This is a genomic window from Sphingobium sp. CR2-8, assembly GCF_035818615.1.
Taxonomy (GTDB): domain Bacteria; phylum Pseudomonadota; class Alphaproteobacteria; order Sphingomonadales; family Sphingomonadaceae; genus Sphingobium.
Genome location: NZ_JAYKZY010000001.1, coordinates 560,679 through 676,021, shown reverse-complemented (window position 1 = coordinate 676,021; position 115,343 = coordinate 560,679). Strand labels below are relative to the sequence as shown.

Here is a 115,343-nt window from a genome sequence, read left to right as displayed (position 1 = left end):
TTCTCGGCGCCTACATGCGGGAACGAGGCGCCATCGTTACGGAACTCAAGACGTCCGACCTTGCCCCGGTCCCAATCGAACTTGTCGAGCAGGCATTGCGCAAGGAACGTTTCGACCTTGTTTCGATCGTCCATTGCGAAACGAACGCGGGTATCGTCAATCCGATCGCGCAGATCGGCGCCATGGTGGCCGGAACCGATGCGCTCTACTTTGTAGACACGGCCTGTTCCGCCGGCGCCCAACCGGTGGAGACCGACGAGTCGCACATCGACATAGGGGTCACGGGCTCGCACAAGTGCTTGGGAAGTCTCCCGGGTCTGGCCATTCTGACCCTTTCAGGCAAGGCTCTCTCGCGCATCGAGGGGCGCAACTCCGCCCTCTGCAGCCTGAGCATCGCGAGTTTACGGCGGGAAATTCTCGACCGGCCGCAGCGCCCGCTGTTCACACTCCCGCCGACGCTGTTCCATTCACTGGCGACAGCCTTGGAGGAACTGGAAGCGGACGGACTGGATGCATGGTTCGCGCGGCACCGTGCTGTGGCCGCCCGGTTCCGAGAAAGCATGCGTGAGCTTGGCATGACCATGCTGCCTGAATTGGCTGGCACCGACGACCGCCATCTCTCGGTGGCGGTGCAGGCCGTCCATTATCCGGAAGGCATCGATGACGGGCAGTTCCGTCACCGCCTGGCCACCGAGCATGGCATTCACGTAATAGGCAACATCGGGGCATGGCAGGGGCGCTCGTTCCGCCTGGGTCTGATGAGCGCGCCGCAGATGGCCGATGAAACCCTCTCGCGCGTGATTGGCGCGATCGGCGCCGTGCTGGCCCACTGAAATCCGCTCACGTTACAGTTCACGTCACACACTACGCGCCCCGCCAAAGGGCCATTAGCAGGAAACACTCATGACCCAATCAATCCAGGAACGCAGTTTGGCCCAGATCGACCAGATTGCGCTGTCGAAAACCATTATTCCCGGCGGCTCCACCAACTCGCTGCTTCCGCCAAACGGTCTGGAATTTCTTGTCGACAGGGGCGAAGGAGCCTATCTCTACGATGTGGACGGCCGCCGTTTCCTGGACTTTATGATCGGCGCAGGTCCCCTGCTTCTGGGACATGCTCATCCCCGAATGGTCGAAACGATAGCCACACAGGCGCAGCGCGGAACCCACTATTTCAATCTCACTGCAGCCGCCGTCCAATTGGCGGAGCGGGTGTGCCGAATCGTGCCTTCAGCCCAGATGGTGCGCTACACTTCCAGCGGATCGGAAGCCACATTCCATGCCCTGCGGCTCGCTCGTGCGGTGACCGGACGCCAAGCGATCATCAAGTTCGACGGCGCGTGGCATGGCCACCACGACCTGGCGGTCTTTTCGATGGAATACTCGCCAACCCAGATTCCCGTGCCCTATGCGATCAGCAATGGCATCCAGAAGGGCGTCACGGACGAAGTCGTCGTTCTTCCTTACAATGACGCCACGGCATTCCGTGCCATGATGCGAGCATATCCCGGCCGCTTCGCTGCAGTCATTTGCGAGCCCATGCAGCGCACGCTCAACCCGTTGCCCGGCTTTCTCGAAACCCTGCGCGAGGAGTGCGATGCTGCCGGAACAGCCCTGATCTTCGACGAGGTCGTCTCGGGGTTCCGCATCGCTCCTGGCGGCGCACAGGAGAAGTATGGTGTCACACCCGATCTCACCGCGCTTGGCAAGGCGTTCGGTGGCGGGATGCCCCTGGCCGCAGTGGTCGGGCAGCGCCGCTTCATGGAGCACCTCGATCCGAATGATGGATCGAACCAGTACAGCTTCCACTGCGGCACCTTCAACGGCCTGCCCATGAGCATCGCATGTGCCCACACCGCGCTCGACGTGCTGGTCGACGAGGATGGCATTGGTCGTCTCGCCGAACTGGGGCTCTACGCGCGGGATCGCCTCAAGGGGCTGTTCCAGGATCTCAACCGGCCGGCCTGCATCACGGGTGACGGACCGATCTTCCATTTCTACCTCACCGAAGAGCAGGTTCACGACCATGCCGCGGTTCGTCGTGCCGACAACGCCTTCTCAGACGCGGTTCACCGTCGGATGTATAAGGCCGGCATCTACAAGCAGTTCAGCAAGGCCTATCTGAGCCTTGCTCATGACAAGGCGCACATCGACGAATTCTGCGATGTTCTGCGCTGGGCCTACCTGCAGGAAGTTTCCGCTTGAAGCATCGCATTCGGAAGGGGTCAGGCATGAAAGGGTGGGGTAGGCCATGAGCGGGACGCAGAACGGTTCTGGGATCGATCATGGCCGCGTGCCCGTAGCGGCTAGCATGATGCTGGGCACGCTGGCCATCATGTGCATTGGGACCGCCCCCCTTTCGATGGGCGCCATGGTGGAAGCGGGCAAACTGACCGCGTCCGCCATGGGCCGCGTCGCCACGGTGGAGCTGCTGGTCCTAGCGCTTGGCGGAATGATCGGCCCGGCGGTTCTATCGGGCGGCACGATGCGCGGCCGCCTCGTCGCGGTGTCCCTGCTGCTGCTGGGAGCCAACGTGCTGACCTACTGGAGCGGCCTGCCACTCAGTATATATTTGGTGCGGTCGGCAGCGGGGCTCTTCGAAGGGGTGCTGCTCTCCTCCACGATGATGATGATGGCCTCGTCACGCGACCCGGAACGCTTCGACGCCATATACCTTGCCGCATCGACCGTACCCCAAGTCATTGCCAACTACGCGCTCGCCCTTGTCCTGATCCCCCATTTTGGGGGCGTGTCGGGCTTCGGCATGATGGCGGCACTTGCGCTGATCGGGGTGATGGCATCCTGTCTGATGCCCGTTGCGCCCCCGCGCCGGTCGGTGGCTTTCACACCTACGCTGCGGTCTACCTGGACCCTGCCGGCCATTCTGGTGGGCGTGGTGATCATGCTGCACAACGCAGCGATAGGGTGCGTGTGGTACTACCTTGAACGACTGGGCACTCTTGCGGGAGCGACTCGTTTCGATGTGGGAATGGCCGTTGCCCTCTTTCTGGTCGCACAATTCTTCGGAGCCTCGACTGCGGCGGGTCGTCACAGTCTCTACAGGAACCGGTATTCCCTTTTCCACCTTAGCGCGATCCTGGGCATCGTGACCGTCGGTTTCCTGGCCATGCGCGTCGGTGTTCCGCTGCTCGTCCTCACCGTTGTCTATGGATTCTTGCAGATCGTCCTGTCGCCGTGCGCCGTTCGGCTGCTCATTATGTTCGACCCATCCGGGCGGGCCGCGACGCAGCTGATGCCGCTGACGCTTGTCGGTCTCGCGCTCGGCTCGTTCACCACCTCGTTTCTGGTTACGCACACTGATGTCGAGCCTGCCTATTGGCTTGGTGCAGGTCTTATGGTGATGGCCGGCGTGATTTCAGTGCTGGCAGTCCGGATTGCGGAGCGCCGGTCCAGTTCCCCATGCCCGGCGGGCACCGCACCTTGGATGCCAAATCCCTGACAGCCGTAGATGAGAGAAGATTGCGGATGCAGCGATCGGGCATGCTCGATCGCGGCATCCGCAAAAACAGAACCACAGAAACAAAACATGCTTGTCGCGTAGTAGGCTGGGAGAGAGAAGATGACGATGCACGGTTCCTGCGCAGAGCTATACAGGCAGAAGCTGGCCACTGCGGCCGAGGCGGTGCGACTGATCCCGAGCGGAGCCAAAGTAGTCCTCCCACCGGCTGCCGGCGCCCCGCCTGCCATGCTGGCGGCGCTGGCGGATCGTGCTCGCGCTGGCGGCGTTACCGATCTGCAGCTCTATTACATGCTGTCCGCAGCGTGTGCTGGCGGCACCGTGCTTGCCCCCGATCTGATGGATCACGTCACGCCCATGAGTTTCTTCCATGGCAGCGTGGAGCGTGAACTGGACGCCTTCAACCGAGCGCACGGCAAACCCGCGGTGCCGATGTTGCCGTGCCATTTTCACCAGGTTCCGCGAGCGATGGTCGATGCCATAGGCGTCGATACCTTGATCGCTACTGTTTCTCCCATGGATGAGCGCGGCAATTTCAGCCTCGGCACCAATGTGGATTACACTCTGGGCGTTGCGCGCAAGCCGGGTATCCGCATCATTCTTGAAGTAAATCCCGACATGCCGCGCACGTTTGGAGACTGCGAAATCCATGTAAGCGATGTGATGGCGCTGGTCGAACATGCAGCTCCGCTTCCCTGCTTGGGGCCAACGCCGCGCATAGCCACGGACGATATGATCGGAGCCATCATCGCCGGCCTTGTGGAAGACGGCGCCTGCCTGCAGATGGGCATCGGCGCGCTGCCGAACGCGGTGTGTGCCAATCTGCATGGACACCGCAACCTTGGCATCCATACCGAGATGATGACCTCCGGGCTTGCGGACCTGATGAAAGCCGGGGTGGTGGATAACAGTCGCAAGCAGACCCATGTCGGTCGGAGTGTCTTCACCTTCGCGCTCGGCGACCAGTCGCTCTACGATTTCCTGCACGAGAACCCAGCGATGGAAGCGCGCCCGGTCGATTACGTCAACAACCCCACGATCATTGCCCGCAATGATCGGGTGCTATCCGTCAATGCCACCCTTCAGATCGATCTGAGCGGTGCCTGCAACAGCGAGGTCGTAAACGGCCGCCAGTTCAGCGCGAGCGGAGGCCAGCTTGATTTCGTGCGAGGCGCCTATGCTTCGAATGGCGGAAAGTCGATTATCGCCTGTCATTCGACAGCTGCAAGAGGATCGATTTCGCGGATTGCGGCGCAATTGACAGGACCGGTTACAACGCCGCGCAACGATACCCATATCATCGTGACGGAGTTTGGCTGGCTTGATCTGAAGGGCAAAAGCCTGGCGGAACGCGCGGCGGGGCTAATTGCCTTGGCCCACCCCAATTTTCGCGATGAGCTGGGAGAAGATGCCCATAATTCCGGCCTTGTACCCCGACGGCTCTTCACGACGTCATGACAGTCGATCTTAGGCCTTTGCAATGACAACGCGCAGCCCGCAGTGAGATGTCGTCGAGGCCGTGGGATGGTTGGCACCCCTGCGGGTAAGCGCGAAGGACAGCTTTGCAACCGGACTGGCCATTCTGCAACGGCCTCGGAAACAACTCATCTCGTCGACTGCCGTCTCCGCACAAACGTCAGCTATCCTGCCACTCGGGTCTAGCATGCCGGCCAGTCTGCAGTGCGCCCTTCTTGGCTGTTCAACAGCTCAATCGCCGTCACGAGAAGCGGACGTTAGCTGCCCCGATCAGCCCATAAATGCGCAAGCCTGGCCCATATGAATTGCGTGATTGGAGCCAATTATTTGCCGTTGCTACCCGCCCGAAATACGGAAGCTGACTGCGCCGAAACGCCGCATCAAGAATTGTCACCAGCCCTTTTCCGCTGTTTGAGTGCCTCGACCATCTCGATCCAAGACGGGACGTCGTTATATGTCTCGCCTTCACTTGTCGGCTTATTTATGTCGCAATATTTATGGGGCCATGTAGCAGGGGAAATTCGGGTATGGGTGATGACTGATCGGCCTAACAGTCTGGCAATCGCAGACATAATGGATCTTGTCGCCAATGAAGGCGGTGATGTTCAGAAGATAATAGAGAAAGCTTACGATTGGGAACACACTCGCAAGCTGGAAGCTGGTAAGTGGTTGCTGGCCACAGGAACTGCGGCATTCATCGGTGTTGTAACTCTCGGAGCGAAAGAGCCACCAGTTGAGCCCATTTTTCTTTTTATTCTCGCTGGAGGGGGTGCTGCAACGATTGTATCGGGATTTGTTGCTTTATGGCGGGCTGGGACAATGCCTGCTCGACTAGCGCGAGTTACAGCCTTGGCGTACCGTCTAGACGAGATAAAGCCGTTTTTACGCCTGCTACGAGATAAGCAGCAGTGAGCTCGTTTCTCGATGCACTGAGTTGGCTACCAGATTTAGCCCAAAAACTAGGTGCTAATGGATCTGCCGTCGCGATAGGTGCCGCAGCGTCAGGCGCATCATCGTTCGCGCGCACTTGGTTCACCAATCGCAAAGCTAAAAAGGCGACTGAAGCTGCGAAGTTTCAGAGTGTTCTTGATTCAGGGGACATAGCCATAATTGGCGATTATTTGAAAAGATCTTTAGGCACTGTAAGTGCTGGAAGTTATGTTAATAATGATACCGTCCGTCGCCAAGTTAATGCGACCATAGAAACGATCTCGAAAGTTGTCGCCCTCGATCCTAATGATTCTGGTAAGGTGTCTTCGCAGACGGTCGCCGCATCACAAAAAAGCCATCAGCCCGAAATTACAGATCCGGACGATGTATTGGACACATCTGTGCAGCCAATACCTGCTGCCGTTTCCAATAGCTCCATTCTAAATGAAGCCATGGAAGAGTTGAAGTCAGGAAAATATTGGAATGCCTTATTTGCAATAAGGCGCGATCTGGAGGTAAGGTTGCGTAATTTGTCTGGCGCAGGGGTTATGGTCAACCCAGGTAGATTAATTTCTGATGTTGAGGCTGCTAAGGCTTACAAGATTTTTTATAGAACTGCCTCAAGAGCAATTCATGGTGATCCAGTTGCCGATGACGATGTTATTGCCGCTATGGAAGCTGCGAACTACCTATATTGGGCACTGGATAACAAGCCAGACAGTTTCCGAAACGATCCGCGCCAGCGGCCAAGTGAGGTTCCATTGTGAACGGCTCAAATGCATTTGCCATGACGGTATTTGGCGAAAGAAATCAGCTCGCATTGGTCCCGGTGGGCGCGTAGCTGCACGTTCAATGTTAAACTGCTGATGATAGGTTTCGACGTAACCCGACATATCCGCAGCCGCACCGGAAAGTCGTAAGATGATCGCGAGGCGATGGTATTCGAAAGGCAGTTATTCGAGGCCCCTGACTCAGACCAGACAGTCCGAAACCGGCCAGAGTTGCGCATTCCCCCCGCTGTAGTTCGTATCTGTGCGAATGCCCGCTTCACACCAGGACCGGTCGTCCTCTATCGTCTGCTGGTTATCGAGGATGGTCGGCGAGTTTCGGTTTGCGTCACCTCCAACTGGAGATCATAGGCATTGGAGATGGACGACCAGACCAAGGACATCATTGCCCGAGCCGTCGAGCGAGCGCCGCTTTGGCTGCGGAACGATTTCGTGTCGAAGGACGCGGGCGTACGCCGCACAGCCGAGGAGACGATCACGAGCATGATTATCAACGCGCTTGCCGCTGGAACGGGTGAAGGGCCTTAGCTTCAGGAATGATCAGACCCGCTACCGCGCGGTGGCTGGGTCTCGGTCAGCGATGATTCGCGCCAATCAAGGCTTGGGCCGTGATCCGCGTTTTAAGACGCTGAAAAGTTCAAAACGAAGAACGATTCCCATCATTATGGATGTGTCTCGCCTCAGCAAGCACTTGAAATGGGACCTGGCATTGCTATCTCTGCATTGTCGTTCTTTCCCCCTTTAGAGCGACACCTCCCTGAACCTGGCCCCGTCGTTGAGTTGTCTCCGGCGGGGTTTCTTTTGGCCGCCGGGGTCAGTTCGTCTGGATGTTTCGTCAAGCAGGCAGCGAGCCTTCTAAAATCAAGAAAGGCTCCGCCAGCGGGGGGATGCTGGCAGGGCCGAAATTATATCGGACCGATTGCGGGGGGCAGAATTGCGATCCGATATCGACTTAACAAGGCCAGGCCATTCGAGTTCCTTGAATGAGCCTCGGTCCCGCTTCCCGTTTGCATTAAAAGAACATATAAGGAACAAATGCGTTCCGATGGCCTGCGTTATGTCGAACTTCAATGCGCCTCCCATTTCACCTTTTTGCGGGGCGCCTCGAGCTGTGAGGAACTGTTCGCGCAGGCTGAGGCATGCGGGCTGGAAGCCCTCGCGATCACCGACCGCAACAGCCTAGCAGGAATTGTGCGCGGCTATGAGGCCGCTAAGCTCACCAATGTTCGGCTGATCGTTGGTTGCCGGCTTGATCTCGCCGAGGGCGACAGTCTCCTCGTCTACCCGCTCGACAGAAATGGATACGGTTTGATCCATGTTTCAATGCGAACGCCGCCAGGTGGATTTTTACGTCCGCCTTGGCTTCCACGGGAAATTACTGGGTTGCAGTCGGTATCTACCATAGCCCAAATCCTACGCGCCAGCGTCGGTATTCCGCATCCGTAGCCAGGCACATGCGGCGGCGATATGGCGCGTCGATATTTCAGATGGACCGGTGAGGCAGGTCCAAAAATTGGAGCGGAAGAATGTGGGTTTAATGTCGCTTTCGAAACGGTATGACCGAATGACAAAGCGAGGGGCGCATTGATGGGGCAAGAAGTTTACGTCATCCATTATAACAGCTTGCCGGACGTTGAACGCGTCAGCGAACGGACCATGGCAACTTAAATCGAAGCCGAAAGGGTGGCCTGGTCCCACTTTCTCGAGGAATTGACTGCCAATTCCGAGAGGGTCATTTTTTCAATTCGACAGTCCGTCCGCACGGTCGGAACTCCGGAAAAAGCGTTTGATCAGTTTGAAGGAGCGCAGGAAGATAGCACCCCGTTTTCGAGCGTACCGTTGGACGACCGCACCATCAACGCTTCCTCGATCATGATTATCCTTGCCGTTTCCATTCTGACATGGCTGAATTATTTTCATGGATATCAAGCTCATCCGCGCTTTCATTGCCTCTCCAGGTGGACTTGAGGCTGAACGGCAGGCGGCCTTTGCTGCCGCTGAAGAAGTCAATCGATCGGTAGCCCGGCCTTTGGGTGGGCGGCTTGAGCTCATCGGCTGGGAAGAGACGCTGTCGGGGATCGGTCGGCCTCAGGCGATCATCAACGCCGACATGGAAACCTGCGACCTGTTTATCGGCGTGATGTGGACCAGTTGGGGGTCGCGACCATCGCAGGATGGACCCTATAGCTCGGGCTTCGAAGAAGAATTTTCTCTCTCTTTTGATCGCCATCAGGCAACCCAAAGTCCGCTCATGGCGATGTTCTTCAAGGAGATCGAGGCGGAACGCCAGCGTGACCCCGGCGAAGAGCTCAAAAAAGTTCTCGCCTTTCAGGAGAAGCTTCGAGCCGAACGATCCTTGCTCTACAATGTCTTCACCGACGCTGGGCATTTTGCGTCTAAGGTCAGGGAGTTTCTTTCGAGCCATGTCATCAAGATGCTCAAGCCCGAGCCGACCCTCCCAGCCGAGCAAAAGAAACCGGGTGGCCAGCCGACTGATGAGAATGCGCAGCCAGCCGGCAACATGCGGGCGTCTGCGAGTGAAGTCGAATTTCTCAAGCAATATGTACGGCTACATGAAGCCGGAGACGATCCCAGTCTTGCCGACGTTGCAAGGTTGCGCCTTGTCGCGGGCACGTCCGGAAAGAGCCAGAATGACAAGCAACTGATCGGCGTTCATGACGCCAACATCCTTTATAACCAGCAGGTAGAATTTTCATTTATCGAGCAACGCGGGCTGTTAAGTCGCGGTTTGGCAAGCATCGATAATGAAAATGCGCCCTTGTGGTCGTGGCTGGCACTGGTTGAGGCAGAGCGCCCCGGAGCGCTCTCACTTTCAAGCGTGCTCGGCGAGGAAAGCGAGCGCCTTGGCGCGCTGATTGTGATGCGTTTGCTTGGGGAGCCAGTCCAGGCCGTTGCCGGCGTCAGCCCTAACAAGATAGTTGAGTTTTGGTTTGACGATGATACCCCGAAAGCGGTCAGAAATGCGGCTTTGCGATATCTTGAGAGCCATGGATCAGCTGCACATTTGCCATCGGTGCAGAGGGAAATTGACCGAGCGTCGCAAGATACGAGCGACGCGGCGCTCGTTGCCATGATCGGCATGCTGCTTCGAACCGATGAACTTGCAGCGGCGCGCTATCTTCTTTCCGCTTCTTTCGAATCGATGAAGAATGCCGTTCTCGTCGAGGGTCTCTCTCATTTTGCCGACTTGGCGTCTGACGAAGTTCTGGTTGGACTGGATCACCGGGCGCCGCGTGTCCGCGCTGAATCCGTCTCAGTCCTCAGCAAGCGGTCGGCTCTGTCCTATGAGACGATCGATCGCGCTCTGGATGACGAAGCGGCCATCGTCCGGTTGGAGGCGGTCAGGGCAAGAGAACGTATCGGCCAACCGCTATCGCTCGATGAGGCAGAAACTGTGATGGTAAGGGCGCAGAGCAGGCCCAGAGGCTTGTTGTTTGCGCAGCCTAGTGCCGATCCGGTCGGCAAGACGCTTTTCGGGCGGTATCGTGCTGAAAAATTGCGTTTGCTGACAGTCGCCGCATTACAACCCCTGCTTGACCATCCCTCGCATCGCCATGAGGCACGCCGCGTGCTGGCTCTGAGGGACCCGGTCCAGACCGGTCCAGCACTCAGAGAGCATCTCAAACATGGTTATGTGAAATATGTTGCCGAAAATTGGCCGGATGGATTCAAACCTGAAAGCAGCACGGTTCTAGGCGGGCTAATGCTGGGAGCCTCCGCGACGCCTGATGATATGGCGGCGACTAAGGCGCGCGACCTTGTTCGCGAGGGGCTTGAGGTGGTTGTCGGGCAACGGGACAAGGCCGACCTGGGGCTGGTCCGTGATCTCCTCGATCAGTATAATATCTCTCCAACAATCCCGGTGATAGCCTATCTCAAGGCACTGGGGTCTAAAGACGACATTGATCGCTTGGCTCGAACATCTCGCTTTTCCTGGTATGGTATCGTTCAGGAAGACCTTGAAGGGGAGTTTGCCGCGGCAGCAAATGCCATCCTTAAGCTGGCCGAAGATTTCGGCGATCTGCTTGGTCGACCTCTCCCTGAAGAAATGCGTGCCAAGCTGATCCAACTCGTTCCAGCGGCGGAATTTGCTCGCCTCAGCGATCAGGATATCCTCTCCAACCTGGTGACGGACGATCATCTGGTTCGCAGGGCGACTGCGATGAAGATATCCTACAGCCTTTCACGAGGACGTATCAGGAAGCTGCTACTGGCCTATAAAGCCGATGAAAAAGGCATCTATTATCAGGTGACGCACTGGCTGGACCTGGGATTGAGCTATTCGCGGAGCACCGCTCGCCATGTGGTTCACGCGAAGCTCAGTTGATGTCCAAGATGCTTGAAGGGATGCAAGCTTGATATGCCGGTTCGAAAGTCCAAGAGGTAGGATATGGCTGTTATCATTGGTTGCGACCTTCATCTGATGAAAAAAGGCGTTTTGCCTCAGCTTCGCTGTGATCGGTCAGTAACCGGAAGGTCGGTTTCAGCCTGATTAAGACGCGACCGATGTAAGGCTGTTGCCGACCTATTGATGGAGGATGATGCAGAGCTTGAGCGTTATATCAGTTCCGCAAGGTTGATCATCAAGCCTTAAGTGACCACTCGCGTAAACGTTATGGTTCCTGCGGTGTTCATAGCACGTTGCCAGACACGATTGGTCCAAAATAGACCCGACAGCTGCCCGGTTTCTTCGTCATATTCTACTTTCGCGGCACCATCGAATTCACTGGCGTCGGACCACTCGTCGGTCTGGTTCCGCTGTTTGAAAAAATATGCAATGCCGGGGCGCCGTAAGCCATTTGCCGGGAAAGGATCGACAAGCAGCGTATCTGAATCCTTAATCGGAGTGTCACCCGCAGGATTCCACATCTGCATTTCGATTTTCCACCATCCCTGCTTGATTCTTGCCTTGAGCTTCACGGTATCCAAGGGGACGAGGTGTGCTGAGCCTGTGCCTCGCGTGTCGAAACCGACGGTGGTTGAAGCTGCAGCGTCCAGCAACTGGAGTTGCCTGGACCAATTGGAGCGTATTTCGACGTCCCAGTCACCGTTGAGGTCGGGAAACCAGTTTCTCAGCCAAGAAATCTTCTTCCAAGCATACCGCCATATCGGATCGTAGAGTACGCCAAGCACAATCCACCACGCTAGATTCGGAATGGCGCCTAACCGAGCTGTGCCCTCTCGAAACTCATTCACTGTCCCAAAAAGGAACATCAGCGCTAGGACAAGCCAGGCAGAAGCGCCGAAAATCCACTGCTTGGGCAAAATTCTATACATGGCGTAAACCATAACCCTTGATTTGCATTCCTGACCACCCCATCCTGAGAACAAAGCGGGAATGGTTCAGGTGTGAAATGACTTTAGCCAATGCACATGCTCTCTTCTGCGGTCTGCGGACCGATCCGAGTTACCTTGCAAGTCTGGAGGTTAGCAACGATGAAAAATCGCGGCTGCTCGATGCTCGCAAGGACATTCGTGCGGCGCTCAAGGCTGCGGCCGATCAGATCCCGCGGTTCGACGATTACTGGCAGGATAGCTATCGCGCGCGAGTGTCGTGGCGGGACCGTCCATCGGTTGTCATCAAGTTCATGACGCAAGGCAGTTTTGCCTACCGGACGCTGAATGACCCAGCTCAAAAGCCGGCCCAGGAAATCGACCTCGACGACGGCATGTATGTGCCGGTCCAGTTTCTCGAAAATGGGGAACCCGCGCTAGCAGCCAAAGGCCTCTTCAAGTTCGTCGACAGCGTTTTAGGAGTGCTCTGCCGCGAAAAGGGCTGGACGCTCGATCCGACCAAGAGCTGTTGCGCTCGGGTCAAGCTGTGGCCGGGGGCACATGTCGATATTCCGATCTATTCGATACCGCAGGATCGGTTCGTACAACTGAGCAAGAACCTTGAAGACGCTGGTATGGCGAGCTTTGCCCAGGATTCGGTTCGAGGCGGGTGGAAGCTACCGTCCGATCAGATCATGCTGGCGCAGCGCGATGGAGGTTGGGTGCAATCTGACCCGCAGTTGATGCATGACTGGGTTGAGGAACGTTCGGAACGGTACGGTCCTGTGTTTCGCCGACTCTCCCGCTTTTTCAAAGGCTGGCGCGATTTTACATGGGAGAAATCTACGCTGTCATCGCTATGCTTGATGCATGCAATCGACATGGCGCTAGCCCAATTGGATGGCTTGCCGGGCAATGATCGCGACGACGAACTTGTCCTTGAAGTCGCGCGGCGCTTGCCGGACATCCTTACAGGAAAAGTTGCCAATCCGGTATTGCGCCATCTATGCATAAATGAGTGGGATAGCGATAATCGCGCGGTGATCGTGGCAGGTGCTCGTGCCCTGTTTTCCGAGATGGACGCTGCGCTGGAACGCACTGGCGACGCAGAACAGGTCGTCAGAAAGCTCCAGAACCGATTTGGGAGTCGCATCCCCTACAGGCCCGATGCTGTGAAAATCGCTTCGCAAATTTCTGCGGTTCAGAAAGCCACGGCTGCGACGGTAGCGGCGCCTCTGGTTATTGCATCCACCTCCGGTTGAATGGACCAGAGGGCTGCGCTTCTTGAAATCGACGCGACGCTTCGGGCAAAGGGCTTTAAACCAGCCGCCCGGGGCGTTGCTGACTATGATGGTCAGATACGGGTTCATGGCAAACCCGTCGATGTTCTCGTTTCTGTACCTGACGTTCGTTTTGCGGAGAAGCCGCGGGTTCATCTCAAGGACAAAAGCCAAATTCCCGTAGAGGTGCTCGCCCATGTCGAGTCGGGCACCGGGATTTGCTATGCCTCGGGCGCTGGTCTTCCGATTGATCTGTACAAGCCAGGCGAGGCGGTCCTGCGCGTGCTGGAGCAGGCTCGTGCGACCCTGGAACTTTCCTATGGCGGCAAAGGCCGCGCGGAATTGGTCGATGAGTATCAGGCTTATTGGAACGCTGATTTGCCTGTTCGGTGCCTTCTGGCGCGCAGTGCGATCAGGGATAATGGCAAAGCGAGGGCTTTCTACGCGCGTCAGGGAGAAAAGACGCTTTTCATAGCAGTTGCAGATCAGGCCCGACTGCCTGGCTATGACACCGAACTGCCGAGCGGTGTCACCTTCTGGGTGAGCGACGAACTCATCGGTCCGGTCGGTGACATGATCGTTCCTCGGACACTTTCCGATCTTAAAACTTGGCTGGAGGGGCATCGTGCGTTTCAAAGCCAAAAATGGGAGAGCGTTCTCACGCTTCTGGCCACGCGCGCTTACCTCTTCATTTGTGCGCCGAATGCCCTGGTGGGGTTCCGGGTGAAGCTTCCCGCAGATATTGCTGCTGCGGTCGTTAGAAAGCGGATCCGCCCGGAAAAGCTTCCTCATCTGCTGGATGTAAGAGCGGCGAATATCGAGCTAGATAGGTTTTCTGGGAAATGGTCGAGTTTATCGGACGTGACAGACAGGAATAATCCGGCCGCACTGGACCTTTCGGGAACGTCCATTGCTCTGGTCGGATGTGGCACGATCGGCAGCCATCTTGCGCGGATGCTCGTCCAATGCGGCGCTGGGAATGGGGGAAGCTTACTCTCTTCGACACGCAAGCGCTCGACCAGGGCAATATCGGGCGCCACCTGCTTGGTTTTGGTGACATAGGAAAGGGCAAGGCGAGCGCCGTTGGCGCAGAGCTTTCGCGTTTTCATCCGCAGGTCAAGGTCGCTTCGATCGAGGACGACGCCCTGAGGCACCTTGCCGATGTTGGAAATCATGATCTTGTGATTGATGCTACCGGCGAGTGGAACGTGCAGTCTGCGCTCAACCAATGGTTTCTCGATGGCGGTCGAAAGAAGGCCAAGGCGTTACTCCACAGCTGGGTCTTCATGAACGGTGCTGGCGTACAGAGCTTTTTGAACCTCAATGACGAATATGCATGCTTTCGTTGTCTCAAGCCCGTTTTTGATGGTCCGTGGCGGTTCCCAGCCGGCAATGAGAAAGACGAGCTCAATCTGCAACCGGCCACCTGCGGCGATGGTGCGTTCGTGCCGTTTACAGTTGATGCGCCCGTCATGGCTGCAAGCCTGGCTGTCCGCGCGGCGCTCGATTGGGTAAATGGCGATCCTGGACCGCGTTTGCGATCAGCGGTCGTGGATGTGCGTCGAGGTCGTGCTCAGGAGCCAAGGCATCCATCGCCATCCAAAGCCTGCCCTGCGTGCGCCAGCGTTCGTGCGAACCGATGACTAAGGTGTTGCTGCCTAAAGCTGTGATTGAAGATATCCGGGCGCATGGCGAACGCTGGACCTGTGGCCATGAGCGCGGAGGGATCATCCTTGGCTTCAGAAAAGCGGACGCTCTTCAGGTCGAAGCCGTTACCTTCCCTGAAATATGGGATCATTCATCGCCAACTCTCTTTCGACGATCAGAACGAGGGCATCGGGTCAGGGCGCTACGGGAATGGATGCGTTCGCAGCAGACATGCGACTGGCTGGGAGAATGGCATACGCATCCAGGCGGTCTGGCCGCACCCTCATTTATCGACAGGGCCAGTTGGGCGAAGCTTGCAAGGCATGCGAAGAAGTCCATGACGTTCCTGATTTTCAGTGACAGCGCTATGTATGTCGGGCTCCAGTCCGGGTGGCTTCGAAGCGTACAAAAGCTCAGTCTTGTCGAGGAGAGCAGGGACGCTTTATTATTTGGATGATCGAGCCAGGCAGCTTGGTCTGGGCCGTTCATTGACTGGTAACGCGCCACCGCTTATATCTCAGTTCGGAGATAAGCATGATGCAGGTTCGCTATTACGATCCGGCCGAGCGCCAGCAGGAAAAGGAGCGCCAGCGCGCTTCTGACGCCTTGCTGCTGCGCGAAGGCCGTATCTCGCCCGCCGAACTGCGTGAGCGAAATGGCTTTTTCTCGTCTGTCGAGGTCATCGACTCGTCGATTTCCTTTCAGGAGGTCTTCGCCTGAGCGAAGACATTCTGTCGCCTGAGATCGTTTATGATCTGGCGAGCATCCTTCAGCTAAGCGACAAGGCGTTTATCGTCGGCGGACAGGCGCTGAATTTATGGGCTGAGCGATATAGCTCGGTAGCCGAGCTTGCCGTGTATGGCCCGTATACCTCGAAGGATCTCGATTATTTCGGTCAGCGGGAGGCTGCCGAAAAGTTGGCCCACGCGCTTAATGGGACGCTCCTCATTCCGCATAGCGATGACCATACACCTCAAACGGCGATAGTTCAGGCGACGATCGGCGAGCAGGATGTCGAAATCGACTTTCTCTGGCACGTCAAAGGAGTGAACACCGCGAGCCTGGAAAAGCAGGCCGTCGAAGTACGAATGCATGTCCGGGCGGGAAGCAGAACAGGGCAGATGCTGATCCCCATCATGCACCCGCTTCACTGCATGCAAAGCCGATTGGCCAACGTCGTGACGCTCCATCGCGACACCGACCTTGCGCGTCGCCAGCTTGAGGCATCGCCAATCGTCTTGCGCGAATATCTTTTCGAAGCGCTCGCCGCCGGCGGCCATCGCCATGTCACTTCTGTGCTTCAAGGACTAGCCGATTATCTCCTGAGCGATCCTGTCGGCAGGAAGGCGCATAAAGTCATGAAAAATGACCCTGCTGCAGTATTTGCTCATTTCCAGGATGACGATCGGCTCGATGAGCGCTGGCGGGAGAAATCGCTTGGCGCCGTGCGACAGAAAATAGCCGAGCGGCGTGAGGCGTGGCACATGATGGTCCTCAGGCGATTGTTCAAGGGGGCAGATGCCCACGAGGACAAGGCGTAGAGCAAGGTCAAAGCGCGCACCATCCCGGCACATTTCGGCAAGAGGTTCAATGTGAAGCCACTTCAACAGTTCATGTGGGGCTATCAGGAGCATTTCCAGGGCAATGTGGAGTCGCTTGCCAAGGAGGTTTTCCGCCTCATCGGCTTTGAGGGCGAGCCCAATGCACTTTTGGTGGGACTTGCGATCCCGGGCGAGGATGTGAGGAACCCCGTGTGCCTTAGCCCTGAGGATGGCCGCTGGACCCAGGAGATGTTCGCGACATTACCGCAAGCAGCGCAATTGGCTTATGAGCAGCATCCAGATCAAAACCTGTTCTACGGCGATCCGGTGACGATGGCCGAAAAGCCTGAAAATCTGCGGCGGCGAGCGATCACTGACGAAGTGAGGCGACATCTTGGCCCGGACGATGAGCGGTTTGGGGTGCGTAGTTTCTGCTCATTGGCGATACCCTATGAGAAATATTATGTCGTAGCGGTTCTTCAGGTTCCGGTCGCTCAGTTGGAGATGCATCCTACGATCCGATACGCAGGGGCTTTCGGAGAGAATGAGACCAATTTCATTCGCATATGCATCAGCTTGATCTTGCAAGAGGCGGCCAACGAGTTGCTTCAGCCCTGGCCTCAACCGGGCCGCATGATCAACGGCGACGCGAAGCTGTCGGCGGCTGAGATCGTCGGGAGAGCCGCACAATCTTTCATGCGTATCCCGTTTATCAGTGGGGATATCTCCAATTGGGGCCTTTTCGACCGGGTTGAGGCTGTAGCAAAGCTTTTGTACGAGCGCGAACCTGGTCGCGCAGGGCTTGTTCTGGCCGGGCCAGACGATCCCAACATCCATTATGTCATGCGGCTGGCGGAGCCGGTATCCCTTGGAGAAGCTAGATGGCTTCGCAAAATGGTAGAGATGTCCAAGGATGGCGCTCAACTCATCATTGGCTACGATGAGGTCTATGGAATTGGGTCCGTCTCCGACGTCAGCGCGCCGCCCTTTGTGATCGATCTGATCGGGCCACATGAATGGGATTTAAAGCAGGGCGAGACAGTATTCCTCCGCGTTCGCCATGGCGCTGCAAAACTCGCTCAGGAGCCCATCTCTGCGGAGCGGTTCAGGGATAATGCCAAGCGCATCTTTGAGAGGGTCACAGATCCGGCGATTGCGCGCATGAACAATATTCTTAGGCTGCTTATGGGGCTCAAGAGAGGATCGCTGATCATATTCGCAGCCGATGCCGCCGCCGAGGCTGATCGGTTGAAAGGGCAGGGGACCAGGATTGTTCCAACCGCAATCACGCTGGAACTACTGGAGAGGGCCGCCGCGATCGACGGCGCAATACTGGCTGATCCTAACGGAGTGTGCCATGCCATCGGTGTCATCCTTGATGGAGCGGCCAATGATGATTGCACGCCATCGAGGGGATCGCGCTTTAACTCTGCCGTTCGCTATGTTGGAGATGGTTCGGGGCACCGTCTCGCATTTGTCGTTTCAGATGATGCAACGCTTGATGTGGTGCCTCTTCTGCGCCCGCAGATCGATCGTGAACAGGTACGCGCGGCGATCGAAGAAATCGAGACCGCGGATCTGGACAATTTCCACAAATGCCGGAAGTTTCTCGATGCTCATCGCTTCTACCTCGACGAGGACCAATGTGATCGGATCAACGCCGCACTCGATCGGATCGAAGACGGCCCTAAGGCTGTGGGGCAGATATGGTTTCGTACAGCTCGATTTGCGCCCAAAGCCGCAATGAACGCAGGGTATTTCCTGCCTACCGACGAGGAACGTCGACGCAGCTGAACTTAGTCTCGTTAACGCAGATCAGCCTCACAAACGGCAATGCACGAAGACCCTGTCTCGGGCGTTTACCGAGTGATCGGTGTGGACTTAAGGCACCGATTTTCATATTATCCAATAAGGTGAACCGGGTCAGGATATCTGGGTATTCACCTACCGAACCTGCAACCCAGCTGCCGTGCAATCAGAAGGGGAAGCAAAAGGTAAGGGTTTATGAAGTAAGGGTTTGAAAAATAGGGGGAAAGACAAGAATTTTTAAGCCGGATTTCTCTGCGGGCATAATTGCGGGCATGATCGCAATTGCCACAGAAAAAATCCTTTGTTTTCAATCGGATAGTTAACAATTTCGGTTGCTGCCGGGGGGGCGAACCAGCTAGGTGGCGGCTTTAGCCCTACATTCAAAAAACCATCAGACTCCTTTTCTAGGGCGCCCTCGGGCTTTGCGTTTGACCGAAATGATACAGCGAGAGAGGCCATAATATGCCTCTTCCACGAACGGTTTCTCGTTTGGATTTGAAGCCATCGCGGCCGCCTCATTAACTCCTGAAAAAATGTAGTTTGAGGACGAAGCGCTCTCCCGCAACCACAGAAACCGACATACCGGCCACCCCTGGCGCATTAGCGCCGGGGGTGGTGTCGTTTTGGGCGGATTTCCGCTGTTCCAGCCATTCGAGGATTGTGCCGAACTCACCGTGGAGCATCGCGTTAACCTCGCCGCGCTTGGCACCGGGCGTCAGAACGATGCGCTCAATGAGCGCGCGCAACGCGTCGGCAGCCTCCTGCCGCTCCTGTGGATGCGCCAGAGCTTCTGCAAACCGCTCGACCTTGCGACGATAAATCTCCGAGATGTTCGGATGGATATCCGGCACATCGGCGGGTGCCGCAGCGAGCCGGGCGCGAATGGCATCTTCCTGCGCCTCCAATTCGAGCAATTGATCGACGAGCGAGCGCGTTCCCTTGCCTTCCGTCGCGAGCGTTACGAGTCCCTTTATCGCCTTCAGGACCCTGTCGAGTTCAGCCCGGTCCGCGCTATCTGTGGCGCGACGCTGGCGATTGAGGCGATTGGTTTTGCCGCGCGACAATCAGGATGAGAGACGTGTTGCCTCACGAAGAAATGTTCCCGAGCAACGCGACCGTTGCCTCACGTAATTGTTCCTTACAGGCCCTCGCGCAGCAATGCCATTGCATGTGACGGATTGCCGTGCAGCTGAGCCGTAGGCGAGGCGGAACGGTAATCCGTCACATGGCCGTGAGGATGGTTTCCGTGTCGCCTGGCGCGGCGCTGGCCAGCCCGGAAGAGTGGCTGAACACCAGCGCTCGCGCGTGTTCGGTGCGCCAGCCTTTCAGACGGCGCTGGATAGTCCGCAGGAGGCCGTCCGGGTAGATGTTCGGCTGCTCGGCTTGCAATTTCTCCAGTAACTCCCGCCCGGTACGCCAAGGCTCGTCTTCGAACCAGGCCTTTAACTGGTCGGTAACCTGAAGCAGTGGATCCGGTCGACGCCGTTCTCGCTTGCGCGGCGCTTTATCAACCGCCGTGGGCCGCGCCTCACCATTGTGCCATAAAACTTTCAGGCTCGAGAGGAACGCCCCCAGCGGTGGGGGGAGGTTTCGGTGGGATCTGCCAAGACGACGGCGTCGGCCAGGACCACCAGTTTCTGCTGCGCGGTGCGGATGTCTCGCAGCAGTCGAACCGGATCCAGTCTGGCGGCGAGGTCCCGTAGCCGTTCGCGTGTCTGCTCGCTGGTCCGCGGGTCATCCATCAAACGCTGGAACGGTGTCGCGGGAGCGTGATAGCGCTTGTGGACTTTGGCGCCGTCGCGGCGCTTCTCCGCCAACTTGAATGAGGGCTGGAAGAAGTTCACGAACAGGCGCGCCGCCGCATACAATTCGGCGAGCAACCCAGCTGCTTCCAGTCCCTCGAACCGGCGATAGCCCACCAGACGGCGTACAACCGAACCGTTCTTCTGCTCGACCCAGGCCTGATCGTTCTTGCGATAGGGGCGGCAGCGGGTAAACGCGATTTCCGTCGTCGCGCAGTAATCGCGCACGGTTTCATTGATGAACACGCTGTCATTGTCGGAATCAAATCCCAGCAACGGGAACGGCATCAGCTTGCGCAGCTCCTTGAGTACCTCCACCAACAACGTTTGCTCGCGCACCAGCAACGGTGCGCATTCGGTCCAGCCTGTCGCGATATCCGTCAACGTCAGCGTCCAAGTCCAACTCCCTTTCGCCACCGGACCGCTATGAGAAACAAGGTCGGCCTCCATATGTCCCGGCGCCGGATCTCCCCAATCGCTGAATGTTCGGATCGGAACACTGCGCCTAAGTTCAGATCCCGCCACGCCGCGACGCCGGACCTTATGGCTGTTCCCTTTCGCGGTCTGTAAAACACGGTCAATCGTGGCCGGGCTCATCTGCAACAAGCTTCCTTTGATCGCCGGATCGAGATCAAGATGGCCATGGCCCTCCATCGCCTCGATCAGAATCGGGATAAGCGGCCGAAGTCGCTTGCCGCACAGGCGGTCGCTGGCCTCCCACAATACGAGCAACGCTCCGCGCACCGCCTCGTTGTAAATTCTCCGCTCGGGTCGCGTCGTTTCCCTGATCAACGGCTCCGCCCGCAATAGTCTCATTGCATGCTTCCGGTGGAAACCTGTGATCGCGACGAATTCGTCGAGAACCTTGCCCTTGCTCGCGCGATCGGCCGAGCGATACCGCTCGCCGACTGCTTCAATCAATTCCCTGCGCGTCGCCATGCTCACCTTCCGCATCGTTCCCTCCCGGCCAATGCCGGGAGCAGTTTAGATGAGGCAACGGCAGGTTTGCCGGGAGCATTTCAGGCGAGGCAATGCGGACGCCCTGCTGATTGACGCGCAAGCCCTCTCCACCACCCTGGAGGCCGGCGGCGGCGATAGCATCAGCCCGGATACGCTGCTCGCCCCGCTGCCGCGCACGTGGCAGTGGCTCGACGGGTCCGCCTTTGCCAATCACGGCGTGTTGATGCAGAAAGCGTTCAACCACCCCCCGATCGAAACCGACCTACCCCTTATGTATCAGGGCATGAGCCATTGCTTCCTGGCCCCCACCCAAGATGTCGCCCTACCGACCGAAGCGGATTTCATCGATTTCGAAGGAGAGTTCGGCATCGTCACGGATGACGTCCCCATGGGATGTTCGGCCGCCGACGCCATAAGGCATATCCGCCTGATCCTGCTCATCAACGACTGGTCGCTGCGTGCAGTCGCGCCGCAAGAAATGAAGACGGGCTTCGGCTGGATTCAGGCCAAACCGGCATGCAGCGCCGCCCCGATCGCGATCACGCCCGACGAACTGGGCGAAGCTTGGCGCGATGGCCGCGTTTGCATGCCCCTGCGTGTTGAGGTCAATGGCGCATGGTTCGGCCATCCGTCGGGCGACGCCATGGAATATGGCTTTCACGAGTTGATCGCCCATGCCGCCCGCACCCGTCATCTGTGCGCCGGAACGATTATCGGGTCCGGCACGGTATCCAATCCGGATTACGAAAAGGTCGGATCGACCTGCATATCGGAACGGCGCGCGATCGAAATGATCCAACACGGCAAGCCGGTCACGCCATTCCTGCATTTTGGCGACCATGTTCGCATGACTGCGGGAACCGGCGACAGCCTGTTCGGCGAACTCAGCCAGACGGTCATCGCGTTCAAGCCATGATCTGCTCGTGCCGCCCCGCCCGCAAGGACGGCGCGGCAGGCGTCACCATTTTTCGATAGCAGGTCCTTTAGACCCGCGTTGTCGAGCATTGTGTCTGCCAGCAGCCGCTTCGCATCGGACACCTCCAAACCGCCCGACTTGGCCTTCCGGGCGTAATAGGTGGCGCTAGATATCCCGTGCCGTCGGCATAGATCTGCCACCAGCGCGCCAGCCTCGGCCTCCTTCTGGATGCCGATAATCTGCTCCTCCGAAAACTGCTTCCGCTTCATCTGTCCGCCCCTTCTTTAGGGTCGGACTCTCGATCGTAGCGGGTATGGATGCGACGCCAGTCCTTGAGCCTGCCGAACATATTCTCGATCTTGTGGCGCTGACGATAGAGCATAGCATCGTATGGGATCGGGATTATCCGGTTCCTCTTTGACGGGATGCGGGCCGCGATGTTTCGTTCGGCGAGCGCCTTGCGGAACCAGTCGGCGTCATAGCCTCGATCGCCGAGCAGGGCTTTGGCACGGGGCAAAGCGTCGGACATCGGGGCTGCGCCCTTGTAATCGCTCATCTGGCCCTCGTTCAGCAGCATGACCAGCGGCCTGCTCTTGCCGTCGCACACGGCGTGGAGCTTCGAGTTCAGGCCGCCTTTGGTGCGTCCGATACGTCTGGGAAAAGCCCCTGTTTAAAGGGCTAGCAGCTGTCCGGTGTGCCTTGAGATGCGTCGCATCGATCATCAACTGGTCGGGCTTGCCGCCTTGCGCCGAAAGGGCGGAGAAGATCTTTGTTGAACAGCCCGAGCCGGCTCCACCGGATGAAACGATGATAGATGGTTTTGGGCGGACCATAGTCGGCGTGCGCATCGCGCCACCGCAAGCCGTTCCTGATGACGAAGATGATACCGCCGATGATCCGACGATCATCCAGCCGCGGCACGCCGTGAGACAAGGGAAAATATGGCTCGATCCGGCGTATCTGCGCGACGCCTTCTGTGGATGACCGCAGCGATCGGTATGTCTGGCTGACAGCCTATAACTCTGCCAAGCAGCCCAAGGCTCTCAGGTTCAAAACCCCCTATGAGGCCGTCGAGCAAGTCTGGGATCAAAGCCGGACGTCTTTATCGTCAAGCCGCACCATCACATGCTAGAACTAAAAACTAGGACAGCGGCGCAAGCCCTGTAAGGATCAACCGGACCAGATCTGCCTGATTGGATGCGCCTGTCTTTGCATAGATGCGCTTGGAGTAGCTGCGTGATGTCTCTGGCGTCAGGCGCAAATTCCGACCGGCATCGACAATTGTCTCGCCCAGCGAAAGTTGATGCGCGAGCGATGCTTCATTCCGGGACAGATTATGGATCATCGCTATGGCATGGTGCGCTTTTGCGGCGTTCTCGCGCTTATAGGTCCGCAGGGCGCCGACAGCCGTCGGTACTGCGCAGGGTTGTTCAAGCAGCAAGTCGGCCTTGCGAAGCAGAATCCACAATCCGCCATGCGTGTCCAGCGGCAGCGGCACGCTGGTAAGTCGGCCCGATGCAATGGCCTCACAGGCGTTCTCCAATGCGTGCGACACGGCCGGTATGAGTTGCAACCGGCGACCGGGGACAGGCGGTGGTTCCGGAGCAAATGCCATGAGGCTATTCGCATGAGTATCGGCAGCCATGACACGCCCTGTCGCATCGAAGGCCATCTGACCGATGCCAAGCCGCTGAAGCGCAGATTGCGCAAGCGCTACCTGCAATCTTTGTTCTATCAGTGCTGCAAGCGTCTTTAATGCCACCGTAAGATGCGGCGCGATGGACGACAATGTCGCCACGGCGGCTGCGGAGAAATCTTCCCGTTCGCGCACGAGCAGCATCTGGGCATCTGCGGCCCCGCCTGCGGTCACGCGCAGGAAGCGAGCATAATGTATCCCCATGTTCTGAAGTGCGACTTTCTGACTAGCGAGTCGCTCCGGGCGACCATAGTCGAGCATCTCGTCCAGTGAATAGACACGCAGCGGTCGCATCCTGCCTTGGGGATGAAGCTCGAGGTCAACGATTTTCTGATAATCTAGCGGCGGATCAGCCGTGGCGCGCGGTGCTGCCACCTGCACGATCGACGGCGCCTGATCTGCCGCAGCATTGGCGAGATTGATGACGAGATAGGCGCGCCGCGCATATGTTCTGGCGACAAGTTCGCGCATCAGCCCGCCCCATGGCGGGCTTTCATGAATGCCTTCGATAAGCGGCAGGGCCAGTTCGCGCTGGTAGGTCACGGAAATCGACATTCTTATTTTGCTCCCATATGGGGGGATCGCGGTCAAGGGCGCGGGGCAATTGGTGCGTTAAATCCCACAGGGAGAGGATGATGCCTGAGCTACTTACGAAACCCTCATTGACGCATCTGGAGCGTCTGGAGGCGGAAAGCATCCACATCATGCGCGAGGTTGTTGCGGAGGCTGAAAAGCCGGTGATGATGTATAGCGTGGGCAAGGACAGTGCTGTCATGCTGCATCTTGCGCGCAAAGCCTTCTACCCCTCGCCGCCGCCATTCCCGCTGCTGCATGTCGATACGACATGGAAGTTTCGCGAGATGTACAAGCTGCGCGACCGGATGGCGCAGGAGAGCGGCATGGAGTTGCTCGTCTACCAGAACCAGGACGCAAAGGACCGGGGAATCAATCCGTTCGACCATGGCGCGTTGCACACCGACATGTGGAAAACTGAAGGGCTGAAGCAGGCGCTCGACCTTTATGGCTTCGACGTGGCTTTCGGCGGCGCGCGGCGCGACGAGGAGAAAAGCCGGGCCAAGGAGCGCATCTTCTCCTTTCGCACCGCATCGCACGGCTGGGATCCCAAGAACCAGCGCCCGGAACTGTGGAACCTCTACAACGCCAAGAAAAGCAAAGGCGAGAGCATCCGGGTCTTTCCGATCAGCAACTGGACCGAGCTGGATATCTGGCAATATATCCATCTCAACGATGTGCCGATTGTGCCGCTCTACTTCGCGGACAAGCGCCCCACGGTCGAACGCGACGGCATGTTGCTGATGGTCGATGACGACCGCTTCCCCCTCAAGCCCGGCGAAGTACCTGTTGAACGCTCCATCCGCTTCCGCACGCTAGGCTGCTACCCGCTGACCGGCGCGGTCGAAAGCATGGCCAAGACACTGCCCGAGGTGATCCAGGAAACGCTGTTGACGACGACGTCGGAGCGACAGGGGCGCGCGATTGACAAGGACTCGGGCGGCGCGGGCATGGAGAAGAAAAAGCAGGAGGGGTATTTCTGATGTCCGATACGATCACCAACGATCCGGTCTACCAGACCGACGCTCTCATCGCGGAGGACATCGACAAATATCTGGAAGTTCATCAGCACAAGACCATGCTGCGCTTCATCACCTGCGGGTCGGTGGATGACGGCAAGTCGACACTGATTGGTCGCCTGCTCTACGACAGCAAGATGATCTTCGAAGATCAACTCGCCGCGCTGGAGGCGGATTCCAGGAAAGTCGGCACGCAGGGGCAGGAAATCGACTTCGCGCTGCTGGTCGACGGCCTTGCCGCCGAGCGCGAGCAGGGCATCACCATCGACGTCGCCTACCGCTTCTTTGGCACCGAAAAGCGCAAGTTCATCGTCGCCGATACGCCAGGCCACGAACAATATACGCGCAACATGGTCACAGGCGCGTCGACCGCCGATCTTGCGGTCATTCTGGTCGATGCGCGCAAGGGCGTGCTGGTGCAGACGCGTCGCCACTCCTATCTGGCGCATCTGATCGGTATCAAGAATATCGTGCTCGCCATCAACAAGATGGATCTCGTCGATTATGACCCGGCTGTCTATGACGCCATTTTGAAAGACTATACCGCATTCGCCCATTCGATCGGCATCGACCATTTCGTGCCGATCCCGATTTCGGGCTTCAAAGGCGACAATATCACGACCCGGAGCGAAAACACGCCTTGGTATCATGGGCCGTCGCTGATGGACCATCTCGAAACGGTCGAGGTCAACAGCGCCACCGACGCGGACAAGCCCTTCCGCATGCCGGTACAGTGGGTTAACCGCCCCAACCTCGATTTCCGGGGCTTTTCCGGCCTGATTGCAACCGGCACGGTACGACCCGGCGACGCCGTGCGCGTTCTGCCATCGGGCAAGACCAGCACGATCAGCCGCATCGTCACGCTTGGGGGCGACCTCGAAGTCGCGACCGCAGGCCAGTCGGTAACCCTGTGTTTTGCCGACGAGATCGACTGTTCGCGCGGCGACGTCATCGCGCTGGCCGACAACCCGCCCCAGGTCGCCGACCAGTTCGAAGCGACCATTGTATGGATGGCGGATGAAGACATGCTGCCCGGCCGTTCCTATTGGCTCAAGGTCGGCACCCAGACAGTCACCGCGACGGTCCAGCAGCCCAAATATCAGGTCAACGTCAATACGATGGAGCAACTGGCGGCCAAGACGCTGGATCTGAACGCCATCGGCGTCGCCAACCTGTCGACCGACCGCCAGATCGTGTTCGAGCCGTATGCGCAGAACAGGACGCTCGGCGGTTTCATCCTGGTAGACAAGATCACCAACGCCACCGTGGCGGCAGGAATGCTGCACTTCAGCCTGCGCCGCGCACAGAATGTCCATTGGCAGGCCACCGACGTCAGCCGCGATTTCCATGCGGGCCTCAAGAACCAGAAGCCCGCCGTCCTTTGGTTCACCGGGCTTTCCGGTGCAGGCAAATCGACCATCGCTAACCTTGTCGAAAAGAGGCTGGCGCGGATGAACCGTCATACCTTCCTGCTCGACGGAGACAATGTGCGCCATGGTCTCAACAAGGATCTGGGCTTCACCGACGCCGACCGGGTGGAAAATATCCGTCGTGTGGGAGAAGTCGCCAAGCTCATGACCGATGCCGGCTTGATCGTCATAACCGCCTTCATTTCGCCGTTCCGGTCGGAACGCGAAATGGTGCGATCAATGATGCAGCCCGGCGAGTTCATCGAGGTGCATATCGACACCGCGCTGGCCGATGCCGAAGCGCGCGACGTGAAGGGCCTTTATAAAAAGGCGCGATCGGGTCAGCTCAAGAATTTCACCGGGATAGACAGTCCCTATGAAGCGCCGGAAGACCCGGAAATCCGCATCGACACGGCGGACATGACGGCCGACGAGGCAGCCGACGTGATCGTCGCGAGGCTCATCCCATGACGGTGATGACCGATGGCGAACTTGCGGCCCATCTTGCGGAGGTCGCAGGTCGCATCCTGCTCGAAGTGCGCGCCTCGGGTGTGTTCGGGGCAAAGGCGCTGGGCAAGGCGGGTGACCAGACCGCCAACCAGTTCCTTGTCCATGCCTTACGTGAGGCGCGCCCAGATGACGGGCTATTGTCCGAGGAGGAAAAGGATAATCCCGACAGGCTTGCCCAATCGCGGGTCTGGATCATAGATCCGGTCGATGGCACGCGTGAATATGGCGAAGCGCGCGCCGACTGGGCGGTTCATGTCGGCCTTGCCATTGACGGCGAGCCTCGGATCGGTGCGGTTGCGCTGCCGGACCTTGACGGCGGAATCGTGTTGCGCACGGATCAACTCGCGCCGTTGCCGCCAGCGCCCGAACGGCTGCGCATGGTCGTCTCTCGCACCCGCCCCGCCAAGGAAGCAGTCGCGGTTGCGCAGGCGCTGGACGCAGAACTCATTCCCATGGGTTCTGCCGGCGCCAAAGCGATGGCGATCGTCCTTGGCTATGCCGACATTTACCTTCATTCTGGGGGCCAATATGAATGGGACAGTTGCGCCCCGGTGGCGGTGGCACTGGCCCACGGCCTCTATTGCGCGCGCCTCGATGGATCGCCGCTGCTGTACAATCAGGCGGATGTCTTTCTGCCCGACCTCCTGATCTGCCGCCAGGAGCATGCTGACAAGGTGCTCGGTAAAAAATTTATGTATTAAGTATTTGGCCCCAGTATTTGATGATGCGGATTTAAGCTAGAGCGTTTCGTTTGTCCGGCATTTGCAGATGTATTCATAGGGCGTGAGGACTGGCAATGTACGCGATCGGCGACCGTAATTATCGGCGTTGGAGACGATCCGCGGTATGCCTCCCTTTGCAAGCACAGCGTCACGGAAGTGGTTGCCGCTATAGGCGCTGTCGGCAAACACCTCGCCGGGATTGTCGGGCAGCGCTTCGAGGCCTGCTTTGCCATAGTTGATATTGGCAGATGTAATCGATATTTTCTCGACCAATGCCGTATCGGCATCGGCGCCGACATGCGTCTTGAAGCCATGGATTGCCCGCTTTCCCTTATGTTTGACCCAACGGGCGTCATCATCGCTCCCGCTGGCCGATGCAATGATCGTGGTATGGACCAGCGTGCCAGTTTTGACTTTGACTGCCTTTGATTTGAGTTGCGCCGTCACAGTCAGGAACAGTAACCGATCCAGCTTATGGGCGACCAGTTCCTTTCGAAAGCGCACGAACGCTGTCCGCTCGGGTGTCGCTTCAGTCCCCGAAAACCACAAAAGCGGCGGAACGCAGCGCGATCGTCAAGCTTCTCGGCCGGCTTGACGTCAGACAGATCGTCCAGATCGATAGAAGCAAGGCCTTGAACATCGCCAGAGATGGCGAGGCGGGCTCGCCCTTGCTGGCCGAATAAAGCGGATCGAGCAGCGCCGCGACCAAAGCCCAATCGATCAGCTTGCCAAGCGCGCCGAGCAAAGATGCCGACCGCGTGCGCCCAGCGGAACCGAACCGTTCCTGAACAATCGAACGATACGTCACGTCCTGCTCCCCACTTCGGAAAGTACATAGAATCAGCAATAAAAGCCGCTGTCTACACCCACCCGCGCACAGGTCTCACTTTACCGGCCCTGGCTATGCTGGCTATGACAAGCTCTACGAAACCAACCGCATCACTGAGGTCGCATGCTGGGCGCATTTTCGACGCAAGATCTTCGACATCCACGCAACCAAGCCGACCTCGCTCACCACGGATCTGCTGGAACGTATCAGTCAGCTTTATTAGGTCGTAAACTCATAAAATATCTTGAGGATCGTCTGTTTTCGTGATTCAGGAGGCTCTAGACTTGGAGGCTTCGATGGCGCGACGGCGATATGAACTGACAGATCGGGAATGGGCGATCATCGAGCCGTTGTTACCCAACAAGCCGCGCGGCGTGCCTCGGGTGGATGATCGTCGGGTTCTTAACAGGATCATGTGGCGCTTTCGTTCGGGAGCGACGTGGGCCGACCTTCGACGACCTGCTACAATCGGTTCGTGCGCTGGCGCAAGGCCGGGGTCTGGGACCGGTTGCTGGCAGCGGTTTCAGCGGGACATAATGGCGAACTGGTGATGATCGATTCCACCTGCATGCGCATCCACCAAAATGGTGCGACGGGCAAAAAGGGGAAGCTGCGGTCGTGGCATGGGACGTTCCCGGGGCGGCCTCACCAGCAAACTCCACGCTCTTGTCGATGCTGACGGATGTCCTGTCAGCCTGAGACTGACAGGCGGGCATGTTCACGATGCCTGTGAGGCCGAAGCGCTGATCGAGGCCATTCTCGAGGGAGCAACCCTGCTGGGCTACAAGAGATATGACAGCAACGCCATCCGTGAGGTCGCTGCCGCCAAGAACATCTGGGCCAACATTCCCAACAAATCCCACCGCAAGCAGCGCTTCGCTTTCTCGCTATGGCTCTACAAACAGCGAAATCTCATCAAGCGCTTCTTCAATCGCATCAAACAGTTCCGTGGCCTCGCCACCCGATGCGACAACGACCCAGCCAATTTCCTTGCTGCCATCAAACTCATATGCGTTCGCCTGTGGTGCGACGCATGATGAGTTTACGCACTAGACGAGGCAGCGGATCGTGGCCTGCAACCTGATATCCGACGACAAAGCCGCCAGGACCGAACTCAGCCATTGATCGACGATCGAAAGCGGTGGGTCGCGCTGACACGCTCCCTCGACGATGGCTGTTTGGAAATCGATAACATCATTGCAGAGCGCGCCATGCGCTCTGTAGCCTGGGCCGCAAAAACTGGCTGTTCATAGGATCAAATGCGGGCGGTGATCGGGCCGCCGCCATCTACTCCATCATCGAGACTGCCAAGCTCAATGGCCTCGCGCCGCAGGCCTACATCGCCGATGTCATTGCCAGGATCGCTGGGCAAGTCGCCCGCTGCGCGCTGGGATGAACTTATACCGTGGAACTGGAAAGCCGATAATCAGTTCGTCACTTTGGCGGCATTACCGGACAGATTGCCCGGATTCGCATCACGCTCGATGATAGCAATCCTGCCGTTTGGCGCAGAGCCTAACTACAGCTCTCAAAAAACTTGAAGACCCTGTACTTGACGATCCAGGCTGTCATGCTGTTCGAGAATTATCACCTTTTTCGCTTCGATGTCGGTGATGCATATTACGGCATTCGTTTTGACGATGACTATGTGGATCCGCCAACACGCGATGCCGATAATATCCTGCTCGGCAAGCTTGTCGAAAGTGGCATCACTGCATTCACTTATACATATGATTTTGGCGACGATTGGCGGCATAGCGTCGAGATCGAAGTGGTTCGCCCGGCCGATCCGCTCATGGATTATCCACGGTTCGTCGATGGCGAACGACGCACACCTCCTGAAGATGTCGATGGTATCCCAGGCTTTGAGGAGCGTCTCGACGCTATGGCTAACCCTCGCCACCCGGCCCGAAAATCCATGTTGGAATGGTAAGGGCGACCGTTTGATCCCAACGACATCAGCCATGACGAGGTCCAGACCCGTATCGATGCCCTCGCCAAACGCCGCGCTTCCGGAAAAGCCGTTCATGCCAGCAAGAAGGCCTGACCAGGCTGCGGTTTCCAAGGCCGCGCTTACCGCGCAGCTGTTGTGAGCGTGCGCGAAGACATTGGCGCGATGTCTACCTAAGTGACCACGCGCCCACTGGATACGCCCTCGATGCCTATCACGAGCCGGCGGGGCTTCTGTTCTCTTTCAAAACCGCCCCACTTCGCAGCCAATTCGTTCTTCACGGAAGAAACGGCTGCGGTCTTCACTGCATCAACGCGTGCTGTTCGATCATGCATTGTCTATGGGAAGCAGCGGGAGCGTGCTTTTTGAGGTCCTGCATTTCGACGCGCGCCTTTTCCATATCGGCCCGAAATGCGGCAGAGGCATGAAGCGTCGCGACCAACGATGCACCGGCCATATAGCCTGCCTCCACCGCGCTTTTGCTGTGCGATCCGCAGATATAGCGGCTTTGACCATAGGCGCGGCCGCGTGCCAATATGTGGGTAGCGCGTTCGGGCAGCAGTTCGGCCAGTACCAGTGCTGTCGACCATCCGGCCGTCGTATGTCCGGACGGGTAATCGCCATTGGCTGCCAGATGCGCCGTTTTTGGCTCGCAGATAAGCAAGTCCTGATCCAGATAGGGGCGCCGTCGCGCGTAATGATCTTTGACCGGATTGATGAGCGGGCCACCGCCTATCCGTGCAAAGATGTGGGCGAGAGCGGGAGCCGTTTCGGCAGAAAGCTGCATGCCCATGGCGCAGGCAAAATTGGCAAAGCGGTCGTCGCCAACATCATGCGTCGCCAGTGCCCAACGCGCGCTGCCCTGCAACCGGCGTGTTTCGCGAAAAGTTTCCCGGTCATCTTCGTCGCCGGGCGAGCCGGCGGCGGGCGGCGGCGGCAGGATCTTCATCATGTCGGGACGCGGCACTTCGGCAATATAGGGGGTGATGCCGGGGCCGCTTTTGGCGATGGCCGGCAAGGCAATCATGCCAAGCAAGATGAACAGATGAGAAGTCCGCATCACTTCGTTTCCAGCTTACGGGCGGTGCAGCCCCTGGGCTTGCGCACCGGGTTGCATCGGACCGGCATGTCGGGGTCGATCGACACCTGATAGCCCCCGGCAAAGCGGGGATCAGGCCATAGATAGTCGGTCGATATATACTGGGCGCCGCTAGCCAGCGCGGCGGCGCGGCGCGATGTGTCGTTCGCGCGGGCCTGCACCGTATTCTCGTCCGCACGGGTTCGCACCAGATAGCCCGTTGCTACATCGCGGGCGATCCGTGCGCCATCGCGGATGGGATCGTTTATCGTCAGATAGGCGGCGGCGGGCGACTGTTCGTCGGTGTTGATGAAAAAGACGCGACCTTCCAGCGAGCGGCGCTTGCCGCGATAGACGGCCACCTTGGCCGGTGGTTCGTCCAGCGCAAGGAGAAAGCGGCCTCGCGCCTTGTCCAGCACGGGCCAGTTGTTCGCCAGTACCGCGTCGCGCAACGTCGGATAGCGTCCCTGCACGTCGTCCGGCACGATGAGCTTTTCGGGCGGCAGGATCGACCGGATTTCCGTGTCCAGCGCATCATAGGCCGCTTCGTCGAAGGGTAGCGGATCAATGCCGCCATATGCGCTGTTGCGTCCATCCTTGGCGTTGAACATCAGCAGGATGGGGATATGGTCGGCATGGGCATCGGACCAGGCCTTGATCTGACGCAGGCATTGGGTCAGCAACACGCAATGGCTGCTATCGTCGATTCCGGGGATATGCAGCACCTTGAAACCCGGCCTGTCGAGGTCGGGATTGTTCGATCTCCGCGCATAATGGCCGCCCTGCGGATCATAGTTCACATCGATTTCCAATTGGCGGGCACCATGGTCCAATTGCTGAGTCAGCGGACGATGCTCATAGTCGAGCGCATCGGCGGCTTCGGGCATGGCGGCACGCAACCGGGCCATGATTTCGGGCGTCATCGCCTGTTTATAGCTGTTGTGCGTTCCCACCGCCGTCACGTCGTTCAGGCGAAGCGGATGCGCGGGATGGGGTGCCATCGCCAGTGCGGCGGCACCCGTACCGGTCGCAATACCGGCCAGCAGGAAAAAAAGGGGTGCGGTGCGGATCATGGACCGTCCTTGCCTTTGCCAAGATAGAGGATGCCGTCGCGGTGAACGGGGTTCAGGTCGAACAGGCCACCGATCAGGGCCAGCGACTGTTCGGGCTGGTCTAGCCTAAACCGCCCGCTGAAGCTGCGCCCGGCAAGGGACGGATCGGCCAGCTTGATGGGGATGGGGCTGTAACGCGCCAGCCGATCGATGGCATAACCGAGCCGCATGTCGTCTGCATCCAGCCATCGGGTCTGCCAGTTGCTGTAGCTTTCGGGGTCAAAATTGCCGCGCTGCACGCCCGTTTTGGAAACCAGCGCCCATTGGCCGACAGTGACGACCAAAGGCACTTTGCCGGGCACGTCCAGTTGGACCCGGCCTTCAAATACGCGCAACTCGCTTGCATCGGTAAGCCGGTCTACGGTGAAACTGGTGCCCAGTGCAGTCATGTCCGCCATGGGCGTATGCACGGTGAAGGGGCGGTTCCCGTCATGCGCGACGTCGAACCGCGCGCCGCCTCGTTCCAGGTCGATCAGGCGGCGATCGTCGCCAAATCGCGTGGAGACGCGGGAGGCGGCGTCCAGCGTCAGGGTCGATCCGTCGGGCAATCGGCTGCGCGCGGTCTTTGCGGTAAGGCTGGCATAAACGGCGGGCCGAAAGATGGCGGGATTCTCCTCCCGCTGCATGAAGGCGAAGCCCAGGGGCAGGGCGATGGCCCCACCGACCGCTGCCGCCATAACCCGTCGCCGGGTCAGGATGGGCTGCGTTCCCGCATCGCGCTGCCACCGCCGCCGCGCAGCGCCACCGGTGCGGCGATCGACAGGCAAGGCTGCGTCGGCCAGCAGCATGGCCGCATCGAACAATGCGCCGTCCCGGTTCAATCGATGCATGATGGCAAAGGCCCGGCCATGGTCCGGCGACGCCCGGAGCCAGGCTGCCAGTTCCCGCTTGTCCGCAGGCGACAGGTCATCGATCCGATCGACCCAGTCGGCGGCGATGCTCATGATGTCATCCTCTTCCTCAGCCATTTTTATTTTTCTCCGCTGCGGTTGTTCCCGCATTCCCCTCCACGACCTGCGCCAGTTCCACCATCGCCCGGACCAGATGTTTCTTCACGGCCTCCAGGCCAAGGCCTGTTTCTTCCGCAATCTCCTGCCGCGACTTCCCCTCCAGATGACGTTTCATGAAGACCGCCCGGCGCTGCGGCGTCAGTTGGCCAAGCGCCGTTTCGAACCGTGCCATGCGCTGGCGATAATCCAGTATCTCGTCGGCCAGCGGCAGTTCGCACATCAGGTCGGCATGCTCGTCCAGATCGGCGTGAATGCGGCCCCGCGCTCTGGCATGGATCACGGAATCTGCTACGCGAAATGCATAGGCCAACGGTTGGTCGATCACCCTTTTGCGGTCCTGCTCAATCACGCGCATGATTGTTTCCTGCACCACGTCCTCGGTGTCGGCAGGCTCGCGCAGACGGCGACGGACATAGGCCGCAAGCCTGCCCATCGCTCCGGTCAAATGGGCTGCTGCGGCGCTCATTGATATCGTCCTGCGCTAACGTCATGCACAGGTAGAGTGGCGCGGGCTACAAACGGGGACAGGCCGTCAAAAGGCATAGTGCAATCCGGTTGACACGATGCGCCCGCTACGTGTGTGGCTCAGCAGCCTTCTGGCCGAAATATCGGCATATTGAATGATCGGTGCATTGGTCAGGTTGCGGGCCTCCATAACCATCTTCAATCGCTTGCCGATCGAAAGATGCGCGGCTGCATCGATTGTCAGGCTGCCCCTGATAAACTCGCCGATATTGCCATTGTCGCCGATGTCCACGCGATATGTGCCGCGATGTGCGGCGGATATGCGCGCGTCCCATCCACGCCCGGTATAATAGAGGACCGCATTACCCGACCAGCGCGACAGGTCGACCAGCGGCAGCGAGACGGCGGTGCCGTCATAGATGACCTCGCTGCGGCCCAACACATGGGTGACATTGGCCTGCACGCCCAATCGGTCGAGCGGCGTCGGCAAAAAACGCAACTCCCGCCGGAATGCGGCTTCCACGCCAAAGATCGAAGCGCCTGGCCCGTTGATCGGCCGGATGACATTATACAGGATGGACGGATCCTGACCGGCGTAGAGGAACGCGGCGGGATAGCCGGTTTGGGCATAGGGCATCACCTGCGTTTCGGAGATGATGAAACTGTGCATATGTTTGAAAAATAATCCGATCAATGCCTGCCCGGCGCGATCATAATGTTCGACCGCCAGATCGACGGACTCCGCCTTGAACGGCCGCAGCGCCGGATTGCCCGCGATGATCGACCCGCCAAAAGGCGAAACGCTGATTTCGGCGGCGGCCTTCAGGTCGCCAATGTCAGGCCGATTGACATTCTGGCTGGCCGCGAAGCGAAGCTGCACGCCGTCAGGCAGGCGTAGTCGCGCTTCCAGCGAGGGCAGCCAGAAATTATCGGCATGATGCTCGCGAACCGCGGTTCGGCTGAGGTCGGCGGTGGCAGTGCCGGTCGAAACGGCAACGGTGCGATGAAATTGCAGGCCGATCCGGCCCGAAAACGGCCACGCACCGGCCATCATGTCGACGTCCGCCAGCAAAAATCCGGTTATCCGACGCTCGCTCAAACGAAAATCCGTGCCGGGTACATCGGCAAAAGCGGAGAGATCGCGCTCCTGTCCTGTCAGGGCAAAGGTCGGATCGACTTGTCCCACGATATAATCGGCATAGCCGGCGCCGTCATATAGGCGGAAGGCTGCCTGCGTGCCATCGGCATAATCGACACGGACACGCCGCTGATAGCCGCGATTGCCGAACAACTGCCAGCTTCCTCCACCCCGCAGGACGATGCCGCCGCCCATCTCCCGCGCCACCGTCAGTCGGGTCGAGACATTGTCGTTGACGATTGCGTCTTCGCGCGTGTCCGCCCGCATCAATTGCCAGTTGCTGCTGTCTGTCAGGTCCAGCCCATAGCTGTTGCGCACACCGGTGCCGGTCGAGACATAGCTGAAATCGCGATTGTTCGATTGCAGGAAAACCTTGTCGAACACCGGGCTTTGAAAATCCGATCGGGCATAGCCTGCGCGCAGGTCGACGGTCGTGCTATCGTTGATCGGATAGGATAGCGACAGCGCCGCTTCGCCAAAATCCGTATGGTCCTCGCTGCGCTTATGTTCGGTGCGCAGGTCGACCCCGGTAAAGCGGGCGGCGGTGATCGTGTCGCCCCGGATCGTCACGTCCTGCAATATCTGCGTACCGTCGATGTCGCCGGTGAGGCCATGGGTGCCGGCTGCCGCGAGCGAATATTCGTCGCGATGGTTGGACAGGCGGGCATACAGAAGGTCGAGCGCCAGCTTGAGGCCATCGTCGCTCTCATGCTGGACCGATCCAACGATGTTGAGCCGACGAAACCGGTTGGTCCAGGTTGAATAGCTCATCGCGCGCGCGGCATAGGGCGCGTCGTCGCTATCCGTCAGCCGGGCGCGGTCGGCATCGCTGATCCCCGTCCCGATATTGGCCGCCGCAATGCTGATCGGCGTCCAGTCCCAGTTGCGATAGCCATATTCGGTGACGCGATTGTCGCTGTACGACAGGGCGAGCAGCGCACCCCAATTGGGTCCGCGTCGTGACAGTTCAGCGGTCAACATCGGTGTCACTTTATGGGATATGCTATCGGTGCGACCCTGCATCGCGATCAGGGCGATATTGTCCGGCCGGTCGAATGGCCGGATCGTCTGCATCGCGACCAGCCCGCCGATGCCGCCGGCTTCCTGATCCACCGACCAGCTTTTTTCGACCCGAACCTGTGAGAACAGGCTGGCGTCGAAAATCGAATAGTCGAAGCGTCGCTGGCGACTGACCGATCCGCGGTTGTCGAAGCCCGATGCTGTGGTGGCAAGCGCCTCTATCCCGTTCAGCGTGGTGCGGGTGAACATGGGGCCAAGGCCGCGCAACGAAATTTGCCGCCCTTCGCCATTGTCGCGGCTGATCGTGACGCCTGCAAGCCGTTGCAGGGCGTCTGCGGCATTGCGGTCCGGGAATGCAGCAATGTCTTCGGCACGGGTCATTTCGACAAAACCGATGGCATCGCGCTTTTCCTGGGTCGCTGCGCGCAGGCTTTCGCGATAGCCAGTCACTATGATCGGCGGGGCAGGCGGCTGGTCCGGCAGGGGGGCAGGCGGCGCGGATGCGATAGGCGCGGGCAACGGCATTTCAAATACCAGATAGCCCGCAGTGGTGCGGCGGACATGTAACGGTTGCCCCGCGATGACGCGGGCTATGGCGGCATCGGTGGTCAGCCGCCCGCGCAGCGGCAAAACGATATGAAGATCGCCCCTGACGGACGTCACGATCTGCACATCGGCCTGTCGGGATATGCTACGCAGCGTTTCCACCAATCGTCCGGCGGGAATGTCGAAACGATGCAGGCTGCCCGGCGGCGGCATCGCGGCCAGGACCGGCGCTGTGGCGGTCAGGGTCAGCGGGATCGACAGGCAGGCAAGGCAAGAGAGAAAGGGGGATTTCAGGAACAGGCGCGCGTCCTCCGCGCAGCGCGGCTATCAACGCTTCATGACAGCAGCGTTACCATCCCGCCCGTTCTCTAAAACAAGGGGGCGACATTGCTGCCGCCCTCCTTGCCTTTCGTTCAGGATCAGAATTCGAAGCGAACGCCGCCCAGGATCGTGCGGCCCGAACGGGTGACGACATAAAGGCGCTGGCTGCTGTCGGAATATTGCTTTTCCGCCTGATTGATCAGGTTCACGCCGTTCAGCGTCAACTGAATCTTGTCGGTAAGCTTATAGTGAGCCGACATGTCGACATACAGGGTCGGGGCGTAACCGCTTAGATTCTGGTCGATGCCCAGCGTGCTGGTGACGGGCGAGGCGCTATAGACATACCGGCTGCGATAATTGCCCGAAACGCGCATGTCGAACTTGGCGTCCTGATAATAAAGCGTGGCGTTGGCGTTGATGTGGCTCAACCCCTCCAGTGTGCTGTTGCTCCCGCCGCTATACACTTTCGAATAGTCATATTTGGAATCGACATAGGTAAAGTTGGCGCGTGCGCCCAGATGGTCGAAGGGAGCGGGCAGGAAGGTGAAGTCGGCCTGCGCCGCCAGTTCGATGCCCCACAGGTCAGTCTTGCCCAGGTTGATCGGCCGCGAATAGCTGGTGACGTTGCTGCTGGCGGTCAGTCCGTCGAGCAGGTCTGTCGACAGGCCCGTTTGGCTATATGGGACGTTATTGACCGTCTGGGTGGTGATGAAGCCGTCCAGCGTCTTGTAGAAAGCGGCGGCCGACACTGATCCGACCTTGCCGAAATAATATTCCAGAGACAGGTCGAGGTCGGTGGATTTGTAGGGATGCAGGCGCGGATTGCCGACCGACACCGAAACTTCGTCATTGTCGCCGCGGGTCACTGTACCGTTGACGGCCAGCGATCCGAGCGAGGGGCGATTGATGTTGCGGGCGGCGGCTGCGCGCAGTACCAGATTATCATTGAGGTCGAAGATCAGGTTCGCCGCCGGCAGGAAACCGTCATAATGGCCGGTGACGCTGATCGCCGTCGCCGATCCCGCGACCGTGCCGACGCCGGTCGACAGGATGTCGGTGCTGTAATAGCGCAGACCGATGTTGCCGCGAAACGGCAGGCTACCCAAATCATGGTTCCAGTCATACTGGATATAGCCTGCGCCCGTGCGCTCCTCGACCGCGAATACGCTGCCGCGATCGACCAGATACTGGCTGCGGTCGATGCCCAGGGTGGACAGCATCTTGTCATAGTCGACGATGACCCAGTCCTGGCCCTTATAGCCGGTGTAGGTCTGGGCGTAGCTGGAGATGTCGGCGCTGACCGTACCGGAACGGAAAGCGCTCAGCAGGGCGTCGGGCGACGTCTTGGTATAACCGCTATTCTTGAACCGGCGCCATTCGCCGCCAATGCGGATCTTGTCATCAGGGCTGATTTCATATTGCAGAGAACCCTTGATATTGTCGAACGCGGTGTCCTGATAGCTGGACGCCATATCTAGCTCATGGGCGTGATAGTTGGACGCGTCGCCGGTATTCCAGCCATAAGTGTTGACCAGCGAATAGGTGCCGCCGCGATAGTCGGAAATCACGTCGCCATAGGCTTCGGTATAGAAATGATCGTCGACCGGCATGTCGTAGCTCGAGCGTTCGACACCGCCCAGAAACACGGCCTTCAGGCCCGGCGCGATTTCCGCGTCGCCGCTCAGGACGACCTGCTTGAACTCGTTCTTCGTGTTCTGGACGCGGGTTTCCGACGCGGTCTGGCCGCCCGATACATCCAGATAGGTCACTTCATTCTGGTCGTTCCATTCGATCGCGTTGATCGTGGAATTGGGGTAGGTGACACCGGCAAAGGTCTGGCGACCGCCCAGCCATGTAGAACCGCCACCGCCGCGCGAGGCGAGATGGGTTTCGAACCGGTCGGCCTTATACTTTCCATACAGGCCGTCGAGCGTCAGGTGGATGGTATCGGCCGGGTTCCACTGGATCGAAGAGGTGATGCCCAGACGATCCTGTGTGCTGTCCCACACCGAAAGCCGGTTGCCACGGGCAAAGCGCAGCGTACCGGAATTGACCTTGTCCTGTTCTTCCCGCGTCAGGCCCGAAATGTCCGAGCCATTGGCCCGATTGAGGCGCCAGCGATAGGTGTCGAAGCCCGTCTCCCGCGTTTGACGATGGCTGTAGGCTGCCGATACGAGGATGCCGAAATCGCCCCAGTTCTTGGAGATCAGGCCGGTCAGGCGGGGTTGGAAATCCTTCGTCAGGCTGTTGGTGCCGCCCTGCGCGGAAAAGGCCATCTTGGTGCCGCTATAGTCGAATGGGCGAGCGGTGAAGAGGCCTACCGTGCCGGCCAGGCCGCCTTCGGTCTGGGCCGCCGAATAGGATTTTTCCACATCGACGCGGTTGAATAGTTCCGACGCGAAGATGTTGAAGTCGAAGGCGCGATCGCGCGTGCCCTGACCACGGCTATCCTGCGGGGAGTCGACATTGCCGAGCACTTCCATGCCATTGAGCTGTACGCGGGTGAAATCGGGGCCAAGCCCGCGCAGGCTGATGCGGCGGCCTTCGCCCGCTTCGCGGTTGATGGCGACGCCGGGCAGGCGTTGCAGTGCCTCGGCAAGGTTCAGGTCCGGGAAGGCGGCGATGTCGTCGGCTACGATCGAATCCTGAATGATCGTCGATTTGCGTTTCACATCCCGTGCATTGGCTAGGCTGGCGCGATAGCCGGTGACGACGATCTCGCCTGCGGCGCTATTCGTTTCGGCTTCCGCTGAGGGTTGCACCTGTGCATGCACGGGCGCTGCCGCCAGCGTTAGCATGGTCGTTGCCATCCAGGCGGTCTTCTTGCCCCAATTCATGATCGTCCCTTTCTTCGCGTCACACATCGACCGATCCGGTCGAAGCTGTCGGCAGGGGAGAGGCCCGAAAATCTAAAGTGGGGACAAAGTTTTTTGTTGCATTTTTAAGTCATTAGCTACGGCCAGTGCAGGAAAATTCACCGCTACGCTTGTGGCCAGTGTTGATCGCCGAAATAGTATATAATATCTACGACGATGGATCATTTAGTAAAGTAAGGTGGTTTGTATTGGTTCGATTAAAATGCGATCATCAATTAATCGCATGTATTTCGGTATATCCAAGAACCCATATGTTTGATCGTATCGTCTGATTCATTAGGCGTGACAGGCGGAGGTGCGCCAGGCAGGATTGTTCGGATGATCGGATTATCTGAAGTGGCTATCGGGGCAAGGCGATCCACCCGGCTTTGGTCGCGGCGCTGACTCATGGCGACGGGGCGACGCGCGCCTCAGCTATTGACGCGCACACGCTTACAATCGGTTCGCAATAGCAATATATGTTCGGCATCAGGACAAGATTGCCCGCAGGCCCCGACCGCCGCCAACTGGCGTTTGTTGCGATCAAGCAACATATTACAACAATAGTGTGAATATGACGCGCTGCACAAGAAACGCAATTGCCAGCCTGAAGCAGACTCGCAACACTCCACGAGAACGACGGTCAAGGGGTGCAAATCATGCGGTTGAAAAATGCCTTATATTGCGGCGTCATGCTCTCGGCGCTGGGCGCAGCAGCGCCTGCCTTCGCGCAATCCACCGCTCCGCAGGCTGATGACGGAGGCGCGATCATCGTCACTGGTTCGCGCATCCGCCGCGATCCTACCGAACAGGACAAGCCGATCGTCACAGTCGATCCGGAATCGATCGCGCGGACCGGCCTATCCTCTATCGCCGACGTGCTGCAACGTATCCCGAGCGCTGCGGGCGGCCTCAACACCAAGACCAACAATGCCGGCAATATTGGCGGCCCGCCCGACGGCACGGGTGTGAGCTCCGGTTCAGCTGAGATCGACCTGCGCTATCTGGGTGCCAAGCGGACGCTCGTGCTGGTCGATGGTATGCGCTACGTCAACGGTTCGGCAGCGGGCGGCATTCCGGCCTCGGTGGATCTCAACACTATTCCGCAAAGCATGATCGAGCGGGTGGAAGTGCTGCAATCGGGCGCGTCCCCCCTTTATGGTTCGGACGCCGTCGCCGGCGTGGTGAACATCATCACGCGACAGTCGCAAAAGGGGCTGGATATGTCGGCCCAGTTCGGAACCTATCGTCAGGGCGACGGGCATACCTACGACATCAACGCGAGCTACGGCATCCAGTCGGATCGCGTATCGATCGTCTTTGGCGGCAATTATGTGAAGCAGGAAGGCGTCAGCACCGCCGACCGTTCCATTTCGCAATGGCCTGCGGCGGGCGGCACAAGCTGCGCCGACGGCGGCTGTTCCAGCGCCACGCCCAATGGCCGCTATGATGTGCTGGGACGCAGTCTCACGCTCGGCAGTCCGATCATCGGTCGTAGGCCAGTCGCGAGCGACTATCGCAACTATAGTTCATCGACCGACTCCTTCAACTTCGCGCCGTTTAATTATCTGCTGACTCCATCCGAGCGCTATGGCGCGTTCCTGAACGGCAAGTTCGAGTTTTCCGATGCCGTCAGTCTGCGTACGCGACTGGTCTATCAGCATCGCGAATCCACGACGCAGGCAGCGTTTCTGCCACTGTTCATCGGGCCGGATGCGGGCAATGGCAACCTGCTCGACACGATCTCGGTCGATGCCAGCAATCCGTTCAACCCGTTCGGCGTGACCTTGTCGTCTGGCGCGGACGGTACGCCCGCCAATTATTCCACTATCCGCCGTCGCTTCGTGGAAGGCGGCCCGCGCATCTTCAGTCAGCAAGTCGACACGCTGACGATGGCGGCGACGCTGGAGGGTATGTTCGATGTCGGCGAACGCAAATGGTATTGGGACGTCAACGGCAGCTACGGCACCAACAACGCGCGCCAGACCTTTACCGGCAATCTCAACGCTGCAAGGCTTGCCCAGGCATTGGGTCCTGTCGGCAACTGTACCGGCAACTGCGTGCCGTTCAACATTTTCGGCGGCGCCGGGTCGATCACCCAGGCGATGCTCGATTATGTCACCTTCGATCAGCGTGATCGCAGTGAGCAGGAGTTGTGGGATGTCACCGCCAACCTGTCGGGCGATCTGTTCGAATTGCCCGCAGGCGCAGTCGGCTTCGCGGTCGGCTATGAACATCGCGATCAGCAGGCATCTTATACGCCCGATCCGATCATCACTGCTGGCCTGGGTGCGGACGTGCCGACCAGTCCGGCGCGTGGCGGTTTCAACGTCGATGAATTTTATGGCGAACTGCGCATTCCGATCTTGGCCGACACACCCTTCTTCCAAAAGCTGGAACTGGACGGGGCAGTGCGCCATTCCAACTATTCGAGCTTCGGTAGCAACACGACCTATACCGTCTCGGGCCTGTGGAAGCCGACCCGCGACCTGTTGCTGCGGGGAGGCTATGCGGAAAGTCTACGCGCGCCCAGCATCGGCGAACTATATGCTGGACGTTCGCGTACCGACGCAACGATCAACGACCCGTGCACCAACGTCGCGGGCAGCGCTTGGCAGGCCAACGCAGCGGTCCGAGCCAACTGTATCGCCAACGGCGTGCCAGCTAGCGGCAGCTATGCCGAACCGCAGGGCGGCCAGCTTGGCGTCTTTTCGCAGGGCTTTACCGGCCTGAGGCCGGAAACTTCCAAGACCTGGACTGCAGGCGGCGTTTACAGCCCGGCCTGGGCGCGCGACAGCTTCGCCAGCGCATTCAGCATCGACGTCAATTATTACACGATCACGTTGAAGAACGCGATCAACTCTGTGCCGGCAACGCTGACGCTGCAGCGTTGCGCGTTCGAGGCGGACCCGATCAGTTGCGCCGCGATCACGCGCACCGGCAGCGGTGCAGTTGCCGGCATTAACGGCGTGCTCCAGAACCTTAATGCCATTGAAACCGACGGCATCGACGGTACGCTGAACTTCCGTTCGAAGATGGTTGGAAACGGCTCGATCGGCCTCAACGTCAATGCCGCCTATCTTCTAAAATATAACATCAAGCCTCCAGCCGACCTGGGCGCGCCGACGATCAAATGTGCCGGCACGGAGCGTTGCGCGTCGAGTGACCAGGCCTATCCGCACTTCAAGGCGAACGCGACGATCGACTATTCTACGGAGGCTTATGGCCTGTCCTTTACCGGACGTTACCTCAGCAAGGTCACCGAAGGCGACGGCAACGTCATGAAGGCCACCTTCTATGGCGACTTCCAGGCCTATTTCTCACCCGACTGGATGGATCATCGCGCCCGTTTTACGATTGGCGTCAACAATGTGTTCGACAAGGATCCGCCGCTCTGTGGCACATGTGATGGTGCGAATTTCGATACGACCAGCTATGATGTGCCCGGCCAGTTCGGCTATCTGCGCCTGTCCTATAAGATGTAGGTTATTAAGGGCTGGGTTGTCGCGGAAGAATCCCTTTTAAGCGGATTGCTACTCATCACCACGAGGCGATCTGCCTCGTGGTGATGACGGATGTTTGCGAACGGGCCGCTACGCGCTTCCACGATCGGCACATTTTTCCTATGTGTCCGACCACATTTCTCAAGACAGGAAACACAGCGAAATCAAATTTTTGTGCTTGTACGCTCTTACTTTGGGGCGGCCTTGGTCACCTCCGCTGGAACGCGCGGTATGCGATGCGTTGGCCAATAGGCTAGTTCCTTTCGTTATGCCCGTTATGACTCTCGCGTAAACAAATGTTGCCGTGCAGCATTGAAGCCTTGTCGAAGTCCGGAACTGTTTGATAACATCACGCACGTCAAAACCGGGGTTCAAAAAATTGGCTAGCGGGCAGTTTGGTTTGCGGCAAGCTGCCGCATGGGTGGGCGAGATAGTTGGCCCGGACAGGGGCTATGTCAATGTTGGCATCGTCTACACCCTCGCCATCACGCTCCTCTCTTTGGCGACGCCGATTTCCGTCCAGTTGCTCATCAATTCGGTGGCACGTACGGCGCTTGTCGCGCCGTTGTGGATATTATCAGGCGTCGTGCTGGTACTCCTGCTGCTGGTTGCGTGCCTCAGCGCGCTACGCCTTTATCTGCTGACCATGTTCGAACGTCGCCTGTTCGCGCGGGTGGTCGCTGAAGTCACGGTACGGGCGGTCCACGCGCAGAACCCTTTCTTTGCCGATGAAAGCCGGGGCAGCCTGTTCAACCGCTACTTCGATATGGTCGTCGTTCAGAAATCGGTGCCCAGCCTTGTGATCGGCGCGTTCACCATCGTCCTTCAGGGTGCGGTGGGGCTGGTGGTCACGAGCTTTTACCACCCCTTCTTCCTAGCATTCAACATCATCCTGGTGGTGACCTGCCTCCTGATCTGGCTGCTGTGGCGCCATGGGGCAATCACGGGCGCCGTCGGCGTATCCCATGCCAAGCATGAAGCCGCGCAATGGCTGGAGAGCGTCGGCGCATCCAACGGTTTCTACAAATCGGCCCGGCATCTGAACTTCGCGATGGATCGCTCGGAGGCCGTGACGGCGAACTACATCCGCGCTCATCGCCGTTATTTCCGCTATAGTTTTGCGCAGGCTCTGGCCTATTTCCTGGTCTATGCCTTTGCCGCTTCAGCCCTGCTGGCGCTCGGCGGGAACCTCATACTCGCTGGACAACTGTCGATCGGGCAACTTGTCGCGGCAGAGCTCATCCTGTCCGGAGTCTTCTATGGCATCGCGCAGCTGGGCTGGTATCTCGATACATTTTACGATCTAGTCGCCAGCTCCGAAGAACTGTCGCAAATCTTCGCGATCCCGCAGGAGCCTTTGGGTCTGAGCGGTCAAGCGCCGCCAGACGGATCGGTCCGCTTCCGAAACGTCGAACTGGCCGGGTCGCGCTTCGACTTTGCGATCGACAGCGGAGAGCAGGCCGTCGTCGCGGCTGAACCGGGCGTCGAAAATCAGATCGCGCTGCTGCTCAAGCGCCACGTCAATCCGGACCGCGGACTGCTGACTATCGGCGGCAGCGATCTTGGCAGCTTCGATATGTATCTGTTGCGGTCGGCGGTCGTAGTGCTCAACCGGCCCACCATCGTCGATGTCACCATCCGCGAATATCTGACCATCGCGGCTGGAGGCGACACGGACAGTGCGATAACTATGAAGGTGCTGGATGTCGTGGGTCTCGCGACGCGCATTTCCAGTCTGTCCAGCGGCCTCGATACACGATTGGCAAGTTCAGGATCGCCGCTCTCCATCGTCGAGGTCATGCAGCTCAAGGTCGCAGCCGCGCTGATCAGCCGTCCCAAGGTGCTGCTATTGTCCCAACTGTACGACATGATGCCCGTCGGCGCTTTCCACGCGACGCTGAGGATGCTGCGTGAGCAGGGGACGACGGTGCTGCTGTTCACCGGACGGCCAGAGGCCACGGATCTCGACAGCTCCTTATGGCTGGGCACACAGGCGCAGCGTCGCTTCGGGGACAAGGCGGCGCTGTCGCAGTTCCTTGCCGCAAGGGAGATTCAGTCGTGACGATCAGCGCTACGCAACTGACGCACTTTCCCTCGCTTGCCGGGCTGAACCCGCCGCGCGTCGTCATCGTGATGGCCTGGCTCATTGTGGTTGGGCTCTGCCTGGCGGTCGCGATCCTCTTCGTACCATGGCGACAGACGGCGCAGGGCGGCGGCCAGGTCACGTCGCTGGATCCGGGCGACCGGCTGCAACAGGTGTCGTCGATGGTGGAGGGCCGCGTGGACCGTTTCTTCGTCCAGGACGGCCAGTTGGTGAAAGCAGGTGATCCGATCGTGCAGGTGGTCGATATCGATCCGAATTTCCTGGAACGGCTGGCCGCGGAAAAGGCGGAAGTGGAGGCGCAGATCGCGGCAATCGAACAGGCCCGCGCTGTCGCCTCGATCGACGTGGGTCGCACCTCGCAGCTCTTTACGGAAGGGTTGGCCGCGCGGCGCGACTATGAGCAGACCCAGATCAAGGTCGCCGATGCCAACGCGAAGCTGGCCGAAGCGCGCGCGAAATTGAAGCAGATCGAGGTCAAACAGATGCGGCAGTCGGCGCAGGTCGTCACAGCGCCGCGTGACGGGCGTATCCAGGATCTCAATGCGGCGGCGGGTGGAGCCTTGATTTCCGCCGGAACGATGCTGGCGACCGTTGCGCCCGAGCGCATCGAGCGGGCGGTGGAATTGTTTGTCGACGGGCGGGATATACCCCTGGTCGATCGGGGGCGCCCGGTGCGGCTCGAATTTGAGGGCTTCCCCGCCTTTCAATTTAGCGGCTGGCCAGGTTTTGCCGTTGGCATCTATGATGGTCAGGTTCGCTCCGTGGATCCGACGCCGCGCGCGGACGGGCTGTTCCGCGTGTTGGTGGAACCGATGCCCGGCAAGCCTGCATGGCCCGCGCGTCGTTTCGTGCGCCAGGGCGGCAAGGTATTGGGCTGGATACAGGGCGACAATGTCACCGTCGGCTATGAACTGTGGCGCCAGCTCAACGATTTTCCCCTGAACTTCGGGCAGGATCAGGTCGCTCAGAAAGCACAGGAGAAGGCCGACAAAAGCTCGATCGAAAAGAAAAAGAAGTGACGATGCGGATCGTGATCGGCATCACGTTGATGGCAAGCGCTGCCCTGACCACTATGGCTAAGGCGCAGGACGCTTTGTCGAACGCTTCCGCTCAGGCGAACACCGGTCCGCTGACGTTGCAGGAGGTGCTGCAATCGTCGGCCCGTGCCGCACCCGACATCATCGCGGCGCTGGCGCGCAACCGGCAGGCGGAGGCGCGAGCGCTGACCGCACGGGGGGCGTTCGACACCATATTCGCGGTGGAAGGGCGCAGCCGCGTGCAGGGCTATTATGACGGCACCGAAATCGCGAGCAAGGCCGAGCAGCCGCTGAGTGACAATGGCGGCTATCTTTACGGGCAGTATCGGGCGTCGCGCGGCGATTTCCCCGTCTATGAAGATAAATCCTATACGAACCGCCTGGGCGAGTTGAAGGTCGGGGGGCTCTATTCGCTGCTCCGCGACCGGCTGGTTGATGCGCGGCGGTCTGAATTTCGGCTGGCCAGCAACGATATCGACATCGCCAGGTTCGAGACCAAGGCCACGAGCATCGGCGTCCAGGCGCGCGCGGTGGAGGCTTATCAGAAGTGGGTCGGCGCCGGACTGAAGCTCAAAGCCTATGATGCGCTGCTGGCGCTGGCCGGGGGGCGCACCAACGGCATCAAACGTCAGGTACAGCTTGGGGCCAAACCGGATATCCTGCTGGCAGAGAACGACGTGAATCTCGTCAGGCGACAAGCTTATGTCGTAGAGGCGCGGCAGGATTTTCGGGCCGCCGCCGTCAAGCTGTCACTCTATTATCGCGACGCGGAGGGCGCGCCGATCGTCGTTGATGAAACGCGGCTTCCAGCCGATGCGACCGCGCTGGACGGGATCAGGACTGGGGCCGCCTTCAATCTGGAGGGCCGTCCCGACTTCGCCATCATGTTGGAGGAAATCGACAAGGCGACCGTCAAGCTCGCTCTTGCCCGCAATGACATGCTGCCGCGGCTCGACCTTGGGGGAGAGGTCGCCAAGGACGTCGGCCCGGCAGGTTTGGGCGGGCGGAGCCGCACGCCGCTCGAAGTGATCGTCGGCGTCACTTTCAAAATACCGCTGCAAAACCGCAAGGCGAAGGGCAAGCTGGCCGAAACCCAAGCGAAGATCGACGAACTGACGGTCAAGCAGCAGTTTCTGGCCGAAAAGATCCGGGCCGAAGTCACCGCGATCGGCTTGGAGGTCGAAACAGCAAACCAGTTGGTCGCGACGACGGAGAAGGAACGGGTGCTGGCGCAGCGCCTGGCCGCAGCCGAACGTCGCCGTTTCGAGCTGGGATCGAGCGACTTCTTCCTGGTCAATCAGCGCGAGGAAAGCGCAACCAATGCCGAGGTCAAGCTCATCGAGGCGCAGGCCCGCATTGCCGCGGCGAAAGCCGAGCTCGCCGCCGCAACAGCCGATGAAGACGCGCTTGGGTTGACGCGCTAGCGCAGGCTGGTCCGCAATTATGAGAAGCGCCTGAACGTATCGGAAGCAATGATCCTCTTGCCATGGCGATCAACCTGCTCCGGCGGCTCACGTCATAGATGACGGCGGTTAAAAAGGGGGGACGCAGGCTTGGTGACGGCTCAAAAACAGAAGCGGGTACGTCGCAGGGTCGGTGACATACTGCTTATCGATCTTGGCTCAGGCCACCATGGCTATGCGCACGTTGCAGATGAGCCTTTGGTCATCTTTTTCGAAGGGCCCTCCTTCTACAAGCAGGCCGCAATCAGTGGCCAGCTATCCTTGTACCACTCGGCTTTCGCCGCAACGAGCTATGAGCGTCCCGCTTCACTCGGAGAATGCCGACACCTCGAATTGACATGACAAAGGTGTAATTTCAAAACTACTGAGATATTAAATCTTGCAAGTCAAAGACATATCCGTTTGCCATAACCTTTGCCACCTTGAACGTATTGGCGATGTCGGCGCGCGGGTCGCCGTTCAACAGCACGATGTCTGCGAGCTTTCCTGCTTCCAGCGTACCTGCATCTAGTAACAGATCCTTTGCACTGTTGACGGTCGCCGTCTGAAGCGCTTGGAATGGCGTCAGTCCGGCATCGACATAGGATGCAATCTCCGCATGAAGGTTGGTCGCGATGATCGTGTCGGTGCCTGCGGTGACGAAAGTGCCTGCGTCATACATCGCCTTCAAGGATTTGAGGCTGCCCGCCATAAGTGGCCGAAGCATCACCGCCATCGGGTCCTGATCGCGCACCGACTTTTGTGCCCAGACAGGATAGAGGTTGACGCGCGGATCGTCGAGATAGTCGGGATGCTTCTCCAGATAGCCTGCGAGCGAGCCGAACATGGTCGGCGTCAGCGTACGGCCACTGCGCGCGAACAACTGGATCACATCCTCATAGGCTATCCCCATCGGACCCTGCTTGGGCGAATAGCCGCGGCGGCTGGTCGCCCCCAGATGCTCGGTCGCGTCGACCCCGCTATAGGCGGCAGGATAGATTTCATGGCCTGACACCGGGATACCCATGGCATGCGCCGCCTCCACGATGCGCCGCTGGTAGAGATCGGGCATGCGGACATAGCTTTTCATCATGTCATATTTGAGCAGCCGGATGCGCTCCAGCTCGCGTTCGAGGTGGGCGGGGCTGGAGACGGCGATGCCCATCTTGTAATAGACGCGCTGCCATTCCATTAGCGAACTGCCGGTATAGATGCGCGGCCCGATGCGCACGCCAGCCTCGCTCGCCTCGCGATCCTCCAGCCCGTCATAGACCTGCGCACCCGGATCGCGGACGGTGGTGATGCCATAGGCAAGCCACGCCTTATGCTGGTTTGCGCCGAAATCCTTCTGCACATGGCTGTGATGTTCTATGAGGCCGGGAATCGCGGTAAGGCCCGTGCCGTCCACCAGCTTGCCCGTCGCATGGAGCGCGGGGTCATGATCCTGCACCGCGACGATGCGGTTGCCTTCGACGACGATGTCCTTGTCATGCTGTGTCTCGTCGCGCACCGAGTCTACGAGGTTGCTGACGTGGATGATCGTCCGCCCACTTGGCTTCGCAAGGCGATAGGTCAGGTCGAGCGGCACCTCCGTTACCTTGCCGGTTTCCAGATCGACTGTTCGCATCTTGTCTGCGGACTGATAGAGGATCGTTCTGGAATCCGACGTCCATGTCGGGAAATAGGCGATCTCGGCGCTATAGCTGCGCGGCGGTCCCATCGGCTTCCCGTCAGGATCGACCGGCCAGACCTTCAGCAGCCCTTCGTAGATCGCCGCCATCTTGGTGCCGTCGGGCGACCAGGTGGGGCCGCCGCCGCCGCGCGTATCCATCGACATATTTGCTTCCGGAATCTGCCAGAAGGGCTCGCCCTTGCCATCTGCCGGGATGACGTAGACCTGGTTGGTGCCTTCACGGAAGCTGTTGGAATAATTGTAGGAGAGGCTGATGGCCACATATTTGCCATCGGCTGACCAACTGGGGCTGCCCGGCTGGCCAAGCGATCCCTGCAACCGCGTGATCTTGCCGGTTGCCACGTCGATGATGCACACGCCTGCCACGCCCCAGCGTCCGTCCACGTCGATATAAGCGATGCGCTTGCCGTCCGGTGACCAGGCCGCACCGAGCGGCTGTGTGTCGATGCTCGTCAAGCGGCGATCCTTGCCGCTTGCGAGATCGCGTATCCAAAGCTGGGGCAAGCCGCCGCCCTTGTCGGACGTATAAACGATCTGCGTGCCATCGGGCGACCAGGCCGGGTCGGCGTCGAGCGCGCCGTCCTTGGTGAGATTTTCCGGCGTGCCCCCCTTGGACGACATCAGGTAGAGGTCGCCCAGCGCGACGAAGGCGATGCGGCTACCGTCCGGCGAGATAGTCGGGTGGACGATGCCCAGCGCCTTGCGCGGTGCGTCGCTGTCCCAATCGCGTCGCGCACGGGGATATTGCGGCTTCACATATTCGAGGGTGGCGGAGAAGGGGATGGTCGCGATTTTCGCGCCGGTCCGGTGACGCAGCTTGCCGTCGGACACATAATAATAGCCGGACTTTCCCCACGATATGCGGAAGGGAAAGACATTCTCCGTCCCGCTTACCGCCGTCCCGTCGATCTCCAGCCGACTGCCGCTCGCATCCTGCACGACATAGGCGAGTTCACCCTTGGGCCCAAAGGAGGGCGCGTCGACCTTGCCCTTCACATCTTGGAGATGGGCTTCGGTTCCGGTCGCCAGCGTCGTCGCGAACAACCCGGTCTTTGCGCCATCGGCGCCGGAATAGGCGATGCGCGCGCCATCCTGTGACCATGTGGGCATCCGGTCTTCGCGGGGGTTCCTGCTGACCTGCGTGGTCGCGCCCGACGCCACATCGAGAGTCCAGATGTCGTAATTGCCGCTGCGGTCGGACGAGAAGGCGATCATGCGTCCATCCGGGGAGAAGGCCGGTTCGCGATCGTCATAGGCACCCTGTGTCAGCTTGCGCGCGTCGCTGCCGTCGGGTTTGACCGACCAAAGGTCATAACCGCCCTCGCGATAGGCGAAATAGGCCAGCGACTTGCCGTCCGGCGCCCAGACTGGTTGGCGGGCATCGTTGAAATAGTCGGTGATCCGCACCGCCTTTCCGCCCTTGGCCGGGATGATCCAGAGGCTACCCTGAAGATCGACTGCCAGCCACTTGCCGTCGGGCGAGACGGACACCGCCATCGACGTGCCTTCGTGGACATCGAAAGCGACAGGTCGCTCGCCGCCCGGAGGAGGAAGGTTGGCGGGCGCGGCATGGACGATCGGCGCGCCGCATAACAGCAATGCGCCAAGGGCTGATTTCAGTGATTTCCGCATGCCCTGCTTCCCTGTCACTTTGGCTGTCGCTGTTTCAATATCCGACCGCATATCCCATGCGGCGCGGGTCTGCGCCCGCCATCCGCGCGTCGGACGGATCGACCATGATCCCCTGCACGCTGCCGATCGCGTATGGCCCTACCCGCTCGACCATGTGACCCATAGCCGTCAGCCCCTCCAGCACAGCGGGCGCAAAGCGGCCTTCGGCCTGCACCGTAATCGCGGCGCCCGGTTTGTAGAAATTGGGATCGGCGTCGATCGCGAAGCGCGGCGCTTCGATCGCGGCCTGGATCGGCATCTGCCGGTCGATCGCGTTGACCAGAAACTGGAACTGCGTCTGCCCGATCGTCTCTCCACCGGGTGAGCCGAAGACGAGCTTCAGCCGACCCTTGTCGAGCACGATCGTGGGGCCATTGCCCAGCAACGGCACCTTGGCCGGCGCGCGCATATTGGGATGGTCGGGATAGGGCGCGGTCGATCCCAGCCGCAAGCCATTGTTGAATAGGATTCCGGTGTTGCCCATGACGAGAAAGGTGCCAAAGCCCCCGCCCACCGTCGTCGTGACCGCGATCGCATTGCCGTCTGCATCGACGGCGGACAGGCTGGTCGTGTCACCGCCGCGTGTATGGTCATCGCCCATCGTTGCAAGGGGGCTGCCCTTCCACCCTGCGAGCTTCGGTGCGCCGCCTTCGGGATAGACGCCCGCCCGCGCAGGATCGATCAGCTTGCGGCGTTGCGCGGCGAATGCCTTCGACAGCAGTGCGTCCACCGGAGTCTGGCTGAAGCGCGGATCGGCGGCATATTTATAGACGTCCGCCTTGGCGACCTTGATCGCCTCGATCAGCAGATGGGTCAGGCGCGGATCGTCCGCCGGCAGGGAGGCAAGATCGAACCCTTCGACAAGATTTAACTGCTCGCAGACTTCCAGGCCGGTGCGCGACGTGAGCGGACTGCAATAGACGTCGAGGCCGCGATAGCTGGTCGTGACCGGCTTGTCCCAGCGCGGCCGATAGGCTTTGAGATCGTCGAGCCGCAGCCAGCCGCCGGTCGCGGCCGAGAAGCGCGCAAATTCCTGCGCGATCGGACCGGTGTAGAAATAATCATAGGCGGCCTGAAGCGCGCGATCGCGATCCGCGCCGCCCTTCAGCGCCCTGGTTTCCGCGTCCGCCAGGGACTGGAGCGTTCGCGCCAGATCGGGATTGCGGAAGATGGAACGCGGCGCTGGCGGCTTGCCACCGGGCAAGAAGATGGCGGCGCTGGTCGGATAGAGCGCCAGCGTCTTTTGCGCACGGGTGATGAAGGCCGCGATCGACGGATCAAGCGGATGCCCGTCGCGCGCATAGCCGATCGCTGGTTCCAGCAGTACCGACAGAGGCAGCCGGCCAAAGCGCCGGGCCAGCGCGATCCAACCACCGAACGCGCCGGGCACCGTCAGCGCCTTAGGCCCATGGTCGAGCGCTGCCGCATCGTCCTCCGGATCGAGCAGTCGGGGCGCGCCGCCCGTGAAGGCGAGCGAGTGGACCGCTCCGCTCCTGCGGTCGAGGCAAGTGGCAAAACCGTTGCCACCCGCGCTCGACGCCCAGGGTTCGACGACGTTCATCACCGCCATCGCCGCAATGACCGCGTCCGCCGCCGTGCCGCCCTGTATCAACATGCGCGTGCCCGCCATCGCGGCAAGCGGATGACCGGCGGTAACGCCACCATGGGGCATCGGCACTTCGACACGATGCGCGGCGACGCTGGCTCCGCCCGATCGGGGCGCATCGGGAGCGCGCGAACCCGATTGCGCCAGTAGCGGGCGGGGTAGGGCAGCGAGGCCGACGCCCGCCAGCCCCGCCGTCAGAAGCGCGCGGCGATGAAGGCTCGTTGCTGAAAAATCGCGATCCGACATGATGATCCTTGCGCCTGACGGGAGGGAGGGCAGCTCTCGCCCTCCCTCTCGGCTCAGAAGCTCTTCTTGATGTTGGTGTACCAATAGCGCGCCTGCGGTGTGTAGACGCTCGACAGATATCCGGCCGAAGAGAGCGGTGGATCCTTGTCGAAGATGTTGCGCGCGCCGATCTGAATCGACGTGCCGTTGAGCGGCCCGTCATTCTTGAACGTATATTGCGCGAACAGATTGACCGTCGTCTGCCCTTTCACCACGAATTTGCTGTTGTTCGCGTCGAACACGGCATTTTCATACACATCGTCGATGAACTGGGTGAAGGCGCCAATCTTGACCGGCCCCATCGTCCAGTCGAGCGTAGCGGATATGCGCCAGCGCGGCTGACCGTCTCGGCCGATCACGTCGCCGCCACCCTGCACCGGCACCAACGCGCTGATCTCGCCCGCCCGCTGCGCGTCGATCACCTGCTGTACCGGGGCAGGCGCAGCCACGAAATAGCTGATGAGGCGGGACGCGTTGACGTTGAACGAGAATGTCCCGAGTGCGGCAGTGGGCAGATAATAGTCGAGGCCGAAGTCGATCCCCTGCACCGTCACCGGCAGCAGGTTCTGGAAGTTGGCAACGACGTAGAGCAATTCGCCCACCGGCGCGAGACCGGTCCCGGTGGAAAGGTCGATGTCGGTCTGGGTCGGCGCGCGCCGCACCACGTTGGGATTTGTGCTCCCCTGCGTGCGCTGCAGATAGTCGAGGTTCAGCGCATTCTGATAGTCGAGCAGACCGACGACGTTCTTCTGCTGGATTTTCCAGCGATCGACGGTGAAGGTGACCTTGCCCCAGCCCTCACCCAGCGGCGGCGAGAAAACCGCGCCAAAGCTCCAGCTTGTCGATTCCTCGGGCTTCAATGCCGGGTTGCCGCCGCTGCGCCGCAGGACGGATATGCTGCGCGCGCATTGCGAGAAGTTGGCTATGCGCCGGGCGCGGACATCCGCCTCGCACAGGACATAGTCGATGCCCGTGTTCACGCGGTCGAGGGTCGAGGTATTGATGACCTCCAGATTGGGCGCACGAAAGCCCTGCGACCAGGAACCGCGCAGGCGCATCCCTTCCAGCAGTTCCCACGACCCGGCGATCTTGGGCTTCGCCACCGATCCGACGTCGCTATAATCCTCGTAGCGGCCCGCGACCTGGAATTCGAGCGAGCGGAAGAAGGGCACTTCCATTTCCGGGCTGAAGATCGGGATGGCCAGTTCGGCATAGGCGGACTTGACGTTGCGCTTGCCGCGCACGTCGGGCGACGGGCTCGCACCACCCAGGTCCGATCCGTAGAAGATCCCGGTGACGGCATCGGTGTAGGTAGTGTCGACCCCTGCGATGCCGCCCTGATAGGGCGATCGGTCGTCGTGATAGGTTTCGCGCCGATATTCGATGCCCGCCGCGATGCCGATGCTGTTGCCGCCCCAAAGGCCGATAAGATCATTGTTCGAGATCTTGAAGTCCGCCAGCGCAAGGCTGGTGCGCGTGCGGCGTGTCGCTTCGATCATGAAGCTGTCGATCGTCGCCTGGCTGTTGGGTGTGCAATCGCCGATCGATGGCGTATCGACGCAACCCCCGTTGAACGGATTATAGGCGTCGGGCGTCGTCCGGTTGATTGCCCGTTGCAGCAGCGTGTTGGAAAAATTCCGCTGCGTGTCCGCCGCCGTCGCCCAGGTGTAGAGCGCCGCGCTGTCGAAATCCCAGTCGCCGATATTGCCGCGCAGGCCGCCCAGGAAACGATACTGATAATTGGTGACGTCGACCGGGCGCGATCCGACATCGACGTAGCTTAGCGCCGTGATCTGCACGGGCAGGCCGGTCGCAGGCACGATGGCGGTCGACAGGCCCGGAAGGCGATTGACGGATCCCACCGGCCCCAACGGGTTCCAATAGGCGTTGGCCGCAACGGTGATGGGGATGTTCGCCAGCGATCCGGGCGCGCCGATCGTCGCATGAGTAACGCCGCGATAGAAGCCCGCTTCGCCGAACAAGGTCAGATTGTCGGTCAGGTCGAAATGCGCGTTGGCGAAAAGATTGATGCGACGGACGGACGGCTGAGTTGTCAGATCCTTGAACGTACCGGGGGAATCGAAGCGCAGGTTGGAATCGACCGTCGCCATTTCCGTGACGCCATTGCCGTCGTCATAGCACATGCCCGGCGTGCCTGCGCCGATGCGGCAGCCGCTGTTGCCGTTGGGCTGGATGTGCCACTGGCCCGACGCGTTGGTGAAGGCGGTGGCGCCGCTCGCGACGCTGCGGTTGAGGAACGTGACGATGCCATTGGCGCTTGGTGTGGTGCCAAGCGCCCGGAATGTGCCCCATGGCGTCGCCGTTCCGGTGCTGTTGAAGGCGTTGACGTTGGCGAAGGGCGTGCCCGCGACCAGCGATCGCCGATCGGCAAAAGCGGTATAGTCCTGATCGGCAAGGTACAGCTTCGACTTGCGCGCATATCCGGCGAAGAGCGAGATGTTACCGCGTCCTTCCGCAAAGTCCGCGCCCACCAGGCCGTTGACTGCAAGTTCGCGCAGGCTGGTGCCCTCCGCGCCGCCATATTGGATGTCGAACTTCGCGCCCTTATAGTCGGAATTGAGGACGTTGTTGACGACGCCCGCCACCGCGTCCGACCCGTAGAGTGCCGCCGCGCCGTCTCGCAGCACTTCGACGCGGGATATATTGCCTACCGGGATGGTGTTGGCGTTGTAACCGAAGGTAGGCACGCCGGAATCGATGACGCCGGTGATCGCCTGAGACGTAGGGTGCAGAACCGTGCGCCGACCGTTTATGAGCAGCAGCGTGTTGCCTTGGCCCAGGCCGCGCAGCGAGACTGTCGATACGTCGCCGCGCGCCGCATTGGCGTTACCACCGCCCAGCACCTGTTCGTTGAAGGTGACGCCGCCCAGTTGCGGGATAGACCGGAACAGGTCCGCGCCGGATACGGCGGCGACGGCCTCGATCTGTTGTTCGCCAACCACGCTGACGGGCAATGCGCCGGCGGTATTCGCGCCCTTGATCTGCGAGCCGATGACGACGATTTCCGCGCCGACTGGCTCCTCCGCTTGCGGCGCGACGTCATGGGTGGTTTGCGCGACAGCGCTTCCGATGGTGAGGGCGCTGAGACTTGCCCCTGCGAGTATCCGTAACTGTCTGGCTGTAACCTTGACCCTCATGCTGCTGTTCCCCTGCTATGCTGAGCGCCTTTCCCGTCAGGGCCATCCTGCGCCGTAGGGATGTTTCACGCTGGGCATCCGGGCGAACGCATTATCATGCCCGCACACAGTGCAGGCGGCGCGATCGTCATTCTCGAAATCCGGGCAGTGCATCAGCGAACCCCCACGAAATAGAGTGCCGACATCATCTCCTGCATGCGAGTTCTGAAGGGGCGACAAAGCCCCCGGGTCGCGCCTGTCACCCCGCTGCGACACCCGCTCTTGAAAACTAGAAACTGATGAGTGCGCAATTTCCGCCATCCAACTTTACAGATTTGTGAAATATATTGAAAAACCCATATGGATGGCGGACATATTGGCGCCTATCGTTGATCTATGGTCGAACCGGTCCAGAGTATGCCTTCATGCAAGCCGCCGGTCATCAACAGGGGAAAGCCATCATGACCGATACGCCTGAAATAGGCCTCTCACGTCGCGATCTTGCAACTCTGACCATCGCAGGTGCCCTCGCGGTGGGCACGGAGGCACAGGCGCTGGGCCAGAACCTCACACAGTCGAAGCCCGCCATCGAACCAACCAGATTGGTAAGTGCGGGTGAGACCCTGCGCCCTGAGATCGTCGGCAATTTCGGCATCGTCGCGGCAGGCCGCCATTATGCGGTCGCGGCAGGCACGCGCATGTTGATGGCTGGCGGCAATGCGACCGATGCCGGTGTCGCCGCCGTCTTTGCCGCAGCGGTCACTGAAATCTCCCATTTTGGCTTCGGTGGGGAAGCGCCGACGATCATCTATGACGCGAAAGCAAGGAAGGTGTCCGTGGTGAACGGGCAGGGGACTGCCCCCGCGCTCGCCACGCCGGATCGGTTCGCGGCGGCGGGCGTCATCCCCGGCAACGGCCCCAATGGCGGCACCATCCCGGCAATGGTCGACGCCATGGCGCTTGCGCTGCAACTCAACGGTACCATGACGCTGCATCAGGTGATGCAGCCAGCCATCGAACTCGCTGACGGGTTCGTCATGTATAATTTCCTCGCCGAGGTTTTCGCCAGCCAGCAGAAGGCAACGTCGAAATGGGCCGACGCCTATGCGGCCTATTATCCCGACGGAAAGCCGCCACGCACCGGCGAGATATTCCGCCAGCCGAACTTGGCCCGCACGATGCGGATCATCGCCGACGCCGATGCAGCGGCCTATGCGAGGACGAAGGACCGCAAGGCCGCGATCCAGGCGGGACGCGACGCCTTCTACAAGGGAGACATAGCCCGGCGGATCGGCGCGGCAATGCAGCGCGACGGCGGCCTGATGCGCTACGAGGATCTCGCGCGCTACAAGGGGAAGGTCGAAGCGCCCGCCACCACCCGCGCCTTCGGCTACGACATCTGCAAGGGCGGTTTCTGGAGCCAGGGGCCAGCCATGCTGATGGCGCTCAATATGGCCGAGGCGGCAGGCATTGCCGCGATGACGCCGGGATCGGCCGACTATCTCCACATCGTGGCGGAATTGATCAAGCTCGCCTTCGACGATCGCAACATGTATTTCGGCGATCCCGACTTCGCGTCCGTGCCGATGAAGGGGCTGCTCTCAAAAAGCTATGCCGTCGCGCGCGCGAAACAGATCGGTCCGCGCGCGTCGCTCGAGCATCGCTACGGCGATCCCTGGGCTTTCGAGGGCAAGCCGCGCACCACCCCGGTCTTCACGCCGCATATGCTGAAAGCTCCGCCGCGCCCGACGGCCGATACCACGGCGATCGAGGTGGTGGATCGCGATGGAAACCTTTTCAGCTGCACCCCAAGTTCCGGCTGGATGCTCGGAGGTGCCTATATCCCCGGCGATACCGGCGTTCCGATGAGCAACCGCCTCACCGTGTTCGACCTCGACCCGCAAAGCCCCAATGTTCTCGCGCCAGGCAAGCGGCCCCGCACGACGCTTTCGCCCTCGATCGTGATGAAGGACGGCGCGCCCTTCCTCGCCATCGGCACGCCGGGTGGCGACAATCAGGATCAGCAGATCATGAACGTGCTGCTGCGCGTCCTCGGTTATGGACAGCCGCTCCAAGCCGCGATTGAAGCGCCGCGGATCAATTCCAATCACTTCCACGGCTCTTTCGCTATCAAAAAGGATGAGCCGGGCGTGCTGGAAATAGAGGATCGCGTGCCGCAGGATGTCCGCGCCGACCTCGCCGCGCGCGGGCACAAGCTCGATGTGCTCGGCCCCTTCGGCGTGTCCACCGGCATTGTCGCGGCGGGCGTCCTTCCAGGCAGCAACACCTTGCGAGGAGGCGCGGACGTCCGGCGCGAACGCTATGTGTTCGGCTGGTGACCGCGCATAACAGGAGGAAATTGGCGCGCGGTTCGTTTTTGTATAGCAAGTCCCATCACCAAGGTTTTCGTAGTGACTCGCAGGCGGGAAATTTGGCCTGGCCCGTCTTATAGGCGTCCGAGAGATATATACTGGCCTGCAGCATTTCCCATAGTCGCCGCGCTGGTGATCAATTGTGTGGCAATTCCAAAGGCGACAGCGAAATCCGGATCGACCACGCGCTATGACATCGCGCCGCAGGCGCTTGCCGCTGCCATTCAGCAATTGGGTCTGCAGGGGCGCCGCCAGATCATTTTCAGCCCCGCAATCGCCAGCGGCATGCTCAAGCGGGCCCTGTCAGGCCGCATGTCGTTCGATCGCGCACTCGCTCGTCTCCTCGACGGTACGGGACTTGTCTTCAGCCAGACCGAATCCGGCGTAATCGTCATAGGCAGAGGACAGGAGCAGGTCGACATGGTCCCCATGTCGGCAGCCGATCGGCCGATAGCCACGCTTCCGGCTCTGACCGTCACTGGCTACCGCCGGAACGATCCTGCCGCATTCCTGAGCGATCTTCGCGTGCGCCCGCAGGAGCCGACGATGGCGGCACTTCTCAACAATAGTCTTGGTATCTCTAGCGAACCGGCTGGGTCGGGCCAGCAGGCACTGATTGTCCGCGGCGTCGGCATGGCGGGGGAAGCAACCACGGTTGTCTATTTCGCGGGTGTGCCCATTTCGGGGCCGTCCGGCACCGGCAGCGATTCCGCCCGCTCGACCAGTGATCTTGCTCTGGTCGACATCGGGCGGATTACCATATCCCGAACGGCGCGCAGCAGTGAACATGGGACGGGCTCGCTGGCCGGTGAAATAGAGATAGAGCCGGAGAACGCCCATCTGGGCGAATGGCAGGCGATTTCCACAGCACGGGTTGGCGTGAAAAAGGGCGGAGAGCCTGACGCGCTCTTCGTCGCGACGCTCAACGCACCGATCGGCGCCAATGCAGCCATCCGCGCGACCGGCTATGTGCATCGCGACGGCGGCTATATCGACAATGTCCGCATCGGCGCACGCAATGTCAATGATGACGATATTGCAGGCTTTCGTCTGGTCACGCGGGTCGTGCCGACGCCGGATCTCGACATTTCCACCCTCCTCGCCTGGCAGCATCGCCGCGTAGGCGACCCATCGTCCTGGTTCCGTGCTCTGGGTGCCTATCGGACGGATCGCTATTTTTTGGCGCCCACGACGCACGATTTCCTGCTTGCGCGGCTGGGGTTGCGCTACGACCTTGGCGACCTGGAACTGACCGCGCTGTCCGCGGCCTATCGCTGGAAACTGGACCGTCGTTATGATCGGACCAATGCAACCCTGCTCCAGGGTAGTGATCCGGACGGATGCCGCCGCTTTTTTGATCTGACGGCGTCAGCCTGCGATCCGGCGCAGGACCAGCAATATGCCGATTATGTATCGAGCCTGGCGCCATCCCTGCTGCATATTCCCATCCGATCCACCCGTCTGCTGCAAGAAATCCGTCTGGGCAGCAGGGCATCGACTGGTCTGAAATGGGGTATCGGCCTGCTTCTGGACCATCGCACCGAAAAGCTGCGTAGCGAACTGTCGTCAGTTCCGTCGGACCAGGGTGCCCAGCCTGTCGTGTTTGGCGCGCGCAGGCTCGGTATGCACCGGCGTCAAACCGCCCTGTTCGGGAATGTGGCCTATCGCGACGCCGATGGGCTGCTCGCTGCGGCGGGCTTGCGTTTCGACGATTATCGCGTCTCCTCACGCAATGACGTGGTCGTGCCCAATCTTTTGAGCGGATCGGTCAATTCCTGGCCGCTGACTACGGAAAAAACGCACGGCGTCAGTGGCAATGTGCATATCGACGTGCCAGTCATGCCAGGCGCGACCTGGCACACCCAGCTTGCACGCAGCATCCGCCCGGGCGGGGTAAATACCGCTTCGGTCCTGCTCCCCGATCGCCTGACTTTCGCTGGGGACAGCCTGTGGGGTGTGGAAATGGGGGTCAAGCTGCGGCTTGGGCGACGCGCCGATATGACGCTGATGACTTACATCAATAACTGGCAGGACATGCAATACCGGGCCTTGTCCGAAAATCGCTCTCACGCCTATCTCGTCAATCTGGGGAATGCGACGATCCTGGGCGCGGAACTGGAATTCGTTCTGCGTCCCGGGCAAGGAATTGTCGCGAAGGCACAGGCGAGCCTGATCCGGGCCGACATGGCCCGTGTGACCGGCGATGCATCGCTGGTCGGCGGCGCAGATGCGGGCGACAGCATTCCTTTCGTTCCGGCGCGCCGCCTGCAGGCCAGCGTCGAGCGAAGCTGGACTGTCGGACAGGGCGACCAAATCACGGTCGAGGGCGACTGGCAATATCAGTCCGGCTTCTCATCCACCTTCAATGCCGATGATCCGGACTATGTCGCGACGTCGGCCTTTACCCTCTTCGGCGCCCGCCTGTCCTACCGACGCGCCACGTCGGACATCGTGGTCCAGGTCCGTAATTTGTTCGACCGGATCGCAAATGTTCGAACCGTCACTAACGGATATGGGGTGGGTCAAACGTTCAGTTATGGGCCACGCACCATATTGTTCAGTTGGAATCGGCGCTGGTGACGATGGCTCGAGGGATAGGGAATTGAATATGTCGTCGGGATCGCCCGTGGCGCATGCATGGTCCGATCAGGGGCACAGGCCCGATTATATCGCCTATGTCCCGGCCTTGCGCCGCTATTTCGCGCGGCGCATCACCAACGCCGCCATGGTGGACGACTTGGTGCAGGATGTGATGCTGCGCATGCATGCCCGCGATTCGACTGATCGCATCGACAATCTGGAGGGCTATATTTTCCGCACGGCTTCCAGCGTGCTGCGGGACCAGGCCCGCCGCGATCGCGCACGCCAGACGCTGCATCATGGAGAGTTGACGGAAAAGGATCATCCTGCTGAGGAATGCACGCCCGATCGCGTCTTACTGGCAAAGGAAGAACTCGCGCAACTCGTAGCGGCTCTGGCGGACCTGCCGCAAAGGACGCGCGATATCTTCCTGATGCGGCGCTACGAAGGACTGCCCCATGGCGAGATTGCAGGAAAGATCGGAATCTCCGTCAGTGCCACCGAGAAACATCTGGCAAAGGCCATCGCCCATGTCGCCCGGCGCATGGCGCGATAAGGCAGGTTCTGCATGACGCGCACTGGGGACGATCCCCTGGACATCGCTGCCGCGCATTGGGTTCGGATGCAATCGGGTGAAGCGACTGATACGGAGCGGGCCGCGATCGAGCGATGGTGTGCCCAGGCCCCGGCGCATCGGGCCGCCATGGACGCCGTTTCGGGTGGCTGGGACCAGGCCGGTTTGCTTGACGGCCATGCGGACCTGACAGCGATGATCGGGGCGATGCATGCGCGCCATGATGGCAGGGGCAATGGCACATGGTGGCGCGGTGGCCTGCTGGCAGCATCGCTTGCCGCTTTCGTTATGGTTCCGGCCGGCATCTGGCTGCTGGATCGATCCGGCACTGACAGCGTGGATCTGCCAGTTCCCAAGCGTCAAATGGCGCAGAACAGGGGTATAAGGCTGGTCAGCCCTGCGGGCCATCGCCGCGACATTCTTCTGGCAGACGGGTCACGCCTGCTGCTTGATGCCGACAGTGCGGTACGGTTCCGCTTTTCGAAGGATCGGCGCGAACTGGAACTGGAACGTGGACGTGCCTTTTTCGCGGTCTATAAGGACCATGCCCGGCCCTTCATCGTGTCGACCGGTCAGTTGACAGCCACGGCGGTCGGCACCGCATTCGATGTGTCACGCTTTACCGATGGCGGGCAGGTGACGACGACCGAAGGGGTGGTGCGCGTCGTCACGCAGGCGGCGACGCGCGATGGTGGCCATGCCACGCTCGTACCCGCTGGCATGCGCCTGACGCAAAATGTCGGATCCGTGTCAGTCCGCGCCGTCGATGTCCTGCGGGAAAGTGCGTGGCGCGACGGTCGCATCGTGTTCACGGCCCAATGCCTGTCGGACGTGGCAGCACAGATGAACCGCTATGGTTCGGGACAATTAGTAATTTCGCCGCAGGCCGCACGGATCGCCATCAGTGGCGTGTTCGACATCGACAATGCCGATGGTCTAGCCGAAGCGCTGGAACAGCAAGGACTGGTCCACGTCAGCCGCAGCGCAGATCGCATCCGTCTTACGCCCGGCGTCGATGTTCATGGCGGCGACTGCTCGCACGCGGGTTGACCAACGCGGGACGCCTGTCGGCACCCCGCATTCCGCCTCCTATTTCCGATCGGCGGCTCCATAAAGCAGTGCGTTGAACAGGAATTTGAACGTGCCATAGGATTGGGCGCGCTGCGCGACTTCGGGCGTCATCAGCAGAAGTTTGCCCTTGCCCACATCGACATCGGCCACCGCGATCGTCCCGGCCAGCTTCTCCTGCCCAACGGCCCAGCCGCTGCGCAGCAGATCGCGCCCCTCGAACCAGCTTGCCTTGCCGTAAGGGGTGGCGTTGGTCGCGGGCACAAAAGTCTGCGACTGATTGAAGAAGACGTCCACCTGATCGGGCAGGCCATAGGCCAGCGGCTGACGATTATCGACACGCGCGCGCAGGATCGATCCGGGAATATAGAAGCTCTTGGTGTCCGGCATTTTCTGCGCGCCATCCACTTCCCGCGTCAGAGCCGGCTTGAGCGGCGTTCCGAGCAGATCGATGAACCGCGCCGAACTGCCGATCGCCACGACCGTTCCGCCGCCCCGTGCAAATTCGGCTACGGCGGGCACCGTCTTTGCGTCGGTCGCCTCGCCCAGCATCGGCTGATATTCGACCGGCGTGTCCTTCAATTCAGGCTGCTTGCTCGACCGGTCCGATCCCCAGGGGCCACTGGGCGGCAGGGCGTCGTCAGTAAACAGTAGGACATCATAATCCTTTGCCAGATTACCGGCATCCAGTCGTTTGGGATATAATTGGACAAAGGGAAATTCGAAGCGTTCGAGCAGGAAACGGGTCCAGCCCGACGACATGAGTCCACCATAACGATCGACCAAGCCGATGCGCAGCGGCTTAAGCGCGATCCGTTCGCCCTGCGGCGCGGCGCTTGCTCTATGAACGGTCAGGCCCAGTTCCACGACGGCCTTGTCCACGATCTCTTTCGCCTCTGACAAAGCCGGAACCCATATTGCGCCGGGTTGCAGGCTTTCGCCGTCCACCGTTATCCCCTGCTTCAGCCAGGCGGGCCGCACTCCAGCCTTGAGCAGCCTGTTGGTCAGGATGAAACTATTGTTGCTTTCATGGCCGACGATCCAGCCCGCCGTTCCCTGACCGACGATCCGGCCCGGGGGCGGCGTCAGCAGGTCTGACACCGGGGTAAAGTGCTGATCCAGTCCGTCGAGAATACGGTCGAATGCGATGCCCATCTGATAGGCCAGCGTATAGCCGGTCACATCATAGGGGGCGGTCGGCGGGCCGCCCGGATAATCTGTATCGTGCGGATGGTCCTGCGGCTCGAACATGTCGATTACATGCGGTCGATAGGCCTGCGCCGTGCGCACGATATAGGAACCGGCGACATAGTCTTTCCCGCCCGCCCGGAACGGCGCGTCGGCCCGCTCGACCTCCACGCCATTCTTGATAAGCGCGTTGAGGAAGGTGATCGCCGTCGGCAGGTCGCGCTGGTCGGCCGGGATGATATAGGCACGCGGATCGCGCTCGGCCGGGTCTTGCAGCATCGCCTTGTAAAGCGCCGGATCGACTTTTTTGGGGCCACCGGGCCGCGGACGATTATATTCGTCCTTGCCTTCCACTTTCACAGGCGCGGCATTGATCAGGCGATCGACCTTGGACGGCGTGACGGTCCAGCTGTCCTTGCTGCCCTTCTCGATACTGTTCGCGCCCATCTTCCAGATGTTGAACAGCAATCGCTCGCGATTGCGCGACGCATAATCGATCACCGCACGGTCGAGCGTCCATTGATAATCGAGCGAATCCTGCAAATGCCAGTCGCGCGGGCCGATCGGCATCATCTCGTCGCCGCGCGGCAACTGGGTCGTTGGGACCAGGGGGATTTTCGCCGGGGTCGGTCCGCCGATAATTTCCGTCAACAGGCCGATGCTGTTGTGAAAATAGGCGACCGACCGCTCCATGCCATTATGCCAAGTCGAATAACGGGCCGCGCTGCGCGTGCCGGACCCCGCCTTGCCCTCCGAAATCAGTCGCGAATGCATGGAAAAGCCGACTTCGTTCAGCTGCGACATGACGATCGGGTCGTAGTTGAAATTGAACGGATCGCGGAACGGCGGCACGAACACGACCATGCCCTCCGGCCCGGTCTGATGCTGGTTATAGACGATCTGGGGATACCATTGCCGGAACAGCACCCGATTGACATTTTCCGTCTCGGGCATGGCCGCCATATAGCTGTCGCGATTATTATCGTGACCGACATATTTCTGATAAAGCCGGGGCAGGGTCGCGAACTCCCGCTTCTTGGGGTCTGCATGCCGCATATACCAGTTGCTGACGAGTTCCATGCCATCGGGATTGTCATGCCCGAACAATATGATGCAATCGTCCAGCATCCGCATTGTTTCGGGGTCCGACTGGCTCAGCATCCGGTGGATGACCTGGATCTGCCCCTGCGACGTCACCGTCTCGGTCGCGTGCATACCTGCGTCGATCCAGACGATCGCCTTGCCCTTTGCCGCAAGGCGCTGCGCTTCGACAGCATCGACGCCATGGGCGCGGGCCAGCTTTTCGGAAATGGCGCGATAGTCGTCCAGCTTCGCCAGATTGCCGGGGGAGGACACGATCGCCATCCACTAAATCCGTCCCTCGGCCGTCCTGCCGATATCGACCAGCTTGATCCGGTCGGACTCTTCGGCCAGTTTTTTCAGATAGGCTTCATATTCGCTATAGTTGGCCAGATAATAATCCGTGCCTGGCGACTGTTTGAAAAAGCGTTCGGGCGGGGTGAGCGCGGCGATCGGTGTGGCGGGCAGCAGCAAGGCCCCCGACAAAAGAAGCCAGTGCGGTTTCATGCAATCTCTCCAGAGGACTGGTCGTTATCGATGGGGCGAACGGCCAGCGGCGGCCGTTCGCCCGTTTGAGGGTTCAGTAGAAGCGGACATTGTCCACCTGCAACCACATGCGCTGGCCGGGGCCACGCGATCCGCCGATTTCGACCTGAATGATACCGTCGCCGGTGAACGCCGGGCTGGCCTTGCCACGCCGCGACACGGGCTTGAACCGGGCGAACGGGACATCCTGTGATGCCCAGCCCGTGCCTCCCTGCACGGTCGCTTCCCAGATGCCGTCCAGCCCGTTCAGACGGACGGTGTAGGGGCCGTCGCCTTTCAGGTCGAAGCGCAGGCCCTTGTAGCCGCTGATTTTGGCAGGCGTGATCGAACCTCGGCTCAACGGAATGGCAAAGCCGGCATAGGCATTGTCCTTCACCGCCATGCGCGCGGAAAGCGCCAGCGCCTTGCCGCCGCCATCGCGCGGCACCGTCTGGGTGATCTCGACCGAACGATCGATGCCGCCATCGGGCGTATCGATCCGCAGCGTATCGATCGATGATCGCCGGTCGTCACGCTCGAAATCGTCCAGCAGGGCGGGTACGCTGATGGAAGGCAGGCGATTGGTCCTGTTGGCGGCGGGCAGGGCAGGCGCACCCGCACCATAGGCCAATTTGCCGTCGATCAGCACCTGCGACACCTTGTAGACATCCTTGATATTGGTCCAAGGCGTGCCGTCGACGAGTACGATGTCGGCGCGTTTGCCCACGGCGATGGTGCCGCGGTCGCCATCCAGCCGCATGATCTTCGCGCTGGTCTGGGTGCCTGCCACCAGCGCCTGCGTCGGCGTCAGTCCCGCCTGCACCAGCAATTCCATTTCATGCAGCGTCGATGGGCCATGGGGTGTTCCCGGCATCCCCGCGTCGGTGCCCAGCGCGATCGGGATGCCCGCGTCGAACATCGCCTTCACATTGCCCAGCGCGTAACCGAATTTGCGGAACGTCTGTTGCAGCCGTGGGTCGTCCGCCTTCACCTCGCCGCGCTTATGGGGGTCATAAACGGCCAGTGTCGGCGCCATCGCCATGCCGCTCTTGCGGATCACGGCGACTTCCTCAGCCGTGATCGGTCGGTCCTGAAGGCCATGCGCCAGCGAATCCACTTCCGCGCGACTTGCCACCAGTCCGCGATCGACCGTCACCGTATGGGTCACGACGGGCCAGTTGTGCGTGTGTGCGGCCTGCGCGACGGCGCGTAGCGTCCATTCGTCCATGCTCGTGTTGTCGGGCGACACGCCATAGCGCCAACCATCGGCAAACACCTTGATCAGGTCGGGCTTATAGGCGACCAGACTCTCGATCGCGGCGCGTCCCGCCTCGGGCGTGTTGACCCACAGCGTCGTCGCCTGATCCGCCCAGTCGGCACCATGGCCGCCGGGCGTGCTGACCCGCGCGGCAAAATGCACGTGCGGCGCGGTCATCTGGCCCAGCCAGGCACGCAACGGTGCATAGGCTTCGGGCGCTTCGTTGAAATCATTCACCGTTGTCACGCCCGCCGCGACATAGGCGTTCGCGATCTGGGGGAAGGTGCTGGGGCTGCCGCCGGGCGTCCAGTGTGTGTGGATGTCGAAGAAGCCGGGAAGGAGCGCCTTACCCTTGGCGTTGATGATCTTCGCGCCGCGCGGCACCTTCACGTCGCTGCCCACCGCCGCGATCCGGCCGTCCTGTATCAGCACCGTGCCGGGCGAAGGGGCCGCGCCGGTGCCATCGAAGATCGTGGCGTCCAGGATCGCGACGACACCGGATCCGGCTGGTGCCGAAGAGGATGCGGCGGGGTGCAGGGCGATCGGCAATGCAACGACTGTCGCGAGCAGGGCGGTAAGCAAGGATTTACGCATGATATTCCCCCTAGGAACGATATTATTCGGCGGTGGTGGGCGCGGCGGGCATGCAGAACCAGCATTCGGCATCGCTGCCGATCGGTGCGCCCGGCGGGATCGGTGGCGGCGGCGCAATCGGCTCGGCCAGCTTCGCGCGTTCATCGGATGAAGCGGTCAGCATCGTCGCCAGATAACGGTTGTGTGCCGTATCGGCCGCATCGCCGCCGCCCTTGCCCAGGCGATCGGCCAGGCTCTGCATATGCGCTCGGACGATCGCGATCGCGGTGGAAGACAGCCCTTTGTCATCGGCCAGCGAAACCAGACGCAGCGCATAGCGGGCACGGACCTGCCGCGCGATCTCGGCCTGCCGCCCCGACTGCGTCGTGGCCGTGACGCGATCGTCCAGCGTGCCCAGCAGTTCGTCGAGCGATAGCTGTCCGGCATCTGCGGCGCGCTGCGCTACCATCCGATTGAGCCGCTCCGGCGCCAGCAGCGCCAGCAGGCTGCCGTCTGCGGCCACTTCCGCCGCGCGCGCCCAGTCGAAAGCGGCGGCGGTTCGACCGGGCAACAGTTCGATCTCGCTCTGGCGGTCGGGCGTGCCCGACTGAACCGAAGAGAGCAGCGGGATCAGCCGATCGGGCAGATCCAGCGTCGCCGGATCGAGAGTCTCCAGCAAGGCGCGCAACGCCGCGCGCTGCCGCGCGGCGTCGACCACCAGTGCCTGCTCATGGCCGTCCCCCTTGACCGCATAGGCATAGTCGACCCCCCCTATGAGCTTCGATGCCGCCGTCAACTGATAGCGGTGGAACAGGTAGATGGGCACGATCATGCGGCGCAAATCCGCCGCTGCGGCACCGGCGGGCAGGTTATCCAGCCCCAATCGATCCAGCGCAATCCTTCGCACGGCCAATATATGGCTCAACTGCGCGACTGCATCCGTCCCGTCGTCCCACATATTGCCCCATGGCTGGGCGTCGCCATCGCCGCGCGTGTCGCCATCGGCCACGAAACGATAGCCCCTTGCCTGCGCCGCGCGCGCCATGGCGTCGAGCGCCGCTTTCTCGTCGGTGCCTGCCGGAAACTGGCGATATAGCCAGTCGATCGCGAACCGGTCCCACGCCCCGACGCCGGTCGCGTAGGCATCCGACAGGTCGAGCGCGCCGTCCTTGATGCTCACGCGCGGTGCGGGATAATCCATCACCGACGCGCTGTTCTCGAACGTCGATCCGGCAAAATTATGAGAGAGGCCGAGGGCATGGCCAACTTCATGCACCGCCAGTTGTCGCAGCCGCGCCCGTGCCAGCTGGATCGGATCGTCCGGTCCCCCCGTGCCTTCCTTCGCCGCGCCGACCAGCCCCTCGAAAATCAGCTTGTCCTGCCAGGCGCGTAGCGACCCCAGCTGAACTACGCCGCGCACGATCTCGCCCGTGCGTGGATCGACGATCGTCGTGCCGGTCGACCATGCCCGGGTTTCGCGGTGGATCCACGCCACGACATTGTAGCGCGCATCCATCGGATTGACGCCCGCAGGCAGTTCCTCCACCCGGAAAGCATCGATGAAGCCGGCAGCATCGAAAGCTTGCGCCCACCATTGCGCGCCTTCCATCAACGCGGTGCGGATCGCCTGCGGCGCGGCGCGATCGACATAGAAGATGATGGGCTTCTGCACGCGCGAGCGTTGGGCCGCCGGATCGACCTTCTCCAGCCGGAACCGGCGAACCAGCCGCGTCACGATCGGCTCCTCCAGGGCGGCAGCATAATTGTTGCGGATCACCTGCACCGACGTACCCGTGCGCGGATCATGCGCACGGGTATGGAAATCGTCGTCAGGCAGGCGAATGAAACTGTGATGGACCCTGACGGTCAATCCGCGCGCGTCCGGCAGCACCCGTTCGATCGCAGGACCCGGATCGTCGCTGGTAAAGGTCAGCGCCGTCTCGAACTCCACATTGTCGGGGAAGGCCAGCGTCTGCGCCGTGTCGATATAGCTCAGATTCGCTGCGATCTTGTAGCTGCCCGCCTTCGTCGCCTTTAACCGCCCGGCGACATCGAACGCGTCGCGCATCAGCAGTCCGGACAGATCGACGCTGATGCCTTTTTCATCTTCGCTGACGATATCGCCCGACCAGATCGGCGACCCGGAAAAGGAGCGTCGTACAGCCTGTTCTTCGCCCGCATCGCCATTAAGCGCACGAAAGCGCAGATTTTCGAACTCGGCCAGAACCCGGTTGCCGACTTTGCGGAACAGCAGGATCTGCGTCTCGCCCAACCGCGCACGGTCCAGGCCGATTTCCGCCGCGCCCAGTCCACCGGCGATGGAGGGGGTGTAGAGATAGCGCCCGATCCCGCCGTCCTTTCCGGCGACCGGAAGCAGAATGCGCTGCCCGCCCTTGTCGGTCGGCAGCAGCCCGAACAGGCTTTTGTCCGTGACGCTGCCAGGCGTACTGGACGGCGTTCTGGCAGGAGGAACTGGCTGGGCCACGACCTCGACGCTTCGGGCACTCAGGATGGTCAGGGCGACGAGGGGAAGGGCGCGCAGGGCTTTCATGAAATTCATTGATCCTGAACTGAAAAGAGGGGCGCCAACCCAGGGCCGGCGCCCGAAGGCATCAGAATTTATGGCTGATGTTCAAGTACCAATAGCGTTGCAGTGGCGAATAGAGCTGCCCCTGATAGCCGCTGGAGGACAGAGGCGGCGTCTTGTCGAACAGGTTGCGCACGCCCACACGAACGCTCGTTCCGTCCAGCGATCCCTGCGTGAAGCGATACTGGCCGTAAAGGTTCGCCGTCGTCGTCGCCTTCACCGCCCAATAATCGCCGTCGCTGTCGATCAGACCGGTGTCATAGACCTTGCCTGTATATTGGGCGAAGGCGCCGACCGTCACATTGTTCAGCGACCAGGTGAGCGACGCGGAACCGCGCCATTTGGGCTTGCGATCCAGCTGCAACAGGCTGCGCCCGCCCGAAATATTGATGGCGTTGTCGATATCGCCTGCATCCTGCGATGCCAGCAACGCCGCGATGCCCGGAGAAGGCTGCTGATAATATTTCAGGAAGTGCGAGGCGTTGACCGCAAGGTTGAAGCGACCGATGCCGGTTTCCGGGGTGCGATAGCTGAGGTTGAAGTCCAGCCCTTTCACCGTCTGCGGTTGCAGATTGGTATATTGGTCGAGCACGAAAAGGACCTCGCCCGCCGGGGCCAGTCCAGTTCCGGTGAACGCTTCGATGTCCGATGCGGTCGGCGCGGCGCGGATGACGTTGGCATTGCTCGATCCTTCCTTGCGCAGCAGATAGTCGAGGATCAATGCATTGCCCTCGCCGAAAATGCCGACGAGGCCTGTCTGCCGCACCCGCCACCAGTCAGCGGTAAAGGTCAGGTCGCCCGCACCGTCGGGAAGCGGCGGTTCCAGCACGACGCCGAACGACAAGGTCTTTGCGCGTTCTGGCTTAAGGTCGGGGTTGCCGGAACGACGCGCCGACGTGACCTGCGATCGCGAACATTGCGAAAAGTCGGTGATCCTGCCCGCCTGTTGGTCGGCTTCGCACAAGATCCAGTCGGTGCGCGTATTGGCACGGGTTACGACGGTCGCGTTGGTCTGCTCCAAATTGGGCGCGCGGAAGGACTTTGCCCATGATCCGCGGAAACGGATGCCGCGCACGACGTCCCATGCAGCGGCGACCTTGGGCACCGCGACATCGCCGAAATCGCTATAATGTTCGTACCGTCCCGCCAACTGGACGTCGAAGGAACGGATGAGCGGGATGTCCATGTCGGGCGAAATGACCGGCACGGCAAATTCGGCATAGGCACCGAATACTTCGCGATGGCCGCTGGTATCGCTGTTCAGCGCGGAGTTGACGAAATCGCCTGCGACCGCGCGCGTCAGCGGATCGGTATAGGTGATGGTGCCGTCGATGCGCCCATCGCGATCATCCAGTTGCGTTTCGCGCCGGGCCTCGATGCCGGACGCAAAGCCGACATTGCCGCCGGGCAGGGTGATGAGGTCCGCCTTCGATATCCGGAAGTCATAGGTGGCAAGGGTCGACTTGGTATAGCGGACCAGATCTTCGCGCATCGCGTCGATGGTCGACTGGCTGTTCACCGACGTGCCAAAGATATTATAGGCGTCGGGTGTCGAACGGGACAGATAGTCCTGCAATTGGGTGCGGCTGATATTGTCGCTGACGTCGCGCGCCCACGCCTCCGAATAGCCGACGGCGCTTTCCCAGTTGAAACCCTGATATTCGCCGCGCAGTCCGGCCAGCAGGCGGAACTGCTGGTTTGTCACCGTGATGTTCATCGGCCCAAAATCGTCGAACAGATAGTTGTTGATCGTCAGTGGCAGGCCCGCCGTCGGAGCATTGGTGCCCGCCAGGCGATTGGGATTGGTCGCGCCGTTGGCAAATACGGCCTGGCCAACGGGATTCCAGTAGTTGCTGGCCGGGACATAGACCGGGATCGAACTCAATGTCGCGATCGGACCTTGCTGAGCCTTCGTTTTGCTCCGATAGAAACCGGCCTCGGTGAAGAGGCTGACATCGTCGGTCAGGTCATAATGGCCGGTCATGAACAGGTTTATACGCTTCAGGCTGGGCATGATCGAAACGTCCTGTGCCTGCGTGTCGTAGCGCAGATCTCGGTCGGCGCCCGCCGTCGCCATCGCACCATTCTGAATGCAACGGTCGCTGCCTACCGTCGCGACGCAACCAGCGCTGCTGGTCGGTTGCAGATGGAACTGGCCCGACGCATTGGTCAGCGCCCTGCCATTATAGGTGACGGCCCGGTTGCCATAGGTGCGCAGATTGGCGAAGGGCGTAGTCACGGACCGGCCATCCAGCGAAGTCGCGCCTGCGAACCGGGTGCCTTCGAACAGATTACGCTTGTCCGACGATGCGGTAAAATATTGCTCGGTGGAGTCCAGTCCGGTGCCACGGTCGTAGCTGCCGAACAGGGTGACATTGCCCCGATTTTCGGCAAAATTGGTGCCGATCACGCCATTGGCGTTGAATTCGCGCAGGCCCGTGCCTTCCGCGCCACCATATTGCAGCGACAACTCGGCACCCTGATAGTCGGTCTTGAGTACCGTGTTGACCACGCCCGCTACCGCGTCCGCGCCATAGATTGCCGCCGCGCCATCGCGCAACACCTCCAGCCGCTCCAGCCCGTTTACCGGAATGGCATTGGTGTTGTAGCTCAGCACCGGCACCAGCTGGTCGTTCGCCTGACTGGTTGGATGGGCGACGACGCGGCGACCGTTCAGCAAAACGAGTGTATTGCCGATGCCAAGGCTGCGCAGGTCGAGCGACCCGATATCGCCGCGCGCACCGTTGGAACTGCCGGGCAGATACTGGCTGTTGAACTGGACGTCGCCGAATTGCGGGATGGACCGGAACAGTTCGTCACCGGATACGGCGGCCGAATTCTTGATTTCGTCGGTCGATACGACCGTCACGGGCAGGGCTTCGTTGATCTTCGCGCCTTTGATCTGGGATCCCACGACGACGATTTCAGCGGATGGCTCGCCATCGGCCGCCTCCTGCGCCATGGCGATCCCCGCGCTACTCAGCGCGACCCAGCTCATGGCGATCAGGCTTGCCGCGCAAGCCCCCTTGTTTCGATACGCTCCCATCGTCTTTTCCCCTGATCTTGGCGCGTCCGCATTACGCGGATGGGCATGCAAAAAAGGCGGCCCGCTCCATTTCTCAGGATGTCAGGCGCGTCACCTCTCATGATCAGGAGACGTCGGCGTCGCAGATCTCCACATCAAAAAATTTCATCTTTTTGACATATTCGTTATTGGGCGGTTTCGGCGCGTGGCGGGATAAGGGCAGACTGCTTTTTGCCGAGGATGTGATCGCACTCGTGATCGATCACCACCCGCACCGCGCGCTCGCCGACTTCCGGCGTAAACCTGTTCGTCGTTTTGCTCATACTGGCTCCGACCTTCTCAGAAGTTGAAGTCTCCGGTAAACCCGGCGCGATTCTATCTTCGACCGATCGTGTCGAAGATTTCCTAAATGTAAGGCTCCTGGGTGAAGGTGGTCAGCGCCTTCTCCGCTAGACGGCGTGGCTCAAGAAAGCCGGGGGAGTATCCTTTTCCGTGATCCGCCAAGCGCTTCGACAAATCGTTCCACGGCATAATTATATCAAACTCTAATATAGACATGAATATAAATATTCGATAAGTTCGAATCATAAATAGATCGATCGGGAGGAGGGTACCATGCGAGATGCGCATGGAGACGGAGAGTGTCTCCAACCAGCAGCCAAATCATGGACTATTGCGCCTCTCCCGGCGGGACTTTTTCATGGCTTCACGCCGTTTGACAGGGCTGCGATGCGCCTTTCCTTTCCTCCTGTTTCCATCTGAAAGAGGTTCCCCATGCTTTCCTGTCCGTTAGTGGAAGTTTATCGGTTGTCCTTGCTTTCACGGCGCTTTGAAGAACGGGTGGCGCGGCTTGCACTTGAAGGCTTTCTGCCTCCGATGTTGCATCCCGGTGCCGGCCATGAAGTGTCGCAAATAGCGGCGCTGGCCGCATTACGGCCACTTGATCCGGTTATCTATTCGCATCGTGGGCTGGCCTATATGGTGGCGCGGGGCGTCTCTTTGCAGGCCATTTTGTGCGATATTGCGGGCCGCGTTGGTGGGACCAACAACGGCAAGGGCGGGATCATGCACGTGGTGGATCCTTCGCGCGGCATATATGGAGAAAGCGGCACACTGGGCGGCGGGCTGGTGGTGGCGACGGGCATGGGCATGGCGCTTCAGAAGAAGAAGTCCGATGCGCTGGTGGTCCATTTCTTTGGCGATGGCGGTTCCAATCGGGGGCCTTTCCATGAATCGTTGAACTGGGCTGCGGTGCAGAAGCTTCCCGTGATTTTCGTGTGCGAAAATAACGGCTGGGCTGTGTCTGTGCCCGCGTCGCGCAGCACGGCGGTGGAAGATATTTCGCTGCGGGCGATCGGCTACGGCATTCCGGGGCACATCGTTCAGGGCGACGATCCGGAGCAGGTTTTCGCGACATTTGCCCAAGCGGCCGACCGGGCGCGCGCGGGCCAGGGGCCGTCGCTCATCGAAATCAAGGCCGTGCGCCTGCTCGGGCACTATTCCACCGATCCGCAGGATTACCGGTCCGACGTCGCCTCGGCGTCCGAGAAGGACCCGCTGCCCAAGCTTGCCGATATGCTGCTGGCGCAGGGCCTGGCGGATACGGCGGCCTTGAGTGCGATGGAGCAAGAGATCGAGCGCCAGATTGCCGATGCCGTGGCGCAAGCCCGGCAAGCGCCGCTGATAGATGCGCGCGAAGCCATGACCGATTTGTTTGCGTGAGGGCAGGATGACACACATTACATATGCGCAAGCGATCAACCGTGCGTTGGCAGAAGAAATGGAACGGGATGAAAATGTCATCCTCTATGGGCAGGACGTTGCGCATTGGGGTGGTATTTTCAAGGTAACCAATGGGCTGATGAATCGCTTTGGTGAAGAGCGGGTCTTCGATTCTCCCATTTCTGAAAATGTCATGGTGGGCGCGGGAGTCGGTGCGGCCATCATGGGTTTGCGCCCGGTGGTGGAACTACAGTTCGCGGATTTCCTGATCACCGCAGCGGATGAAGTGCTGTTCAAGGCAGGCATGTGGCGCTTTATGCACGGGGGCGCGTTCAAGGTGCCCTTGGTCGTGCGTTTGCCGTCTGGCAGCACAGGGGCCGGCCCAGAACATTCAACATGCCCGGAAGCCTATGTAATGCATTCGCCGGGGCTATTATGTGCGGTGCCTTCCACGCCGGCGGATGCCAAGGCGCTGCTGAAGCAGGCTATCCGCAACGATAACCCGGTCATGTATTTCGAACATCGCATGCTGTACCAGCAGCGTGGACCGGTGGGGGATGCGGACGATGTCCTGCCCTTTGGCAAGGCGCGCATTTGCCGCGAAGGACGATCGCTGACCATCGTGGCATGGCAATTCATGCTGTCGCGCGTGTTGGAAGCGGCTGAAACCCTTGCCGCGGAGGGTATCGACGTGGAGGTGATCGATCCACGCACATTATCGCCCTTCGATTGGGAAACCGTCCTGGCCTCCGTCCGCAAGACGGGCGGTTGTCTGGTCGTGGAAGAAGGGTATCGTTCCCTGGGTGTCGGCGCGGAAATCGGCGCGATGATCTGCGAACATGCTTTCGCCTATCTCGAAAGGCCGTTCCGCCGCCTGGCCATTCCCGATGTTCCCATCCCCTCTGCACCGGCGCTGGTGGATTATGTGATCCCCTCAGTCGCCAAAATTCTTCAAGAAGTTCGGGAGGTTATGAAGGGATGAGCGTTTCAGCTACTTTTCCTGTTCTTATGCCGCAACCTGCGGCTTCACCGCCTGTCCCTGCCGAGAGCGTTTCAGCTACTTTTCCTGTTCTTATGCCGCAACTGGGGCAGGCGATGTTGACGGGTATCATCATCGAATGGCATGTGGCCGATGGCTGCACCGTGGCGCAAGGCGCGCCATTGCTGACCATCGAATCCGATAAGGCCTCTTTCGAAATAGAGGCGCCCGCCAGCGGAACCTTGCGCCACATCATCGCACAGGGTGAATCGGCTGATGTCGGCATCGTGATCGGCCATATTGGCGATGCTGCGGCCATGGCCCAAGAGCCTGCACAAGCAGGGCCTGCCGCGGCCGCAACCGCCCCTGTGGTGCAGCAGGCCACACCCAACTCATCGCCAGAGCGCATCGCCGCGACGCCCAAGGCGCGGATGGCGGCAAAGGGGCGTATCGATCTGGCCATGGTCATACCCAGCCGGGCAGACGGGATGATTGATATTGCCGATGTGGAGCGCGCGCTTGCCGCTGCCGGGGGGAGAGCGGCGCGGTTGATAGCGAAGGCACCGAACTCCCAGCATCGCGCCTGCAATTGATCGACCGTCTGGTTCGGTCATGGCAGCAGGCGCCGCATTTCGTGCAAATGATCGACATTGATGCGACGGCGGTAAAAGCCGCTCTGGCCGCTGCCAAAGCGGCAGGAAGCACGATCACGCTTAACGATTTTCTGATCGAGGCCTGCGTTTTGGCGGTGCAGGCAGAGCCATCGGTCAATGCCCATATCCGTGGCACCAGGCTGGTCACGCATGGCCAGATTGTCATCAGCCTCGCGGTCGATACCGCGCGGGGTCTGCGGACACCCAAAATCCCGATTGCCGATCCATCGCTTGATGCCATCGCCCGGCAGCGTGTGCAGGCGATCGCCGCGATACAACAGGGTAGCGTGCTGCCCGATCAGGATCATCCGGCCGTCGTCACCATCTCCAATCTGGGCAAATTTGGCATCAAGGCGGGCACGCCCGTGCTTAATCTGGACGAGCCGGTGCTGGTCTTTGCAGGGGCCATCGAGGACCGGGTGGTGGCAATCGATGGCGCGGTGGTTGTGCGCCCTTACATGACGTTGAGCATCGCTTACGATCATCGGGTGGTGGATGGCATGCAGGCGGCACGCTTCACATCGGCCATCAAGGCCCGGCTGGAAAATACAGGAGTTGGCCAATGACCATGCAAGCCGTCGTCAAGCGTGGCGCCAGTCTCCTGCTGGAAGATATCGCCATACCACAACCGGGCAAAGGACAGGTGCTGGTGCGCACCACCCATTGCGGCATTTGTGGTTCAGATATTCACGCCCATCATCATTACGACGCCATGATCGATGCCGGGCGGCGCACAGGTTTGCCCACGGGCAATCTCGATCCGGCCAAGGATGTCATCTTCGGGCATGAATTTTGCGCCGAACTGGTCGATTATGGCCCGGAAACCGAAAAGAAGGTTGCGTTGGGAACATCCATTTGCGCCTTGGCGATGAACTTCGATGACGATCGCATCGAGGGCGTTGGTTATTCCAACCGCTATAATGGCGGCTACGCGGAATATATGGTCCTGACGGAAAGCTTGCTGCTGCCTGTGACCAATGGCCTGCCATCCGAACTGGCGGCGCTGACCGAACCCATGGCCGTGGCCGTCCATGCCGTCGCCAAGGCGGATCAGGCGAACAGTGCATACTATGTTGTTGGCTGCGGACCGATTGGTCTGGCGATCATATTGGAGCTCAAGGCGCGCGGATTAGGGCCGATCATTGCGGCTGATCTGCAGCCGGAACGTCGCGCACTTGCCGAACAACTGGGTGCTGATCATGTGCTTGATCCCAGCCAGTCAGATCCGCTTGAATTGTGGCGATCTTTGGGCGTTCCAACGGAATTGCTGGCATTGGGGATGGCATCGAACCCGCGACGCCCGGTTATCTTCGAATGTGTCGGCAGGCCCGGGCTGCTCAACACCCTAATCTGTCAGGCTCCGCCGGCAGCCCAGATCATCGTCGCGGGTGTGTGCATGGCGAAGGATCAGATTGAACCGATGATCGCCAACAACAAGGAAATCGATCTGCGCTTCGTGATGGCCTACACGGCGCAGGAGTTTTCCGACACCCTGCGCCGCCTGTGCGAAGGCGAGCTTTCCGCCGGCGCTTTGATAACGGGCACGGTCGATCTTGCGGGTGTGGCCGGGGCTTTCGATCTGCTCCACACCAATCCGCAGCACGCCAAGGTCATGGTGGCGCCGGGCAGTGGAAGGCATTTGTGATGACCGCCGCGCGCAAGCCGGACGATCTTGCCGGTAATATCATCCTCGTCACAGGCGCCAAGGGCGCAATCGGCAACGCAACGGTCGCATCGCTGGCAGCGGCGGGGGCCACCGTCGTTCCTACGGACATCGTGGGTGAGGGCGATGTGCTGGCTCATGATGTGACATCTCTAGAAGCCTGGCAATCCGTAGCCGCGCATATAGAGCAGCGTCATGGCCAACTTGACGGGCTGGTGCACAATGCCGGCATCAGCTTCACCAAAGCCTTTGCGCAGACCAGCATAGAGGATTGGCGCAAGGTTCAGACGATCAATGTCGAAAGTGTTGTGATCGGCACGCAGGCTATGTTGCCCCTGCTGATGACGGCCGGAGCCAAGAATAGCGCAGGGGCGTCCATCGTTATCCTGTCGTCTATCGCCGGTCTGCGGGGATCCTCCATGCATGCGGCATATTGTGCCAGTAAGGGCGCAGTGAAATTGTTGGCGAAATCTCTGGCGAACGAATTCGCAGACATGAAATTGGGCATCCGCGTCAACACCGTGCACCCAGGACCGATCGAAGGTGCCATGATGGAACATGTCGCCAGCGGCTTTGCCCAGGCGACAGGCCTTGACCCTGAGAAGGTGAAGACGCTGATCGATTCCGGCAATCCGATGGGCCGAATGGGCAAGCCCGAAGAGGTGGCCCACGCCATTCAATTTCTGTGCTCGGATGGCGCAGCTTTCATAACCGGCACCGAAATTTCCGTTGATGGCGGCGCATCCAGCCGTTGAGCGGCCATCTTGATGAGGAACATCCTATGATCAACATGGCCTGGATTTTGAAACACCGCCCCCAGGGCGATGATTGGCGCTCCGCCATCGCATATGAAGAGTTTCCGGTGTCGGCGTTGCAAGACGGCGACGTGCTGCTTCGCACGCTCTATATCTCGCTTGATCCGGCCAATCGCCTGTGGATGCGGGAAGAGGCATCCTATATCCTTCCGTTGCCTTTGGGGCAGCCATTATGGGGTTCGGTCCTCGCGGAAGTCGTGGAATCTCGATCCGATGCGCTGCAGGTCGGCGATATCGTCATGGCCCAGGCATCATGGGCGCAATACAGCGTCGTCCAAGCTTCGGCGGCCTATAAAGTCGCGGCCATTCCCGGCCTGCCGTTATCCGCCTTGGTCAGCGTACTGGGTCTTGTCGGCTGGACGGCGTATTTCGGTATCGTTGAGGTAGGAGCCGCCAAACCAGGCGATGTGCTGGTGGTGTCCGGTGCCGCAGGGGCGGTGGGATCCCTTGTGGGGCAGATTGGGAAAAACCTTGGGCTTCATGTGATTGGCATTGCCGGCAATGACGAAAAATGCCGCTGGCTGACGCAGGATCTGGGGTTCGATGCCGCGATCAATTATCGCACGGAAAATATAGCCGAACGCCTCGCCGTTCTGGCGCCCGCCAAAAGCGATTTGGGTGGTGGTGTCGATCTATATTTCGAAAATGTCGGTGGCGCGGTGGGTAACGCGGTTTACAGCCAGCTTGCGCACCATGCCCGTGTCGTGTTGTGCGGCCTGATCTCGCAATATAATAGTGATTTCAAGGGTGACGGCGCCGATCTCAGCCACATTCTGATGCGGAGTGCGACGATCAAGGCCTTTATCGTTTCCGACTATGCTTCGCGCATCCCCGAAGCTGTTCAGGCGCTTGTGGAATGGATTCTGGCAGGCAAGCTGAAATATGAACTCGATATTATCGATGGTCTGGACGGGCTGGCCGATGGTTTTGCCAGGCTTTTCGAAGCAGGGGGCGGCCATAAGGGCAAATTGCTGGTCCGGCTTGACGCCACGTGCGCATGATGTCCGAAATATGATGTCGTGAAAGGCACACCGGATATATTCTTGACGTAAATTTAGATCAAGGTATAAATTCAAATAAGCGTATGACATCAGAATCGAATATCTCGGGAAGTCGCGATATGGCGGTAAATCCAGCCTAGGGTTTATGGTCCCCCCTCCCGCAGATCTACAGGAAACATTCCGGTCGCTATGCTTCCGGAAATATAGGAGTATTGTCTGTGATACCGAGAAAAATATCCATAAACTTCAGCGATGTACCCCTTCACTGGACCAGGATTCCCGAATTTGCAACCATGCAGAATGCAGGCAGCCCCATTGCTTCGCAAAGCGAGATCTTCGTCAATGGAATGATGGCCAAAGCCAAAAAATATATTGCGCCGGAAAAAACCGGGCTACTTGAGGAAATGCGCATTTTCGTGGAGCAGGAATCCAATCACTGCAACCTGCATGCGTCGTTCAACAGAGAATTATATGCGCGCGGTTATCACGCGGTGCGCGAATATGAAGCGCGGATGCGGATTTTCTATAAGAACATGCTGAAAGATCGTTCGGTGCAATTTTGTGCGGCCTATTGTGCCGGTTTTGAGAATATCGCACTGTTCAGTTCAAAATTCGCTTTTGAGCATGCGCCTGATCTTTTTGAGGGTGGAGATCAGCGAATGGTCGATTTGTATAAGTGGCATCTTGCCGAAGAATTTGAACATCGTACCGTTGCTCACGCCGTTTTCAAGGAAGTGTCCGGTAACTATTTCATGCGTCTTTACGGAACATTCGTGGCATTCAGATCTCTTAATAAGTTCCAAAAGGATATATATGAGATAATAACGAAAATAGACTATCAATCCATTTCTAAAGAAGAAATCGAACAATCGAAGAAGAGAGAAAAGCGCCTAAAAAAGCGAATGGCATTTTACATCATTCCAAGAATGCTAAAAATTGTTCTGCCTTACTATAATCCAGAAAATCATAGCATTCCTCAGTCCGTTCAGGAATCTCTGGATTATTATGAGAAAATGGCAGCAGCATAATATAATAATAGCAATTAAAATGGAGAGGCACGCATGAGCGCTGATAGATTGCGCCTGTATGGAGACCCGCCCTTCAAGTTTAGGGGGACGCGATCTCTGTTGGTGATATATGCTGCAACCAAAGAGGATGTCGCGCCTTATCTACCGCCACAATTGCAGCCTGCAGATAATCCAATAGTCGTGTTCAGCGTTATGGATTGCCCTGATGTATCAGGTTTAGGGCCACATATAGGTGGATGCCTATCAATTTCTGCCAAATATAATAATGAAATTGGCAATTATGTGAGCTGGCTTGTCACTGACACGGAAGCCAGTCTTATTGGGTTTCGTGAAACCTACGGCTGGCCCGCAATCTTTGGTTCCACTGTTCTGGAAGAACGCAATGGGCTTGTTACTGCCAGGATCGAAAGAGGCGGCAAAGCACTGCTGAATATATCGGTGCAGGTCAGTGGCGATGTGATTACTGAATTTGCGGAGTCGGACAGCTTTTTGCTGAAGGATATACCCAGCTCATTCAATCCCCTTAAATATACTTCACGGATTATCGCTACGCGTTCGCATATTCATAACATCAAAATGCGGGCCGGAAGCGGCACTTTGCACTTCGAACCAATTCCCGAAATTGGGCTGTTGGCTCCGCCAGTCGGCCAGATGTTGACGGCGCTATATGGAACATGGGATGATATATATCCAGTTTCTGCAAGAATATTAGATTGATAATAATAACGGGGGGAGCATGAAAAATAACGATAAGAATAGATCGAAGCTCCAAACGCCATCGGCGGTGGTGCTGGCGGGCATGCTGTCGATGGTTACGCCATCCTTTGCTCACTCGATATCGTGGGCAGGCATGGCCCGAACGCCTAAAAACAAAGAGAACCATATAGTTGCTGGAGCATTTGCGACGCAGATGGCATCATCTGCTGAACCCGAAAATGCGCAAAACAAAACGAGAAACAGAGCATGATCCAATTCAATATGAACGGATCATGCTCTAGTGAAACCCTTAAGATATAAAGTGCGTCCCGAGTAATCGGTATTGTGTCACGGACTTCATATCCGGGTCGCTAGCATTCGAACCGACCGATGAATTATTGCGTGAGAGTATGATGAAATGGTGCATTTCGATCTTTCTGGAAAGACTGTTCTGATTACAGGCGCAAGCAGCGGGCTCGGTCAGCATTTTGCCAGGTTGTTGGGCAGTGCCGGTGCGCAAGTCGTGGCAACAGCGCGGCGTATTGAACCTTTGCAGAGCTTGTCGCGGGAAATATGCGCGCAAGGTGGCCAATGTGCATTTCGATCGCTGGATGTTACCGACGAGCAAGAGGTGGCCGAATGCTTTGATGCCCATGGCAATATCGATATTCTGGTGAATTGCGCGGGGATTGTATCTGATGGCCCTGTCATCGATCAGGAAAGTGCCAATTGGGATCAGGTGATCGACACGAACTTGCGTTCCCTGTTCCTGACATCGCGCGCCTTTGCCAGAATGGCGAAGGCGCAGAACCGTGGCGGTGCGATTGTCAATATCGCGTCTATATTAGGGTTGCGCCAGGCCGGGAACGTGGCCGCCTATGCCGTATCCAAGGCAGGCGTTATCCAGTTCACCAAGGTGCTGGCGCTTGAATTCGCGCGCCTTGGCATTCGCGTCAATGCACTCGCGCCGGGCTATTTCGAAACGCAATTGAACAGGCAGTTCTTTGAAAGCGAAGCGGGCAAAAAGCTGATCGGGCGTATCCCCTCGCGCAGATTGGGCAAGCCCGAAGAACTTGATGGCGCATTTCTGCTGCTATGTTCCGATGCGGCAAGCTATATAACTGGCAGCGTCCTTACCGTTGATGGCGGGCATAGCGTCAATTCCTTGTAATGGAGAGGACGCCAGTAGCGTAGGGCTGCGCGATGGCCAAGCCGAGCGTTTCCTGCTTTGTTTTGATGATGATATCCTGCTATCTCGTGCCGTATGATAAGGGTGATCCGCAGTGAGCTGGAGGCAGAGGCCTGATGACGAAAGACAGGGCGCCACAGGTCCGGCGCAAATTATCCGCGCGTAAGCAGAAAACCTATGTGCGCCTGCTCAAGATCGCCGTGGACTCGCTGGAAAAGCTCGGTTTCGATAATGTAGTTATCCGCGATGTGGCTCAAGAGGCTGAGGTTTCTCCGGCAACGATCTACAATGTATTCGGCACCAAGGAAGCGTTCCTGTCTGCCGCGCTGGAGCTTCGCACGCGTACCTTTATCGCGGAAAATCCGGTTGCGGAGGGCGTAGGGCTGGAGGGTATGGAGCAGACCAACCGCAACCTTGCGCAATCCAGCATCGGTTCCAATCAACTGGTCCGTTCCGTAGCGACGATGCTGGCCAAGGATTCGTCCCTATTTGGCGTTCGGCATATCTATCATGATGTGTATGCCACCTGCATCGCCGGTATGGCGCACACAGGTTTGCTGGCGCCCAATACCGATGCCAACGCCTTGGCTTTTCTGATGATGATTTCGCACAACGCTTCCCTCAACGTTTGGGCGTCGGGTGAACTTGGCGATGACAAGTTGGGCGTGCTGTTAGATCTGGCGTCCTACGGCCATCTGATGCCCTTTGCTTCAGAAGATTTTCTGGCAGTGCTGGATGAACGCTATGCGGCGAAGTTCAAACTGATCGGCGATGTGGATTTCAATTCTTTCCTGATGAGAGACCGGATCGGCCCTGGCGGCCTGGATGTCGCCGAGTTGGCACGCCTTGATCTGGGCCTCTAGGCCAGCATCCGTATGATAGTTCTGGACCTGGTCCACTGCATCCGCCGACCTTCGACGGCGGATGCAGATTAAGCTTATGGTTTGATTGATGGGAAAGCCTACAATCGTCAAAGTGGGTTTATACCAAAATGCGATGATGTTGCCCCATAGGGCGGTTCCCCGGCGCAGGCCGGGTCCAGTCCCATGCTCAGAACTGGACCCCGGCCTGCGCCGGGGAACAACTGGCTATAGGCTCCTATCAATGCAACCTGGTATTATGCATGTTATGGTACCAAACAACTCTTCGAAATTGCAAATTTCATAGATAATATTGTAGATATTTATCGATATTGTGTACGAAGATTAGAATGTCACGCTTTGCTGATCTGGCGTGCCGACCCGCCAGCGATATAGTCGACAGCTGCTCCGCCGTTCGCCTGCGACCACTGTTCTATCATTTTCTGGATCGTCATAGCATCTAGGATCGAGTGGAACTGACCATCCGGCCCGAAGTTCACGTTCGCGCCGTTGACGATGAACAGAACATGCGTGTCTTCGGTATTGCCTTCGGGCGAGACGACGGTGTGGAGCGAAGAGGCCGGCTCATACAGATAGGACCCAGGCACCTGCACCTGGTCAGGATATTCGGCGTAATACCAGCTGCCCTTCATCGTGAAACCATGCACCGGTCCGGTATGGATATGCATAGGCACGCTTGCGCCGGGCGCGAAAATCCCGATTACCGTCCACACACCCAGTTCCGGATCGACATAGAGCGGCTGAAAACTGACGCCTGGTCCGGCGGCGTCCTGCAAGACTGTAGTTTCATTGATATTCAGCGTCAGTAGACGGTCTTGCGGCAGGGAAAAGGCCGGGACATTGGCAGCAGCGGCAGTGGCGGTCATGATGATCTTCCTTCCTGTGATGAACGCAATAGAGTGTCGACTGATCGACACCGAAATCAGTGAGGGACAACGACGATCTTCGCGTCCCGTTCGGGATCTGCGAGGCTGGCGAAGGCGCCAGCGACGCCATCCAGTCCGACCCGGCTGGTGATAAGCGGCGCCACATCGAGTTTCCCCGATGCGATGGCCGCAAAGGTTTGGGCGAATTCGTCGGGTGTGTAAGTGATGCAGAAAATGAGGTCGATTTCCTTGAAGATCGCATAGACCGGTATGAACTGATCCAGTTCCAGGCAGACACCGGCTACGACGACTTTCGAACATGGCGGCGCGTTGGCCAATATCTGTTGGATAATTCCGGGGACGCCGACGCATTCAAAGATGACCGACTGTCTGAACGGGAATCCCATGAATAGCTGAGTCTGGCGACCCAAGCGCGCCGGATCAGACGCCCCCGCCAGCCCGCGCCAACTGTCATATGGTGACGTTTCGCGCGGATCGACGACGACATCGGCGCCAAGCCGTTCCGCCATTTTCCGGCGGGACGGGGAGAAGTCCGCAGCGACGATCGGACCGATCCCGCGCATTTTCAGCACGGCGATGATAGCAAGACCGATCGGTCCGCAGCCGATGACGATGGGCACATCATCCTTGCCCAGGTTTCCGCGATTGATGGCGTGTACGGCGACCGCCATCGGTTCCGCCAGGGTCGCGATATCGGCGGGGAGATCGTCGGGCACGGGGATCAAAAGGTCTTCGGACAATATCATGAATTCGGCGAACCCGCCCGGCGTCTCGACACCTGACAGCCCGATCATGACGGGTTGCGGGCGCGGCAGGAACGGCACCGACACGACCCGTGAACCCAATGCGTTCACCTTGCGCGTCCCTGGCCCGTAGTCGACCACCTCGGCGCAGATTTCATGGCCCAAGACGACCGGCTCGTTAATATCGAACAGTTCGCCCCCGGTCACCGCACGGGTACTATCGATCAACTGCTGACTATGGGTCACACAATGTAGATCGCTACCACAGATGCCGCAGGCCAGCGTCTTGACCAGAACTTCCCCCGCACGGGGAATAGGCGTGGGTATGCGCGCCAAATTGAGCATACCCTGTTGCATCACGACTGCCTGCATCGTCATCGCAGAAACCCTCTCCTCCAAGCGTCGTCGCGCTTGTTCTAGGGCATGGTCTGACAGGTCTGGATGCGGCGAACTTGACTTTGGACGAATCTTGTTTAACATTTCACGACTATGACGGACATGATCAGTGGCGCTGCGCTGCAACATTTCGTACCGCTCGTGCGCAGGCTTGGCGGTGATCCCGACCATTTGTTGCGCGCTCAGGGAATTCCCTTATCCGCTGCCGGCGATACCCACCATTTGATCTCATATCCCGACGTCGTCGCGGTGATCGGACGCGCGGCGATCGAACTCAATCGCCCGGACTTCGGTATGATATTGGCGGCGGAACAGGGTATCGATTTTCTCGGCCCGGTGGCGGTCCTCATCCGCAACTCAGAAACAGTATTGGACGCGATCGAGGGGGTATGTCGCTACCTATATCATTGCGCGCCGCCGGAAATCGCAACATTGGAGCGCGGGCCGACGACGTCAGCTTTTATCTATACAATAGCGTCACGCCAGATCGCTCATCGCGACCAGATCATCGAGAAGAGTCTTGCCGTCGCATTGAACGCCTTTCGCCTTATGATCGGGGAAGACTTCGTTCCCTGGCGTATTACCATGAGACATGGCCCGATATCATCGCTCGGCCGCTACCGGGAGTTCTTCGGCTGTTCCGTCGAATTCGGATCCAGGGTCAATGCGCTATATTTCCCGTCCTACTTACTGGATCACCAAGTCAATGGTCGCAATTCGGCCGCGCTGATGTTGGCTGAAAATTATCTGGCGCAAAACGGCAATAACTTGCCTCTTATTGAATATGTTCGGGAGACGATCCATCGCCTGATGAAGTTGGAACAAGCCGCGCTTGTTCCCGTGGCCGATGCGATGTCGATGCATCCCCGTGTTCTGCAACGCCGCCTGGCAGAGGTCGGCATGTCGTTCGAAGATATTCTGGACGATGTTCGACGCAGCAAGGCATGGCAATTGTCGACGTCCAATCTTCAGGTTTCGCAGATTGCTACGCTGCTCGGCTATTCGGAACAAAGTAGCTATGCCAGAGCTTGCAAGCGTTGGTATGGCGAAACCCCAAAGCAATTGATCGCGAGGCGGCGTGCGTCTTTGACCGGGCCCAATGATATGGGTCCCGACCGCATGGCGATGGCAACGACAATTGGGACTTGACCATAGTGTCCGATACTTCGCGAGATCAAATTATTAGCACGAGGATTTAAAGATTATCAGCCGAATTGTCTGATACAAAATTATCCGGAATGATTTTCGCACCTTGCGATCTTGTCGGCGACCTGTGTCGGGACGCCAGCAGGCCTGCCGCGATCGACACGACGGCCGCCCAGCGGCACGGATAATCGCGGTCGTGATCGACCACAATAGGCACCCCGCACTCGCCGACTTCCGGCGAACTTGTTCGTGATCTTGCTCATAAAGTCCCCGGTTTCTCAGGATTTGAAGCCTCCTGAGCAACCGGGGCGCTTCAATCGACGTTACTTGTTCTGACGAACAACCAGCGACTTCCCGGCATATTTTGCGGGGCTGACACTGGGGATCGTCTGCACGGTTCTACCATTTTTGCCCATGAAGGTAACTTCCACAGTCACCGGCGCCAAGGAGGTTAATCCAAAATGGACGGGTGCGGCATTTTCCGAATTATAGCCGTCGCCAGTGGAAACCTGCCGTGTCGCCAATATCTTGCCAGTTTTGTCGAGCAGCCGCACTTCCGAACCCATCTTGGTGAAATGGCCACTGGCATCGAGCACGGTAACGCTCAGGCTGCGGCGCGCTTCCGCCTTGGGCATGGCATTGCGGAACAGGAAGTGGCCGCCTTTGTCGGTATAACCGCGCATAACCGACAGATCGATCGCGCCATCGGCATCATAATCCACCCACTGGACGCCATGATCGCCCACGTTCAGTTTGGACGTTTCGGTCAGCACCTGGGTGAAACCTTTGCCCCCGTCATTGTGGAACAGGCTGTCCTTGGGCTGCTGCTGGTTGCGCTCGCCATGATAGGACGTGACGAACAGATCGATAAAGCCGTCATTGTCATAATCACCCCACACGGCGCCTACCGCGTGGTTGTCAATGCCGACGCCCATAGCTTTGGCCAGGTTGCTGAATGTGCCATCGCGATTATTGTGGTAGAGGGCGTTCACGCCGTAATTGGGCACGAACAAGTCCAGATAGCCGTCATTGTCATAGTCGCCCACGGCGCAGCCTACGCCGCCTTCCTCCTTGGTACGGCCCGGATTATCGACGCCGGCCTGCGCCGCGATATCGGTGAAGCTGTCGCCATCATTGCGCCACAGGGCATCGGTGGCGCCGGACTGGTTGGCCAGAAACAGGTCCAGATCGCCATCGCGGTCGGCATCGAACCAGCAGGCGCCGACGGTGGGACGCGGATCGGAAACACTGGTCCCTGCGAATATCTGCACGAATTTGCCGTTGTCGTTGCGGAACAGCGCGTTGGGACCGATACGGTTCGACGCATAGAGGTCAAGGTCGCCATCATTGTCATAATCGAGCCAACTGGACTGGCGGGCGGAGCGGCCCGGAATGGTCAGGCCCAGTTCCGGCGCGACATTGGTGAATTTCTTGCCGCCCTGATTATGGAAGACCAGGCTCAGCTGGTCGGGCATCGTCGCGCCACCCAAAAGGTCCACCCAGCCGTCGCCATCATAGTCGCCCCAAGCCACGCCGCGCATTTCCGGTCCGGACGACGGCAGGCCGAGGGCCGGGCCGATATTGACGAACTTGCCCTTGTCGTTGCGATAGAGGCGGATGTCGCCGCCCTTGAGCGAGACGGCAAGGTCGAGGTCGCCGTCCTTGTCGAAGTCGGCCCAGCTGTTGGAGAGCGATCCGGCAATAGCGAAATCAGTCGGCTGAATGGATGTAAAGGGCGGCTCCGAGGGCGTGGCAACAGCCTGGCCCCCGGCGATCGCCGGTTGCAGGGCAAGGAGCATCGGCAACGTGCAGGCCAGGGTCTTGGACAATGATGGTTTCATAAATATTCCCCTCGATCAATCAGATGCGGCTGGTGTTGCGGGTGTCGGGCATACGAAGGTAGACGATGAGCGAGACGCCGATCATGGCGGTGACATACCAGTAGAATCCACCCTCCATACCGTCCGCCTTGAGCCATAAGGCAATAAATTCCGCCGTTCCGCCAAAAAGCGTGTTGGCCAAGGCGTAGGGCAGGGCGACGCCGAGCGCCCGGATGTGGGCCGGGAACAGTTCGGCCTTCACCACCGCGTTGATGGAGGTATAGCCGGTAACGATGACTAACCCGGCGAGGACGAGCAGGAACGCGCCGAAGGAGGAGGTCACGGTTTCCAGCCGGGTGAAAATCGCGGTGGTGAACAAGACGCCGCCAAATCCGAAGGCCAGCAGCAGGGGCTTGCGTCCAATCCGGTCCGACAGCCAGCCTGCCATCGGCTGCAACAGCATATAGATGAACAGCGCGGACGCCATGATCGCCGTCGCGGTCTGGCGGCCGAAGCCCGCGCTGTTGACCAGGAATTTCTGCATATAAGTGCTGTAGGCGTAGAAGGCGAGCGTACCGCCAGCGGTCAGCGCCATGACCAGCAGCACCTCTCGCGGGTGCGTTTTGAACAGTGCCAGTCCCCCGGATTGTGGACGGGCTTCGCTGGCGGCGCTTTCCTCAAACTGTTCGGTTTCGCGCAGGCCCCGGCGCAAATAATAGACCCCCGTCGCCATCATGCCTCCCACGGCAAAGGGGATGCGCCAGCCCCAGCTTTCCAGCTGTTGCTCGGTCAGGACGAGTTGCAGCAACAGCAGCATGCACAGCGCCAGCAACTGCCCCGCGATCAGTGTCACATATTGGAAGCTGGAAAAGAAACCGCGTTGGTTGTCCTGCGCCATTTCCGACAGATAGGTCGCACTCGCGCCATATTCGCCGCCGACCGACAGACCTTGCATCAACCGGGCCAGCAACAGCAGGAGAGGGGCGGCGACACCGATCGATCCATAGCCTGGGATGCACGCGATCATCAGCGATCCGCCGCCCATCAGCAGGACGGACACGGTCAGGCCCGCCTTGCGTCCCTTGCGGTCGGCATAGATGCCCATGATCCAGGCGCCCAGCGGCCGCATGAGGAACCCCACGGCAAAGATCGCCGCCGTATTCAGCAACTGGGCGGTGCTGTCGTCGGACGGGAAAAATATCGGTGCGAAATAGAGGGTGAAGGCCGAATAGACGTACCAGTCATACCATTCGATCAGATTGCCGATCGATCCGCCCAGGATGGACCGCAGTCGGTCCTGACGGGAAATGGGTTTCGGCAAATCGGGAGTTACATGTTCCATGAAGGCGGATACGGATGGCAGCTGCCAATCTGCTAATCCCTATGCCGCAGATTATGTCTATTGGGCCGGCACCAGAATCACCGAATCGTCGTTACCCGCCACGGCGCGAACGCCAAAGCCATGTTCCAGTGCCAGCACGAAATCGTCCGACCGGCCACTGCGGAAGGTGCCGCCGACACGCATGCTGGCGATGGCCGGATCGCCGATCACCAGCGGGGTCGCGCGGTAGCGATTAAATTCTGCAACCGCCTGCTCCAACGTGTCGCCGTCAAATTCGATTTTCCCGTCTTCCCAGGCGACACGGCGCTTCAACTGATCTGCGGCAAGCGGCGTCACTGCGATGCTACCGCTGCGCACCGCCGCGCTCTTGCCGGCGTTGATGTGCCGCTGCGTCGACCCCTCATTCTTGACCGCGACTTCACCCTCTATCACCGTCAGTTCGGTCAGGTCGGCACGAAGCCTGACATTGAAAGCGGTGCCGACTGCGCGGACCTGCGTGCCGTCGGCATCCACGATGAACGGCCTGTTACGATCATGTGCGACATCGAAGCGGGCTTCCCCCTTCAGCAATTTGATCGATCGAACGGAATCGCGCATCGCCACTTCAATCGAGCTGCCGGTATTCAGGCGGACCACCGATCCGTCGTCCAGGCGCACCGCGCGCGTTTCACCCAATGCCGTGCGATAATGATCGACGGTGCCGATCAGGCGGAGCGCCACCGTGCTGGCAACGCCGATCAAGGCAGCCGCCACCGCCATCCCCACCAGTGTTCGACGATTGGCGAAACGCCTGGGGAGCAGGTCGGCAAATGGGGCCGTATCGTTCGCGCCCTCGTTAAATGTCTGATCGATGACCGCGGCGGTATCCTCCGACGGCGCCGCGCGACCGCGCAAATCGGACAGTTCGTTCAGCCGCTCGGCCAGTTCCCACGACGCCTCTGCCTTTGCAAAGGCAAATCCATGGGCGGGATCGAGCGCGACCCACGCATAGGCCGCATCCCAGTCTGCTTGGGTGTCGCCGGCACGCGCGTTAAGGTAGCGACGCGCCGCTTCGGCTTCTATCGCCTGTATTTCGTCCGCGCTTTTGTAGCGACCAGCCAAATCCCGAACCCTCGAACTGCCCAATGGCTTGCATTATCTTCACCGCGGCACGCGTCAAATGCTTGTCCACGGTAAATACGGACAAACCCATCTCTTCTGCTATCTCCTTGACAGATTTACCGTGGACGCGCCGCTCGATGAAGGCGTGGCGGCATTGCGGCGGCAGGGAATCGAGGATCGCCTGAAGATGGCGCAACTCGTCCCGCGCTTGCAGGGTGGCTTCCGTCGAATGGTCGACATTCAGAACATCCAGTTCGGCCACCAGTTCGAGCGAGACGATCTTTTCGCGACGGGCTTCATCTATCAACAGGTTGCGCGCGATCTGGAACAGATAGGCCTTGCCCGATGTCGTGCGGGTCACATCGCCATTGGCATAGGCCCGGGTCATGGACTCCGCGACCAGATCGTCCACATCGCAGGGGCGGTTGACGATCCTGCGCAGTCGAGCGCGCAGGGCACCCTCATGAGGGAGGATGGCCACCTTGAACCAATCCAGCCTGACCCTGACCGCTTCCATGCACGTCCCCTTTTTTACGTCGTTCAATCTCCCGCTCGATGCTCTGTGCAACGGCATTTCGGCAAGTTGGAGGATGGCCGACGTAAGGCTCATCACACTGCAATAAAAATGAGATATTTTAATGCATCGCTAGCAGAAACGTGGTGGACCTCCGTATCCACTATCAGAACATGCAAAAAATTTCAAAATGGGGGCTTTAATGACGCGAAATATTTTGCGGGCCATGGGTGCGTCGTCTGCGGCCATGATCGCTGTGGTGGCACCTTCTGTATCGGCGGCCACACCGGTGCAGTTCGACATACCCGCTCAGTCGATGCAGTCGGCGCTTAGCCAGTTCGCCAAGCAATCGGGCATTCAGATCCTGTTTTCCTATGACCAGGTCACCGGCATGCGCGCGCAGCAGGTCAACGGTCGCATGGCGCCGGGTGAAGCCCTGTCCCGCCTGATCGCAGGTAGCGGCCTTAAAGTGTCTCTCGCCAACAGCAACGTCATCGCGCTATCGCTGACTGGGGGCGCCAAGCAGACGCGGCGGACCGATGTCGCCAGTTTTTCGGCCGCCAATCTGCCTGTAACCATGCAGACCGCGATGATGGCGCAGGGGGCAACGGCCGGGGGTGGCGCGATGCCAGCCGCGCCGCAGGTCGCAGAAACAGAGGCTGGCACCGACATCGTCGTTACCGGATCTCGGGGGCTTCCCCGCACGATCACCGACAGCCCGACGCCGGTCGACGTGATATCCAGCAAGGAAATGGACAGCACGGGCAAGCCCGGCGTCTTGGCCGCGCTCAATACGCTGGTGCCCAGCTTCAACGTGCCCACCCGGGCCGGTGGCGGCATTTCGACCGTCATCTCCACCGGCGGTTTGCGCGGCCTGAACCCCGATCAGACCTTGATCCTGGTCAACGGCAAGCGCCGTCACAAGACATCGCTCATCAATTCGGTTTCATCTTTCTATAACGGGTCCGTTCCGGCCGATCTGGATTTGATCCCGACGTCCGCCATCGACCATATCGAAGTGCTGCGCGATGGCGCGGCGGCGCAATATGGGTCGGATGCGATCGCGGGCGTCATCAACATCATCCTCAAGAGCGGGACGAACGGCGGCGCGGCATCCTTTACCGCCGGACAGAATTATGACCGTTCCGATGGCGAAAACTATCTGGTGCAGGGCAATTGGGGCACGAAGCTGGGCGAATCCGGCTTCCTGGATATTTTCGCCAACGGCAAGATCCAGCAGGCGTCGAACCGCGCGGTGCCGGTCGCAGACAGCCTCGACCTCTATCCCCGGGTCAACGGCCAGCGCGACCCGCGTGAGGCCACGATCGATCGGCTCGTGACGAAAAATTACGGCGCCTTCCCGATCAGGGGATTCAATCTGGGCTATAATGTCGGCTATGATGCGGGCGACATCCATCTCTATTCGTTCGGCAGCTACAGCCAGCGCAATTCGGAACTGAATTTCACCTTCCGCGCGCCGACCGAGGCGGCGACCCTGCCCGAAGTCTACCCCAACGGCTTTCGCCCTCGTCTCGACGTGGTCGAGGATGATTTTGAATTTGCCGTCGGTTTGAAGGGCAAGATTGGCGGATGGGATTGGGACCTCAGCTCCACCTATGGCAAAAACTACGCCTATCGCCAGGGCTATGAGACCTACAATCCCTCGCTCGGCCCGACCAGTCCGACCGAACTCTATGTCGGCGCACTGAAATCCACCGAATGGGTCAACTCGCTGGATCTGACCAAAGGGTTCGACATGGCTGGCCATGTGCAGGTGTCGGCGGGCCTGCAGCACCGGCACGAAACCTATGAAATCTCCCCGGGCGAACCGGCCTCTTATGCGGCAGGCACCTACACCTATCTGCGCAACGGCGTCTTGCAGCGTCCCGCACCGGGCGGGCAAGCGGCGAACGGCATCACGCCGGAGGATGCGGGCCGCATGTCCCGCGACAATCTGGCGGCTTATGCCGATGTCGCCTGGGATCCCAGCCCCTCGACCACAATTGGCGCGGCCGCACGGTTCGAACATTATGACGATGCCAGCGGCGATACCCTGATCGGCAAGGTCAATTTCCGCCAGGCCTTCACGCCGTGGTTCTCGGTTCGTGGTGCGGCCAGCACCGGCTTCCGCGCGCCGGCGCTTGCACAACAAATCTACGCCTCCACCAGTGGCCAGTTCCGCAACATCAATGGGCAACTCAACCTGTTGCAGATCAAGACGCTGCCGGTCGGATCGGTTGCCGCCGTGGCGCTCGGTGCCGAGCCGTTAACACCTGAAAAGTCGACCAATTTTTCGGCCGGCTTCGTATTGACGCCGTTCCCGAATTTCAGCCTGACCATCGATGGATATCAGGTGAAGGTAAAGGACCGCATCGCCGTCACGTCGACCCTGACCGGCACGGCGGTATCCAGGATATTGGTCGCCAACGGCCTGTCGCCCGATATCAGCGCCCAATATTACACGAACGCCATCGACACTCGCACGCGCGGCGTGGACGTGGTGGCCAGCTATCGCCACACGATCGGCGACCTCAAACTGTCGTGGAACCTTGGCTATAATTACAACAAGAACAAGATCACCCATATCAAGAACAACCCGCCCGAACTGGCTTCGCTGGGCGCAGGCTTCGTACTGTTCGACCGCTTGTCGCAAATGAACATCACCGAAAATCTGCCCAAGACGAAGCTGTTCCTGGGCAATATGGCAACGCTGGGGGATTTCAGCCTGTCGACGCGTGTTACGCGTTTCGGATCGTTCAACTCGTTCGGCAATGCGACAGCGACGGTGAACGGCGTACCGGTCTATGGCAACGACAATAGTTTCAGCCCAAAGATCATTACCGACGCCGAATTCACCTGGCAGGCGACCACCGCTCTGGCAGTCTCGGTTGGCGCGAACAATCTGTTCAACGTCTATCCCGATTATGATCCGGCATCGGCCAATCCGCGTCTGGGTTCCGGCTTCTATGCGACCAGCGGTGCCTATGGTTTCACCGGCGGCTATTATTATGGCAAGGTCAGCGTAAAGTTCTAATTGCAAACCCATATGCAAGCCAAGGGGGGCGGGTGACAATGTCATCCGTCCCCCTTTGCATCGGCATACAGTCGATGCGCCGCAACTAAAATAAATCCCGGCCGAAGTTAGCAGAAGTCGTCCGCCCCTCCGTATCCCCCATTGACGCATTGAATGAAATATCGGGGGGTTTCTTTATCATGTCGCGTAAATTGCTTTGTTCTGCCAGCCTGATGTCGACCGCTATGGTGGCGGTGATAATGACGCCGTCCATCGCCATGGCGCAAGATGCGGTGCCGCAGATCTCTGACGATGCCGGATCGGCCATCGTCGTGACCGGATCGCGCGGTCAGCAGCGCACCGTGGTCGATAGCCCGACGCCGATCGACGTCATTTCCGGCGCAGATCTGGAACGTACCGGCAAGGCAGGCGTCTTTTCCGCGCTCAACACGCTGGTGCCAAGCTTCAACCTGCCTGTGCGCGCAGGCGGCGCCACATCGACCGTCATCGCGACCGGCGGTCTGCGAGGATTGAATCCCGACCAGACGCTGATCCTGGTGAACGGAAAGCGCCGCCACAAGACCTCGCTTATCAATGCGGTATCGACGCTCTATAACGGTTCGGTGCCGTCCGATATGGACATGATCCCGGTGGCGGCGATCGATCATATCGAAGTGCTGCGCGATGGCGCCGCCGCGCAATATGGCTCCGACGCCATCGCCGGCGTCATCAACATCATCCTGAAGGACGATGCGAAAGGCGGTTCGGCATCGATTACCGCCGGACAGAATTTCGATCGTTCGGACGGCGAAAATTATCAGGCGGGCCTGAACATCGGCACGAAGCTGGGGGAGAACGGCTTTGTCAATTTCTCGCTCAACCTCAAAAAGCAGCAGATGTCGAACCGCTCCCTGCCGCTGGCGGACTGCACCGTGCGCGCGACAACGACTTGCCTCTACCCGCTGGTGGGCGGCGCGCTCGATCCCAGGGATGCGGCGGCCGTGGGAACGGAGCGGATCGTGAACATCAGCTATGGCGTCATGCCGTCACGCAGCATCAACACCGCCCTCAATGCCGGTTATGATCTGGGCGACGTTCAGCTATACGCCTTCGGCACTTACAGCCAGCGCCGGTCGGACCTCTGGTATTCCTATCGCTATCCCAAGGACGTCAACAACGTCATGGGCATCTTCCCCAATGGCTTTCGTCCCCATGTCATGATCGACGAGGAAGATTTCGAATTCACCGTGGGCGCCAAGGGGCTGATCGCCGGATGGGATTGGGATTTCAGCACAGGTTATGGCCGCAATCGGGCGCGCCAATCCTCGGAAGGCACGCTCAATCCGACGCTCGGCCTGCTCAGCCCGACCGAATTCTATATCGGCACGCTTAAATCTTCCGAATTCGTCACCTCGCTCGATGTGACGCGCGGCTATGATGTGGGCGGCGGCAACCTTCAGGTGTCGGGTGGCGCGCAGCATCGTCACGAACGCTATCAGACCTTCGCCGGCGATCCGGCGAGCTATGCGATCGGATCGTTCATCACCCCGGGCATGACACCGGGCGCGCAAAGCTCCGCCGGGTTCCAGCCTGACGACGCTGCCTATATGTCGCGCGACAATGCGGCGATCTATGCCGACATCGTATGGGACCCCAGCAAGGATTTGACGATCGGGGCGGCCACGCGTTTCGAACATTATAATGACGACAGTGGCAATACGCTGATCTGGAAGGTGAACGGTCGTTATGCCGCGACCCCATGGCTGGCATTCCGAGCGGCGGCCAATACCGGCTTCCGGGCGCCCGCCGTGGCACAGCAAATCTATACGCAGACGACCAATCAGTTCCGCACCGTCAATGGCGTTGCCAACCAGCTGCTTCAGATCAAGACGCTGGCCGTTGACTCCCCGGCTGCCATCGCCCTGGGCGCTGAGCCGCTGAAGCCCGAAAAATCCTTCAATATCTCAGGTGGTATCGTTCTGACGCCCATGCGCAATCTCAACCTGACGATCGATGCCTACCAGATCAATGTGGACGGCCGTATTTCGGTTACCAGCACGCTGACGGGTACGCTGATTTCCAACATCCTGATCGCCAATGGCATCCCCAGCAACATCAGCGCCCAATATTATACCAACGCCATCGACACGCGCACCCGCGGCATTGACGTGGTCGCATCCTATAAGCACGGCCTGTTCGATATCGGTCAGATGCAGTGGAACCTGGGCTATAACTACAACAAGACGGTCATCACCGACATCATTCCCAACCCCACGGCCTTGACCGCGCTCAGCACGGAATTGTTCGACCGCAGTCGGCGTAGCAATCTGACAAGCAATCTTCCGCTTACGAAACTTTCGATCAGCAATGTTGCCACCGTCGGCGATTTTGCCGTGTCCACGCGTGTCACACGCTATGGTGCCATGGACCTTAAGGGCAATGGCGTGGTCGCCAATGGCGTCACGACCTTTCCCAATGACCGCTATTATGGGGCGAAGTGGATAACGGATCTTGAAGTGACGTGGCAGATCACGCCTGTAGTCAATCTTGCCGTGGGATCCAACAACCTGTTCAACGTCTATCCCGACCCGCGCGGCGAAGTCAGCCCGACCCTGGGTCAGGGCCTGTATCCGGGGACGGCACCCTACGGATTTACCGGCGGATCCTATTATGCGCGGGTTGGCGTGAATTTCTGATGCGGGTGCGAACAAGGAGAACAACCATGCGACCAATTTTAATGGGTCTGCTTCTGGCAGGCAGCGCGCTGGCTACGCAGGCATCGACAGCGGCGCCATCGGCATCGGCCAAATGGGGCGGCGGGGAAATTCTCTGGGACAGTTTCGGTGTCCCCCATATCTACGCCAAAACGGAAGAAGGCGGCTTCTATGGCTTTGGCTACGCGCAGGCGCAAAGCCACGGCAATCTGCTGCTGCACATGTATGGCGAATCCCGTGCCCGTGCGGCCGAATATTGGGGCGAGAAATACGACGCCCAGGATAAGTGGCTGGTCGCAAACGATGTGCCCGCGCGTTCGGCCCTGTGGTTCAAGCAGCAGACCCCCCAGATGCAGAAGGATCTAAACGCCTTCGCTGCCGGGGTGAACGCCTATGCCGCCGCCTTCCCGGACAAGATCGATCCGGCGGTGCGCGTCGTGCTGCCGCTCACTGGCGTTGACATCATCGCCCATGCGCAGCGACTGATGAACTTTGGCTATATCGCATCCGATCGAAAGGTCCTGGCAGATCCCACGATCAACGAAGCGGGCGGGTCGAACGCCTGGGCGGTGGCGCCCTCCCGCTCCGCCAATGGCAAGGCGATGCTGCTCGCTAACCCCCATCTGCCCTGGGCGCCCAGCCAGCTCACCTATTATGAGGCGCAGATCACGGCGCCGGGCTTGGCGGTCTATGGCGCGACGCAGGTCGGGCTGCCGGTGCTGCGCTTTGCGTTCAACAACGATTTGGGGTTCACCAACACCGTCAACACCATGCAGGGCTTCACCAATTATAAGCTGACCCTGGCGGACGGTGGCTACAGCTTCGATGGCAAGGTGCTGCCGTTCAAGTCGGTCAGCAAAAGCTACAAGGTCAAGCAGGCGGACGGATCGCTCAAGACCGTTACGTTCGAACAGAAGAGCACGGTCCATGGCCCGGTCTTCACTTTGCCCGACGGCAAGACGACGATCGCTGTCAAGGTGGCGGGCCTCGACAGGCCCGGCGTGCTGGAACAATATCTGGAAATGGGCAAGGCGCGCACCTGGGCGACCTTTGAAAAGGCGCTGCGCAAGATGCAGGTGGTGATGTTCAACATCATCTATGCAGATCGCGCCGGCCATATCCTCTATCTCGACAACGGCCTGCTGCCCAAGCATCCCGATGGCGATCTCAAATATTGGAGCGGCCTGGTGCCGGGCGATACGTCGAAGACGCTGTGGAAGGATGTCCATAGCTATGACGACATGCCCAAGGTGCTCGATCCGGCCAGCGGCTTTGTGCAGAATGCCAATGATCCGCCATGGCTCGCGACCTGGCCGCGCCAGCTCGATCCCAACGCTTTCCCGGCCTATGTCGCGCCAGTCGGTCCCGTCAGCCAGCGCGCCCAGATGTCGGTCAAACTGATGACCGGCAAGGACAAGATGAGCTTCGACGATTTCGTCGAACGCAAGCTGACCACGACGTCGCTGATGGCGGAACGGATGATCCCCGATCTGGTGGCCGCCGCCGCCGGATCCACCGATCCCGACATTCGGACCGCCGTCAATTTGCTCAACGGCTGGGACCGCAAGTTTGAGGCGGACAGCAAGGGGGCGTTGCTGTTCGAGACCTGGGCGGCGCTGTTTGCACCCAAGAATTTCACCGATCAGTCCAATTACGCCGTGAAGTGGACGCTGGATGATCCGCTCCAGACTCCCCGCGGCCTGAAGGATCCGGCCGCTGCCGTCGCAATGCTCAAAACTGCGGTCGCCAAGACAAAATCGCTCTATGGCGCCGTCGATCGTCCCTATGGCGATGTGTCGCGCTTCCACTTGGGCGATGTCAGCCTCCCGGCCAATGGTGGTTTTGGCAACACCGGCGTTTTCCGTACCATCACCTGGGGACCGATGAAGAATGGCGAGCGCACGCCCGCCCACGGCGAAACCTGGGTATCGATGGTCGAGTTCGGCACGCCGATGAAAGCGGTGGGTATGATGAGCTACGGCAACAGCAGCCAGCCGGGATCGAAACATAACAGCGACCAGCTGAAATTCCTCGCCGACAAGAGTTTCCGGACGCTTTGGATTGACCGGAAGGATGTCCAGGCACATGTCGAAGAAGTAACGAAATTCTGATGTAAACGGATTGGGTGCTCGCTCGTGTGTATTTAAGCACATGAGCGAGTATATCTTCTTCTGATATGCGTGTGTGATCCGAAGTTAAGGCGAGCGGTATCGGCAGGTGAGCTTGATGGCTGGTTTTGCGAAACTGCCAGGGATCAAGGATGTGGACCGATACCACTCGCTAAAACATTGTCGAAGCAGATGGCATCATCTGCTGGCTCGGATTATGCTCCAGCGCCCGCATGACGCAATTGAAGCCTTTCTCCTCAGCCACACAATGACCTGCTCAGGTCACTCCCCTCAACTCGCCCCTCCGATCGCGCCGGGCGTCAGGATCAGGGTGAGGAGAATGAGGGCAAGGCCGATATAGCCCCAGGCGCCCATGCCGCGCCAGGCGAGCGTCACGCCGGCCGTTTGAGATCGCGACGATTTGGCCAGCCGCATCGCGTAGATCATCGTGCCGGTGACAGACATGGCAGTCAGCATGACGCCGAACAGGAACCAGATGACTTTCGTCCACAGACCTCCGAACGTGCCGAAATGCAGAGGATCTGCCATCTCGGAAATACGCTGATGGACGTTCAAGCTACGCCCGTCCAATTGCGCGACGACTTGTGACGTTGCAGGATCGACGGCGATCGCGCTGGCGCGGTCGCGCACCAGCCAGGCGGACGACTGTCCCAGAAAAATAACGCCATTGTCCGGCGTGAACCGGATTTCCCGGATGTCGAGATCAGGATCGGTTTTGCGCGCTATGGCGACCAGCCGATCCAGTGTGACACCGGTGGGCACCGTACTGGCCGCCACCTCCGGCAATGGGGGGACTTTGGCGTTTCCTCCCAATGTCTCGACCAGATACCACAGGCCGGTCAGGGCGATGAGCGCCACGAACCACAGGCTCCACAAGCCCATGAGGCGATGCAGATCGCCGGTCATCCGCCGACCATCCCCGCCGCGTGGCGCTCGGAAAAAGCCGCGCCACCATTTCTTGTAGGTGACGATGCCCGAAACCAGCGATACCGCAAGCAACAGGGCGAGCGAACAGACGATCGGTATGCCGATCTTCGTTGGCAGCATCAGGTGGCGATGGGCCTGTCGCAGAAAGCGATGGACATTGGCCCAGCCATGCCGGCCTGTAACCTTGGCCGTCCATGGGTCGACATAGACACGGTCGGGCGCGCCTGTGCCGCGGCTGACCCAGGCTTCGACCGTGAACCAGGGATCGATCGGCGCATAGAGCGTCTGGAGTCGGGCATCCGGTGCCGCGCTGGCCGCCGCCTGCGCCCATGCCCCCCATGACGCGACCGGTTCCGACCGGGGCGACACCTGCATGGCAGGCGTCACCAGCCAGTCGATTTCATGCGCGAATACGGCGAAGGTGCCGGTCGCCAGGATGAAGGTCAGAAAGATCGACAGTTTCAGGCCGATCCAGCTATGCACCACCCACCAGAGCGAACGGCCCTTCTTTCCTTCCGCCTTGGCCATGATCAGAATTGGAAGCGGAGTTCGGCCAGAAATGTCCGCGGTTCGCCCGGGAAATGCCCGCTCTGCGCCGAAAAGCCCGATGCGGCGTAGACCTTGTCGAACATATTATCGACGCGCAGCAGCAGTTCGGCAAAGCCAAGCCCCTTGGTGATCGAGGCGTCGAAGATCGTATAGGGTTTTACGGTCTGCCCAGACAGGCTGATGCGCTTCGACACATGTTCCCCGCCAACCGCAAAGGCCGCGTCGATCGCGGGCACCTGATAGCGGGTCCAGAAGCCGACCTTATGTTTTGGCGCATTGGCGAAGCGGTTGCCCACCGCATTGGTGATCGCCTGTCCCGCGATCGTGCCGGTGATCTTCGTATCATTATAGCCATAATTGACCAACGCCACCCAATTGGGGGTAATGTCGGTCGATAGATCGATCTCGAAGCCCTTGCTCGTTACCTCACCGATCGGCCGCAGCTGATCCTGCCCGTTGACTGGCGGCAGGCTGGCGTCGGCTTGCAGGATGTTCTTGCGCACGATGCGATAGGCCGCCAGGTTCGCTTGCAGCCTGCCGTCGAACAGATCGGTCTTGATCCCGCCTTCGAACTGATCCCCGGTGACAGGCGCGAAGGGACCGCCGACATCGCCATTCTGGCTCGCCGCCGTTTGCGGCTCGAAGCTTTGCGACCAGCTCAGATAGAGGGAAACGTCCTTGCGCGGCTTGTAAATAGCCCCGGTTCGAAACGTGACATCGTCATCCTTGTAAGAGGCGGCATTGACCACGCGATCTGAAAATTTGTCGTACCGAACCCCGCCCACCAGCATGAAGGCGTCGCTCAGGCTGACCTGATCCTGGAGATAGGCGCCCTTGCGCTTCGTGCGGGTGTCGGTGACTGTGAAAGGCAGCAGCGCCGCGCGGGCCACATCCCGTGCGCTGTTGGTATAGACCGGATTGCTGAGGCTGAGCGGCGTCACGCCCGCCCGCAGGATGCGCGAATTGAGCAGGCTCGTTTCGTCATACCAGTCCGCACCGGTCTGGAACTTGTGCTCCATGCCGAGCAGGTCGACCCGCGCGGTCAGGTTCGCGGAGAAGGAAAGGCCGTCGACATCACGAATCTGGTCGCGAAACTCGCGCGCGACCAGATCGGTGCTGCCAGCCACCAAACCGCGCGGTTCGTGATATTGCTGCGTTTCGGTCGCCTTGAAATAGCGCACACCTGCGTCGAACGTGATCCGGTCCCCGATCGCGGTCGCGTAACGCGCCTGATAGGCCTGCGATTTCAAATGCAGAAAGTCGGTTGGCTCGTTCGCATTCCAGCGAATGTCAGTGCGGAAAGTACCGTCATCCTTCGTCAACACGCCGCGCAGGCGATTGCCCTGCAAGTCATTGTCATAGACCGTCGCCTGCACAGTCAGCTTGCCGCCTTCATTGGTCTTGATGGCGATGCCGCCATCGCCGATCAGCGACACGTTCTTCGTATTGCGGCGATAGGGATTCATCGCCTCGTAAAAGCCCCCCAGCCGGTAGGTGACGATGCCGTCCTTGTCGATCGGGCCGGTCGCTTCGGCGGATATCCCACGACGGTCGTAGTTACCGGCGGTCGCCACCATGCGCATCGACGTCTCGTCCCCCGGCACCTTCGACACATAGTTGATGATGCCGCCGGGCGATCCGGGACCGAAGAACAGGCCCGCCGGCCCTTTCAATACTTCCACACGTTCGATGTTGAACAATTGCGGCACGGAAAAGCCGATGAACGGATTGCCCCGCATCCCGTCATAGAAGGACTGGTCCTGGCGAAAGCCGCGGAAGGTGACACCGGCATAGCTGAAGAAGCTGACGCCCGAAATATTGCGATAGATATCGGTGGCGTCGCGCGCACCCTGATCGGCGAACAGGTCCTTGTTGATGACCTGCAACGCCTGCGGAATGTTCAGCGGGTCTTCGGCGGTCTTGCCGACCGTGGTGGTTTCGGTCCGATAGAGCCGCTGCGCGCGGCCAGTGACGACGATCTGGTCGCCTTCGGCCATTGCGGCATTGGGCACGACATCGGGCGCTTCCTGCGCAAAAGCCATGGACGCACAGAATGTGGCAGACGCAAACAGCATCGCGCGAAAAGTGAACAAAACAATCCCCATTTAATCGCTAATGATAGCGATTCGCGATAGAGGCTCCGGATCGATGCGGCAAGCTGCTAAATATGATTTTGGGTTATCCAGAACGACAGGCAAGTCGATCTCAGGACCGCGCCCGTGCCGTACCTCTTGGTCCACTTGCATTTCCGGCAAGGGCAGGGCACCCCGCCCGGATGCACACGGAGAATGATCTGGAAACCACCCTGCTAGGCCCGGTTCTTTCAAACCGCACGTGCGGCGACTGCACGGTTTGTTGCACCATTCTCACCGTGGATACGCCTGATTTCAAAAAGCCGGCCGAAACGCCTTGCACGCATTTGTCCAACCAAGGATGCAGCATCCATGCCGTCCGTCCGCACATTTGCCGGACCTGGTTTTGCGCCTGGCGCAGGATCGCGGACCTGCCCGAAGCGTCCCGTCCAGACCGATCCGGCATTTTGGTGTCGCTTGATTTCGTCCGGGAGCCGCGCAATTGCTTCGAAGGCGTGTCGATCATGGTCCGCTTGCTCCCCGGCAGCGAAGCGATTGCCAATGGCATGGCTGGCGCCGTTCTCGACAGGCTTTGCGATCAGTTGGTGCCCGTGTGGTTCACCGACGGATCGAAGAAGATGCTGATGCACCCCGATGCCAGCGTTGCGAGCCTCGTCTTATCGGGCGGTGCCGCGCCCGCCCATTTGCTATCCGAGGTGACGGCCTGGCGAGAGCGCTATGCCGCGTTCGCGACGAAAGACTAGCCGAGGGCAGAGGGTTTGAACCCGTGGCAACGGCAAGTGGCAAACCCGATATAGTCCCATAATAAATAAGACTATGTTGATCCACATCATGGCGCCCGCCTGCCATACGCGATTACATGAACGCGACCCCCTCACTCATAAACATGCGTAAGAAGTTTCCGGCCATTTTATCATGCGTCGTCAACGCTTGCTTAACGACTCCAGTAGACCTTCACGATGGGGAAGTTCGAGGCGAAGATTTTGTTACGCATACAGAACATTATACTGGAGATGATCGCGAAGGGAGAAGGGATTCACGACACGGCCGATCGGCTGTGTCGTGAAGCGGAAGCGATCGTGCCCAACATGGCCTGTTCGATCCTGACGGTGGATCGCGCCGGTCGCCTGCATACCCTGGCCGCCCCGTCTCTGCCCGACAGCTATTCTTCGGTACTGGAGGGGGTGGCGATCGGGCCGACTGCCGGTTCCTGTGGAACCGCTGCCTATCTGCACGAATCCGTGACCGTGGAAGATATAGCGAGCGATCCGCTCTGGGACGATTACCGCCACCTCATCCTGCCGCTTGGTTATCGGGCCTGCTGGTCGACCCCGATCATCGACGGGGGCGGCACCATATTGGGCACGTTCGCCTTTTATTATCGCCAGTGCCGCGGACCGTCGGCGGCGGAACGGGATCTGGTGGACGCCTGCATCCATCTGTGCGTGATCGCCCTCGAACGCCATGACCGGGTGCTGGAACGTGAACGGATGGCGCATGCCGACGGCTTGACGGGCCTGGCCAACCGGGCTTGCTTCAATGCCGCGCTCGACGCGCTCGACTGCACCCAGGCCGGGGCCTGGGCCTTGCTCGCCATCGATCTCGACAATCTGAAGGTCGTGAACGACACATTCGGCCATCATGCCGGCGATATCTTGCTCAGGACGGTGGCGTCCCGGCTCGCCGATGCGGCGGCGCCCGATCGCGCCTTCCGCCTGGGCGGCGACGAATTTGCCGTCATCGTCCACGCCCCGTCCAATCTCTACGATATGGAGGGGTATGCCAACGCCATATTGGAACGGCTGATCCCACCGGTCGAATGCGCCGGACATACGCTTTATCCCCGCGCGACCATGGGCGGCGCGATCCTGTCGCCGACAGACCACCTGCCCGACAATGTCCGTCAAAATGCCGACTACGCACTCTATCATGCCAAGGAAACCGGGCGCGGCGGCTTCGTGCGCTACTGGCCGGGTCTGGGCACGTCGATCACCCAGCGCCTTTCGGCGATCCAGGCCGTGGGCGCCGCGCTCAAGGACGGGCGCATCGATGCCTATTATCAACCGGTGCTGCGGCTCGACACCGGCGAAATCGTCGGCGTGGAAGCGCTGTGCCGGATGACCACGACCGAAGGCCGCGTCTGTTCTGCGGCCGAATTTTACGAAGCGACCACGGATGCGACGATTGCACGCATCCTGACCGATACGATGCTGGCGAAGGTCGCGCGCGACGTGCGCGACTGGCTCGCCATGGGCATGGCGTTCCAGCATGTCGGCCTGAACGTCTCTTCGGCCGACTTCTATCGCCCCGTCCCGCTGCACGAGCATCTAAGCGCCGGTTTCGCCAAGGAGGGCGTGCCGCTGCACCATCTGATCGTCGAAGTGACGGAGGGCGTCTATCTGGACGATCGCGACAACAGCATCGGACAACAGATCGAAGCGATGCGCCATCATGGGTTGAAGGTCGCGCTCGATGATTTCGGCACCGGCTTCGCGTCCCTCACCCATTTACTCACGGTCCCGGTGGACATCATCAAGATCGACAAATCCTTCGTCGCGCGGCTGGTACGCGGCGGCGCCAGCGCGGCGATCATAGAAGGCCTGTCGCTCATCGCGAACAAACTCGGCATGCGGCTGCTGGCCGAAGGGATCGAACAGGAAGCGCAGGCCCGCCAATTATGTGATTTCGGGTGCATCATTGGCCAGGGCTTTCTCTATTCCCCTGCCGTTCACCGTGCCGAAATGACCGATTTGCTTTTGCATTATGCGCAAGGGACAGGCCGATCGCTGCGCGCTGCGGCGCATCGATCCTCATCTTCACCCGCCATGGCGTTGCGTGGCCGCGCGGGTTAGGCGCTACACCTGATCATCTCAGTGCAGCGCCAGCCGCACCGGCACCGATTTCGCCGCCGGAACATGGCTCTCTGCGGCATGATGTTCCAGCGAGATCAGCATATTGCACTCGGGATAATAGGCCCCCATGCACCCGCGCGGAATATCATAGGGCGTCACGATCAACCCGTCGCGTCGGCGCAGCACGCCATCGCCGGCATCGCTTTCCAGTGCGACGATCTGACCCTGGGCCAGGCCATGCGCCGCTATGTCGTCGGCGTGCATGAACAGGACGTCGCGTGTGCCATCCACACCGCGAAACCGGTCATAATAGCCATAGATGGTCGTATTGAACTGGTCGTTCGACCGCAGCGTCATTAGCCGGAAGCGTCCATCGGCCGCCTCGAAACCCGTGGCGCATAGCCCGGTCGGGGCCAGAAACTCCGCCTTGCCGCTCGGCGTCATCCACACGCGCTCGGCCGCCTTGTTCCCTTTCCAAAATCCGCCGGGGGTGAACAGGCGCGCATTGAAATCCTTGAATATCTCGGGATAGGTCGCCTCGATCGCATCGCGCACCAGACTATAATCGTCGACCCAGCCGCTCCAGTCGACCAGAGGATTGGGGGGCAGCAGCGCCTGCGCGATACCCGCCACGATCGCCGGTTCGGACAGGAGATGCGGACTGGCGGGCGTCGCCTTGCCGACCGATCCATGGATGCAACTGCTCGAATCCTCGACCGACACCGCCTGCGGGCCGCTTGCCTGCATGTCGCGCTCGATCCGGCCCAGGCACGGCAGCAAATAGGTCTTGCGCGCCGGGATCAGGTGATTGCGGTTGAGCTTGGTCGCGATCTGCACCGACAATTCCAGCCGGGGCCAGGCTTCCTCCATCGCGGCCGTCTCGGGCACGGCGCGCAGGAAGTTGCCGCCCAGCGACAGGAACGCCTTGACCGATCCGTCGATCACACCGCGACAACTGCCGACGGTGTCCAGCCCCATCTCGCGGGGGGGCGCGAAGCCATATTGTTCCGCCAGCCTGTCTAGCGGCGCCAGTTCAGGCTTTTCGGTGATGCCGACCGTCCTCTGGCCCTGGACATTGCTGTGGCCGCGAACCGGCGTCGGCCCGGCGCCGGGCTTGCCGATATTCCCGCGCAGCAGCAGCAGATTCATTACCATGCGGACATTTTCGACGCCCTCCACATGTTGCGTCAGCCCCATGCCGTAAATCGCCAGCACCGCCTTCGACCGGGCGTAGACCTGCGCTGCCGCCTCCAGGTCGGCGCGCGACAGGCCGCTTTCCTCCTCGATCGCCAGCCAGTCCGCCTGCCGGACCGCGCTCAGGAAATCGTCGACGCCATGGGTATGCTGATCGATGAAGTCATGATCCAGAACAGCGGTGCTGCCAGCGACCTTTGCCGCATCGTCCCATTCCACCAGATATTTGGCGATGCCCATCATCGCGGCAATGTCGCCGCCCGCCTTCACCTGATGATATTGGGTCGATATGCCCGTCTCTTTCAGCGTCACCATCTCGATCGGGTCTTGCGGGTCGGTGAAGCGTTCCAGCCCGCGCTCCCGCAACGGATTGAAGGTCACGATTTCCACGCCACGCTTCCGCGCGGCGCGCAGGTCATGCAGCATGCGCGGTGCGTTCGACCCGACATTCTGCCCGAAGAAGAAAATCGCGTCGCACTGCTCGAAATCCTGGAGCCGGGTCGTACCGACGGGCACCCCGATCGCCGACTTCAATCCGACCGATGTCGATTCATGGCACATATTCGAACTGTCGGGCAGATTCTGGCTGCCATAAAGCCGCGCCATCAAACCGTACATATAACTGGTTTCCAGGCTTGCCCGTCCCGACGCGTAGAAGACCACGGATGTGGGATCGAGCGGCCTCAGCGTCGCGCCGATATCGACAAAGGCCTCGGCCCAGGACACGGCGACATATTTGTCGGTGGTGGCATCATAGCGCATCGGATGGGTCAACCGCCCATGCTGCTCCAGATCATAGTCGCGCCAACCCCGCAATTCGCTCAGACTATACTGCTGGAAGAACTCAGGCGTCGTGCGCAGCGACGTCAATTCCCAGGCGGTCGCCTTCGCACCTTCCTCGCAGAATTCCGCAGGATGGTGATTGGCCGGTTTGGGCCATCCGCAACTGACGCAGGCGAACCCATGCGGCTTATTCTGTCGCGCCAGTTCGCGCAGCGTTTCCGGACCCACTTTTTCGCGCGGCAGGATTTCGGCCAGCGACCGGACCGACCCCCAACCGCCCGCCGGGCCTTTGAAGGGGGTGACATCCGGCTTATCCGATCGTTGCTTGGTCATGCCAGAGGAACGGGCGAACAGCCGGATTGTTCATGGGAAGCAGAGGGAAATGCAACGGAATATGGGGCACAACTGACGGCCTTTGCCAATCGGGCAGAGCAATCGACGGGGTTAGTCAATGCTGCTTTGCAGCATGACCGGATTTTTCCCCTGCTTTCCGCATCATATGCCCCGGATAGTCGCTTCTGACCCGATCGGGCAAGCTATTGGATGACGTCCCAACAGGGGCAGGCCCCATGATGAAGATATATCGAGATCAGTTGAAGATATATCGAGATATAGCCTTTAGGAACGATATGTCAGGTAGATTATCGCGCGAATGGTCCGCACAGGCCGCGCAATTCATCTGTCGTATGAAACTGAATAAGTCATTGAAATATCGAAATATATACTCACTCAGAGACGAAATCGTAAAAACGCCCACAACTGTCCATTTCGGTGTTCGCAACGGCGTTCCCGTGCAGACTGCGCAGACGCCTGCATCCCGCGCACAGACAATGGGGCGGCGCCTATGAGAGCATTATTTCCCACCGGCCCTTGTTCGCCAGCCTCCATCTGCCATATTGTGCAATGCAGCAAAGACATGAGGGCAGCACGAGCAGCGGGGGCGGCTTTTAACATTCGGAGATCATGACGTGAGAAAGCTATCCGCGACCATTGCCCAACTCGCAGCCATGCGGACGGTCGGGATGGCGTCCGTCGCGAACCATCCGGACAGGCTTCAGGATCTCCAGGAATTCGGCTCCAACCCCGGTGCGTTGAAGGCGAAGACCTATGTTCCAGAAACGCGCAAGGCTCGTCCTGCGCTGGTAGTGGTCCTGCATGGCTGCACGCAAACGGCAGGCGGCTATGATCATGGATCGGGCTGGTCGCGGCTCGCCGACGATCATGGCTTCATTCTGCTGTTTCCCGAACAGCAGCGCGCGAACAATCCCAATCTGTGCTTCAATTGGTTTTCGAGGGAGGACATCACCCGCGACCGGGGCGAGGCGCTGTCCATTCGCCAGATGATCGCCACCATGGTCGATACCCGTGCCATAGACCCGTCCCGGATTTTCGTGACCGGCTTGTCGGCGGGCGGCGCCATGGCCGCCGCGCTGCTGGCGACCTATCCCGAGCTGTTTGCCGGAGGCGCGATCATCGCCGGCCTGCCTTATGGCAGCGCGTCCAACATCCCCGAAGCGCTGCAAGCCATGCGCGATCCGGGCAAACATAGCGGCACCGAACTGGGCGACCGCGTGCGGCGCGCTTCGCCGCATGTCGGACCCTGGCCGGGCATCGCCATCTGGCACGGCACGGCCGATGCGACCGTGACCAGCAGCAATGCCGATGCCAGCCTCGCGCAATGGCTGTCCGTCCATGGCCTGGACGACAAGCCGAACGCGACGGAAACGGTCAGCGGCCACCAGCATCGCATCTGGACGAACGCGACCGGACGACCGGTCGTGGAGGATTATCGTATCGCCAATCTGGGTCATGGCACGCCGCTGGCCACGACGGGTGAGGACGCCTGTGGCAACGCCATGCCCCATATGCTGGAGGCTGGCATTTCCTCCACCCGTCGGATCGCCGCGGCCTGGGGCCTGTTGGCGGATACCGAAAGCCATGCCGCACCGCGCCGCATGGAAAGCCCGCCATTGCGTGCCGTCGCCCCGAAAGCGCCCACGCGACCCATCCATGATGATCCGACGCCAGCGTCGTTGCCGAAGACCCGCGTCCAGAAAGTCATCGAGGACGCACTTCGCAGCGCAGGCTTGATGCGCTGATTCAGCAAGGGAAGGGCGTTCGCACAGCGCTGCCGTTCACGACCAAGGGCCACGGCCCGTCACAATCGGCGCTGCGCTATGGTGACCGAACCGTGGCGTCCTGTTGACTTTCATCCGGTCTTGACGCATATGGGCGAGGCTTGACGTCGTTTGTGACGGAATTGTTCCTTTCCGGATACGTCTTCCTCTCTCGCGCTTTCAACCCCGCTCGCATTTTTGCTGGCGGTACTCTGCCTTTGAGAAGGGAAACATCCGGTGCCGTCGGGCATCTCGTCGTTCGTCGTGCCAACTTAAGGCTATGCTGTCCTCGCGGCTTCAGATCGCAATCGGACAGAGTGCAGCCCGTTGGCCGTAGCGACGTACAAGCATCACCCAGTTGCTCGGGAATTGGCCTTACAGCCGCCACATCCTTGGCTGACCCGGCCCGGCCCCACAGTCAATCCGCGCCATCATGGCGCAGTTCACTTCAATATCGCGCGCTCAGTTGTGCGCATCAGGATCTCTATGCATTTCAATACCGCTTATACCACCATATCTTCCAACCCATCCGCCACGATCACAAAGATCCAGCGCGCGCCCCATCGGCATGCGCCGACAGGCGTCCTGCCGCTCCGCGAGTTGCGCCGTATCGTGGCTGAAATGCTCGGCTAAGGCGTCATGCACGCGCAGCGATGCGTTCTCCTGCATCCTGGCTGAATCAGGCAGGGGCGTTGATCTTTATGTGACGAAGCGCTTCCAGGATCGGCGGCGCTTCGGTCCGCACCAGCCAGTCGGGGCTGACGTCCGCAAAGCGGACGATCCGCTGCTGATCGATGATGATGACGGCAGGCTGGGGGAATTCCGCAGTGCCCGTGCCGGTCAGTTCGCCGATCCATCCTTCGCTCTGCGGCTCCTCCGGCACGACATCGCGGTCGAAGGTGATACCAAAACGCCGGGCCAGACTATTGTCGCGATCATGGGCGACCGTGTAGCGCAAACCATGTCGGTCCCGAATGGCCCCTAATCCCTTTTCGGGTAGATGCGGGCTGATCGCCACCAGAGCAGTGCCGCTCCCGGCGACGTGCGGCCACAGGTTGCGCTCATAATAGGGCAGGGCGAGATTGCAGGCCGGGCAACCGGCATAGCGAAAGAAGATCAATATGGCGGGGCCATCCGCCAACAATCGATCCAGCGTGACATGGTCACCATCGGCATCCGCCAGCGTGAAAGCCTCGACCCGATCGCCGGGCTTGATGACTTTTGCCGGATCGAAATCCGCGACCAGCCGCCTGCGTCGGTCGACATTGCTCGCAAGTTGCTCTGGCGCCCAGGTCCGCACCCGTTCGGCATGCAGTGCCTCAAATTGTTCGGTTAGGCTTTCGGTCTGGGTGTCTGCCATGACATCGTCTCCGTAAATTAGGACGTTGTGTCGTTTGCGCCGTCGTAAGAATTGGATAGCACGACGTAGCGCTGCGCTGCCGTCTCTCCGTCATCCCGCAACCATGGTCCTCATCCGCCTAGTTGCAGGGACCGTCTCAGGATGAAGCCGTCGTGCGTTCATGATCACGTCCCGTTGGGCTGAATAACGGCTCGACCAATAGCCAAGCGGCGCGACGCTGAATAACGACGTCTTCTCATAGGGCTATTGATGCTGCTGATGTAGGAAGTGGACGTTGAGGGTGCTCCCCTATGAGCCGAGCAGTGCTGTGCGATACATTCGAAATCGCTGGACGGCATGGCGGCGCGAACACCCGCGACCGCATTTTCCGGAAATAAAAATACGTATGTGGTTGGCAAAAAGATTTCTTCTTTTATGGGCATTGGGTAGAGCCACGCGATTGAAACGATAAACATCAGGTCACGGAGCCAAGATACCGCGCTATCGAACCGGATAGTGACGATCGAATAAAAGGGAGGATGAGGGTTTGAGAATTGGCGCCCCAAAAGAAATTGTCCAAGGCGAATTGCGCGTCGCGCTGACGCCCGATAGCGCTCTACAATTGCAGAAGCTGGGCCATATATGCCTTGTCGAGAGCGGCGCAGGCAAGGCGGCCGGCTTCGACGATGACAGCTATCGCGCCGCTGGCGTGCAGGTGGTTTCAACCGCTGGAGAATTGTGGGCCGCGTCTGACGTCATCGTCAAGGTGCGTCCACCCGAAGCAGAAGAGGCTGCCCGGCTCCAACGGGGCAAGTCCCTCATTTCCTTTTTCTATCCTGGACAGCGCGGCGAAGAATTGGCTGCGGTCAGCGCGACCGGCGCCAATGTGCTGGCGATGGACATGGTGCCGCGCATCTCGCGCGCGCAAAAGATGGATGCGCTGTCCTCGATGGCGAACATCACGGGCTATCGCGCCGTGATCGAGGCGGGCGCCAATTTCGGCCGCTTCTTCACAGGCCAGGTGACCGCAGCGGGCAAGGTGCCCCCGGCCCGTGTTCTGGTGATTGGCGCCGGCGTCGCGGGGCTGGCCGCGATCGGCGCGGCCACATCGCTCGGCGCGATCACGCTGGCCTTCGACGTGCGGCCCGAAGTCGCCGAACAGATCGAATCGATGGGCGCGCAATTCGTCTATCTCGATTTTTCGGAAGAACAGCAGGATGGCGCGGCGACCGGTGGCTATGCCGCCCCGTCCAGCCCCGAATTTCGCGCGGCACAACTCAAGAAGTTCCGCGAGTTGGCGCCCAATGTCGATATCGTCATTTCCACCGCGCTCATTCCGGGCGCGACGCCCCCGTCCTGTGGACGAAGGACATGGTCGAGGCCATGCGCCCGGGATCGGTCATCGTCGATCTGGCGGCCGAACGCGGCGGTAACTGCGAGTTGACGGTGGCGGATCAGAAGATCGTGTCCCCCAACGGCGTCACCATCATCGGCTATACCGACTTCCCCAGCCGGATGGCGGCACAGTCGAGTTCGCTTTACGCCAGCAATATCCGCCACATGCTGTTCGACCTGACGCCGGGCAAGGATGGCGTGATCGTCCATAATATGGAGGATGACGTGATCCGCGGCGCGACCATCGCCTTTGAAGGTGCGGTCAGCTTTCCGCCGCCGCCGCCCAAGATCAAGGCGATCGCCGCCCAGAAGCCCAAACCCAAGGCGGAGGAACTGACCCCCGAACAGAAACGGGCGAAGGACGTCGCCGCCTTCAAGGCGCAGACCCGTTCGCAGGTCACGACTTTGATCGTCGCCGCGATCGTATTGATCGCCGTCGGCGCCGTGGCGCCCGCCAGCTTCATGGGCCATTTCACGGTCTTCGTGCTGGCCTGTTTCGTCGGTTTCCAGGTAATCTGGAATGTCAGCCATTCTCTGCATACGCCGCTGATGGCGGTGACGAATGCGATTTCGGGGATCGTCGTTGTGGGCGCCATGCTTCAGGTCGGATCGTCCAGCACGATCGTGCTGGTTCTGGCGACGATCTCGATCCTGATCGCGTCGATCAATATCGTTGGCGGCTTCCTGGTCACGCGCCGGATGCTGGCCATGTTCCAGCGGTCCTAAGGGGGTAGATTTCATGTTCGATACCGGTGTGGTGTCCGCAGCCTATCTCTGTGCCGCGGTCCTTTTCATTCTGTCGCTGGGCGGCCTTTCCAACCAGGAAAGCGCCAAGCGCGCCGTTTGGTACGGCATTACCGGCATGGCCCTGGCCGTGTTGGCCACCCTCTTTGGCCCCGGCGCGGCCAATCTGCCGATCGTGGTCGGCACCTTCGCCGTCGCCGCCGTCATCGGCTGGATCGTCGCGATGCGGGTGCAGATGACCGAAATGCCCCAGCTTGTCGCTGCGTTGCACAGCTTCGTGGGGCTGGCGGCCGTATTCATCGGCTTCAACGCGCATTTCGAACTGGAAACGGTGAACGCGCTCGATCCTGCCGCCCGCGAAGCGCTGACCGGCTTTGCCGGCCTGCTCGCGCACAAGACGCCGGTGGAAATCAACATCCTCAAGGTCGAGGAATTTCTGGGCATCTTCATCGGTGCGGTCACCTTCACCGGGTCGATCGTCGCCTTCGGCAAGCTTGCGGGCAAGCTGGACGGCAAGGCGAAGAAACTGCCCGGCGGCCATGTCCTCAACGCCTCGGCGCTGCTGGCCTCGCTGGTGCTGCTGGTGATGTATGTCGGCAATATCGGCGTGGAGGGCCGCGAACTGACCGTCCTGCTCGCCATGGCGGCGCTGGCGCTGTTCATCGGCTTCCACCTCGTCATGGGGATTGGCGGCGCGGACATGCCCGTCGTCGTCTCGATGCTCAACAGCTATTCCGGCTGGGCGGCGGCCGCGATCGGCTTCACCCTGGGCAACGATCTGCTGATCGTCACCGGCGCGCTGGTCGGCTCGTCGGGCGCGATCCTGAGCTATATCATGTGCAAGGCGATGAACCGTTCCTTCGTGTCGGTGATCCTGGGCGGCTTCGGTGGCACGACTGGCCCGGCGGCGGAGATCGAAGGCGAGCAGGTCGCGATCGACGCGGACGGCGTGGCGTCGGCGCTCAACGATGCGGACAGCGTCATCATCGTACCGGGCTATGGCATGGCGGTGGCGCAGGCGCAGCAGAGCGTCAGCGAACTGACCCGCAAGCTGCGGGCCGCTGGCAAGACTGTTCGCTTCGCCATCCACCCCGTCGCAGGCCGCTTGCCGGGGCACATGAACGTGCTGCTGGCCGAAGCGAAGGTGCCCTACGACATCGTGCTGGAAATGGACGAGATCAACGACGACTTCCCTTCGACCGACGTGGTGATCGTCATCGGGTCGAACGATATCGTCAATCCGGCCGCGCAGGATGATCCGAACTCGCCCATCGCGGGCATGCCGGTGCTGGAAGTGTGGAAGGCAAAGCAGGTCTTCGTGTCGAAGCGGGGGCAGGGCACGGGTTATTCCGGCATCGAAAACCCGCTTTTCTACAAGGACAATACGCGGATGTTCTATGGCGATGCCAAGGTCGCGGTGGACAGTCTATTGGG

General features: G+C 59.8%; 81 protein-coding genes and 7 pseudogenes (2 of these 88 cut by a window edge). 56 read left to right on the top strand and 32 right to left on the bottom strand.

From position 1 onward, the window contains the following. The 9 genes from U5A82_RS02845 to U5A82_RS02805 form a co-directional block, all read left to right on the top strand. Positions 1-833, top strand: the 3' portion of a protein-coding gene (locus U5A82_RS02845) for a pyridoxal-phosphate-dependent aminotransferase family protein (protein WP_326288489.1). It extends 280 nt beyond the left edge of the window; 833 of the gene's 1,113 nt are visible here — the last part of the coding sequence; its start codon lies beyond the left edge, outside the window; the stop codon is at positions 831-833. 70 nt (positions 834-903) lie between these two features. Then, positions 904-2,205 (top strand): aspartate aminotransferase family protein, encoded by a 1,302-nt coding sequence (locus U5A82_RS02840; protein ID WP_326288487.1) that lies wholly within the window; start codon positions 904-906, stop codon positions 2,203-2,205. Positions 2,206-2,251: 46 nt separating this feature from the next. Continuing rightward, positions 2,252-3,460, top strand: coding sequence for a hypothetical protein (locus U5A82_RS02835; RefSeq protein WP_326288485.1), 1,209 nt, complete (start codon positions 2,252-2,254; stop codon positions 3,458-3,460). Between the two features lie 120 nt (positions 3,461-3,580). Beyond that, entirely contained in the window at positions 3,581-4,936 is a 1,356-nt protein-coding gene (locus U5A82_RS02830; protein WP_326288484.1) for an acetyl-CoA hydrolase/transferase family protein, read from the top strand. A 318-nt stretch (positions 4,937-5,254) separates the two neighbouring features. Next, positions 5,255-5,866 carry a hypothetical protein gene (locus U5A82_RS02825; RefSeq protein WP_326288483.1) on the top strand — a complete coding sequence of 204 codons (612 nt, stop codon included), beginning with the start codon at positions 5,255-5,257 and terminating at the stop codon, positions 5,864-5,866. Beyond that, positions 5,863-6,651 carry a hypothetical protein gene (locus tag U5A82_RS02820; RefSeq protein WP_326288482.1) on the top strand — a complete coding sequence of 263 codons (789 nt, stop codon included), beginning with the start codon at positions 5,863-5,865 and terminating at the stop codon, positions 6,649-6,651. The genes U5A82_RS02825 and U5A82_RS02820 overlap by 4 nt, the downstream gene beginning before the upstream one ends. Positions 6,652-7,032: 381 nt before the next feature. Then, positions 7,033-7,200 carry a hypothetical protein gene (locus U5A82_RS02815; protein WP_326288481.1) on the top strand — a complete coding sequence of 56 codons (168 nt, stop codon included), beginning with the start codon at positions 7,033-7,035 and terminating at the stop codon, positions 7,198-7,200. A gap of 507 nt (positions 7,201-7,707) precedes the next feature. Then, a complete protein-coding gene (locus U5A82_RS21670; RefSeq protein WP_442802134.1) occupies positions 7,708-8,118 on the top strand; it encodes a PHP domain-containing protein in 411 nt (136 codons plus the stop codon). 472 nt (positions 8,119-8,590) lie between these two features. Then, positions 8,591-11,020, top strand: coding sequence for a HEAT repeat domain-containing protein (locus U5A82_RS02805; protein WP_326288480.1), 2,430 nt, complete (start codon positions 8,591-8,593; stop codon positions 11,018-11,020). Positions 11,021-11,283: 263 nt separating this feature from the next. Here U5A82_RS02805 and U5A82_RS02800 read toward each other — a convergent pair whose 3' ends face one another. Beyond that, complete coding sequence (locus U5A82_RS02800) at positions 11,284-11,982, bottom strand: hypothetical protein (RefSeq protein ID WP_326288478.1); 699 nt, start codon at positions 11,980-11,982, stop codon at positions 11,284-11,286. A 65-nt stretch (positions 11,983-12,047) separates the two neighbouring features. Here U5A82_RS02800 and U5A82_RS02795 point away from each other — a divergent pair, with 65 nt between their 5' ends. The 7 genes from U5A82_RS02795 (at position 12,048) to U5A82_RS02765 (ending at position 18,229) form a co-directional block, all read left to right on the top strand. Beyond that, positions 12,048-13,229 (top strand): CBASS cGAMP synthase, encoded by a 1,182-nt coding sequence (locus U5A82_RS02795; RefSeq protein WP_326288477.1) that lies wholly within the window; start codon positions 12,048-12,050, stop codon positions 13,227-13,229. Next, a complete protein-coding gene (locus U5A82_RS02790) occupies positions 13,230-14,309 on the top strand; it encodes an E2/UBC family protein (RefSeq protein WP_326288476.1) in 1,080 nt (359 codons plus the stop codon). Further along, positions 14,213-14,890 (top strand): ThiF family adenylyltransferase, encoded by a 678-nt coding sequence (locus tag U5A82_RS02785; protein ID WP_326288474.1) that lies wholly within the window; start codon positions 14,213-14,215, stop codon positions 14,888-14,890. Before U5A82_RS02790 ends, U5A82_RS02785 begins: the two co-directional genes overlap by 97 nt. Then, positions 14,887-15,351 (top strand): Mov34/MPN/PAD-1 family protein, encoded by a 465-nt coding sequence (locus U5A82_RS02780; RefSeq protein WP_326288473.1) that lies wholly within the window; start codon positions 14,887-14,889, stop codon positions 15,349-15,351. The genes U5A82_RS02785 and U5A82_RS02780 overlap by 4 nt, the downstream gene beginning before the upstream one ends. Before the next feature lie 77 nt (positions 15,352-15,428). Next, positions 15,429-15,614, top strand: coding sequence for a hypothetical protein (locus U5A82_RS02775; RefSeq protein ID WP_326288471.1), 186 nt, complete (start codon positions 15,429-15,431; stop codon positions 15,612-15,614). Between the two features lie 134 nt (positions 15,615-15,748). Then, a complete protein-coding gene (locus U5A82_RS02770; RefSeq protein WP_326288469.1) occupies positions 15,749-16,435 on the top strand; it encodes a hypothetical protein in 687 nt (228 codons plus the stop codon). Between the two features lie 51 nt (positions 16,436-16,486). Further along, positions 16,487-18,229: a hypothetical protein gene (locus tag U5A82_RS02765; RefSeq protein WP_326288468.1), complete on the top strand. Its 1,743-nt coding sequence runs from the start codon at positions 16,487-16,489 to the stop codon at positions 18,227-18,229. A gap of 533 nt (positions 18,230-18,762) precedes the next feature. Here the strand turns inward: U5A82_RS02765 and U5A82_RS02760 are convergent. Beyond that, positions 18,763-19,308, bottom strand: coding sequence for a hypothetical protein (locus U5A82_RS02760; RefSeq protein ID WP_326288466.1), 546 nt, complete (start codon positions 19,306-19,308; stop codon positions 18,763-18,765). A 157-nt stretch (positions 19,309-19,465) separates the two neighbouring features. Further along, positions 19,466-21,000, bottom strand: a pseudogene (locus U5A82_RS02755) (integrase catalytic domain-containing protein). A 34-nt stretch (positions 21,001-21,034) separates the two neighbouring features. Between U5A82_RS02755 and U5A82_RS02750 the strand changes: the two are divergent. Next, on the top strand, positions 21,035-21,922 hold the full coding sequence (locus tag U5A82_RS02750; protein WP_326288465.1) for a fumarylacetoacetate hydrolase family protein: 888 nt from the start codon (positions 21,035-21,037) through the stop codon (positions 21,920-21,922). Between the two features lie 31 nt (positions 21,923-21,953). On the opposite strand, the pseudogene U5A82_RS02745 reads toward U5A82_RS02750, so the two are convergent. The 3 genes and pseudogenes from U5A82_RS02745 to U5A82_RS02735 all read right to left on the bottom strand — a co-directional run. Beyond that, positions 21,954-22,191: pseudogene (locus U5A82_RS02745) on the bottom strand (transposase); the annotation flags it as partial. Next, positions 22,188-22,912: pseudogene (locus U5A82_RS02740) on the bottom strand (IS5 family transposase). The pseudogenes U5A82_RS02740 and U5A82_RS02745, both read right to left, overlap by 4 nt. A 151-nt stretch (positions 22,913-23,063) precedes the next feature. Further along, on the bottom strand, positions 23,064-24,173 hold the full coding sequence (locus U5A82_RS02735) for a helix-turn-helix transcriptional regulator (protein ID WP_326288464.1): 1,110 nt from the start codon (positions 24,171-24,173) through the stop codon (positions 23,064-23,066). A gap of 80 nt (positions 24,174-24,253) precedes the next feature. Between U5A82_RS02735 and cysD the strand changes: the two genes are divergently transcribed. Genes cysD through U5A82_RS02720 form a run of 3 tightly spaced genes read left to right on the top strand, consistent with a single transcriptional unit; the run spans position 24,254 to position 27,830 of the window. Beyond that, on the top strand, positions 24,254-25,174 hold the full coding sequence (gene cysD / locus U5A82_RS02730) for a sulfate adenylyltransferase subunit CysD (RefSeq protein WP_326288463.1): 921 nt from the start codon (positions 24,254-24,256) through the stop codon (positions 25,172-25,174). After that, the gene (cysN, locus tag U5A82_RS02725) at positions 25,174-27,090 is read left to right on the top strand and encodes a sulfate adenylyltransferase subunit CysN (protein ID WP_326288462.1); all 1,917 of its coding nucleotides are present in this window, start codon (positions 25,174-25,176) and stop codon (positions 27,088-27,090) included. Before cysD ends, cysN begins: the two co-directional genes overlap by 1 nt. Before the next feature lie 5 nt (positions 27,091-27,095). Continuing rightward, positions 27,096-27,830 (top strand): 3'(2'),5'-bisphosphate nucleotidase CysQ, encoded by a 735-nt coding sequence (locus U5A82_RS02720; protein ID WP_326288785.1) that lies wholly within the window; start codon positions 27,096-27,098, stop codon positions 27,828-27,830. Positions 27,831-27,866: 36 nt separating this feature from the next. Here U5A82_RS02720 and U5A82_RS02715 read toward each other — a convergent pair whose 3' ends face one another. Next, the gene (locus tag U5A82_RS02715) at positions 27,867-28,355 is read right to left on the bottom strand and encodes a transposase (protein WP_326288461.1); all 489 of its coding nucleotides are present in this window, start codon (positions 28,353-28,355) and stop codon (positions 27,867-27,869) included. Positions 28,356-28,380: 25 nt separating this feature from the next. Beyond that, on the bottom strand, positions 28,381-28,596 hold the full coding sequence (locus U5A82_RS02710; RefSeq protein WP_326288460.1) for a transposase: 216 nt from the start codon (positions 28,594-28,596) through the stop codon (positions 28,381-28,383). 151 nt (positions 28,597-28,747) lie between these two features. Between U5A82_RS02710 and U5A82_RS02705 the strand changes: the two are divergent. The 4 genes and pseudogenes from U5A82_RS02705 to U5A82_RS02690 form a co-directional block, all read left to right on the top strand. Further along, positions 28,748-28,900: pseudogene (locus U5A82_RS02705) on the top strand (IS66 family transposase); the annotation flags it as partial. A gap of 76 nt (positions 28,901-28,976) precedes the next feature. Further along, positions 28,977-29,717, top strand: a pseudogene (locus U5A82_RS02700) (IS5 family transposase). A 30-nt stretch (positions 29,718-29,747) separates the two neighbouring features. Next, a pseudogene (locus U5A82_RS02695) lies at positions 29,748-30,095 on the top strand (transposase domain-containing protein); the annotation flags it as partial. Between the two features lie 122 nt (positions 30,096-30,217). After that, positions 30,218-30,613 carry a plasmid pRiA4b ORF-3 family protein gene (locus U5A82_RS02690; RefSeq protein WP_326288459.1) on the top strand — a complete coding sequence of 132 codons (396 nt, stop codon included), beginning with the start codon at positions 30,218-30,220 and terminating at the stop codon, positions 30,611-30,613. A gap of 319 nt (positions 30,614-30,932) precedes the next feature. On the opposite strand, the gene U5A82_RS02685 is transcribed toward U5A82_RS02690, so the two are convergent. From U5A82_RS02685 to U5A82_RS02660, 6 genes are all read right to left on the bottom strand, one after another. Then, positions 30,933-31,691, bottom strand: coding sequence for an acid phosphatase (locus U5A82_RS02685; RefSeq protein ID WP_326288458.1), 759 nt, complete (start codon positions 31,689-31,691; stop codon positions 30,933-30,935). Next, the gene (locus tag U5A82_RS02680) at positions 31,691-32,782 is read right to left on the bottom strand and encodes a phosphatidylinositol-specific phospholipase C1-like protein (protein ID WP_326288457.1); all 1,092 of its coding nucleotides are present in this window, start codon (positions 32,780-32,782) and stop codon (positions 31,691-31,693) included. The genes U5A82_RS02685 and U5A82_RS02680 overlap by 1 nt, the downstream gene beginning before the upstream one ends. Then, positions 32,779-33,765: a FecR family protein gene (locus tag U5A82_RS02675; RefSeq protein ID WP_326288456.1), complete on the bottom strand. Its 987-nt coding sequence runs from the start codon at positions 33,763-33,765 to the stop codon at positions 32,779-32,781. Before U5A82_RS02675 ends, U5A82_RS02680 begins: the two co-directional genes overlap by 4 nt. A 16-nt stretch (positions 33,766-33,781) precedes the next feature. Next, complete coding sequence (locus U5A82_RS02670) at positions 33,782-34,297, bottom strand: RNA polymerase sigma factor (RefSeq protein WP_326288455.1); 516 nt, start codon at positions 34,295-34,297, stop codon at positions 33,782-33,784. A 66-nt stretch (positions 34,298-34,363) separates the two neighbouring features. Next, the gene (locus U5A82_RS02665) at positions 34,364-37,213 is read right to left on the bottom strand and encodes a TonB-dependent receptor (RefSeq protein WP_326288454.1); all 2,850 of its coding nucleotides are present in this window, start codon (positions 37,211-37,213) and stop codon (positions 34,364-34,366) included. A gap of 206 nt (positions 37,214-37,419) precedes the next feature. Beyond that, complete coding sequence (locus tag U5A82_RS02660; RefSeq protein ID WP_326288451.1) at positions 37,420-40,158, bottom strand: TonB-dependent receptor; 2,739 nt, start codon at positions 40,156-40,158, stop codon at positions 37,420-37,422. 677 nt (positions 40,159-40,835) lie between these two features. Between U5A82_RS02660 and U5A82_RS02655 the strand changes: the two genes are divergently transcribed. From U5A82_RS02655 to U5A82_RS02640, 4 genes are all read left to right on the top strand, one after another. Continuing rightward, complete coding sequence (locus U5A82_RS02655; protein ID WP_326288450.1) at positions 40,836-43,661, top strand: TonB-dependent receptor domain-containing protein; 2,826 nt, start codon at positions 40,836-40,838, stop codon at positions 43,659-43,661. 397 nt (positions 43,662-44,058) lie between these two features. Further along, positions 44,059-45,741 carry an ATP-binding cassette domain-containing protein gene (locus tag U5A82_RS02650; RefSeq protein WP_326288449.1) on the top strand — a complete coding sequence of 561 codons (1,683 nt, stop codon included), beginning with the start codon at positions 44,059-44,061 and terminating at the stop codon, positions 45,739-45,741. Continuing rightward, positions 45,738-46,802: an efflux RND transporter periplasmic adaptor subunit gene (locus tag U5A82_RS02645; RefSeq protein ID WP_326288448.1), complete on the top strand. Its 1,065-nt coding sequence runs from the start codon at positions 45,738-45,740 to the stop codon at positions 46,800-46,802. Before U5A82_RS02650 ends, U5A82_RS02645 begins: the two co-directional genes overlap by 4 nt. 53 nt (positions 46,803-46,855) lie before the next feature. Then, complete coding sequence (locus U5A82_RS02640; protein ID WP_326288784.1) at positions 46,856-48,244, top strand: TolC family protein; 1,389 nt, start codon at positions 46,856-46,858, stop codon at positions 48,242-48,244. A 400-nt stretch (positions 48,245-48,644) separates the two neighbouring features. On the opposite strand, the gene U5A82_RS02635 is transcribed toward U5A82_RS02640, so the two are convergent. From U5A82_RS02635 to U5A82_RS02625, 3 genes are read right to left on the bottom strand one after another with little or no spacing between them, the layout of a single operon-like run. After that, positions 48,645-51,587, bottom strand: a complete 2,943-nt coding sequence (locus U5A82_RS02635; protein ID WP_326288447.1) for an amidohydrolase family protein — start codon at positions 51,585-51,587, stop codon at positions 48,645-48,647. A 34-nt stretch (positions 51,588-51,621) separates the two neighbouring features. Beyond that, a complete protein-coding gene (locus U5A82_RS02630) occupies positions 51,622-53,478 on the bottom strand; it encodes a gamma-glutamyltransferase family protein (RefSeq protein ID WP_326288446.1) in 1,857 nt (618 codons plus the stop codon). 53 nt (positions 53,479-53,531) lie between these two features. After that, positions 53,532-56,675, bottom strand: coding sequence for a TonB-dependent receptor domain-containing protein (locus U5A82_RS02625; RefSeq protein WP_326288445.1), 3,144 nt, complete (start codon positions 56,673-56,675; stop codon positions 53,532-53,534). 440 nt (positions 56,676-57,115) lie between these two features. Here U5A82_RS02625 and U5A82_RS02620 point away from each other — a divergent pair, with 440 nt between their 5' ends. The 4 genes from U5A82_RS02620 to U5A82_RS02605 all read left to right on the top strand — a co-directional run bounded on the left by U5A82_RS02620 (position 57,116) and on the right by U5A82_RS02605 (position 63,230). Continuing rightward, positions 57,116-58,993: a gamma-glutamyltransferase family protein gene (locus U5A82_RS02620; protein WP_326288443.1), complete on the top strand. Its 1,878-nt coding sequence runs from the start codon at positions 57,116-57,118 to the stop codon at positions 58,991-58,993. Positions 58,994-59,170: 177 nt separating this feature from the next. Beyond that, a complete protein-coding gene (locus U5A82_RS02615; RefSeq protein ID WP_326288441.1) occupies positions 59,171-61,606 on the top strand; it encodes a TonB-dependent receptor in 2,436 nt (811 codons plus the stop codon). 46 nt (positions 61,607-61,652) lie between these two features. Next, positions 61,653-62,162: an RNA polymerase sigma factor gene (locus U5A82_RS02610; protein ID WP_326288439.1), complete on the top strand. Its 510-nt coding sequence runs from the start codon at positions 61,653-61,655 to the stop codon at positions 62,160-62,162. Positions 62,163-62,174: 12 nt separating this feature from the next. Further along, positions 62,175-63,230 (top strand): FecR family protein, encoded by a 1,056-nt coding sequence (locus U5A82_RS02605; protein WP_326288437.1) that lies wholly within the window; start codon positions 62,175-62,177, stop codon positions 63,228-63,230. 39 nt (positions 63,231-63,269) lie between these two features. On the opposite strand, the gene U5A82_RS02600 is transcribed toward U5A82_RS02605, so the two are convergent. From U5A82_RS02600 to U5A82_RS02580, 5 genes are all read right to left on the bottom strand, one after another. Further along, positions 63,270-65,801 (bottom strand): M14 family metallopeptidase, encoded by a 2,532-nt coding sequence (locus U5A82_RS02600; protein WP_326288435.1) that lies wholly within the window; start codon positions 65,799-65,801, stop codon positions 63,270-63,272. Positions 65,802-65,804: 3 nt separating this feature from the next. Beyond that, positions 65,805-66,023 carry a hypothetical protein gene (locus U5A82_RS02595; protein ID WP_326288433.1) on the bottom strand — a complete coding sequence of 73 codons (219 nt, stop codon included), beginning with the start codon at positions 66,021-66,023 and terminating at the stop codon, positions 65,805-65,807. Between the two features lie 73 nt (positions 66,024-66,096). After that, positions 66,097-67,893 (bottom strand): amidohydrolase family protein, encoded by a 1,797-nt coding sequence (locus U5A82_RS02590; RefSeq protein ID WP_326288431.1) that lies wholly within the window; start codon positions 67,891-67,893, stop codon positions 66,097-66,099. Positions 67,894-67,915: 22 nt separating this feature from the next. Further along, complete coding sequence (locus U5A82_RS02585; protein ID WP_326288429.1) at positions 67,916-70,423, bottom strand: zinc-dependent metalloprotease; 2,508 nt, start codon at positions 70,421-70,423, stop codon at positions 67,916-67,918. 61 nt (positions 70,424-70,484) lie between these two features. Next, positions 70,485-73,457: a TonB-dependent receptor domain-containing protein gene (locus U5A82_RS02580; protein WP_326288427.1), complete on the bottom strand. Its 2,973-nt coding sequence runs from the start codon at positions 73,455-73,457 to the stop codon at positions 70,485-70,487. An 11-nt stretch (positions 73,458-73,468) separates the two neighbouring features. Between U5A82_RS02580 and U5A82_RS02575 the strand changes: the two genes are divergently transcribed. The 13 genes from U5A82_RS02575 to U5A82_RS02515 all read left to right on the top strand — a co-directional run bounded on the left by U5A82_RS02575 (position 73,469) and on the right by U5A82_RS02515 (position 84,093). Continuing rightward, positions 73,469-73,834 carry a hypothetical protein gene (locus U5A82_RS02575; protein WP_326288425.1) on the top strand — a complete coding sequence of 122 codons (366 nt, stop codon included), beginning with the start codon at positions 73,469-73,471 and terminating at the stop codon, positions 73,832-73,834. A gap of 424 nt (positions 73,835-74,258) precedes the next feature. After that, positions 74,259-75,206 carry a thiamine pyrophosphate-dependent dehydrogenase E1 component subunit alpha gene (locus tag U5A82_RS02570; RefSeq protein ID WP_326288423.1) on the top strand — a complete coding sequence of 316 codons (948 nt, stop codon included), beginning with the start codon at positions 74,259-74,261 and terminating at the stop codon, positions 75,204-75,206. A 7-nt stretch (positions 75,207-75,213) separates the two neighbouring features. Beyond that, positions 75,214-76,188 carry an alpha-ketoacid dehydrogenase subunit beta gene (locus U5A82_RS02565; RefSeq protein WP_326288421.1) on the top strand — a complete coding sequence of 325 codons (975 nt, stop codon included), beginning with the start codon at positions 75,214-75,216 and terminating at the stop codon, positions 76,186-76,188. Then, positions 76,185-76,778 carry a biotin/lipoyl-containing protein gene (locus tag U5A82_RS02560; protein ID WP_326288419.1) on the top strand — a complete coding sequence of 198 codons (594 nt, stop codon included), beginning with the start codon at positions 76,185-76,187 and terminating at the stop codon, positions 76,776-76,778. Before U5A82_RS02565 ends, U5A82_RS02560 begins: the two co-directional genes overlap by 4 nt. Continuing rightward, positions 76,775-77,404: a 2-oxo acid dehydrogenase subunit E2 gene (locus U5A82_RS02555; RefSeq protein WP_326288417.1), complete on the top strand. Its 630-nt coding sequence runs from the start codon at positions 76,775-76,777 to the stop codon at positions 77,402-77,404. The genes U5A82_RS02560 and U5A82_RS02555 overlap by 4 nt, the downstream gene beginning before the upstream one ends. Continuing rightward, on the top strand, positions 77,401-78,483 hold the full coding sequence (locus tag U5A82_RS02550; RefSeq protein WP_326288415.1) for a zinc-binding dehydrogenase: 1,083 nt from the start codon (positions 77,401-77,403) through the stop codon (positions 78,481-78,483). Before U5A82_RS02555 ends, U5A82_RS02550 begins: the two co-directional genes overlap by 4 nt. Continuing rightward, entirely contained in the window at positions 78,483-79,256 is a 774-nt protein-coding gene (locus U5A82_RS02545; protein WP_326288413.1) for an SDR family NAD(P)-dependent oxidoreductase, read from the top strand. Before U5A82_RS02550 ends, U5A82_RS02545 begins: the two co-directional genes overlap by 1 nt. A gap of 26 nt (positions 79,257-79,282) precedes the next feature. Continuing rightward, entirely contained in the window at positions 79,283-80,317 is a 1,035-nt protein-coding gene (locus U5A82_RS02540) for an NADP-dependent oxidoreductase (RefSeq protein ID WP_326288411.1), read from the top strand. Between the two features lie 218 nt (positions 80,318-80,535). Next, a complete protein-coding gene (locus U5A82_RS02535) occupies positions 80,536-81,345 on the top strand; it encodes a metal-dependent hydrolase (protein WP_326288409.1) in 810 nt (269 codons plus the stop codon). A gap of 33 nt (positions 81,346-81,378) precedes the next feature. After that, entirely contained in the window at positions 81,379-82,062 is a 684-nt protein-coding gene (locus U5A82_RS02530) for an acetoacetate decarboxylase family protein (protein ID WP_326288407.1), read from the top strand. A 19-nt stretch (positions 82,063-82,081) separates the two neighbouring features. Next, a complete protein-coding gene (locus U5A82_RS02525) occupies positions 82,082-82,312 on the top strand; it encodes a hypothetical protein (RefSeq protein WP_326288406.1) in 231 nt (76 codons plus the stop codon). Positions 82,313-82,459: 147 nt separating this feature from the next. After that, positions 82,460-83,212, top strand: coding sequence for an SDR family NAD(P)-dependent oxidoreductase (locus U5A82_RS02520; RefSeq protein ID WP_326288404.1), 753 nt, complete (start codon positions 82,460-82,462; stop codon positions 83,210-83,212). 134 nt (positions 83,213-83,346) lie between these two features. After that, entirely contained in the window at positions 83,347-84,093 is a 747-nt protein-coding gene (locus tag U5A82_RS02515) for a TetR/AcrR family transcriptional regulator (RefSeq protein ID WP_326288402.1), read from the top strand. Positions 84,094-84,443: 350 nt separating this feature from the next. Here the strand turns inward: U5A82_RS02515 and U5A82_RS02510 are convergent, their stop codons facing one another. Together U5A82_RS02510 and U5A82_RS02505 are read right to left on the bottom strand one after the other, a co-directional pair. After that, on the bottom strand, positions 84,444-84,977 hold the full coding sequence (locus tag U5A82_RS02510; RefSeq protein ID WP_326288401.1) for a 2,4'-dihydroxyacetophenone dioxygenase family protein: 534 nt from the start codon (positions 84,975-84,977) through the stop codon (positions 84,444-84,446). A 56-nt stretch (positions 84,978-85,033) separates the two neighbouring features. Further along, the gene (locus U5A82_RS02505; RefSeq protein ID WP_326288400.1) at positions 85,034-86,263 is read right to left on the bottom strand and encodes a zinc-binding dehydrogenase; all 1,230 of its coding nucleotides are present in this window, start codon (positions 86,261-86,263) and stop codon (positions 85,034-85,036) included. Between U5A82_RS02505 and U5A82_RS02500 the strand changes: the two genes are divergently transcribed. Next, the gene (locus U5A82_RS02500; RefSeq protein ID WP_326288398.1) at positions 86,231-87,286 is read left to right on the top strand and encodes an AraC family transcriptional regulator; all 1,056 of its coding nucleotides are present in this window, start codon (positions 86,231-86,233) and stop codon (positions 87,284-87,286) included. The genes U5A82_RS02505 and U5A82_RS02500 overlap by 33 nt on opposite strands. Before the next feature lie 320 nt (positions 87,287-87,606). Here the strand turns inward: U5A82_RS02500 and U5A82_RS02495 are convergent, their stop codons facing one another. From U5A82_RS02495 to U5A82_RS02480, 4 genes are read right to left on the bottom strand one after another with little or no spacing between them, the layout of a single operon-like run. Further along, positions 87,607-89,124: a CRTAC1 family protein gene (locus U5A82_RS02495; protein ID WP_326288396.1), complete on the bottom strand. Its 1,518-nt coding sequence runs from the start codon at positions 89,122-89,124 to the stop codon at positions 87,607-87,609. Between the two features lie 19 nt (positions 89,125-89,143). Then, positions 89,144-90,445 carry an MFS transporter gene (locus tag U5A82_RS02490; protein WP_326288395.1) on the bottom strand — a complete coding sequence of 434 codons (1,302 nt, stop codon included), beginning with the start codon at positions 90,443-90,445 and terminating at the stop codon, positions 89,144-89,146. Positions 90,446-90,502: 57 nt separating this feature from the next. Beyond that, complete coding sequence (locus tag U5A82_RS02485; RefSeq protein WP_326288393.1) at positions 90,503-91,546, bottom strand: FecR family protein; 1,044 nt, start codon at positions 91,544-91,546, stop codon at positions 90,503-90,505. Beyond that, positions 91,476-92,156: an RNA polymerase sigma factor gene (locus tag U5A82_RS02480; RefSeq protein WP_326288782.1), complete on the bottom strand. Its 681-nt coding sequence runs from the start codon at positions 92,154-92,156 to the stop codon at positions 91,476-91,478. The genes U5A82_RS02485 and U5A82_RS02480 overlap by 71 nt, the downstream gene beginning before the upstream one ends. 106 nt (positions 92,157-92,262) lie before the next feature. On the opposite strand from U5A82_RS02480, the gene U5A82_RS02475 reads away from it, so the two are divergent. The 3 genes from U5A82_RS02475 to U5A82_RS02465 all read left to right on the top strand — a co-directional run bounded on the left by U5A82_RS02475 (position 92,263) and on the right by U5A82_RS02465 (position 99,898). Continuing rightward, positions 92,263-95,094, top strand: coding sequence for a TonB-dependent receptor (locus U5A82_RS02475; RefSeq protein ID WP_326288391.1), 2,832 nt, complete (start codon positions 92,263-92,265; stop codon positions 95,092-95,094). 239 nt (positions 95,095-95,333) lie between these two features. Beyond that, on the top strand, positions 95,334-97,769 hold the full coding sequence (locus U5A82_RS02470) for a TonB-dependent receptor plug domain-containing protein (RefSeq protein ID WP_326288390.1): 2,436 nt from the start codon (positions 95,334-95,336) through the stop codon (positions 97,767-97,769). A 26-nt stretch (positions 97,770-97,795) separates the two neighbouring features. Beyond that, complete coding sequence (locus U5A82_RS02465) at positions 97,796-99,898, top strand: acylase (protein WP_326288388.1); 2,103 nt, start codon at positions 97,796-97,798, stop codon at positions 99,896-99,898. A 288-nt stretch (positions 99,899-100,186) separates the two neighbouring features. On the opposite strand, the gene U5A82_RS02460 is transcribed toward U5A82_RS02465, so the two are convergent. Next, complete coding sequence (locus U5A82_RS02460) at positions 100,187-101,371, bottom strand: PepSY-associated TM helix domain-containing protein (RefSeq protein ID WP_326288386.1); 1,185 nt, start codon at positions 101,369-101,371, stop codon at positions 100,187-100,189. A gap of 2 nt (positions 101,372-101,373) precedes the next feature. Then, positions 101,374-103,434 carry a TonB-dependent siderophore receptor gene (locus tag U5A82_RS02455; protein ID WP_326288384.1) on the bottom strand — a complete coding sequence of 687 codons (2,061 nt, stop codon included), beginning with the start codon at positions 103,432-103,434 and terminating at the stop codon, positions 101,374-101,376. Positions 103,435-103,667: 233 nt separating this feature from the next. On the opposite strand from U5A82_RS02455, the gene U5A82_RS02450 reads away from it, so the two are divergent. Both U5A82_RS02450 and U5A82_RS02445 read left to right on the top strand, forming a co-directional pair. Next, positions 103,668-104,228 (top strand): YkgJ family cysteine cluster protein, encoded by a 561-nt coding sequence (locus U5A82_RS02450; protein ID WP_326288382.1) that lies wholly within the window; start codon positions 103,668-103,670, stop codon positions 104,226-104,228. A gap of 270 nt (positions 104,229-104,498) precedes the next feature. Next, positions 104,499-106,337 carry a sensor domain-containing phosphodiesterase gene (locus U5A82_RS02445; protein ID WP_326288380.1) on the top strand — a complete coding sequence of 613 codons (1,839 nt, stop codon included), beginning with the start codon at positions 104,499-104,501 and terminating at the stop codon, positions 106,335-106,337. Between the two features lie 18 nt (positions 106,338-106,355). On the opposite strand, the gene U5A82_RS02440 is transcribed toward U5A82_RS02445, so the two are convergent. After that, the gene (locus U5A82_RS02440; RefSeq protein ID WP_326288378.1) at positions 106,356-108,647 is read right to left on the bottom strand and encodes an FdhF/YdeP family oxidoreductase; all 2,292 of its coding nucleotides are present in this window, start codon (positions 108,645-108,647) and stop codon (positions 106,356-106,358) included. 635 nt (positions 108,648-109,282) lie between these two features. Between U5A82_RS02440 and U5A82_RS02435 the strand changes: the two genes are divergently transcribed. Next, positions 109,283-110,413 (top strand): extracellular catalytic domain type 1 short-chain-length polyhydroxyalkanoate depolymerase, encoded by a 1,131-nt coding sequence (locus U5A82_RS02435; protein ID WP_326288376.1) that lies wholly within the window; start codon positions 109,283-109,285, stop codon positions 110,411-110,413. Positions 110,414-110,917: 504 nt separating this feature from the next. Further along, positions 110,918-111,064 (top strand): hypothetical protein, encoded by a 147-nt coding sequence (locus U5A82_RS02430; RefSeq protein ID WP_326288374.1) that lies wholly within the window; start codon positions 110,918-110,920, stop codon positions 111,062-111,064. Between the two features lie 46 nt (positions 111,065-111,110). On the opposite strand, the gene U5A82_RS02425 is transcribed toward U5A82_RS02430, so the two are convergent. Further along, positions 111,111-111,791, bottom strand: coding sequence for a peroxiredoxin-like family protein (locus tag U5A82_RS02425; RefSeq protein ID WP_326288372.1), 681 nt, complete (start codon positions 111,789-111,791; stop codon positions 111,111-111,113). Between the two features lie 526 nt (positions 111,792-112,317). On the opposite strand from U5A82_RS02425, the pseudogene U5A82_RS02420 reads away from it, so the two are divergent. From U5A82_RS02420 to U5A82_RS02405, 3 genes and pseudogenes are all read left to right on the top strand, one after another. Beyond that, a pseudogene (locus tag U5A82_RS02420) lies at positions 112,318-113,372 on the top strand (Re/Si-specific NAD(P)(+) transhydrogenase subunit alpha); the annotation flags it as partial. 255 nt (positions 113,373-113,627) lie between these two features. Further along, positions 113,628-113,891, top strand: a complete 264-nt coding sequence (locus U5A82_RS02410) for a proton-translocating transhydrogenase family protein (protein WP_326288780.1) — start codon at positions 113,628-113,630, stop codon at positions 113,889-113,891. Between the two features lie 13 nt (positions 113,892-113,904). Next, positions 113,905-115,343: the 5' portion of an NAD(P)(+) transhydrogenase (Re/Si-specific) subunit beta gene (locus U5A82_RS02405; RefSeq protein WP_326288368.1), read on the top strand. The gene runs 13 nt beyond the window's last position; 1,439 of the gene's 1,452 nt are visible here — the first part of the coding sequence; the start codon lies at positions 113,905-113,907; its stop codon lies off the right edge, out of view.

Coding starts and splice junctions, on each gene's coding strand:
- U5A82_RS02840 (WP_326288487.1), top strand. CDS start 904: ATGACCCAATCAATCCAGGAACGCAGTTTGGCCCAGATCGACCAGATT.
- U5A82_RS02835 (WP_326288485.1), top strand. CDS start 2,252: ATGAGCGGGACGCAGAACGGTTCTGGGATCGATCATGGCCGCGTGCCC.
- U5A82_RS02830 (WP_326288484.1), top strand. CDS start 3,581: ATGACGATGCACGGTTCCTGCGCAGAGCTATACAGGCAGAAGCTGGCC.
- U5A82_RS02825 (WP_326288483.1), top strand. CDS start 5,255: ATGAATTGCGTGATTGGAGCCAATTATTTGCCGTTGCTACCCGCCCGA.
- U5A82_RS02815 (WP_326288481.1), top strand. CDS start 7,033: ATGGACGACCAGACCAAGGACATCATTGCCCGAGCCGTCGAGCGAGCG.
- U5A82_RS21670 (WP_442802134.1), top strand. CDS start 7,708: ATGCGTTCCGATGGCCTGCGTTATGTCGAACTTCAATGCGCCTCCCAT.
- U5A82_RS02805 (WP_326288480.1), top strand. CDS start 8,591: ATGGATATCAAGCTCATCCGCGCTTTCATTGCCTCTCCAGGTGGACTT.
- U5A82_RS02800 (WP_326288478.1), bottom strand. CDS start 11,982: ATGGTTTACGCCATGTATAGAATTTTGCCCAAGCAGTGGATTTTCGGC.
- U5A82_RS02795 (WP_326288477.1), top strand. CDS start 12,048: ATGACTTTAGCCAATGCACATGCTCTCTTCTGCGGTCTGCGGACCGAT.
- U5A82_RS02790 (WP_326288476.1), top strand. CDS start 13,230: ATGGACCAGAGGGCTGCGCTTCTTGAAATCGACGCGACGCTTCGGGCA.
- U5A82_RS02785 (WP_326288474.1), top strand. CDS start 14,213: ATGCGGCGCTGGGAATGGGGGAAGCTTACTCTCTTCGACACGCAAGCG.
- U5A82_RS02780 (WP_326288473.1), top strand. CDS start 14,887: ATGACTAAGGTGTTGCTGCCTAAAGCTGTGATTGAAGATATCCGGGCG.
- U5A82_RS02775 (WP_326288471.1), top strand. CDS start 15,429: ATGATGCAGGTTCGCTATTACGATCCGGCCGAGCGCCAGCAGGAAAAG.
- U5A82_RS02750 (WP_326288465.1), top strand. CDS start 21,035: ATGAGGCAACGGCAGGTTTGCCGGGAGCATTTCAGGCGAGGCAATGCG.
- U5A82_RS02735 (WP_326288464.1), bottom strand. CDS start 24,173: ATGTCGATTTCCGTGACCTACCAGCGCGAACTGGCCCTGCCGCTTATC.
- cysD (WP_326288463.1), top strand. CDS start 24,254: ATGCCTGAGCTACTTACGAAACCCTCATTGACGCATCTGGAGCGTCTG.
- cysN (WP_326288462.1), top strand. CDS start 25,174: ATGTCCGATACGATCACCAACGATCCGGTCTACCAGACCGACGCTCTC.
- U5A82_RS02720 (WP_326288785.1), top strand. CDS start 27,096: ATGACCGATGGCGAACTTGCGGCCCATCTTGCGGAGGTCGCAGGTCGC.
- U5A82_RS02685 (WP_326288458.1), bottom strand. CDS start 31,691: ATGCGGACTTCTCATCTGTTCATCTTGCTTGGCATGATTGCCTTGCCG.
- U5A82_RS02680 (WP_326288457.1), bottom strand. CDS start 32,782: ATGATCCGCACCGCACCCCTTTTTTTCCTGCTGGCCGGTATTGCGACC.
- U5A82_RS02675 (WP_326288456.1), bottom strand. CDS start 33,765: ATGAGCATCGCCGCCGACTGGGTCGATCGGATCGATGACCTGTCGCCT.
- U5A82_RS02670 (WP_326288455.1), bottom strand. CDS start 34,297: ATGAGCGCCGCAGCAGCCCATTTGACCGGAGCGATGGGCAGGCTTGCG.
- U5A82_RS02665 (WP_326288454.1), bottom strand. CDS start 37,213: ATGCCGCCGCCGGGCAGCCTGCATCGTTTCGACATTCCCGCCGGACGA.
- U5A82_RS02660 (WP_326288451.1), bottom strand. CDS start 40,158: ATGAATTGGGGCAAGAAGACCGCCTGGATGGCAACGACCATGCTAACG.
- U5A82_RS02655 (WP_326288450.1), top strand. CDS start 40,836: ATGCGGTTGAAAAATGCCTTATATTGCGGCGTCATGCTCTCGGCGCTG.
- U5A82_RS02640 (WP_326288784.1), top strand. CDS start 46,856: ATGGCTAAGGCGCAGGACGCTTTGTCGAACGCTTCCGCTCAGGCGAAC.
- U5A82_RS02635 (WP_326288447.1), bottom strand. CDS start 51,587: ATGCGGAAATCACTGAAATCAGCCCTTGGCGCATTGCTGTTATGCGGC.
- U5A82_RS02630 (WP_326288446.1), bottom strand. CDS start 53,478: ATGTCGGATCGCGATTTTTCAGCAACGAGCCTTCATCGCCGCGCGCTT.
- U5A82_RS02625 (WP_326288445.1), bottom strand. CDS start 56,675: ATGAGGGTCAAGGTTACAGCCAGACAGTTACGGATACTCGCAGGGGCA.
- U5A82_RS02620 (WP_326288443.1), top strand. CDS start 57,116: ATGACCGATACGCCTGAAATAGGCCTCTCACGTCGCGATCTTGCAACT.
- U5A82_RS02605 (WP_326288437.1), top strand. CDS start 62,175: ATGACGCGCACTGGGGACGATCCCCTGGACATCGCTGCCGCGCATTGG.
- U5A82_RS02600 (WP_326288435.1), bottom strand. CDS start 65,801: ATGGCGATCGTGTCCTCCCCCGGCAATCTGGCGAAGCTGGACGACTAT.
- U5A82_RS02595 (WP_326288433.1), bottom strand. CDS start 66,023: ATGAAACCGCACTGGCTTCTTTTGTCGGGGGCCTTGCTGCTGCCCGCC.
- U5A82_RS02590 (WP_326288431.1), bottom strand. CDS start 67,893: ATGCGTAAATCCTTGCTTACCGCCCTGCTCGCGACAGTCGTTGCATTG.
- U5A82_RS02585 (WP_326288429.1), bottom strand. CDS start 70,423: ATGAAAGCCCTGCGCGCCCTTCCCCTCGTCGCCCTGACCATCCTGAGT.
- U5A82_RS02580 (WP_326288427.1), bottom strand. CDS start 73,457: ATGAGCTGGGTCGCGCTGAGTAGCGCGGGGATCGCCATGGCGCAGGAG.
- U5A82_RS02570 (WP_326288423.1), top strand. CDS start 74,259: ATGCTTTCCTGTCCGTTAGTGGAAGTTTATCGGTTGTCCTTGCTTTCA.
- U5A82_RS02565 (WP_326288421.1), top strand. CDS start 75,214: ATGACACACATTACATATGCGCAAGCGATCAACCGTGCGTTGGCAGAA.
- U5A82_RS02560 (WP_326288419.1), top strand. CDS start 76,185: ATGAGCGTTTCAGCTACTTTTCCTGTTCTTATGCCGCAACCTGCGGCT.
- U5A82_RS02550 (WP_326288415.1), top strand. CDS start 77,401: ATGACCATGCAAGCCGTCGTCAAGCGTGGCGCCAGTCTCCTGCTGGAA.
- U5A82_RS02545 (WP_326288413.1), top strand. CDS start 78,483: ATGACCGCCGCGCGCAAGCCGGACGATCTTGCCGGTAATATCATCCTC.
- U5A82_RS02540 (WP_326288411.1), top strand. CDS start 79,283: ATGATCAACATGGCCTGGATTTTGAAACACCGCCCCCAGGGCGATGAT.
- U5A82_RS02530 (WP_326288407.1), top strand. CDS start 81,379: ATGAGCGCTGATAGATTGCGCCTGTATGGAGACCCGCCCTTCAAGTTT.
- U5A82_RS02525 (WP_326288406.1), top strand. CDS start 82,082: ATGAAAAATAACGATAAGAATAGATCGAAGCTCCAAACGCCATCGGCG.
- U5A82_RS02520 (WP_326288404.1), top strand. CDS start 82,460: ATGGTGCATTTCGATCTTTCTGGAAAGACTGTTCTGATTACAGGCGCA.
- U5A82_RS02515 (WP_326288402.1), top strand. CDS start 83,347: ATGACGAAAGACAGGGCGCCACAGGTCCGGCGCAAATTATCCGCGCGT.
- U5A82_RS02510 (WP_326288401.1), bottom strand. CDS start 84,977: ATGACCGCCACTGCCGCTGCTGCCAATGTCCCGGCCTTTTCCCTGCCG.
- U5A82_RS02500 (WP_326288398.1), top strand. CDS start 86,231: ATGACGGACATGATCAGTGGCGCTGCGCTGCAACATTTCGTACCGCTC.
- U5A82_RS02495 (WP_326288396.1), bottom strand. CDS start 89,124: ATGAAACCATCATTGTCCAAGACCCTGGCCTGCACGTTGCCGATGCTC.
- U5A82_RS02490 (WP_326288395.1), bottom strand. CDS start 90,445: ATGGAACATGTAACTCCCGATTTGCCGAAACCCATTTCCCGTCAGGAC.
- U5A82_RS02480 (WP_326288782.1), bottom strand. CDS start 92,156: ATGAGCCTTACGTCGGCCATCCTCCAACTTGCCGAAATGCCGTTGCAC.
- U5A82_RS02475 (WP_326288391.1), top strand. CDS start 92,263: ATGACGCGAAATATTTTGCGGGCCATGGGTGCGTCGTCTGCGGCCATG.
- U5A82_RS02470 (WP_326288390.1), top strand. CDS start 95,334: ATGACGCCGTCCATCGCCATGGCGCAAGATGCGGTGCCGCAGATCTCT.
- U5A82_RS02465 (WP_326288388.1), top strand. CDS start 97,796: ATGCGACCAATTTTAATGGGTCTGCTTCTGGCAGGCAGCGCGCTGGCT.
- U5A82_RS02460 (WP_326288386.1), bottom strand. CDS start 101,371: ATGGCCAAGGCGGAAGGAAAGAAGGGCCGTTCGCTCTGGTGGGTGGTG.
- U5A82_RS02455 (WP_326288384.1), bottom strand. CDS start 103,434: ATGGCTTTTGCGCAGGAAGCGCCCGATGTCGTGCCCAATGCCGCAATG.
- U5A82_RS02450 (WP_326288382.1), top strand. CDS start 103,668: ATGCACACGGAGAATGATCTGGAAACCACCCTGCTAGGCCCGGTTCTT.
- U5A82_RS02445 (WP_326288380.1), top strand. CDS start 104,499: ATGATCGCGAAGGGAGAAGGGATTCACGACACGGCCGATCGGCTGTGT.
- U5A82_RS02440 (WP_326288378.1), bottom strand. CDS start 108,647: ATGACCAAGCAACGATCGGATAAGCCGGATGTCACCCCCTTCAAAGGC.
- U5A82_RS02430 (WP_326288374.1), top strand. CDS start 110,918: ATGCATTTCAATACCGCTTATACCACCATATCTTCCAACCCATCCGCC.
- U5A82_RS02425 (WP_326288372.1), bottom strand. CDS start 111,791: ATGGCAGACACCCAGACCGAAAGCCTAACCGAACAATTTGAGGCACTG.
- U5A82_RS02410 (WP_326288780.1), top strand. CDS start 113,628: ATGGGCCATTTCACGGTCTTCGTGCTGGCCTGTTTCGTCGGTTTCCAG.